The following is a 115343-nucleotide window of genomic DNA, read 5'->3' as shown; positions in this document are numbered from 1 at the left end:
AAGATTGGAAGGTGTTATGTGGTACAGAAGAAATTATCAGTAATCAAAAAGGCGATTTTATTGAGCATAACTTTAATGCTTCAGATAAAATGAGCACATATTTATTCTCGTTCGTAGCAGGTAAATTTAAATCGGCGAGTCAAAAACCGGGCAATATGGAAATGACCATGTTGTATAGAGAAACCGATACTACTAAAATTAATTACAGTCTGGACTCTATTTTTGACTTACATCAACAGTCATTATCATTTTTAGAAAAATACACCTCACACCCATTTCCTTTTCAAAAGATGGATTATGCCGCCATACCCGGATTTCAATATGGTGGAATGGAACATGTTGGTGCTATACAATACAGGGAAAGTTCGTTGTTTTTAGATGAAACTGCCACAGCCAATAAAAAACTTGGCCGAGCAAAGTTAATAGCCCATGAGACATCTCATATGTGGTTTGGAGATCTGGTTACCATGAACTGGTTTGATGATGTATGGATGAAAGAGGTATTTGCAAATTTTATGGCTGATAAAATTATGAATCCCGCTTTTCCGAATATAGACCATCAATTGGCTTTTATGATTACCCATTACCCAAATGCATATGGTGAAGACAGAACTTTAGGTACTAATCCTATTCGGCAAAAATTAGAAAACTTGAACAATGCTGGCTCTCTTTATGGAAGTATCATCTATAATAAAGCACCAATAATGATGCGCCAATTAGAAGCCGTTTTAGGCAAAAATGCTTTTAAAGAAGGTATACAGGAGTATATAGAAACCTTTGCTTTTAAAAATGCCGAGTGGGGCGACCTAATAGAAATTCTTGATAAAAAATCGTCAACAGATATGGTAGCCTGGAGTAATATTTGGGTGAATAATTCAAGTAGACCAATTTTCAAAGATGAGATTACTTACGATAACAACGAAAAGATAAATTCGTTCATACTCACTCAAACAGCAGAAGACAATTCTGAACATGTATGGTCACAAACTTTTGATGTATCCTTTATATATCCTGATAGCTCTAAAACATTTACCGTACAAATGACCGGTGCAACTTTTCATTTAAAGGAAGCTATAGGTTTGGCAAAGCCAATTTCGATTATCTACAACTCAAATGCCGAAGGTTATGGTGTTTTTCCGCTGAAAGAGAAAGACATTGAAATCATACCTAAATTAAATGACCAAGTTGCCCGTGGTTATGCATATATTAATGCTTACGAAAATATGCTCAATGGTACCATTACCCCTACCGCTGCAGCCAAATTATTTATTGAAGGATTGAACTCCGAAAAAAATGAGTTACTAATTAATCTTATTTCTAGATATACCACATCTGTATTCTGGAAATATCTTACAGAAGAACAACGCATTTTTTATCAAGAGAGAATTACGGGTCATATATGGACTAGAATACATAAAGAATTACCTACCAGCATTAAAAAAACCCTGTACTCAACCTATGTATCTCTAGGTTATACCGATGAGTCCCTAGAAAATTTATTTAAAATTTGGAACAAAGAATTAGCCATCAAAAATCTAAAGCTCAACGCTGATAATTATACAGAATTAGCAATGGATTTAGCGTTGTACAATCACTCAGAAAGTGAGCAAATTCTTAAAACAGCAGAACAGGCAATTACCAACAACGACAAACTTGATAGATTTAAGTTTTTACTCCCTTCTCTCTCAAATGATCCTGAAACCAAAAAGGAATTTTTTGAATCGCTTCAACAAGAAAAAAACAGAGCAAAAGAATCATGGGTTACAGCTGCCTTAAACAACTTAAACCACCCGTTACACCAAAATGAATCCATAGATTATTTAAGGTCCAGCCTTGACTTATTAGATGAAATTCAACAAACGGGAGATATTTTCTTCCCAAAACGATGGTTAAGCAGTACCGTTGGCAATTATACTTCATCAGAAGCAAATGAAATTTTACAGAATTTCTTAGATGAAAATCCTGATTTAAAACCTTCATTAAAATCTAAAGTACTACAAGCCTCAGATGATTTAAGAAGAGTTCAACTTCTGGAAAAGAATTAGACAACTCGCTATAGAAATATCTAAGCATAAAAAAGAGGTCTAAATGACCTCTTTTTATTCATATTTAAAAGAAATGACTATCTACTATAATTAGGACTCTCTTTTGTAATAGTAACATCATGAGGGTGGCTTTCATTGATTCCACTAGATGTTATCTTTACGAATCTACCATTTTCTTGTAGTGTTGCAATGTCTTTAGCACCACAATACCCCATACCTGCACGCAAACCACCTACAAACTGGTGAATGCTTTCGTATAATTCACCTTTATAAGGCACACGACCTACAATACCTTCAGGTACTAATTTCTTGATGTCATCTTCAACATCTTGAAAGTAACGATCCTTACTACCTTGCTTCATTGCCTCTACAGACCCCATACCTCGGTAAGATTTAAACTTTCTACCTTCATAGATAATCGTTTCTCCCGGAGATTCCTTGGTTCCTGCCAAAAGCGACCCCAACATCACCGTATCCGCTCCGGCTGCAATAGCTTTTGGAATATCACCTGTGTAACGAATACCACCATCTGCAATTACCGGAACACCCGAACCTTTTATAGCGGCAGAAACCTCTAGAACTGCAGAAAACTGAGGAAAACCAACACCTGCAACAACCCTTGTTGTACATATGGAACCCGGACCAATACCAACTTTAACTGCATCTGCACCAGCTTCAACCAAGTACTTGGCCGCCTCGCCAGTTGCAATGTTACCAACGATAACATCCAACTCTGGAAATTTTTGTTTTACCGCTTTTAAAACAGCAACCACTCCTTTGGTATGACCATGTGCCGTATCTATAATTACCGCATCTACACCTGCATTTACCAAAGCTTCTGCCCTATCAACTGCATCGCCTGTGACACCTAGTGCTGCAGCAACGCGCAAACGACCATATTGATCTTTATTCGCAATTGGCTTTTGAGTCAACTTTGTAATATCTCTAAATGTGATCAAGCCCAACAGGGTGTTGTCTTTAGATACCACTGGTAATTTCTCAATCTTATGCTGTTGTAAGATATCTTCTGCTTCAGATAGTGAAGTACCTTCATCTGCAGTGACCAAATTTTCAGAAGTCATCACCTCAGCAATTGGTCTTTCATTATTTTTTTCGAAACGTAAATCCCTATTGGTAACAATACCCAAAAGCTTTCCTTCAGCATCAACTATTGGTATACCACCAATGCTAAACTCCTTCATACTAGCCTTGGCATCTTTTACCTGAGAATTTAAAGGTAGCGTAACGGGATCTAAGATCATTCCGCTCTCAGCTCTCTTCACTTTTCTAACCTTCATTGCTTGCTGCTCAATGGTCATATTTTTGTGCAGAACACCAATACCACCTTCTTGAGCCATGGCAATTGCCATTCTAGACTCGGTAACCGTATCCATCGCAGCGGATATAATCGGCACATTTATCGTAATATTTTTTGTGAATTTTGTCTGAATACTTACTTCTCTTGGAAGCACTTCAGAATATGCAGGTACTAATAATACGTCATCGTAAGTTAGACCTTCTCCTAGAATTTTGTTTTGGTGGGCTTGCATAGCAATTAAGGATTTAATTGCGTGCAAATATAGTGAATAAAGTTGGTAAATCTATTTTACACGATACCTTAACGATCACTTCATATTTAAAGCGCTTTCATATTCTGAAACATTTTGACAAAAAACCATAATCGTTGGAATATGCTACAGCTTAAACTGTAGAGTAGCATAATAAGTTCTAGGTTCTGAAGGTATAATCCCTGGTCCTGGATATCCTGTTGCCCTTCTGGTAAAGTAGCTATTGTCCATGACATTATTGATACCGGTTTCCAACTTCCAATTTTTATAGGTGTAAGACAATGAGAAATCTAAAATATCATACGCAGGTATCTCACCCTCTATACCACGTTGATTATCATTAACATCTTGTGGTGCATTGGTAGCATCTGTAAATTGACTGGATAAATAGGTATACTGCAAACTGCCCAATACATTACCATAGCCAAAATTGAGTCCGGTTTTCAAATTTACATCTGGTATAAATTCCACCTTATTACCTTCTACATTGGTTTCTTCTGAAGATAAATATTCAGAATTGGTCACCGCCAAGTTCACAAAAAAATTCAGTTTCAGCTTATCACTACTTGAAAGAAAAGTTTCTTTGATACTCCAATTAGCAAAACTTTCAATACCGTACATAAAAGCAGTACCTATATTTCCCCTAAAACGCACTATACTTCCTGTTTCCACTTCTTCTCCTAAAGCATTGGTCTGTGTTTCACTTTTTAAAATTTCTCCTAATCTATTATCATACAACAAGCTAAAGGCACTAACATCGTAAGACAATACGTTGTTATATCTACCTCGAAATCCAATATCTGCCGTAAAACCATCTTCATCAGATATATTTTCATCCACTTGATAAGAAGGGTTCACCACTCGTATATCACTAAAAGTAACCGACCTATAATTCTGAGAAAAATTACCGTAAAACTCAATACTGGAATTTAACTTATATGTAGCTCCAACCCCTAATAACAAAAAAGTTCGATCAAACTCCCTATTATCTTCCACCTCTTCATTTAAAAGTGGATTACCTGCCAGATCAAGTACAATATTTTTATAACTTCCAATACTTTCTGTTTTAATATGCTCTAATCTAAAACCAGGTGTTAGGGTAAGTTTTGGACTTATGTTAAAGATATTCTCTCCAAAAAATGCCAAGTTAGAATTAGGAAAATTAAATTGAGATTGTCTCTCATAATTTGGAAATTCATTATCTGCAAAATTAAAGTCTGCATTAGAAGCCGTTGTACCAGGACCTTGTCTTTGATTATTATCGGTTCTATAAATTTTAGAACCTAATAAAAGAGCCGATTCTGTATTACCCAGTTTATACCTAGTAAGCAATCTAGCTTCTGCACCCCAGTTCTGAAAATTATCAATTAACAACTCTCGTGGTTCTTCAAGGTCATCTGGCTGCGATACCCTATTTGTACGAAAACCAAGTGCACTTCTAGAAGCATCTAATCCAAAAAGATTCAAACTAAAATCCATTTTTGAAGAGAATTTATGATCTAAACGAAAGGAGTACAATTTCCAATCAATATCAAACCAATTACGCTCCCTATTGCTAAAAGTAGGATCTTCAATAAATTGGGCATCTGTAAGACCCCCTGGCTGTTGCGCCAAATAATTAAGAAATGTAGTCTCTAACGTAAGTTTCGTTTTATCAGAAACTTGATACCCTATGTGCGCAAAATAATTTCTACTATTGTAATTAGAATTTGGTCTAAAACCACTACCCTCTTTATAATTAAAATATGTATAATAACTTATTTTACCTACCGTACCACTAAGGCTATTAAACGAGGTTTTTAAATCATAAGACCCCACTGTCTGCCTACTAACCCATTCAATCTTCTTGTTAGGGTTGGGCTGTTTGAATTTAAAATTCACCAATCCGCCAAATTGTGTTCCATATTGTAATGATGCCGCGCCCCTAACTACTTGAATTTCCTCTAAAGCTTCAGCTGGTGGAGTGTAATAACTTTCTGGATAACCCAAAACATCTGCGCTTATATCATACCCATTCTGTCTGGTGTTGAAATTTGCCGTTCTATTAGGGTCCAAACCTCTACCACCAATATTCAATTGTAAACCTGCGTCGCCGTTATCATAAATGTTGAGTCCTACTACTTGGCTATATATCTGTCTTGGGTTGTTAGCTGCCAAATTACCAGTAATACCTTCAAGTAATACAACCTCACTCTTTTTACCGGCATAGATTGCTGTACCTTCTACTTTCTTCAATTGCTTTAATGCAAAAACCTCTTCTCGTTTCTGAATTAAAACCACTTCTGACAAATTGTTGACTTTTAGACGCTGCAGTGTTATGTTAAAAGTAACGTTGTCATTTAGAACAACATCTTGTTCTTCAATTTCAAACTCATAAGCAAATACAACAATGGTATAAGTACCTGCCGCTAAACTTTCTACTGAATAATAACCTTCTGAATTTGTTGTTTCCAAACGCTCTAATTCTTTAATGTACAATTCTGCATCAGAAACGGGAACACCATCTTCATCGGTTACTTGACCAGAAATTTGAAGTTGTCCAAATAATGGAAATGATACTAATACTAAAAGTAAATAACTAAATTCCTTTAATTTCATCTTTAAATGGTGTTATCCAATTCTTATGTAAAAAAGACTCTCTTTGTTTTCCAAGATCAATAGTAGGGTCTATATATGTTGTACTTAACCTACCATTTAAACTAACTTGGCAATCTACGAATACCTGCACATTTTTATGACCATCTTTTTCAAAATGATTTTTTAAAAAATGAGCATATTCTAAAATAAAATCTGGCTGAAATGCCATTTGTTTTTCTTGAAACGGAGTGATAAAATCTGTATTATCCACATAAAACCATCTGCCAGATTCTCCATCTACTATTTTAAACTGTGCGTAACCAGATTTTTCTATGAGCATAACCCGCCAAGAAAATCGGTATCCTTCTTCCGTCCAGAATAATTCACCAGGATACAATAAGTACCTAAATGGTATGGTTAGTTGCAAGAAAAAAAATAGAGTAATGACAATATGTTTAAAACTAACCTTAAATGAAGGTCGTTCTTCGAAAACAGCTTGATTATAAAATCTAGAATTATCTATTTTAAATACTTTAGAAATGTATTTAAAGATTTTTTCGTGAAAGCTTGCGTCAAAAAATATGAGAGCAGAAACAATCATCACATACGGGAACATACCTATAGGAAAAAGAACCCTGGTCAATACATGAAAAACTACCACCATTACAAATGCATACGGTCTTGTTTTTCTGTATAGCAATAAAAAGGGAATGGTAAGATCATAAATTGCGCCAGACCAACTAAACAAATATTGCACCCATTCTTCGCCAAGTAAACCACCTATAAACGGAGTATCGAATTTTGAAGGCAACCAAATTTTCAAAGGCATGGCCTTTAGCAACCAATCTGAATTTAACTTCGCCAGTCCCGCATAAAAATATACGATACTTAAAAGTAGCTTAATGCTATTCACTGTCCAGCTTGGTACATATTCAAAACTTTTTTTGGGATTGAGATAGGCGTCTAAAGAATATGATGCATTTGCCGGCAAAAAGATCATTAAAAAACTAAGTAAGCTTATAAAGTAATAATGGTTTAAGTACGTAGTCTTATCCATTAATTCTATATACGTAAAACTCAAAAAGAATATAACAATACTTAATTTGTACCGATAGCCCAGAGCCACCAGTAGTGAAGCAAAACCACAAATTATAAAGATGAGATAAGTATATACTCCCAATGGCTTTACCCACTCGAACCCATAGTAAGAAAAAAAGAATTTTGGCTGTATATAAAGTTTATCGATCCAACCATAGCTCCAAAATCGAACAATGCTAAAAAACATCATTAGACCAAATAAAATACGAAAGACCGCCAAAGGGGCGGTCTCTGTTGGAGCTTTAAAATATTTATTTATTACCGATTCCATTAATCACCATCGGCATCAACAAAATCAATACTAATACTCATTGCCGAAACCATATCTACCTTTAGCATAGGCACTGCTTTTTGTACCTCATCATAAGCTAAAAGCATATTGGTAGGTGGGTTATTATCTTCAATCTCTGCTCTAAATGCAGAAAGATCAACCACCATACTTTTTGCCGTATTCATTTGATCGTTGATCAAGGTAGATAAATCTTCTTCGTTTTTAACTGTATTCAATGCATCTAAATAAGATGCCAAACTTTCTCCCTGCGTACTAGAATTAAAATGCTTGCCATTAAAAAAATCTTGAACAGCAGCTAAACCTTCTAGAAATAAATCATTGGAAATACTTCCGTCAAAATACGCTTCAACATTTCTTGGCAAAGTACTTCCGGAGAAAACGCCTAAAGGAATTCCCATTTTACCTGCTCGTAAATATTTCTCATAATAGAAAATATAATCGTTTACCATACGATCCACAGATGCCGTAGATGAGGATCCATCATTGGCTACAAAAGTATCTCTGTAACCATTTGTCCAATCAGACACTACAGTTTCCGTCAAAGCCTGCATGTCTAACAAAACATCTTCTGTATATTTTAGATAAGCTTCTTTGTTATCACCGTTGTAGAAGGCTAGAATTTCTGCATCGTTATCGCCCAAACCGTTTAACAGATAATCTAACGCAGGAAAACCTTTAGCGCTTCTGTTAGAGGATAAAGATAAGTCATAACTTCCATCCACAATAAACCCATCGATTTTCTCATTATCCGTTGGATATATATTCATGTTCAACTGAAAACCTACCGATTCCGCAGGACCAATTTCAAACATTTCAACGCGCTGCCAGGTTTTATAGGCGTTCAACCATGATGCCCGCAAGGCTATCAAATTACTCTCATTAACCTCTGCCTTAAACGTATCAAAAGAATTCAACAAAGTTTCTAAGTCACCTGTAAATGCTTCATATGAGGGAATAATAATATTATCTGCCCAGTTGATCAACATAGCGCTACGTTCAAAAGAAACCTCATCTACTGGGTCAACGATTACGCCATCATCAGTTTCACTATCATTGGAACAAGCCCAAACCAAGGCTAAAACACACAAAATCCCAATAATCTTTTTCATCTATTATTTTTATTTATTCTAATTAAATGCAAAAATAAAAAAAGCAAATCAATCTTATTCGATAGAATTGCTTTTTTCCTGACTTTCAGCCAATTTATTCGGCAGCTTGCTCTAAAGTAAAACTAAACCTAGCCGCGATGTCAGCAGAAATAGCATCTAATGTAGCCGCTTCAACATCCCAAAGTCCGTTTTCTCCGTCATCCATTAAATCTACCAAGAAAGCATCAACTTCTTCTTTGGTAAAGTAAGGTTCTGTGGAATTGGTTTTTCTTGTAAACTGTAAACTGTAAACAAAACCGTAACCTTCGGATAAATCGTGAAAAGCACCACCAAAATCTGGAGTTTCTTGATTCAAGCTATTTTTTCCTTGTTGCAAATAATATACCGCTCTAATGCCTATAACTTCAGATAGTTTCTCTCTAATAATTTCTGCCTGCGCATCTCTAACATCATATTGCTTCGCTACAATCGCAGCTCTCCCCAATTTAAAGGCTTGAAAAATTTCATCGGCAATACCGGCAAAATCGTCATCCCCTTCTACTCTACCAACATATTTATTTAAAAAGCTATCTGCACCTAAATCATCATTTGGGTTTGCAGCATCTGCATTTAAACCATAAACATATCCATAAGCTTCATCCCACTTATGCTCCATATTTGTGTAGATTTTACCTTCTGCTACAACATTAGCATCATTATCTGCCCTATTATCACCTTCATCTAAAACCGCAGTACTTAAATAATTGTTGACTATTTGATCAAGAGTAAGCGCCCCAATTAAACCTTTGTTAAAAGCTTGGTTGTACTCCAAACCTTGTGCATTTACATATCTCGTTGAACTACCATCGGCAATCTGACCCGCTACACCTGCAGATGCGGCAACTTCCCAATTTGGGAACACCTCATTTACTTGTGCCGTGATAAAACCATCAAAATCTGCTCTGATCAATGTTTGGTCGGTTGCATTGGTAGAAAAGAAATCTGCCGATGCAGCTGTTTTACTTTTTACACTTTTATCGGACGCATTTAACTCTGTTTCTTCAAAATCATTGGCTCCTTCTTCATGAGCATACATACTTAAAATTTGATCTGATGTTGATGTTACATCTGTGAATGCGCTTAAAATTTCGGCACCCATTTTTAATCTTGTAGTCTGGCCGTCAAAGCTAACGGTGCTTTCATTATCTCTAGTAAATACATATGAATCTGGATTATCAATTGTTGTTTCAACAGGATCACAATCACCATCTTCACATGTAGTCAGTTCTAAACTATCATCATCACTACATGAAATAAATAGTAAACTGGCAATAGAAGATAATACGAATAGGTTCTTTTTCATTTTCTTTTTTATTAAGACTTATTTTAAATAATGCTCAAAACTATAACATATTTTAACATTTCACAACGTTAAGTAGATTAAATCTAAATAAACTTAACAAAATAATAATATGATTAAGAGGAATACAACAGAGGATCAGTGATATTGGGTAAACAGCTCGGTAGCTTTATTATAAGCTGCTTCAAAAGTCATGGCATTTACGCCGGTAAAAACTTTTTGCGAAGTAAAATACGATAACATTTTCTCCGTAGGCATGTTACCGGTTAAATCATCTTTGGCCATAGGACAGCCACCAAAACCTTGGATAGCACCATCAAACCGTTTACAGCCAGATTCATATGCCGCGGCAACTTTTTCATGCCATTTTGTGGGTGTGGTATGCAAGTGCGCACCAAACTCAATATTTGGGTATTTTGGGATTAAGTTGGAAAACAAATAAGAAATAGTTTCTGGATCAGATGACCCCACGGTATCTGACAACGATAATATTTTGGCTCCCATTTTCGCCAGTCTTTCGGTCCATTCACCAACTATTTCAACATTCCAAGGATCACCATAAGGGTTACCAAAACCCATAGAAATATAGGTTACCACCTCTTTGTTCGACGCATCGGCAATATTGAAAATTTCTTGAAGGGTTTCAACCGATTGAGCAATGGTCTTATGGGTATTTCGCATTTGAAAATTCTCGGAAATGGAAAATGGAAACCCTAAATAATCGACTTCAGGGTGACTAGCTGCATCTTGTGCACCACGAACATTGGCAACAATAGATAGTAATTTAGAGCTGGTTTTTGACAGGTTTAATTTAGATAATACCTCAGCAGTATCTACCATTTGAGGTATTGCCTTTGGTGATACGAAGCTTCCAAAATCTAGGGTATCAAAACCACAGCCAAGCAAAGATTGTAGATACCTTACCTTTTCATTGGTAGGTATAAAATGCTTAATGCCTTGCATGGCATCTCTTGGACACTCAACTATTTTAACACCTGAATTAAACATTATGTAAAAATACGAACTCTAAACAAGTAAATGCTACTAATATTTTAATAAAACTAACCTAAAACTAAATAAATCGCAATACCTACAAACACTACTACCTGGATCCACTTTAATACAAAGCCAGTTCCTTTATTATTTGTCAAAAAACTGGTTATTTGCCCCGCCAATATTGCTATTGCGCCAAACACCATAGAGGAAACCAAAATAAAAAGAAAGCCTAGTATATAAAATTGTGCTACACTACTAAGACTTTCAGAAAAAAGAAATCCAGGAAAGAAAGCTAAAAAGAAAATCGTCACTTTCGGGTTTAGCACATTCATTATAAAACCTTGCCTATATAAAGAACCCATACTTTTTTTATATCCTTCTCCCTTAATAGAGATAGCATTTCCCCCTTTATAAACCATGACGGCCAAGTAAATTAAATAAGCGGCACCAAACACTTTAATAAGTGAAAAAATGGTGGGATTATTTTTGATCACTGCAGAAACCCCAAAAGCCAATAATGATGTATGCACCAAACAACCACTCATGAGTCCAGCAACTACGGCCAATCCTGATTTTTTACCGTTACTTATACTCTGTATAAGTACAAAAATATTATCTGGACCTGGAGAAAGAGCCAAAAGAAAGGTCGCCATTGTAAAGGCTATTAGAATTTCGTAGTTCACTTATATAAATCTTAGTTCAACACGAAAAATACGAAATAGCATGATTTACACCTATTTTTGATATCTTGTTTAAAATTAACAACCTTATGAAAATTAAAGTACTCTTATTTCTCCTTAGTATTGCGTTCACGTCAAATGCATTTGCTAGCACCAACGAACACTTAAACGCGACAAAAATGATTAAAACAGATAGTCTATTAAGGCATACCGTTTTTTTTAAATTTAAAGAGGGTACAACCCCAGAACAAATAAAAAAGGTAGAAGATGCCTTTAGCGCATTACCTTCAAAAATTGAGCAAATCAAAGGGTACGAATGGGGGTTGAACAATAGCCCAGAAGGATTGAATAAAGGATTCACACACGCTTTCTTTTTAACTTTTGAGAACGAAGAAGATCGTGCCATTTATTTACCGCACCCAGACCATAAAGCCTTTGGAGCAGTATTGACGCCGTATTTAGAAGATGTTTTTGTGGTAGATTATTGGACCCAAGAATAAAAATCGGATTCCCAAAACAAAAGCCCTTGTATCGAGATACAAGGGCTTTTGTTTTTTACAATTTATTTTAAGCTCTGATCGCTTTTTCTAAAAGGGCATTATTTATTTCTTTTACCAAGGCAGGGCCCTCATATACAAAACCTGTCCATAATTGAATTAAGTCTGCCCCAGCTTCTAATTTTTCCAATGCATCTTCCGCAGAATGTATACCACCAACACCTATAATAGGAAATGCCTTGTTACTTTTTTCCGCTAGAAAGCGAATAACTTCTGTACTTCTATCTTTTAAAGGAGCACCACTTAAACCTCCAGCTTCTTCGGTTATTAAGGCATGCGACTTTAAATTATCCCTAGATATAGTAGTGTTGGTTGCAATTACACCATCAATTGAAGTATCGCTAACAATATCAATGATATCTAGCAATTGACTATCAGTTAGGTCTGGTGCTATTTTTAATAAAATTGGCTTACGAACAGTATCTTTACGCTGGCTGTGTTTCGCATTTTCCAATTGTAGCTCATTTAGTAATGCCGTTAAAGGCTCTTTATCCTGTAATTCTCGCAAACCTGGTGTATTGGGCGAACTTACATTTACAACAAAATAATCAACATGATCAAACAAGGCATCAAAACAAATAAGATAGTCTTTAATAGCTTCATTATTCGGAGTTACTTTGTTCTTACCAATGTTGCCGCCGATCAAAACTTTATGGTTCTTTTTTAAATTTTCTACCGCCTCAAAAACTCCGTGATTATTGAAGCCCATTCGGTTAATGATTGCCTTATCTTCCTTTAAACGGAAAAGTCTTTTCTTTGGATTACCATCTTGGGGTTTAGGTGTAAGCGTTCCAATTTCTACAAAACCGAACCCGAAATCGGACAACTCATTATATAAAACGGCATTCTTATCAAAACCAGCAGCCAAACCAACCGGATTCTTAAATTTTAAACCAAAAAGTTCACGCTCCAATCGCTTATCTTCTACAGCAAACATTGATTTAATAAGACCTGAAAGTCCTATTTTAGAAAAAAACTTGATACTTGAAAAACTGAGGTAATGAACTTTTTCTGGGTCTAACAGAAACAAAATAGGTCTGATAATAAGCCTGTACATGTATATATTTTAGAAGCTGCAAAAATACAAACTGTAAATGAGAATGTTAAGCATAAGGTTATCAGTTTTTGTCAACAATACTATCTGTATATACAGTTGGCACAATAATATATGGAGACCTATAAGCTTCTTTGCATAAAGACTGATATAATTCATATTGCTTAGGGTTGAACAATGTGAGCATTCGTTTATCTATCATAGTCTGTACCTTGCCCATACTATCCATTACGTTTTTATATTTTTCCGCTAGCTGTCGTAGTTCTGTTTCATTACCCTGCGGATGTCTCTCTTTTACATTTCGCAGTTCATTATTCAAAACATCGTTTCTATATTTCAGCTCTGCACTAAAACTTGTTAGTTTCTCTTTTTGCATTTCATTTAACTGAAATATTTCAGAAATAATAGAATCGTTGGTTATACCTACCCCTAAAACACAATCTGCCTGCGAATTAACCCTAACACTCACCAAAATAAATGCCGACCAAATTAGAAATTTATATTTTTTCATGCTACACTAATAGATTCATACGTTTACCAATTTACAATTTATAAGCTTATTTTTGATAAAAGCCTAATACGATGCAGCATATTATTGACCGTTTTATCAGCTATGTTACGATAGACACGCAAAGCGATGCCTCTTCCGACACTTCACCCAGTACAGAAAAACAATGGAATTTAGCCAACAAATTAGTAGCTGAGTTAAAAGCTATTGGCATGACCGATGTTACCATCGATAACAATGCATACATTATGGCAACTTTGCCTTCAAATGTAACTCACGATGTACCTACCATTGGGTTTATTTCGCACTTTGATACATCACCAGATTTCTCAGGCACAAACGTAAAACCACAGATTATTGAAAATTATGATGGTAAGGATATAGTGCTTAATAAAGAAAAAGACATTATTCTTTCTTCATCGTATTTTGATGACCTTTTACAATACATTGGGCAGACCATTATTACTACCGATGGCACTACCCTTTTAGGTGCAGATGACAAGGCGGGAATTACAGAAATAGTAACTGCAATGGAGTATTTAATCAATAATCCGGAAATAAAACATGGTCCTATAAGAGTTGGATTTACGCCAGATGAGGAAATTGGCAGGGGTGCACATAAATTTGATGTCCAAAAATTTAATGCAGAATGGGCCTATACTATGGATGGTAGCCAAATCGGTGAATTGGAATATGAAAATTTCAATGCTGCAGGAGCCAAAATTACGGTTAAAGGTAGAAGTGTACACCCCGGGTATGCAAAAGGCAAAATGGTCAATGCCGTTTTAATTGCCAATAAGATCGTAAGTGAATTTCCAAAACATGAAATACCAGAAGAAACCGATGGTAGAGATGGTTTTTTTCATGTACACCATATCAATGGGGAAATTGAAAATGCCACAGTGGAGCTTATTATTAGAGATCATGATTTAAAGCGTTTTAACGAACGTAAAGAATTGTTACAGGACATTATTAAAAAATACAATAATGAATACGATAATTGCATTGAACTAGAATTAACCGATCAATATTTTAATATGAAGGAAAAGGTAGAACCTGTTTTTCATATTGTTGAAACGGCAAAAAAAGCTATGGAAGATATTGGCATTGAACCCATAATCAAACCCATTCGTGGTGGTACCGACGGTTCTCAGTTGAGCTATATGGGCTTGCCTTGCCCCAACATTTTTGCTGGCGGGCATAACTTTCATGGAAAATATGAGTACGTACCGGTAGAAAGTATGCAAAAAGCCGTAGAAGTAATTGTTCGAATTTGTGAGCTTACTGCAAACCAATAATACTATGGAAAAGCAAGTAAAATTAGATAATTTCTATAATGAAGATCATCAATTCAAAAGTGGTGTGGCAACTTTAAGAAAACTTGCTTTGGCTTGTGGAATGACAGAAACCTACAAATGGAGTTTCCCTACATATACAGTTGACAATAAAAATATTATTGCCATTTGTAAATTCAAGTCCCATTTTGGAATTTGGTTTTTCAACGGCGTATTTTTAAACGACCCTAAAAAAGTTTTAGAAAATGCACAAGAAGGTAAAACTAAAGCTATGCGACATTGGAAGTTTCACGAAACATCAGACATAGAAGAGCAAACTGTTACAGCCTACATTTTAGAAGCCATAGAAAACCAGAAAAAAGGCTTACAACTTAAAGTTTCAAAAAAGCCAAAAACCAAAATTGTTATGCCTGAGCATTTATCAATTGTCTTGGACAACAATGAAGACATAAAAGTAGCTTTCAATAAATTAACCTATTCCAAGCAAAAAGATTACGCCGACTATATTGCAACTGCCAAACAAGAAAAAACGAAACTATCTCGATTAGAAAAGATAGTTCCGTTAATATTGAAAGGTAAAGGTCTAAATGACATTTATCGTAAATAGTTATTTTATAATGAAGGTAGCTCCCAACCATTATGATAGGCAGCCTTTAAGAATTGATTTGCTTCTTCGTTTTTAAATTTACCCGAAGTTTCATCCCAATAAATTCTGTCACCAGTTTTAAAGGCAACATTACCCATGTGGGAAACCAATGCAGCGTCATATCCTACTTTTATAGGTGCATTCAACATAGAACCATCTCTGCTTTTAACCGCCTCAATAAAATTCTGGGTATGTAGGTCTAGCCCCCTAAAATCACCCTTGCCATGAGAAACCGCCTCTATTTTAGGAATTCCGTCTTTTCCCCAACCTTGAAATTCGGTTTCGGGTATAACTTCCCAACCATTACGATCTACAACCAAAGTTCCATTATTACCAATAAAAGCAATACCATGGTTTCTACCATAATTACCACCATCAATACCAGTAGCGTGCTCCCATAGAATTGAGAATCCGTCATACTCGTAAACAGTTTGTAAGGTATCCGGAGTTTCAGATGCATCATTTGGGTAAGCGAATTTTCCACCCAATGCCATAACCGACTTAGGTGTACCCGCTTTCATACCGTACAAAGCATAATCCATTAGGTGTACGCCCCAATCTGTCATTAATCCGCCTGCATAATCCCAAAACCATCTAAAATCGAAATGGAACCTGTTTTTATTGAAAGCCCTATCTGGAGCCGGACCAAGCCACATTTTATAATCAACCCCTTTAGGAACCGGAGAATCCGCAACTACCGGCACAGGTTTCATCCAACCTTGGTATGCCCAAGCTTTTGCTAAACGTATTTCGCCCAGAGCACCAGAATGTACATATTTAATAGCATCTACAAAGTGTGGCTGACTACGCTGCCATTGTCCAATTTGCACCATTCTATCTCTAGACTCCACAAAATCTAACATGATATTGGCCTCCTGTACAGAATTGGCAATAGGCTTTTCACAGTACACATCTTTACCTGCCTGCAAAGCGTCGGTTAATTGTAGACAATGCCAATGATCAGGTGTGCCTATAATAACTACATCGATATCTTTATTTTCTAACAGCTTTCTATAATCACCATACCATTTAGGCTTTTTTATTCCTGCTTTCTTTAAATCTTCTGTACGTTCACGAAGAACATTCTCATCAACGTCACATAAAGCTATTACGTTGATTTCGCTCATTTTCAAAAATGAACTTAGGTCAGAAAAACCCATTCCCTTACAGCCAATTAGCCCCACATTTATGGTGTCATTGGGACCTACCCTGTTTCGCATCATTGATAATAATTCCATGGGAAACATAAATGAAGCCCCCGTCATGACCAGACCGGCGGTTCCCTTTCTAATAAAATTTCTTCTGTTGTGTAACATGTTGTTGTTTTAAGTGTACTTAAATATACCAACATTTGAACAAAAAAAACACCGATGTTTCCATCGGTGTTTGTATATGAATTTAGAAAAAAATTACTTTTTTTCCGGAGCATTTAATTTGTTGCTCATTTCCATGGATATGGCAGATCTATCGAATTTTAATTTCCCGGCCATTGTTTCCAAAACACAAGAGAAATCTTTATCATTTAAATCTACTACTTTTCCGTGCAGCCCACTTTTGGTAATAACACGATCACCACGTTTTAATTCTGCCGAAAACTTCTTTTCATCCTTCTGTCTTTTCATTTGAGGTCTGATCATAAAAAAATATGCGACCACAAAAATTAAAATCATTGGAAGAAACTGCCCTATATCACCCATCTTTGGTATATCTGTAATTTATAATTATTTAACAGGTCCTAATGGAGCTGCACCTTTTGGGTTAACAAAAGCTTTAATTCTTAAAAGCTCAGAACCTTTTTCCGTATTTGCCGTTACCGTAATGGTCTTTGTTACCTGGTTTTGACCAGAACCGTTAAAGTTTACTTTTAACTCACCAGATTCACCTGGAGCAATAGGATCTTTTGGAGGGTTAGGAACCGTACATCCACAGCTACTTTTAGCATCGGTAATAATTAACGGTGCATTACCTGTATTAGTAAATTTAAAAACGGTTTCTTGTGGAGTACCTTGTTCAATTGTACCAAAATCATGCTCTGCTTTCTCAAAAGACATCACCGGTACTGCTTTAGCTGCCTCATCTCTTACCGCCGCTTCAGCTACATTATCAGATTTAATTTTACTTGAAGCATTGTCTTTGCAAGAAGTAAAAGCTACCATTGATACAAGACCAACAATTAGAACTATTTTTTTCATACTATATTAGATTTATCAATTAAATGTAAAATTATAAAATATTTTTATAATAGACCCCTACCCATTTTGTTAAGCTTTCCTTCAGATTTGTATTCTTTAGTAAGCTTATCAAGAATACCGTTTATAAAAATGCTACTTTTTGGTGTAGAATATTCTTTGGCAATTTCTAAATATTCATTTATGGTCACTCTCTCTGGTATTGAGGGGAAATGTAGCAACTCGCAAATAGCCATTTTTAAAAGTATACTATCTATACCTGCAATACGGTCTTTATCCCAATTTGGGGTTTTACCGTCTATCTCCTTTTCCAAGGCATCATTCTTTAATAATGTTCTGGACAACAACTGCATTGCATAGGTCATATCCTCATCATCTTTTAAAAGACTTGGCAAAAAGTATGATTCTGGATGTACTTGTTTTACCTTCTTTAAATGCTTTAAAATAAAGGTATTCACAATAGGAATATCATCTACCCAAGTTAATTTATCATCCTCGAAGTAATCGTAAATTTTCTCGTTAGGAGCAATGATGCTTTTAAACAAGGTCAATATCAACTCTTTGTCAGCAGCGTAATCACTTTCTGGGGTTGACATGTAGTTGTTGTACACATCACTTTCAATGATATCCTTGTAAATAAGTTTTACATACTCTTCATTTAGGTACCAATTGTCTAACTTTCTATGAGAAATCTCCTCCTCTAGCTTTTTGTTTTCGACAATTTGTAACAACAATCTGTTTTGAACAAATTTCTTCGGATTGGGAAACTCTTCTTTTTTGTCGCTAATGTATTTTTTAGCGGAAAGAGAGATTTGTTCTTCGGCTCTTTTTTGTATTTCTACAAAAAGGCTTAACCATAACAAGTAGAGCGTATAGGTATTCTCTATGCTTACTTTTAAAAACTTCTCTTGTTTTTGTAATGAATCATCTTTAGATTGTATGAGCGCGTAAATGCTCTGCATTACCTTAACTCTAATGTGCCTTCTTGTAAGCATTTTAAAGAACTTTTTTAATAAATTAATATTTAAAGCCGCAAAGGTAAGTATCTATTTAAAGGGTCACAATAGCAATCGTATTTATCTTAGCTTATTTATAACATATGGTTTTAGGGCAAAAAACTATCTTTGACCAAAGAAATCTATAATATTCTTTTTTTCCATTCTATGAAAGAACTTAAACACCTTAACAAATACTTTAAAAAATACTGGTTTAAGCTTTTTCTAGGAATTATCATTACCATTATAGCCAGGCTCTTTCAGCTGATCATGCCATCATATGTAAACAACTCTATTACCGTAGTTGAACAATACATACAAGCAGAAATAGAAAAATCTACCGCACAAGAACTGTTAATGGAGTATATACTCATTATTATAGGTGCTGCAATACTATCGGGCTTTTTCACTTTTTTGATGCGCCAATTGATCATTAATATTTCTAGATATATTGAGTATGACCTTAAAAATGAAATATTCGATCATTACCAAAAACTAAGTCTCAACTTTTATAAAAAGAATAGAACAGGAGATTTAATGAACAGAATTAGTGAAGATGTCAACGAAGTACGTATGTATGCAGGACCAGCAATTATGTACGGCATACAGACTTTAACCCTCTTCGCCTGTTTAATTCCGTTAATGTTTATTAAGGCACCCACTTTAGCGGCTTATACATTATTGCCACTACCATTTTTATCTGTATTAATTTATCAAATAAGTAAAGTAATACACAAGAGAAGTACTATTGTTCAACAATACCTTTCTACCTTATCTACATTTACACAAGAAATATTTTCTGGTGTTTCAGTAATAAAGGCCTATGCACTGGAGCCACAAACCAATAGCGACTTACAAAAGCTTGCCATTGAGGGCAAAGAAAAAAGTGTAAGTCTTGCCAAAGTAAACGCTTGGTTTTTTCCGTTAATGATTCTTTTAATAGGTATCAGTAATATTTTGGTCATATATATAGGTGGCAAGCAGTACTTGGCAGGAGAAATAGAAGTTGGACTTATTGCCGAATTTATTTTATATGTAAATATGCTAACCTGGCCAGTGGCCATAGTAGGTTGGTTAACTTCTATAGTACAAAGGGCAGCTGCAAGTCAAAAGAGAATAAATGAATTCTTGGATCAAGAGTCTGAAATAAAGAATACCGAATCGCACAAACTCAATGTGAAAGGTAAAATTGAATTTAAAAATGTTGATTTCACTTACCAAGACACCAACATCAATGCTATTAAAGACCTGTCCTTTACCATTAATGAAGGCGAAACAACCGCTATTATAGGCAAAACAGGATCAGGCAAATCTACTATACTAGATTTGGTAGCCCGTTTGTACGACACTTCATCGGGAGAAATTTTAATTGATGACGAACCTATTAAAAATGTTGACCTCACAAGCCTACGCGAATCTATAGGTGCCGTACCCCAAGATGCCTTTTTGTTTTCAGATAGTATAAAGAACAATATTAAATTCGGGAAGGAAGATGCTACAGACCAAGAAATTATAGACATTGCCAAAGATGCCGTGGTACATGAAAACATTATGGGTTTCTCTAAAAAATATGATACTATTTTAGGTGAAAGAGGAATCACTTTAAGTGGCGGACAGAAACAAAGAGTTTCTATTGCGAGGGCTTTGATCAAAAAACCACAGATCTATTTATTCGATGATTGCCTCTCTGCCGTTGATACCGAAACCGAAGAAGAAATATTGAACAACCTTAAAAAAGCTTCTCAGAATAGAACTACATTAATTGTAAGTCATAGAGTTTCTTCTGCCAAAAACGCGGATAAAATTCTAGTTTTAGATGACGGTAGACTTATTCAAGAGGGTACGCATGACGAATTAAATACTCAAGAAGGTTACTATAAAGACCTCTACCACAAACAGCTCTCAGAGAAAGAAAGTTAGAAAATTGTTGTCGGATAGCGTTTTTTTTTTCATTTTTGATAGTATAACGACACTAAACATTAGAAATGAGCGAAAGAGATTTATCAGATCAGGAAGAAATTCACTCCAAAGTTTTACGCGCAGGTAGAAGAACGTACTTTTTCGATGTAAGAAGTACAAAGGCTGGCGATTACTATTTGACTATTACAGAAAGTAAGAAATTTACGCATGACGATGGTTCGTTCCATTACAAGAAGCATAAGATTTATTTATACAAAGAAGACTTTGAAGCTTTCAAAGAAAACGTTGAAGAAATGATGGATTTCATCATCAACGAAAAAGGATCGGAAGTGATTTCAGAAAGACATCAAAAAGATTTCAAGAAAGAAGAAATTGTTGAATCAGTGGAAAAGACCACGAGCAGCACTTCTAGTTTTACAGATGTTAGCTTTGAAGATATCTAGCAAAGAACGACAATCAGATTAAAAGCGGCCCTTAGAACTAAGGGCCGCTTTTATTTTTGAATTATTTATAAAAATTATCGCAAACCCTTTTTTAAGAACCATACGTTCAATATTATTAAAATCACCGATACTAATAAAGCTACTTTTGATGAAAGAAAAATGAACAGCACAATAAAAAGTAACAATAGATAAACAGGATATATTAGTAAGGTATAGGCAAATCTAAATGTTCCCATAAACTCATTCTCTGGAACTTTTGGCTTCAAATATTTACGCCACACCATAATAAACGGAAAGTTCAATATTGTAAACATCCATCTTAACCCCTTACGATTATTTATCTCGGTAATTGATTTGAAATCATCAGCTACTTCATCAGCATAAAGTTCAACTTTTTTGTTTACCACTACAGGATTTAGAAAATCTACCTTATCGCTAGTAAGACGATTTATGATGTGTTCATAATTATCTACGGTTGGTATATGTGTCGTTAATTGTTTTAAACTTAAAGAAACCCTATTCTTAATGGTACGGCTGGTCATATTTAAATCACTCGCATTGTACATACTTTTAGCAGATATAGGCTTACCATAAATGATCGCTACTTCGTCTGGAAACTGATCGGCATGCTTATAATTTAAACCTACAGGGATCAACGTTACATCTAAATCTGGATAACGCTCAAAAGTTCTTATCAAAATTCTTGTAAAACCTTTGCTTAACGGTCTTACCCTACGTCTTAAATTATGATTTGCTTCTGGAAACAAGAGCAATGCTTCTCCTCTATTTAGAATATCTGCACACGAATTAAAAATAGCATCGTTGTTAGACAGGGTATCTCTACCATCGCGCATTCTATAAATAGGGAGCATTTGAAAATAGGAAAAAATACGCTTTAATAATTTACCTTTAAATACGTCTGACCGGGTTAAGAAAAATGGTTTTCTATTGCAGTCGGTGGCTATTAGCAACACATCGATCAACGCACTTTGATGATTAGGTAAAAACATTACGGGTTTATCTTTAGGAATATTCTCTAATCCGCTTACCATAATTTTTTTATGGTATCCGTAAAGTCCTGTTTTTATAATCGATTTTACCAATGAATATGTGAATCCGCTCAAGCTATAGTCTCTTTTACAACTGATTTTCTATTCCAAAAAGCAGCTAATATTAATCCAGAAATTATATGCCAAATTCCCCAAAACGCAGCAAGAAGCGCCATACCTCCCAATCCGTCAAAAAATGTGAATATCAATAAAAGTCCAAGACCAGAATTTTGAATACCCGTTTCTATGGTAATAGAGCGCACACTAGTTTCCGTCAATCCAAATAATCTTCCTATACTATATCCTGTAGAAAATGCTATAAGATTATGCACTAAAACAATCCAAAATACATATAAAATATAATCCATAAAAATAACCCTGTTGTTGTATAAGGCAATAAAAACCAAGCAAATAAAGAAAACCAAAGAAAGTATCTTGAGTTTTTTGGCAATTTTCAACGCCAACTCAGGTATTTTATAATTGATAAGCATACCAAGCAAAAGAGGTAATCCCAATAACAAAAAAACCAATTTGAACATTTCTATAGAAGAAATAGAAATTTCATTAATAAGGCTAGAACTTGGAGTGTACAACATAGACCAAAAGTGAAAATTTAGCGGAGTCATAACTATGGCCAGCATGGTTGCCATAGCCGTTAAACTAACAGATAAGGCAGTATTGGCATTAGAAAGATAAGATATGAAATTAGAAATATTACCACCGGGGCATGCCGCAACCATAAACATACCCAGTGCAATACTGGGCAAAGGGTCTATTGCATAAACCAACAAAAAAGTTATGGCAGGTAATGCAATAAATTGACTAACCAGCCCAACTATCAATGCTTTGGGTTTTAACCATAAAGGTTTAAAATCTGAAATGGATATTTCTAACGCCACACCGAACATAACCAAACCCAACACAAGGTTCATTACCCAAAGGGAGCCTGAATCAAAATTAATATGAACATTATCTAAAATACTTTCAGTCAAAAAATCAGGAAATTTTTAATCCGTTAGGTACTTCCATTTGTGGTTGAAGCAATACTACCGAACTATTTTCTACAGCTCCCAATATAAGACATTCGCTCATAAAATTGGCAATTTGCTTTTTTGGAAAGTTGACAACGGCAATTACCTGAAGACCAATTATCTCTTCTTTTTTATATTTCTCGGTGATTTGAGCAGAAGTTTTTTTGACACCAATTTCTGGTCCAAAATCAATATGTAGCTTGTACGAAGGGTTTCTCGCTTCCGTAAAGTCATATACAGCAATGACGGTTCCTGTTCGCATATCTATTTTACCAAAGTCGTCCCAAGAAATTGTGTTGTTCATTATGTTAATCTAAGTTTTTCTATTAAATCTTTGGGTACATTACCAGAATACATTCCATAAGCATCTACCAAAAGTCCTTTTTCACCAGTACTGGTTTCTATAACGTACAAGATAGTATTATCATCTGGGTTACTCATACCCTCAAAACGATAAAATTTCACCACTTCCAATTCTGTAGCTTTATGAATGTTTTTTTTACTCTTATTCTCTATTCCTGCATCGCAAAGATTAAAATCTTCGGTATAACCTTCGGCTTGTAAAGCTTTAATTGCAACGGATAATGATACGTATGACTTTTCCATGATATTTGATTTAAACAATTTATGAATACCGTAAAGTAAATGCAAGCACCATTAATTTGTTAACTTAGTACATTAAAATTTTAGTTGGTATGGCAAGAACAGAAAGTAAAATGTTGGCACTAGGTACGGTAGCGCCAGAATTTAGTTTATTGGATACGGTAAGTGAAAAAACCATGAACCTTCATAGCCTTAATGGCGAGAAAGGTACTGTAATCATGTTCATATGCAATCATTGCCCATTTGTTATTCATGTCAACCCCGAAATCACAAAAATGGCAATTGAATATCAAAAGAAAGGTATTCAGTTTATTGCAATATCAAGTAATGATGTTGAGAAATACCCTGAAGATGCTCCGCATTTTATGAGAATTAAAGCAAAGGCGGAGAATTATACGTTCCCATATTTATATGATGAAGATCAAACAGTTGCAAAAGCTTACAATGCCGCCTGTACACCAGATTTCTTCCTTTTTGACAAGGAATTAAAATTAGTTTACAGAGGTCAACTAGATGATTCAAGACCGGGCAATGGACTACCCTTAGACGGTAAAGATTTAAGAACCGCCATAGAAAATCTCATTGAAGGAAAACAAGTAAATCCTACCCAGAAGCCAAGCATAGGCTGTAACATAAAGTGGAAAACAAACCATTAAGTTTATACTCTTTTATAATCAATGCAGAAAAACATTCAATTTCAAGAACTTACATCCACGCTACATGATGTATACATTGAAATAGGTATAAAATCTTACAATCAGCATTATCGCCACTTATGGCCCAAGGGCAATACCATAACCTATATTCAACATAGTTTTACGAAGAAAATATTAGAAGAAGAGGAAAAAAATCAAAACACCGTTCTTTTCTTAATAAAATTAAATACTGAATATGTTGGTCTTTTAAAAGTCACTTTGCACAAAAGTCTAATGGACTATGATCAAAACGATGCGCTTTATTTAGATAAAATTTATATTCTAAAGGAATATGCGGGCAACGGCATTGGTGGCGCAAGTTTGAAGTTTGTGGAAAGTATAGCCCAAAACCTTTCTAAAAAAGCAATTTTTTTAGAATCTATGCAAAAAGGACCGGCATTGCCGTTTTACCTAGCCAATAATTTTAAAATTGTTGATGAAAGCACAGTACCGTTTAGCAATGTCATTGAAGAAGAAAAGCCGATGTATCTTTTGAAAAGAACTCTATAAAGACCTACCAACCTTCCCTATCCGCTAAGGTTTTAATGTGCGCAAAATGGTGGTTACTATGCCACGCGTATTTTCCTATATTTTCTGCTACAGAAACATTTACATTACCATCTGGATGAATGTAGCTATTTTCTAAATCTTCTGGAGTTAGTCTTTTTAAAAGGTACACCAATTTAGCGTGTAAGGCGGTTAAGTAAGAAAGTGATAAATCAATAGGCGCTGATTTTGCATCGATCAAATTACTCCATTCTTTTTCTTGGTACACTTTGATCAAAGGTCTATTTTCGGTAAGAGCCCATTTAAAGCGTGTGTAGCTATGATGATGACTATCTGCCATATGATGCACTACTTGACGAACCGTCCAGCCACCTTCACGATAAGGAGTGTTCAATTGAGAATCAGAAAAATTTTCCACAAGATCCGATAGGCGCTTTGGTAAGGTTTCCAAAACCTCTATCCAATTAAGTACATTATCGTTGGTAATATTCTCCGGACACTTAAAGTGACCAATTGGGTATTTCAATTTTTCCAGTTCTTCCATTGAATAAAAGTAAAAAAATTTAATAGACTTTTAACCCTAAAACTTTAGCCATAGCCTTTTAATCTACTAATTTTATAGGATAAAATTAAAACATCTAAATATATAGCATTATGGCAACAATACGCTTAGGAGACAAAGCTCCTGATTTTACTGCAGATAGTTCAATGGGAACAATTAATTTATATGATTATCTTGGGGATAGCTGGGGAATATTATTTTCTCACCCAGCAGATTTCACCCCTGTTTGTACCACAGAACTTGGAACTGCTGCCAATTTTAAGGATGAATTTGACAAAAGAAACGTAAAAATGATCGCGCTTAGCGTTGATGGTGCCGCATCTCACGCAGAATGGATTAAAGACATCAATGAAGTACAGAATACTGTGGTCAATTTTCCGATAATTGCCGATGAAGACAAAAAAGTTTCCGATTTGTATGATATGATTCATCCAAATGCAGATAACAACCTAACTGTTCGCTCTGTATTTATCATAGCACCTGATAAAACGGTTAAGTTAACTTTGACTTACCCTGCATCAACGGGAAGAAATTTTTACGAACTGTTGAGAGTAATAGATTCCTTACAACTTACGGCATATCATAAAGTTGCAACACCTGCAAATTGGGAACAAGGCAAGGAAGTAGTCGTTAGTCCGGCTATATCAACTGCAGATGCAAAAGACATGTTTTCTAAGGGGGTAACAGAGGTAAAACCTTATTTAAGAATGACTCCAGACCCTACTGCATAGTCATAAAAAACAGTTCATTCTCAATACATTAGACGTTGATTATTAACCTTAAGATAACCTATAAGAATTTAAGTAGTTAAACAAAAAAAAACTATCTTCGCACTTTAATTAATATTTAATTTTTCTATTATGAGTAAAGGAACAGTAAAATTCTTCAATGATTCCAAAGGTTACGGATTTATCACTGAAGATGGTTCAAACGAAGATCATTTTGTACACATTTCTGGCTTAATCGATGAAGTTCGAGAAGGTGATGTTGTGGAATTTGAACTACAACAAGGTAAAAAAGGATTAAACGCCGTTAATGTGAAAGTAATTGACTAGGTAAAGATTTAACTTTTTTATAGTATGAAACCCGAACTAATTAGTTCGGGTTTTTTTATGCCTTATTTTTTTTTAAATTTTGTTCAACTTTTACGCAACCTTTTACATAAATACATATCTATTGAATAAACAAAATAGGTTCCCCAACCTAATACCTGTATTTATGACCACATTTTTGACCGTATTTTTAGTGTTAATGCTAATCAACATCATTTTACTTTTAGGTAGTTTCGTTACTCGAAAAAAGTAAAATCTATTACACAAAAAAACACCCATAATATAAAATTATAGGTGTTGGATTATTTTATATGAACGTAAGGTTCTTACCCTACTTTCATTAGCTCTACATCAAATATCAATGTAGCATTTGGTGGTATAACACCGCCAGCACCAGCAGAACCATATGCAAGGTCTGATGGGATAACAAAGCGTGCCTTATCACCTACTTGCAATAAAGAGATACCTTCGTCCCACCCGGGTATTACTTGACCAATTCCTAATTGAAAATCAATTGGAGAATTACGCTTGTATGAAGAATCAAAAACTTGGCCGTTTAGAAGGGAACCTTCATAATGAACAGAAACTTTTTGTCCTTTTTCTGCCTTGGCACCATCTCCTTTTTGAATCATTTTATAACGAAGTCCAGATGCGGTAGATTCAAAACCAGCGGCAACCTTTTCCAATTCAGCTTCTTGTTTAGCTTTTTCTTCTGCTAATCTAGCTTCACCAGACGCATTGAAATCTTCAAATGCCTTTAAAGCATCCCATTTTTCTGCAGCTTCACCAACTCTAACAATTTCTAAAGACTCAATAACATCGTTTTGAGCTATTGCATCCACTACTTCTTGACCAGCCTCTACATGACCAAAAACAGTATGCTTGTTATCTAACCAAGGTGTTGGTACATGAGTAATAAAAAATTGACTTCCGTTAGTACCAGGACCCGCATTTGCCATAGAAAGAACACCTGGAGTATCATGCTTTAACTCTGGATGAAATTCATCGTCAAACTTATAGCCTGCATCACCAGTACCGGTACCTTGAGGACAACCTCCTTGAACCATAAAATCTGGAATAACCCTATGAAATTTTAAACCGTTATAATACGGCTCACCTTTAGCTTTGGCACTATTTTCTTTATCACCTTCTGCCAAAGCAACAAAATTACCTACTGTACCAGGTGTTTTATCATGAGTTAATTTAACTAGTATTTCGCCTTTACTTGTATTGAACTTGGCGTAAATTCCTTCTTCCATTATTGTATTTTTTAGTAAGCCGCAAAGGTAAAGAAATTTAACGGTTTGTACATTTCACAAACCTTATTGAAATCAATTCATTAACCGACGAACACCTTCTGTAACCAGATACTAAAATCCGTTAGAATCTACCAAATAAACTAAACTTGCCATAGTAGCGGCACCTAATTGCAGTTCTCTTCTGTTCACATGTTCAAACGTGTCATTTTCTGCATGGTGATGGTCAAAATAACGCTGAGAATCTGGTCTTAAGCCCGCCATTACCATTCCATCTTTTTTCAGCGGACCAATGTCTGCACCTGCAAAGCCTTTTTCAAAATAGTGAACCAAATATGGTTTGAACAAATTTTTCCAAGCCAATACTTTTTCAAAATCCTCTTGCGAACTATCAAAAGTAAAGCCTCTAGGAGTAAAACCGCCCGAATCACTTTCTAATGCAAATATGTGCCTCTCATTTTTTGAGATAGCAACCTCTGCATATTTATTGCCACCTCGCAGTCCGTTTTCTTCATTCATAAAAAGTACAACCCTAACAGTACGTTTAGGCTTGTACCCCGTTTTTTTGAAAAGATTGAGCACCTCCATACTTTGAACACAGCCCGCACCATCATCGTGAGAGCCATCACCAAGATCCCATGAATCTAGGTGTCCGCCAACAACTATAATTTCATCGGGTTTTTCAGAACCTTTAATTTCAGCAATAACATTATAAGATTCCACGTCTTTAAAAAGTTTACAATTCTGCTTAAAGTAGAAATTTATATCAGGATTCAATTTTAAGGAAGTACTCAACAGTTCGGCTCCATTTGTACTTATCGCAGCTGCGGGAATTCTTTCAGATTCTGGTTGATCACCATAACTCATAGATCCCGTATGCGGATAATTATCCAATCTTAGATTCATTGAACGCACGATTACACCTAAAGCACCATATTTAGAAGCTTCCAATGCCCCGGCATATCGTTGATCTACACAGCCAGAATATGCGGTAAATGTATTAATTTGAGTAGCATCCATCGGTCTATTGAAGAAAACAATTTTTCCTTCTATTTGATCTTTGCCCAATGTAGACAACTGTTCAATTCCATCAACTTCAATAATTTTTGCTTTTACTCCAGTTGAAGGTGTTGCAACAGATCCACCCAATGCACATATTGCTACATTAGTGGTACTACCAGGTGTAGTCTCAAAATAAGCAAACTCAGGAGTTCCCCTAACCCACTTAGGTACCATTACCGGTTGTAACCATACTTTGTCCACACCTAAAGAATCTAACTGGGCTTTTGTATAATCAACAGCTTGTTGCGCTTGTACCGAACCAGATAATCTACCGCCAATTTGATTGGATAAATAATTTAACCAATCATAGCCTTTTCCTTCGGTTAGCGCCAAATCGTACATCTTTTTGATTTGAACCTCATCTTTACTCTGTGACCTGCCCACAGACAAACAAGCGATTATAAATAATACCGCTAGTTTATTGCTCACTTTGTAGTTGTTCTTCATAGCTGTCTAAATTAGCCATTATTTTTTCGCTTAACATTGGCTCCCTAATATCTTTGTATTTTTTTAACGATTGTAATAAAATAGATGCAACGATTACACGTGTTGCCTTTTTATTATCCGCAGGTATCGCAAACCAAGGTGCATGATCATGAGTAGTTTTACTGATCGCCTCTTCATAACAATCTTGATACACCGACCATAATTTTCGTTCTTTTAAATCCCCAGGAGAAAATTTCCAGTGTTTTTCTTTTATAGCTAGTCTTCTTAATAGTCGTTGTCTCTGTTCTTCTTTTGATAAGTTTAAAAAAAACTTAAAAATCAGTGTTCCGTTTTCGGCTAAATGCCTTTCAAAATCATTGATCTGCTCAAACCTTTTGTCCCAAAATTTTTGATCAATATCATCTACCGAATGTATACCCGGAATATGTTCATTTAAAATGTACTCTGGATGCACCCGAGTTACAAGAACATTTTCATAATGTGTTCTATTAAAAACTCCAAATTTACCTTTAGCGGGCAAGACCAAATAATGACGCCAAAGATAGTTGTGACTCAATTCCAATTCTGTCGGTACTTTAAAACTATGCACTTCTACCCCACTAACATTAAAATCTTTGAATACTTCACGAATAAGACTATCCTTTCCAGCGGTATCCATACCCTGTAAACAAACCAAAATACTATATTTACCGTGGGCATAAATAGTATCTTGAAACTCACCAAGCTCTCTCCTAATTTTTGATAAATCTTTTTTCAGTTCTTTATCCGATCTATTAAAATCTCCAAATGTCTCATTTTCAGATATTTTAAAATCTTTAGTAGCTCTATATTTTTCTATGTTTATATTATTCATACTGAAATATAAAATATTATAGCAACGAATACTAATAATTAAGAAAACTGATAAAATCTAATTTTAGGACATTCCGTTTAACCTGATTGAATGGTATTGTATCGAAAATAATATTTTCAACAGGGTAAAGCGTTTAAATTTAACCTTGTAAGGTCCCAAACCTTATACCTAAAAAACCTACTTATGAAGAAAAATATCTATTTTTTCTGCACTGTTGTGCTATTTTCTTTATCCTCGTTTGCTACAAATGTGGAATGCGAATATGCCAACTCTAATATGGGTTATGCAAAATCTCAGCTTACCGCAGCATTACAAACACAAGATATCAACCAAGCAAGGTTTTATGCTTACAAGGCTTTGAATGCCTTAGAAAAGTCTAAAGCGCAGTTAAATAATTGTGGTTGTAAGTCTGCAAAAACAACTTTATACGAGAATATTGAGGTTTTAACGCTTGCCACAAGGTCAACAACATTAGAAGGTACCATTAGTTACTTAAACGAATCTATAGCACTTACCAAAAATACAATTATGGTATTGGAGTCTCATGATACTCACCATAGTGCTTATTCAGATTATGCCCTATCTATTAATACAACTACATCATCTACAAGTACCCATACAGATAAGATGGCGAAAAAAGGAAAAAGCCTTTTTGAAACCATAGACAGCTCACTTGAGAAATATAGAATTTCACTTGATAGGGTTGTTGAAAGTGTAGACTGTAAAGAGGCCACTGCCTTTGCAACTAAAATTTATGAAGAATGCGAAGCACAATTATTAAACCCTAATATTACCGAAGGAAGCAAATATTACAATTTACGCACCAAGGAAATTACCCAAGAAGCTTTAAACAAAATTGGAAACTGTTCTGCCACTAAATAGAACCCTATTTACTAGCAAACAATTTTACATCATCTTCTGAAACCTCTTGACCCCCTAAAATTATAAGACGTTCAACTACGTTTCTAAGTTCACGTATATTTCCTGTCCAATCATAAGCTTTTAGTAGATCAATCGCTTTGCTTGAAAAGCTCTTGCCCGCCATGCCTTGCTCTTCCGCTATTTTCTTGGTGAAGTGCTCAATTAATAAAGGTATATCGTCTCTTCTATCATTTAAACTTGGCACTTGTATAAGAATAACCGCTAGTCTATGATATAAATCTTCCCTGAAATTACCTTCTTCTATCTCCTTTTTTAAGTCTTTATTGGTTGCCGCAACTACACGCACATCTACTTTAATGTCCTTATCTGTTCCTACGCGAGAGATTTTACTTTCTTGTAACGCCCTCAATACTTTTGCTTGTGCAGACAGACTCATATCGCCTATCTCATCTAAGAAGATGGTACCTTTATTTGCAGCTTCAAACTTACCTGCCCTATCTTTCACGGCAGATGTAAAAGCCCCTTTTACATGTCCAAAAAGCTCACTTTCTATTAGCTCAGAAGGTATAGCCGCACAATTCACTTCAATAAAAGGTGCCGAACTTCTAGCGCTTTTTTCATGTAACCAATGCGCTACTAATTCTTTACCCGTACCATTTGAACCAGTAATTAAAACACGTGCATCTGTTGGTGCAACTTTTTCGATCATTTCTTTTATGGTGTTTATTTCACCACTTTCACCGATCATCTCATAATTCTTACTCACCTTTTTCTTCAGTTTTTTGTTCTCGACTACCAAGACTTTTCGGTCTAAGGCATTTCTAACGGTGGTAAGTAACCTATTTAAATCTGGTGGTTTTGATATATAATCGAAAGCACCTAAGCGCATTGTATTTACAGCAGTGTCTAAATCTCCATGACCAGATATCATGATGAACGGAATTTCTGGCTTTATTTTTCTAGCGGCCTCCAATACTTCCACACCATCCATTTTTGGCATTTTAATATCACAAAGCACTAAATCATAGTCATTTTTCTTTATGGTTTCTATACCCTTTAATCCGTCTTCTGCTTCCTCTACTGAATAGGACTCGCTTTCTTCAGACAAAATTTTGACCAATACCCTTCTAATTGCCGCTTCATCTTCTATTACTAATATTTTTGACATAACTGCTTTTTAAATTCCTATTCTAATTCCTGTTCTAAAATAAAGTCCCGCTGCATCGTTCAACGTAAAAATGTCTTCTCTTTCTATGTTTCTTAATGCGCTATTCTGATAAATAGATCTACCACCTATAAAGTAAACAGACATATCCTTAGTTATTTTATACTGATAACCTAATGTCAATAATAATGCCGTAGACGATACATCTGTAGACAAATTATTACCAGGTAACAATATATCATTTTGAATATTGACATAATATCCATCTAAAAAAATCTCCGTTTGAAAAAAGTGTCCCTTTTTGGTAAAAAACTTCATACCAGATTTTGGAGCACCCAATACGTAAGACCACTTGGGGTGAAATCGTTTTTCAAAGTAAACAAATGGCAATGGAACATCTATAGGAGATGTGCCATTATATGATATACCCATTACAAGCATATAAGGTTTTTCTATATCTTTTACATTTTTATACGCACCAACCGTGTAGTTCATGTTAAAATCATCTTCTTGTAATTCCTCAACAAAATTTGAAGACCAACGTGGCGTTACAACTCCTATAAGATTCCATTTTTTACTTAACTTATATAAATAAGCGAAGTTGACATCTAAAACATGAAATTTACTCAAATCCCCGGAATCTGGAAACAAATCATCGGGCACCTCAAAATTGTACCTATTATACTCTGCCCCCACAACAACGTAATCCTTTTTATCACGGACTGCTATTGGAACATTGAGAACTAACTTTATACGAGAAGTTTCAACCTCGCCACTATTCTCTGGCATTAGCATGTACTCCATTCTAAAGACATCTGGTGTTTGAGAAAAAATTGAATCTACAATCAACATCATTACACACAGAAACGGAAGGAAAGCATTCTTATGCTTTTTCATTACTGTCCGTATTTAATACATTGCTATGTTGAAAAGGTGCCTGTTGGTACAAATGAACATCTCTTTGTGGAAAAGGAATAGAAATGTTATGCTTTCTAAACTCAGCATCTATCTTATACCTTATTTCACTTTTTATTTTAGGGTCGGTAAAACTATCTGATATGTAAAAGTTGACGGCAAAAACAAGTGCAGAATCCCCAAAGTCCTCAAAAATAACAAAGGGCTTAGGGCTTTTTAATATACTTCTTTGTGACTTTACCACATCAAATAATATTTTAGTCACCAGGTCAACGTCACTACCGTAAGCTACACCAATACGAACCAATTCTCTGGTGGTTTTATGGTTTTGAGTATAATTATAAACTATATCGCTAATAAATTTATGATTAGGTATAATTATCACTTTATCATCTCTAGTGATTGCTCTTGTAGTTCGTAATTTAATTTCAAAAACTTTACCTACTTTATCATCAATTTCAATGATATCGCCAACCCTTAAAGACTTGTCAACAATGATAAAAATACCTCCTATAATGTCTTGAAAAATTTCTTGTAAAGCCAGCCCCAGACCTACAAACAATGCAGCCGATGCCGTTATAAGAATAGTAATATCTATACCGGCGGCACTCATGGTAAAAAGAATAACCACTACATAGACCAAATACTTAATAAATTTGAAAATACTGATAAACTTAAGCTTATCATCTACTTCCATTTTTCTGGTAAAAAATCTACGTATTGCTTGTAATATGGTACTGGTAAGCAAGAAGGCTACAGTAAGCAATAGCAATAAACCTACGGTGATATGAATTGATTTTTCTCCTTCACCAAAATGATAACCCAGGTCTAAAAATTTCTTTATTGTACCCCAGACATCATCTTCAATTATCTCCTTAATTTTTTCTGTACCTTCCTGCATTATGACGAATATTTAAGCCACTTATACAATTCTTTATAGCTAGGTTTTTTACCGTACATTAATATTCCCACTCGGTAGATTTTTGCCGCTACCCATACTATACCTATAAAAGTACCTATTAAAATTAAAATAGATGTAATCAATTGCCATAATGGTACGCCACCTTCACCAATACCCCAAGGCAAACGCATTAACATAACTATTGGTGAGGTTAGTGGAAATAGTGAAAAAGCCACTGCAATTGGTCCGTTAGGATTACTAAATACAGAAAAGAATCCCACATAAATAGCCAACATCAACGGAAGTATTACCGGAAAGATAAATTGCTGGGTATCTGTCTCATTATCTACGGCAGCTCCAATAGCCGCGTAAATAGAGCTATAAATTAAATACCCCAGAACGAAATAAATAATAAAAAATACCAACATAGCTATAATGGGAATCTCAAATATTTCTTGTGCATATAACTGCACATTTTGAGTTAGCGAATCAACATTTACATTTGTACCACCTACCATACCCGGCGCTACTGCTCCGCCTTTGGTTAAACTAGCCGGATCAATATCAAAAATTGCCAAACCAACTACCAGTAAAATCCCACCAGAAATAATCCATATTCCAAATTGAGTTATACCTGCCAATGAGGTACCAATAATTTTACCCATCATTAAATGGAAAGGCTTAACCGATGAAATAATGACTTCAATTATTCTACTGGTTTTTTCTTCAATAACACTCCTCATGACAAATCCGCCATAAATAATAATGAACATCATTATAAGGTAGCCAAATGCCCCGCCTATGATAGCTTTTATTTCATTGATGCCCTTTACATTCTGTGTACCATCGAAGGTTTCTATATTAATGGCGTAATCACGATCCATTTCTGCATATTCCTTTGGAGACACACCCAACTCACGTAATCTTTCTTGCCGTAGCCTACTATTAATAGAAGACTCCAATTTATCAAGTACTGTAGAGCTAGGAGCATCTTGGCTATAGAAAAAAGCTCTTTTCGCTACCTTCTCTAGGTTCGATTCTTTAGGCAAATAAATAAGTCCGTAAAAACCCAAACTCAAGGTAGAATCCTTTGCCTCTTCTAATGAAATATCAGAGAAATTTATGTAAGAAGTAGCTTCAGATGTTACAAATTCGTTGGCAAAGTATCCACTCTCATTTAATACCCCAATTACCTTTTTGTCATTGTCGTTCAATTGGGTTAGATATGCAATCAACAATATCATACCCACCATTAAAAAGGGACTCAAATAGGTCATAACCACAAAAGACTTATTACGTACTTTGGCTATGTATTCTCTTTTAATAATTAGTGGCAATTTATTCATGATCGATATTTTTGTTCTGAATAGTTTTTATAAAAATATCGTTTGCAGAAGGTATAGTTTCCTTAAACTCATTAACATTTGCCCTTGTACCTAGAAATGATAAAATTTCCCTTGACTCATTGGAAGGCAATTGCACCTCTAAATTCAATTGATTTTCCAAATCATCATAATGTTGGGTAAGAATCTGAAATTTATCTTTCATTTCATTGATCAATAGTTCTTGATTATCGGTTTCTAAACCAATTTTAAAAATATTGTTTTTATAGGCTTTTTTAATATCGGACAGTTTACCGTCCAATATTTTTTCCGATTTATGAATTAACGCAATATGCTCGCACAATTCTTCTACCGATTCCATTCTGTGTGTTGAAAATATGATCGAAGTTCCCTTATCTTTTAAGCTTAAGATCTGCTCTTTGATAATGTTGGCATTTATAGGATCAAAACCACTAAACGGTTCATCAAAAATCAACAATTTAGGTTCGTGAAGTACCGTTACCACAAACTGTATTTTTTGAGCCATGCCCTTAGAAAGTTCCTGTATTTTTTTGTTCCACCAGTCGCCGATCTCCAACCTTTCAAACCAATACTTTAAACGCTTTTTCGCTTCTGCTTTAGAAAGACCTTTTAGTTGCGCAAGATACAGTGCTTGCTCACCAACCTTCATACTTTTATAAAGACCGCGTTCTTCTGGTAAATACCCAATTTGGGCAATATGTTCGGTCTTTAAGAGTTCACCATCAAAATACACAGAACCTTGATCAGGAAAAGTTATTTGATTAATGATACGGATCAATGTAGTTTTACCTGCACCGTTCGGTCCCAATAAACCGTATATACTATTTTTAGGAATTTCTAGGGAAACGTTCTTTAATGCCGTATGGCTCCCAAACTGTTTGGTGACATCATTAGCGACCAAAATGTGACTCATGTACTCAATTTCTACAAAGATATTGAAATGTTTTGACCTGCTGTACTCTTTATGATTATACCAAAAACAAATCTATGGTAAATAGAGAAAAAACTAGGTGCCTAAAAAAGCAAAACCCACCCTCGATAAATCAAGGATGGGAAAAAAATTGCTATGAAAAAGAAAATTAATATTGGTTGCCCAATATTATCTCAAATATACGTTTTTTATTTAATAACCAAATAATTCGCAATTAAGAGAACATATCTTTAACTTTTTCAAAAAAGGACTTATCCGATTTCTCTGGTCTAGGCTCAAAATTATCGTTGCCCTGCATTTTCTCAAAGAATTCTTTTTGCTCTTTATTCAATTCTTTAGGTGTCCAAACATTTACATGTACCAAAATATCACCGGCACCGTAACCGTTTAAGCTGGTAATACCTTTACCTCTTAATCTTAATATCTTACCAGATTGTATACCAGGTTCTAACTTAATGCGCACCTTGCCACCCACAACATCTATTTCTTTGGATGTACCCAGTACGGCATCTGAAATACTTATATAAAGATCATAGTGTAAATTGTCACCTTCTCTTTTTAAGGTACTATGCTCTTGTGTTTCAATGGCTACCAACAAATCGCCCGGTACTCCGTTACCAGGAGCATCGTTACCTTTATTCGGCACTTTTAACTGCATACCTTCCTCTACACCGGCAGGTATATTAATAGAAACAGTCTCTTCTGCAACCTTTAACCCCTGTGCATCTGCATCACCAGGTTTACCATCTAAAATTTGACCACTACCTCCACAAGTACTACAAACCGCTGCGGTTTGCATTCTACCTAAAATAGTATTCTGAATTTTGGTAACCTGTCCTCTTCCGTTACACGTAGTACACGTTTTATAGGTAACGCCCTCTGCCTGTACTTTTCTTTTTACTTTGACTTTTTTCTCAACACCGTTGGCAACTTCTTCCAAGGTCAAGGAAACCCTAATGCGCAGGTTACTTCCTTTCACCCTTCTTTGACCGCCACCGCCGCCAAAACCACCAAAGCCGCCGCCGCCGAAAGCACCGCCAAAAATATCACCAAATTGGCTGAAGATATCATCCATATTCATACCGCCGCCACCGAAACCACCGGCACCGCCTTCAAAAGCAGCATGACCAAATTGATCATAACGAGCTTTCTTGTCTGGATCGCTAAGCACCTCATATGCTTCGGCAGATTTTTTAAACTTCTCTTCAGCAGTACTGTCACCAGGGTTTTTATCTGGGTGAAATTGTAATGCTTTCTTACGGTAAGCCTTCTTTATCTCTGCAGCAGTAGCGTTTTTACTAATGCCCAATACTTCATAATAATCTTCCTTCATTCCAATTATTTAATTTCCTACTACTACTTTTGGATGCCTAATGATACGGTCTCCCAACTTAAATCCTTTTTCGATAACATCTATGACCTTACCTTTCATTTTTTTATCGGGTGCAGGTATTTGAGTAATGGCCTCATGTATTTCCGCATCAAAAACATCACCTGCATTAACCTCTACCATCTCTAAGCCTTTAGCCTTCAAAGTCTCTCTAAACTTAACGTTGATCAACTCAACTCCTTTAAAAACCTCCTTATCATCAGATTTAGCCAATTCTTTCATTGCTCTGTCAAAATCATCCAAAACGGGCAATAATGAAACTATAACCTCTTGACCTGCCGTTTTAAAAAGCTCCATACGTTCTTTAGAAGTACGCTTTTTATAGTTTTCAAATTCGGCAAATAATCTTAAAAATTTATCTTTCTCTTTTGCAAGCTCTTCACTTAGCCTCTCTTCTACAGATTTTTCTTCCTCCACATCTTCCTTTTCAGCCTCTATATTCTGATCTTGTGCATCGCCGTCCAAAAGCTCGTCTTCCAAGAATTCTTCGTCTAAAGTGTTTTCTTTATCACTCATAATTAATTGTAATTTAAATCGCTGTTTAAAAGCAGGCAAAAGTACTGCCAATTCTTTAAAAATGTCAAAATGTCACAAAAGAATAAAAAAAAATCCGCCAAAAGCGGATAATTTATCTAGGTAAGAATCTATTTTATTTATGAAACAAATTGTTTTGTCACATTACTTTTGTCATCAACGCATTTTGTACTCGTATCATATATATTACCAAGAGCCTGGCAAATATTTACATATTTAAATACAAAGCCTTCTTCTTCTATTTTCTTACTACTAACCCGCTGGCTGGCAAATAAAATATAAGCCATTTTACCCAACACGGTATACATTACAAATTTTGGAACATTTGGCATAAACAAAGGCTGCTCTAATGCCTTTGCTATCTCTTTGACCATTTTGGCATTGGTAACCGGGTTTGGAGCCACGCCATTATACACTCCTTTTAATTTATACTGGGCGATATGAACAAATATTCTTGCCAAATCTACTACGTGAATCCAAGATTGCCATTGTTCTCCAGTACCAAACGGAGAACCAACATAATATTTAATCGGTTTTGCCATTTCTGGCAACGCACCACCTTCTTTAGACATTACCAAACCTATTCTAACTTTGGCAACGGTTAACCCTAAAGATTTAAATTCATTGGCTTTTTTCTCCCAAAGGTTTACAACTTCGCCTAAAAAACTATCATCGACCTTGGTTTCTTCCTCCGTATAATAATTACTTAAAGAATCTGGATAAACACCAATAGCTGAGGCAGACACCAAAGATTTAACGGTATGCCCCTCAATCTTTAGAAGTGTCTTTTTAAGTAGATCAAGGGTATTGACCCTACTATCAATAATTTCTTTTTTATAACTACTCGTCCATCTTTTAGAAATACTAGAACCAGCTAAATTTATTATGACAGAAACACCATCTAAACACTTAGGATCTATTTCTCCTTTTGATGGATTCCAATAGTAACCTTTATGGTTTACTTCTGAAACAATTTTATTTTTTCGTGTAGTAAGGTAATTAACAGCATAACCCTTTTCATGGCATTGAGATACCAACTCGCTACCTACTAAACCCGTTGCACCTGTTATCAATACTTTCATGGAATAAAGATATTGCTTTTGATGCTCGTAGATATGCAATTTAATTTCGATTTAACATTGTCGCCAATCTTATTGACCTGCAAGGCGTTAAAGTTATATTAATGCTTAAATAGCTACGGTTTTTTTGCTCGAAGCATTTCTCTTTTTCCTGGGGGACCCGGTAATCGTTCTACCAAAAAACCAACCTCAAGCATTGCTCTTCTAACACTGCCTTTTGCTGCATAAGTAACTAAATAGCCACCACTTTTTACAGCGTTGAACATAATTTGAAAAATTTCAACCGTCCATAGTTCGGGTTGCACCCGTGCACCAAATGCATCAAAATAGACCAAATCAAAAGCATTTATCACATCGATATCCTTAAATAACTTTTGCTCTTTAGTAAGATTAAAATCTGGAGTTAGAGCAACAACTTCTTCCCATGGCGATGCATGCATAACCTTAAAATGATTTTCTAGCGCTTGTGCATTGAGTTGTTCCAAATAGTTTAATTGAGCTAGCTCTTCGTTAGAAACCGGATAAGCCTCTACCCCAGTATAATTGACCTTTAAGTTTCTTTTCTGGAACTCGATTAAAGTAATCAACGCATTTAAGCCGGTACCAAAACCAATTTCAAGAATATCTATAGTTTGATTTTTGTACAAATCTAAACCTGAGTGAATAAAGACATGATAAGCCTCTTGAATAGCACCATGTTTTGAATGGTACTGCTCTTGCCAATCTTTAATCTGGATGGTTGTAGAACCATCGGCCGTTGTAATAATTTCCCTTTCCAATTAATTGGGTACTAAAACTCCAGAAGCCTCAAAACTATAAGTTCTTTTTGGAGTTATTATCTGTGCTATCTCTTGGGCCGTTTTACCACCATCTTTAGCATAATGTCTTTGATCATCTACACTCATTTCTTCAACAAAGGCCAATCCGTTCAAAACAACTTCTTTCTCCAGAATATCGGCAGGCATAAAAAAACCGTAATCCTTAAAACGTACCATCGCTTGATTACCTTCTGGCAATTCAACAATCATCCAACAGCCCTTTACCTTACAAACTTCTTTCACTTTAGTTTTAAACTGAAGGTTCAAAGAATCTGAAACCGGCATGCCCGCAAATTGTTTCATTACCTCTTTCTTATCACTTAAAGAAGTGATTTCGAACTCATCACCATAGAATTGTGACGAATTAACATTAGTATTTTGCTGTGCAAAGCATGAAAAAAAGCCAAACAAAAAGACAAGTAATATGTTAAATCCTTTCATAAATCTCAAAAATGTTGATATACCTGCAAAACTGATCATTTTTCAACTAAAAAAGAAGGCCTAGTAGGGATATTTGTTTAATTTTATTCAACTAAAGTTACGTATTTCATGAGTATTGCAACGAAAGATATTATAATAGAAAAGGTTAAAAATTCAAAAATTGACCAAGTAGATTTTGACAATTTAGCCTTTGGGTCTGTATTTACCGATCATATGTTGGTCTGTACATATAAAAATGGAGCATGGGAAACTCCAACAATTACACCATACCAACCCATTACACTAGATCCTTCAGCTAAGATTTTCCATTACGGACAATCAATTTTTGAAGGAATGAAAGCTTATAAAGACAAGAACAATGACGTCTTTTTATTTAGACCGTTAGACAACCATAAGCGTTTAAACATCTCTGCAGCAAGAATGTGCATACCACAAATTCCAGAAGATTACTTTATGGAAGGTTTAACAACACTACTAAATTTAGACAAGGATTTTATACCTACCAAAGATGGGGGATCACTTTATATTAGACCGTTTATGTTCGCTTCAGGGAATGGATTTCATGCCTCGCCTGCCAATGAATATAAATTCATCATTGCTTGTGCGCCCTCTGGTGCTTACTTCTCTGGCAAGGTAAAGGTTCTTATCGAAGAAAAATATTCTAGATCTGCCAATGGCGGTGTGGGTTATGCTAAGGCAGGTGGTAATTATGCAGGTCAGTTTTACCCTACCCAATTAGCGATTGAAAAAGGATACAATCAAGTAATATGGACAGATGACACCAGCCATGAGTATATAGAAGAAGCTGGTGCAATGAACATTTTCATAAGAATTAATGACACACTATTAACTGGCCCAACCAGTGACCGTATATTAGACGGTATCACCAGAAAGAGTATTTTGGAAATTGCCAAAGACCAAGGCATTAAGACCGAGGTTAGAAAAATTACGGTAAAAGAAGTTGTTGCCGCTGCAAAAGACGGTTCTCTAAAAGAAATGTTCGGCGCAGGTACCGCTGCCGTTATTTCACCTATTGCCGGCTTTGGCTATAGAGACACTGATTATGACTTACCAGAACTTGAAAACAGTTTTGGTGAACGCCTAAAGAAAATCATTACAGATATTCAGTACAATAAATCTGAAGATAAATTTGGATGGCGCTACCAAGTAAAATCTTAACAAAAACAATTAAGGGGGCAAATTGCCCCCTTTTTATTTACTTAAAATCTCATCTATATTAGGTTTAAAGTAATTAGGACCTTTTAAAACCTTACCGTCTTCACGATAAATAGGCTTACCATCTTCGCCTAGCTTACTCATATTACTACGCTGTATTTCATTGAACACCTCTTCAATCTTATGTTGCATACCATGTTCTAATATAGTACCACACAATATATATAACATATCGCCAAGGGCATCTGCCACTTCAACCAAATCATTATTTTGGGCAGCCTCTAAATATTCCTTGTTTTCTTCATCCATTAGATTAAAACGCAACATATTTTTTGCTGCACCCAAATCTGCAATCATTTTCTCAGAAACACCTAGACCAAAAGAATTATGAAATTCCTTAACCGCATTGATTTTGTTTTTCATCTTTATTTTATCGTTTTAGGTTAGCTTTGCGTAAAAATATTAAAATATGTTTAGCACCGGACAAATCATTTTTGCAATCCTATTTGCAGTGGTTTTTGCCATCATAATCATCATTTCTTACAGAAAAGATCTAGAATTTCATCGCAAAAACTTTAAGGGTGTTAAATGGATTGGTATTTCCTTTGCACTTTTCTTGATTTTGTTGCTCTTTATAAAGTTTTTCCTAAAAGAATAGTTAATTTTTTTCTTACACCACAAAAATTAACGTTTTCACAACAAAACGGCCAATATCCTCGTTTAATATACCAAATACCGTAATTTTGCGTTATTCATCTATAAAGGTGCAATAAATTATGATGACATTTCTTACAATTTTTTTAGTACTAGTAGGTATCAACGTTGCATTGGTCGCAGTTAGCTTAATAAGTGTTTCTCAAAAATCGAAAACATCTGCTCAAAAGCTATCTAAAAAACCAACTTCTGTTATCTATCCATTAGATTTACTTACCACCAGCTACAAGAAAGCAGTTTAGTTTTTACCTTTATAAGGTATGAAACAAATTTTACTGGTTTTCTTAGGAGGAGGTTTAGGTAGCATATTAAGATATTTAATATCAAAAAACCTTAACGCCTACTATTCAAATTTCTACTTAGGTACATTTCTCGTTAATATTATCGGTTGTTTAATTATTGGTATCCTTATAGGTCTCTCTTTAAAGAACAATTACATTTCAGAAAATCAAACATTATTATTGGCCACCGGATTTTGCGGAGGCTTTACTACTTTCTCCACTTTTGCTTTGGAAAGCAATATACTTTTTAAAGAATCTTCTCTTCTACAAATGTCACTATACATGGGTATGAGTGTGGCAATTGGAATTTTAGCAATCTCTTTAGGTCTTTGGATCTGCAGAATGTTATAGAACTAACATTCAACATACACTATTTTATTTTTATACATTTTTTCAGGTATTTACCGATTTATTAAACAATCGTTAGATAATTATGCATTTTCCTGCCGATTATTCGACGATAAACCTAAAATCGTCTTTTCCAATTCTCGATATCATCAAAATATTCATTCATAAATAACATAACCCTAAAAATTAGGGGGTATAATTTAAGATACTGATAAAAATTAGCGATGATCCCCTAATATTTTTAGGGTGTGAATGTTTTTAACATATATTTGGCAATATCAAAAAACTTATTCAAATGAAAAAAATCGAGGCAATTATTAGAAAATCAAAATTTGACGAAGTCAAAGAAGCGTTGCACAGTATTGAAGTTAATTTCTTCAGTTACTGGGATGTAACAGGTGTTGGTAACGAAAAAGAAGGTCACGTATACCGTGGTATATCTTATAGTACTACTGATATTCAGCGTAGATACTTAACAATAGTAGTATCTGATGACTTTCTTGAAAAAACAGTGAGCAAAATTCTTGAAGCCGCATACTCTGGAAATGTTGGAGATGGTAAAATATTTGTTTCTGAAGTCCTTCAAGCATACAGAATTAGAACTAAGGAAGACGGTTTAGCCGGTATTAACTAAATAAAAAATAACTAACTAAAAACTAAACGAAATGGACGCAGGATTATTTACAGCAAATAACGTATGGATGATGTTGGCTACCGCATTGGTATTCTTCATGCATACAGGTTTTGCCTTTTTAGAAATTGGCTTAACAAGACAAAAAAATACAATAAACATATTATTTAAAAACATATTCATTATTACCGGAGGTCTACTTCTTTATTATGCATGGGGTTTCAATTTAATGTACCCAGGTTTTGAAGATGGAGATATGGGCTTATTAAAATTTGCAGGTTTTGGTATTGGTGCTCCTGAAGGCGGTATGACACCTGATTATGCAGATGGTGGTTATACATGGTGGACAGATTTCCTTTTTCAAGGAATGTTTGCGGCAACGGCAGCTACAATTGTATCTGGTGCAGTAGCAGAACGTATGAAAATTGGAGCTTTCATGATATTTACAGTAATCTATGTTGGTTTGGTATACCCTATAGTAGGTGCTTGGAAATGGGGCGGCGGATTCTTGGATTCTTGGGGATTCTATGATTTTGCAGGTTCTACATTAGTACACTCAGTTGGTGGATGGGCTGCTTTGGTAGCAATATACCTTTTAGGTTCAAGAATTGGAAAATTCGGTAAAGACGGTAAGCCAAACGCAATACCAGGTCATAGTATACCAATGGCAACTGCCGGTGTATTAATACTATGGTTAGGCTGGTTCGGTTTTAACGGTGGTTCAGTATTATCTGCCGATCCAGAATTAACATCTTTAGTATTGGTTACAACTAGTTTAGCTGCCGCAGCAGGTGGTTTTGGAGCAATGATCACCTCTACTATTCTTTATAAGAACTTAGATTTGACAATGTTCTTAAACGGTATTCTTGGTGGCTTAGTAGGTATTACTGCAGGAGCTGATTTAATGTCTCCTAACGAAGCTGTTATCATTGGTTTCATAGCAGGTATCATTATAGTAGGTGGTGTTGCTTTGGTTGATAAATTAAAATTAGATGACCCTGTTGGTGCAGTAGCGGTTCACTTGATCTGTGGTATCTGGGGAACATTGGTTGTAGGTATCTTCGGTAGCATGGCTAGTGGAGCTCAGTTCATGACGCAATTATACGGTGTATTGATCGTAGGTGGGTTCTGTATTGTTACTTCTGGTATCATCTTAGGTGTACTTAAAGCTACTATAGGTCTTAGAGTTTCTAAAGAAGAAGAAGTTGAAGGTTTAGATCTTCATGAGCACGGAATGGATGCTTATGCCGATTTCAGAATGAACCAACACTAAAAAAAATACGGAGCGTTTTGCAGAACGCTCCGTTACATAACCTTTTCAATAAATAAATTTCTCAAAATTAATTCATCCCAATGGGGATTAAATCAAAACTTATGAAAACGATTATAAATACAAAATACGTAAAAAATATTTTTGCAACAGGTCTTATGCTTTTTGCAGCTGCCGGTGTGGTAGCTCAAGAAGATGAAGAAGAGAAAAAAGTAAGCATTAGCGGATCTGTAGATGCATACTACCAAACAAATTTAAGCGCTTCAGATGCTACACCTCAATCATTTGGTAGTTCATTTGCAAATGAACTAGGTTTCGCACTAGGTATGGCAAATATTATTGCCGCTTACGAAGGAGAATCAACAGGTGTAGTTGCAGATGTTGTTTTTGGACCTAGAGGCGATGATGCAGTTGGTGGTTACAACCTTAATCAATTATATGCTTACTGGAACGTATCTGATGCTACTACTTTAACAATGGGTAGATTCAATACATACTTAGGGTACGAAGTAATTTCTCCTGTAGGTAACTTTAACTACAGCACATCTTACTTGTTCTCTAGTGGACCTTTTTCTCATGTTGGTTTAAAAGCAGATTTCGCACTTTCTGATGATTTCAGCTTAATGTTGGCTATTATGAATGTAACTGACACGAACAACAACTTAACCGGTGCTTACTCTGCAGGAGCTCAATTAGGTTATGCAGGTCAGTACTTAAACCTTTACTATGATGGTGGAGAGGCATTAGGATTCGAAATTGACTATACAGGTGGTTTTGATCTTTCTGATGAGTTCTTCTTAGGAATAAATGCTGCTTATGCAGACAATGATGGCGAAGGCTTTTCTGGTGTAGCTCTATACCCACAATACGCAACATCAGATGACTTTTCTATTGGTTTAAGAGGTGAGTATTTCACAGTAATGTCTGATTTAGTAGATGACGACCCAAGTGTACTTGCATTAACATTAACAGGTAGCTACTCAGTAGACAACTTGATTATTAAGCCAGAAATTAGATTAGATTCTTGGGGTAGCGATGTAGAGCCTTACTTTGATGCAGATGGTGCAGATTCTAAAAGCTTATCTTCTTTCTTAGTAGCAGCCATCTACTCTTTCTAATTGTTGATATAATTAATGGTTGATTTTATAGTTTAAGTTTTAAAACCTCGGCAATACCTGCCGAGGTTTTTTATTTTCATCGATTAATGTTCAAAAGCTTTTACCCCTACCCTAATTTCAGTATCTAAATGATTCACCTTGGGTACAATTGGGCAACTAAACTTTTTGTTGTAGGCACAATACGGATTATAGGCTTTATTAAAATCTAAAACAATTGTACTGCCATTCGGTATCCTTAAATCTAAATACCTTCCACCACCATAAGTTTCTTCCCCATTGGTATTATCGGTAAAAGGTAAAAACAAATAATCTTCGTATTTATCTTGGGTAATTAACTCTGGAGATTGATAAATTTCCAATTCATGTTCTTTACCATTTAAAGTAAACTTGGCAATACCATATACAACTTCTGTTGACTCTCGCCCTGTGGTAGTTGGCATAGAAAAAGGCAGTGCATCCGGAGTTCTTATCAACTTTGCCTCAACAATATAATTAGTATCAGGGGCAAAGAAATTCAATGTTTCAAAATCAATTCTAAACCTATCTGCTAAAGGAGAAGTCTCAGGGTTTTTAAATTCAGCGTTCAGCTCTTCCTGAAAAAGTAAAATATCCGCTAATTTATCTGACTTAGTTATTGATTTTATATCAGGTTTTGCATCATGATATTTTTTCTCTTGTCCGCATGAAACAACTATACACAACAATAATCCTATTATACTTATTCTCATTTCTCTACTTTTACACATCAAAAATACAATATAATCATTGTAAGTTTTTCACTTATCATTGTACTTTAGAAGTCGAAATATATCCATATGAAATCTATATACCTCTTATTTCTATTACCGATTATACTAATTAGTTGTAATCAACAAAAAATCGAAAACGAAAAAGCTACTACCAATGAAGTAGTTAGAACACTGCCCGAACTAAACCCCGAAAATTACAACGTTGCATTTCTTATAATGAACGGCACTTTCAACACAGAATTTACTGCACCGTTCGATATATTTCAACATACTAAATTTAGAGACGGCATAAAGGCGATGAATACCTTTACCGTAGCAAATACGTTAGAACCCATTACCACTTTTGAGGGCGTGCGCATTTTACCAGACTATGATTATACAAAAGATGACCTGCCCACAATTGACATTTTGGTTGTACCAAGTGCAGAACATAGCATGGATAACGATTTAAAAGATGAAGCAATGATCAACTTTATTAAACAGGTTGACAAAAATGCATTGTACGTTACCAGTCATTGCGATGGCGCTTTTCCTTTAGCTAAAGCAGGAATTTTAGACACTGTTGCATCCACTACTTTTCCAAGTGATGTTAAAAATTACAGAGCTATGTTTCCTCATCTTAACATAAAGGACAATGTTCTTTTTGTACATGATGGAAAATATATCACTTCAGCCGGTGGGGCAAAAAGTTTTGAAGCAGCCTTATATTTATGTGAAGTTCTTTACGGAAAAGAAATTGCAAAGTCGTTAGCTAAAGGTTTGGTGATAGACTGGAATCTTGAAAATGTACCACACCTTACCGTTCAATAACATCATACCTGGCACTTTTTAGATATTTTTCAACCATTTCGTTGAACTCCGGCATAATTCTAAATAGAGCTGTGTGCTCTAGCGAATACAGCGAATTTTTATCTGTATAGCCATTTTTAAGCAACTCTTCTAAATAAAAAAGAGCAGTACCATAATCTTCCATTTTAGAACTAATGGAAATTACCTTCAAATATGCATCAAATTCTTTTGGCGAAGTAATAGTCTTCATCATATACAGCAAATTAAGGGCTTCAAAATCTACATTTTCCTGAGCGGAAACAAAATCAATATTATCTGACACCAATGCATTGATATAACCTCGTAACCTACTAGACATTTGTCGCTCATAAAGGTTGGCGCTCTTATCTAATTTATCTAACTCTTGCATTTGAAAATTCCACCAACCTAAATTTGCGTAATTATAAGAGATAACATCTTCTTCTAAATAATAGCTATAATCTTCTTTAGTAAAAGATTCCTTTAAAAAGTAACTGTTCTGACTTCTATTGGCCTGTCTATAAACAGTACTTCTTTTCAATGTTTTTTGCGTGGCTTTCAAAGAATCTAATTCCATAAAAGGATTGAAGATTTTTTCCATATCCAATAGCTGATACCTTGCCAAAAGTGGTTTTTGGTCATTTAGATGATTATTGGCCAAGGTTAAAAACCGATTATATGACGAAGTCACCAAACTATCATTTTTTACTATATGACCTTTAGCCATACTTGTTAAAGTCAACATTCTAAATGCATTTACGATTAAGTCACTTTCCGGTAACAAACGTTCACCATCAAAAACAATAAGTTCATTGGGGAATTTTAATTTATTCAGCAGATCCTTACTATTATTCATCTCGGTAAAATTATAATCGGACCTATTTACCAGCCCAACAAATTGAAAAGGCTTCTTTGGGTTCAAAATTTCCACATGCCCAATAGCTGCTCCAATAGAAATTACACCATCTAGTTTACCTATAAAAGTCGGCAGAATGGAAGCGAACATTGCACCGCTACCAAAACCTACCGTATAAGCACGGTTTTTTTCAGTTGGTATAGTACTAAAAACGGAGTTGAACATTCTGTTGGCTATTAGAACATTTTCTGAGATAGATAGTGAATCGCTCATATTATCTGAACTAGCCAAAACATAGCCCTCTTGCTCAGCGGCATTGACCAACATTGACATTGCAGCCTTACCCTTACCCTTAAGGTCCATTACAAAAGCAACAGGCCAAACCTTATTGACCTCAAATTTAGTAGGTAAATAAAGAGAGTAGGTTTCGTTTACCGTATCGTTAACAATAATATTTTCTGAAATAGCACCTCTTAAAAGCCTCAATTCTTGAGAAAATATTGCCGTAGAGGTTAAAACGAAAGTGAGAAGTAGTATTTTTTTCATTATTTAATTTCTATCAAAAATCTAGCCAAAATTATCTAGAAGCATTTACCAAGGTCTAATTATTAGCTAACTTTCATTTTCCATTCATGATTTTATTCCCAAGCTTCAATAAGCGTTTAAGATTAAAATCATTTAATTTTATGCATTGGAGCATTGGAAATCACCTGAGAAAGAACAATATGGGTTCTAGTTTCACCATATTGAATAAGCTGATCAATAAATTTTTCTAGATGAAATTGATCTTTAAGTACCACCTCCATTACAATATTCTCATTACCAGTAATTCTATAACAGTTTATGACTTCTTGCAAGCTGGGCACTACAGCTAAAAAGGGTTTTAATTTTCCCATAAACGCCCTTAACGTAATAATCGCTTTCAACTGATGACCTGTTAATGCATGAGACACTTCTGCCTTGTAACCATGTATAATACCCAGGTCTTCCATTTTCTTTACACGCTCGGCTACAGCAGGTGCCGTAAGCCCTACAGAACGACCAATATTAGCAAAAGATTCCCTTGCATTATCCTGCAATTGTTTCAGTATTTTCCAATTAAGCTCATCTATCTTTGGATTCAAAAGTATATTTGTTTAATTATTTATTATCAAAGGTAAAAATACAAATTACGTTTACATTCAATAGAAAATTATCAAATATCTAACGTAATTTTATATGACACTAACAATACCCCACACAATGGCATATAGAAGTTTAAAACATCTGCCTATTTACAGAAAAGCACTGGAACTCTGCACAATGAGCAGAGAGATTGCCTCGTACGTTACATTCAATAAAGATTTAATGCGCCTATGCGAATCAAAAAGTCTTAGGGATATAATGGCCAATTCCATTTTGACGGATTCTATTCTTATACCTCAAAAAATCGCTCAAGTAGAATACTCCAGCTGTACTAATGAGCGCAAAGAAACCATTTCGTACATCAATATTATTATAAGAAACATTAACTCTTACTGTATGGGTCTTGAAAAACATGGAGTAAAGGAAACCGAATACATCAACCTGTTAAGAAAAGAGATCAAAAGCTTTAGAAAATCTTACAAGGCTTGGAAAGCTGAACATTCATAATTATCCAAAAAATATTACATAACAACGTTTTATAACAAGTATTTAAAGGATTATGGGCTATTTTTGACTTCAAAAATACCTTACAATTGAAAACAACTATACTAGTTCATTGTCCGGACCAAGCGGGTATTATAAGCACCGTAACCGGATTTATTCATAGAAACCAGGGTAACATTGTATATCTTGATCAGCATGTAGACAAACCTGCCAACGTATTCTTTATGCGTACCGTTGTTGAATTTGAAGATGACCTATCCGATCTAGAACATTTTAAAACTTTGTTTCAAAAGGAGTTGGCTACACCATATAATATGGAATGGAGCTTGCACACCGATGACAAATTACCTAAAATGGCAATATTTGTCTCGAAATATAATCATTGCCTTTATGATTTATTAAGTAGATACCAATCTGGCGAACTGGCTGTAGAAATTCCGTTTATTCTTAGCAACCATAATGACTTAAAGTACATAGCCGATCAGTTTGACATTCCGTTTTTTCATGTTCCCTTTACCAAAGCAAATAAGGTAGCTGCCGAACAAGAACAAATTGCGATACTTGAAAAGTATAATGTAGATTTTATTGTTTTAGCAAGATATATGCAAATTGTGAGCGGTACACTTATCGACAAATACCCTAACAAAATAATAAATATCCACCATTCTTTTTTACCAGCATTTGCAGGAGCAAAACCGTATCATGCGGCTTTTAAAAGAGGTGTGAAAATCATTGGTGCAACTAGCCATTATGTAACTGAAGAACTAGATGCCGGTCCAATAATTGAACAAGATGTTACCACTGTAACCCATTCTCACTCTATTGAAGATTTTATTACCAAGGGTAGAGACTTAGAAAAAATTGTACTGTCTAGAGGAGTAAAACTCCATATTGCACGCAAAACAATGGTGTACAACAATAAAACAGTGATATTCTCGTAAATACTAAAGTAAACCCTATTTAAATAATACAATAATGATTAAAAAAATCAGTTTGGCACTTTGCATGCTATTAGCAGTATCGTGTAATGAATTACAGCAAGTTGTAAATCAACTACCAACATCTACAGATACCGTACTTAGCAACGAAACCATTGCCAATGGCTTAAAAGAAGCTTTAGACCAAGGGATAGAAAAGCAAGTAAGCAAATTAACCGCAACTGACGGATTCTATAAAAACGAATTGGTTAAAATTTTACTGCCCGAAGATTTACAAAAGGTAGATAAAACCTTACGAGATATTGGTTTAGGCAGTTTAGCAGATGAAGGCTTAAAGGTGTTAAATCGTGCCGCTGAAGATGCAGTGTCCGAAGCTACCCCTATTTTCGTAAATGCCGTAAAGGATATGTCTTTTGCAGACGCTAAAAATATTCTTCTAGGAGATAATGATGCTGCAACAACCTATTTAGAAACCAAAACGAATACTGAATTATATGCCAAATTCAACCCTGTAATTAGTGATTCTTTCAAAAAAGTAGGAGCCGATAAAATTTGGAGTTCCATAATCACCAAATACAACGCTATACCATTGACCAACAATATTAATCCTGATTTAACGGATTATGTTACGCAAGAAGCATTATCTGGTGTATATAAAATGATCGCTGTAGAAGAGGAACAAATTAGAACACAATTTTCTTCAAGAACTACAGATGTACTTAAAAAAGTATTCGCTCTTCAAGATAAAAAGTAGTTTTTTATACTGAGCTACAATAACTTAAAAAGTTATGCGTTAAAACTTAACAGAACAGTATTAAAGCATTCATTTTCAATTTTTTGAGTTAGTTATTTTTTGAGTTAGTTAGTTAGTAAAAACCGGTGGGAGCATCGGTTTTTTTTATTTTATACTCTTGTAAGCACAGCAATGACGAGTACACTAGTTAAAAAACTAAATTGAGCGTTGCCCGCATAAATAATCTATTACTTTTTCGTTGAAATATCTGGGCTGTTCAACATTTACCACATGACCACAATTTTCAACCACTACCAATTGTGAACTTTTATGTAAGTCTACTATTTTGCGAATACTTGGCAAAAACAAATAATCTTCTTCTCCCATTACGTATAATGTGGGGATATTGATGTCTGCCGACCGAAAAAATCGCAACAACGGATTTATCTCCGACGTCAGCTTAAACCATCTAATAAATTCTTTTTGATATAACTTTTTTGCTTCACGAACAAAAAGCAATCTAGATTCCCTATGATTCTTATTGGGCATAATGATAATTGCAAAGAACTTATACAGCCATAAGTAAGGTATAATCGTTTTAAAAATGATACCTAGTTTCATTAAAATCTGAGACCTTAAGTTCAATTTCATTATAGCACCGCCCATCACCATACTTTTTACGCGTTCAGGGTGATTCTCCGCTAAATTTCTTATCAAAATAGTACCCAATGAAATTCCTATAAAATGAGATTTCTGAATATTCTCAAAATCAATTACCTCAACAATATCATTGGTTATAACATTAAACGTATACTTTTCATCGAATACATTCTTTAAACTAGGTTTAGAATTACCATGCCCTCTTAAATCTAACAGTAAAACATTAAAATGCTTTTTAAATTCTCGTATCTGCTTATACCATATAGATGAACTACCACCTGCACCGTGTACAAATGTAACCCACTCAGTAGCGGTTTTATGATGGTAAGTTATGTAGTGGAGCACAGGTTATCATTTAAAATAAGTTGTAATGTACAATGTATATATTCTTATTCACAATCTGTTCAAGAATATAAAAATTCAGCAAGTATGCCCATTCAATTAAATTATTCTAGCGGTATTTGTTAAAAAAAAGACATATTACCTATAAATTAGGTGTACCGCTGCACATACACACATCCAAAACCTGAATCTGAACGTATATTTGTAAGAAACTAAAACCAGGATTATGGAAAAGCAATATTGTAAAGTAGGAACAGTAACACCTTTAGAAGCAAATACAGACATGATAAGCCTGTTGGAGTATCAATATCAAATGTTTTTAGAGAAAGCATCCACCATTCAATCAAATACGCAATTGGGCGAATTTTTTGAATCGAAAGCACAGAAAATCAAAAAAACTTTAGAAGACTTAGTTTAGTTTATCTAATTCTTTTTTCATCGCTTCTTGTAATTCTTTTGCCTTTTCTCTAGCGGTATCTGCAAAATCCTCCTGGTCAGACGCATAGATAATTCCGCGCGAGGAATTTATAAGTAGTCCGATATCTTTTGTCATACCATATTCGCAAACATCTACCAAGCTACCACCTTGTGCGCCTACACCAGGCACCAACAAAAAGCTGTTTGGTACTATTTCTCGAATTTCTTTAAGATACTCTGCTTTAGTGGCACCAACCACGTACATTAAATTTTCAGAGCCTTTGTAGGTCGTAGAGACAGACAATACTTCTTTATACAACTCTTTATTATCGATTTTTTTGGTTTGAAAATCAAAAGCTCCTTCATTAGAAGTTAAGGCAAGTAAAATAGTATGTTTATCCTTGAACTGCAAAAATGGTTCAACGGAATCTTTTCCCATATACGGGGCAATTGTGATGGAATCAAAATTTAAATCCTCAAAAAATGCCTTGGCATATCTGGTTGAAGTATTCCCAATATCACCACGTTTGGCATCAGCAATGGTGAAAATTTCAGGATAGTTCTTATTTAAGTATTTAATTGTTTTGCGCAATGCAGACCACCCTTGTACGCCATATGCTTCATAAAAGGCTATATTGGGTTTATATGCCACACATAAATCGTGTGTGGCATCTATAATTGCTTTATTAAACTCAAAAATGGAATCTTCTTCCTCCAATAAAAAAGCAGGAATTTTTTCTAAGTCCGTATCCAAGCCTATACATAAAAACGATTGTTTTTTATGTATTTGGGCAACCAATTCTTGGGTAGTCATATATTAAAATATCTCGGAGGCTTCCCTCAATTTTTCGGTATTTTCAACAAAACTCAACTCATCGATTATCTTCTGGATATCCCCATCAATTATATTAGATAAGTCATATAAAGTAAGACCTATACGATGATCGGTTACCCTACCTTGTGGATAGTTATACGTTCTAATTTTTGCAGAACGGTCACCACTGCTCACTTGAGAGTTTCGTTTGGCAGCATCTTCTTCTTGTTTCTTCGCCAATTCCAGATCATACAATCTAGAACGAAGTACTCTAAATGCTTTGTCCTTATTTTTATGTTGAGACTTCTGATCTTGGCACTGCGCAACCAAGCCTGTTGGAATATGCGTTAAACGTACTGCAGAATATGTAGTGTTTACAGATTGCCCACCAGGACCAGACGAACAGAAAAAATCTATACGAACATCTTTAGGGTCTATTTGTACATCAAAATCTTCAGCTTCCGGTAAAACCATAACCGTTGCGGCACTTGTATGTACCCTACCTTGGGTTTCGGTCTGTGGTACTCTTTGCACACGATGAACACCAGCTTCGAACTTTAAGGTTCCATATACATCGGTACCCGATACTTCAAATTGTATTTCTTTATATCCGCCACTAGTACCTTCACTAAGATCGATCACATTGGTTTTCCATCCTCTGCCTTCGCAATATTTGGTATACATTCTAAAAAGGTCACCTGCAAAAATACTGGCTTCATCACCACCCGTTCCAGCTCTGATCTCAACTACCACATCCTTTGCATCTTCAGGATCTTTTGGAATCAACATCAATTTGATTTCCTCTTCTAGCTTTGGAAGCGAACCCTTAGCCTCTTCCATCTGCATCTTCGCCATTTCCAGCATTTCTTCATCACTGCCATCGGCAATAATTTCCTCAGCTTCGGCAATATTATTGGTAAGCTCTAGATATTCATCTCGCTTATCCATTAAATCTTTAAGGTCTTTATATTCTTTAGTAAGCTTTACATATTTATCTTGGTCAGATATTATGTTAGGTTGGATAATAAGGTCTGAAACCTCATCAAACCGTTGTTTTACTATGTTTAATTTATCTATCATATGCTTACTTCACTTGTACGGCAAATTTACAATAAAATTACGGACACGCTAAAGTGATTATCGACCTTAGAAATAAAATAAAGAATGTAGTTCTTTGAATGTATTTTACTCAGTTGAGCAGAATGCCATTGCTCTTATACATTTTATTGGCACTATCAACTATAATTACCTCTGTATCCCCAAGTTGATTAATAAGCGCCAGACCAGCATCTAGCCCCATTACAAAAATAGAAGTTGCTAAAGCATCTGATAATTCAGCACTTTTTGCAAATACCGAAACACTATTGATACCAGTAGCAGGAAATCCTGTTTTCGGATTAAGAATATGGGTATATTTCTTATTACCTGACATAATAAAGTTTCCATCACTAGATGTAGTTGCAACAGAAGACTCAAGAATAGGAATCCATGAGGCAATACCTCCTTTTAAATCGGGATTTACCACCCCTATCAACCATTTATCACCGGTTACTTTTGTACCCCAGCTAGTAATATCGCCATCTAAATTGATAATACCGGCTTTAACGTCTTTTGACACCAATAAGGCCTTTGCCTTATCTGCAGCAAAACCTTTGCCTATACCTCCAAAGGAGATTCGCATTCCCTTCTTACGTAGAAATACGGTTTGGTCTTTACCATTTAAAACAATATTCCTGTATCCTATTCTAGCCTGTCTAGCCTTTACGTTTGCAGTTGTTGGCATGGACTCCATAGAACCATCTAACTTCCATAAATCATTTAAGGGCGTAAAAGTGATATCAAAAGCCCCATTTGTAATCTCAGAGATTTGTATGGATCTCTCTATTAATTTAAAAAGTTCCCAACTTACCGGAACAGGTTTGATACCTGCATTTTTATTAATCAAACTAGTTTCAGATTCCGCATCCCAAGATGAAATAAGTTTTTCTATTCTTTGAACTTCTGCCAAAGCCTCTTGTATGTAAATATACCCCAGCTCCTCATCAACGGAAATTACAGTAATATCGAAATCGCCGCCCATAACTTCGTACGACTTTTTTACCGTAACGTACTTTTTATCTTGACCGTACGTAAAGCAGGTCATCAAAACTATTAATAAAGCACAAATATGTTTCACTTACTTTCTCTACTTGGGGGTCATGTTAATCATTAAAGAATAATAAGTTAGGTTGGAGATATTGGTTTAAATAGGGTAGTTTAATAGATTATTCAAAGACACGTAGAATATCACCTTCAAGTGAGGTATTATATATTTTTAATGCTTTTGATGTGCTATTAGGAATTTCATTTAATGGCGAGCCCGTTTGTGAAAACTTAGAACCATGCACATCGCAATAAAAAATACCACCTTCTTGATCTATAAACCTTACTTGGTCGTACTGCTCGTGGCTACATATTTGAGTAGCGGCAACAAATTCACCTTCTAAATTTCTAACAACGACTACCAGGTTCTTTAAAATAAATCCGCCATTTTCAGCTAGATTGGAAGCTTCATCAGAAGTAAGATCAATAGTAAAATCTACATCTGTAGGTTGCGCAACAATATCTCCCTCAACTTCATTGTCTTTAGAACAACTGCCCAAACAAGGAAACGTTATAGCAAATGCAGCACCCGCGCCCAGGGTTCTTAAAAATTCTTTTCTTTCCATAGCAAGATAGGTTTATACAAAAAGAACGATTTATTTGCGCTAATCGTATGTGCTAATACACAAAGGTGCCGTACTTGCTTGAAATTGTCAGTTTTTTTGAATCTGATGCCTCTACCCTACCAACAATCTGTGCATTTACCCCAAAACTTTTAGAAACCTCAATGATATCGTTTGCAATCTCTTCCGGAAGGTATAATTCTAATCTATGCCCACAATTGAACACCTTGTACATCTCTTTCCAGTCTGTACCAGACTGTTCTTGAATTAATTGAAAGAGCGGTGGCACATCAAATAAATTATCCTTAATTACATGAAGATCATCTACAAAATGAAGAATCTTGGTCTGCGCCCCACCACTACAGTGAATCATTCCGTGTATTTGATCCGCACTATATTTTGAAAGTATCTTTTTGACAATTGGTGCGTATGTTCGCGTAGGTGATAAAACTAATTTACCGGCATCGATGGGAGAGTTCTCAACAGCATCTGTCAATTTAACATCACCGGAATACACCAAATCTTCAGGTACTTCGGCATCAAAACTCTCAGGAAATTTTTCAGCTAAGTAATTTGAAAAAACATCATGTCTAGCAGAAGTAAGTCCGTTACTCCCCATACCGCCATTATATTCTATTTCATAATTTGCCTGACCGAAAGATTCTAGCCCAACAATTACATCGCCTGCCTTAATATTGGCATTATCAACAACATCACTTCTTTTAAGTCTAGCAGTAACCGTTGAATCAACAATAATGGTTCTAACCAAATCGCCCACATCGGCAGTTTCGCCTCCTGTAGAATGTATGGTAATACCAAATTCAGCTAAATCACCGATTAACTCCTCCGTTCCGTTAATAATTGCAGAAAGAACTTCACCCGGAATTTTATTTTTATTTCTACCTATAGTTGATGAAAGCATAATATTATCTGTAGCACCAACACATATCAAATCATCTATATTCATAATCAACGCATCTTGAGCTATACCTTTCCAGACAGAAATATCTCCTGTTTCTTTCCAATACATATATGCCAAAGAAGACTTGGTACCGGCACCATCTGCATGCATGATCAAGCAATAGTCTTCATCTCCCGTTAAATGATCAGGTACTATTTTACAAAAAGCCTTAGGAAAAAGACCTTTGTCAATATTTTTAATCGCGTTGTGTACGTCCTCTTTAGAGGCAGAGACCCCACGTTGCTGATATCTTTCGCTGCTTGATGTAGACATAATATAAATTTGTGGCAAAAATAAGGGAATCATTAAAACTGTAACCTCTGTTCAGCTTAATATTCCCTCATTTTTAAAAATTATGAATAAGACTTACTCTATAAATAGCAATTCTCTATACTTGGTTAACGGCCATATGTTATTATCCATCAATTTTTCCAATTTATCACTATGGGTTCTAATGTCTGAAAAATAGGGTTTTACATTATAGCAATATGCCTGAGCCTTCTTTTTGGTATCTTTTAATGCGTTAGCCTTTCTTCTAGCATCTGCCATAGCGTCCACCATTTTCTTGATGCTTACTACATGCTCTGCAATTTCTTCTATCATGGTCAATTGCCCTTCGGAGAATTTTTTATGGGCAGCTCCATAAATTTCTTTTAATCCCGATACATTTTTTATCAGCTTATTTTGATATTCCAATGCGGCCGGCACAATAAAACCGTAGACCAACTCATTATACACCCTACCTTCTATTTGTACGTGCATAATGTAATTTTCAAGATCCACTTCATGGCGGGCGTTAACCTCTACCTCGCTCATTACGTTCATAGAGCCAAAAAGGGCAAGACTATCTTTTGAGGTCAACACCTCAAGAGCTTCGGGAGTATTTTTATTATTGCTTAATTTTCTTCTTTTAGCCTCATTTTCCCAATCAATACTATAGCCATCACCATCAAAACGAATTCGTTTAGATGTTTTTATATATTCACGAAGCACATTAAAAACAGCTTCATCTTTTTTAAGGTTTTTCTTGTCGACAAGCGCATCTACTTCCTTTTTAAAATCCCTTAATTGCTTTGCAACTATTGTATTTAAAATGGTCATGGGTTTGGCACAATTTGTTTTAGACCCAACGCCACGCATTTCAAACTTATTTCCGGTGAATGCAAAAGGAGAAGTTCTGTTACGATCGGTATTATCCATTAAAATTTCTGGAATTTTACCTACTACATTCAACTTAAGTTCCGTTTTTTCCTCGGGAGATAATTTACCTTTAGATACCCCTTCTAACTCATCTAAGACATTACTAAGCTGTGAACCTACAAATATTGAAAAAATAGCAGGTGGCGCTTCATTGGCACCCAGCCTATGATCATTGCTGGCAGATGCAATAGACGACCTTAAAAGTTCCTCATAAGTATCAACGGCTTTAATCGTATTGATAAAGAAGGTTAAAAATTGCAGGTTCTTCATTGGTGTAGAACCAGGACTCAGCAGATTAACACCAGTATTGGTCTGCAATGACCAATTATTATGCTTACCAGACCCATTGATCCCAGCAAACGGCTTTTCATGGAACAGCACTTTAAAATGGTGCTTATCGGCTATTTTATCCATCACATCCATAAGAAGAAGGTTGTGGTCAATTGCTAAGTTCGCTTCTTCAAATACCGGTGCCAATTCAAACTGATTTGGCGCAACTTCATTATGCCTAGTCTTTACCGGTATACCCAATTTTGTACATTCCTGTTCCAAATCGCTCATAAAACTCAATACACGACTAGGTATAACACCAAAATAATGATCATCTAATTGCTGGCCTTTTGCAGGAGTTTCCCCTACCAAAGTGCGACCGGTCATCATAATATCGGGTCTAGAATGTGCAAGAGCTTTATCTATTAAAAAGTACTCCTGTTCCCAACCCAATGTTGCATTGACCTTTGTAACGGTTTTATCAAAATACTTAGCAACTGCGGTTGCCGCTTCGTCTACCGCCCCCAAAGCTCTTAATAATGGCGCTTTATTATCTAAAGCTTCACCAGTATAAGAAACAAAAATAGTAGGTATACACAATGTAGTACCATAAATAAAGGCAGGAGAAGATGGATCCCAAGCGGTATAGCCCCTTGCTTCAAATGTATTTCTAATTCCACCACTTGGAAAGCTAGAAGCATCTGGTTCCTGTTGAACCAATTGGCCGCCTCCAAATTTCTCTAAGGCCGTACCATCTGGCATAAGGTCAAAAAAAGCATCATGTTTCTCGGCCGTAGAACCCGTTAAAGGTTGAAACCAGTGTGTATAATGAGTAGCCCCCATTGTAATGGCCCAACCCTTAATTGCCTCCGCTACTTGATCGGCTATTTTTCTATCTATTTTGGAACCGGAATCCATAGCCCCTTTTAATCCTTCAAAGGCATCTTTGGTAAGGTATTGCAGCATCTTTTTTTCGTTGAACACATTGATACCGAACAAGTCTGACCTTCTACCCTTCTCTTCTATAGCAATAGTATTTCTATTTTGACTTTCTGCAATTGCCTTAAATCTCGATGTCATCATATCTAAATTCATTATTAATTTGACAAAATTACACTCTATAAATATAAATATGATAAAATACCCGACAAAAATTAGGGGTGTATAGAAATAAATTTAATTTTTACAGATTTACCCCCTTAAAAATTCATACAGATTGATAAAAAACATATTTTTGTTGGTAACTTATTTTAAATTATAACGAGCACATTATGAGCAAAACAAAATTAGAATACATCTGGTTAGATGGATATTTTCCAACCCAAAACATGAGAAGCAAGACCAAAGTGGTTAATGACTTTGGTGGTAAATTAGAAGATTGCCCAATGTGGTCTTTTGATGGAAGTTCAACACGCCAGGCCGAAGGTGGTTCTTCTGACTGTTTGCTTAAACCAGTTGCTATTTTTCCGGATCCTGCAAGAAAGGATGGATATTTAGTAATGACTGAAGTACTTAATGCAGACGGTACTCCGCACGAATCTAATGGTAGAGCTTCTATTGATGATGATGATAATGATTTCTGGTTCGGTTTCGAGCAAGAGTATTTCATTATGGATACGGCTACTGAATTACCTTTAGGTTTCCCAAGAGGTGGTTACCCAGCACCACAAGGTATGTACTACTGTTCTGTTGGTGGTAAAAACACTCACGGTAGACACATTGTAGAAGAGCATGCTGATTTATGTATTGCTGCAGGTCTTAACTTTGAAGGTATTAACCAAGAAGTTGCTTGTGGACAATGGGAGTTTCAATTATTCGCTAAAGGCGCAAAATTAGCTGGTGACGAATTATGGGTAGCTCGTTACTTATTGGACAGACTTACTGAATCTTACGGATACTATATTGAATACCACCCAAAACCATTAGGAAAAGACATGGATTGGAACGGTTCTGGTATGCACGCAAACTTCTCTAACACTACGTTAAGAACTTGTGGAGACCAAGCAACTTATGAAAAAATATGTGAGGCATTTAGACCGGTGGTCAAAGAACATATTGCTGTTTACGGAGAGTTTAACGACCAGCGATTAACAGGTGATCACGAAACTGCTGCTATTACAGATTTCAGCTTCGGTATTTCTGATAGAGGTGCATCTATACGTATTCCTATCGCAACTGTTGAAAGCGGTTGGAAAGGATGGTTGGAAGATAGAAGACCAGCTTCTAACGGTGATCCTTACAAGATCGCAGGTGTTATCGTTAAAACGGTTAAATCTGCTAAAGTATAATACCAAATTAATTGTAGATTATATTAAAAACGCCTTGGATTTTTTCCAGGGCGTTTTTATATTTATTCAATATTTAACGCTGTTTTGGAAAGGTGTATTCATCCAGTAATCCTTACCATCGTACGGTCTACTCATAGATTGATTTTCAAAAATGGGTTTCTTTTTATCCATTAATAATTTTGAATCAATGAAACGAGGATTTAAATTATGTTCTTGAATAAAATATTCCCTGAATTGATTATAATATTTGGTAGACCACATACCAACCTTATTATCATCAATATCTCTTAATTCAGGTAAATTAAACTCCACCAGATTACGCATAAAATTTTCTTTCTCGGCATTAAACTCTTCAAAGAATTTTTTGAATTTTACTTTGTTCAAAGCAGGATATAGAACCATTTGATTACCGATAATAACAGCACGATTTATTTTTATAGACTGACCTTTGAACAGAATATCCTTTTTCCATAAATTATTGGTTTTAATTCCATTAAGATCTCTATTAAATGTCAAAACAAAACTATCACCATTATACTCAACCTTTTCCTTTTCTAATCTTTCTGCATTGAAGTTAAAATCTACAAATTCTACATTAAATTTTGGCGGCACCATCACCCTAAATTGATTATTTAAGGATATAAAACTCAAATACATTTTATTTCCCTTCATGCGATACTCCGTAATAACTTCAAAAATTATTTGTTTTATTGAGCCATTTTTATCAGGAATATTTAAGTTATTTTTACTGTTATTATCGTATACGACATACTCTAGTTTATAAATTGAAAAATTATTTTTATCAATATACAATTTACCAATAGCAGTATAATTAGATATTTTTTTAGTGAATTCAATGGTGTATAAATAAACACCATCTAGAAAAGTATCTTCTATTTTTTTAAAAGAATGTTCACTCAATAAATCAGTCTCTAATATGTAAATAAATGAGTAGCTGCTAATTTTATAATTTCTAATAGCATTATGTACGTTTAGAATAACAAATTCATTGCCTCCATAACTGTCCAAATAAGCATTATCAATTACCTTACCACCTTCCCTTAAATTATAATCATATGGTTTTAAAGCAAAAGTATCTCTTCTAAAATCTTCATTTTTTAAATAGTCATAAATAATAACCTTCGAGGTAGTTGAATCTATAGCTTTAAAACCTTGGTCAACTACTTCTATTATTGCCTCATTTAGATTTATATATTCATTCTTATCTTTTTGATAATCTCGATAATAGCCAATTTGAGAATAAGGTTTAATAGGATAATTAGAGGTAATTAATGATATGGATTTCGAAACTATTTCCTCTGGAGACAACTCAGCCTTCGAGACTTTAGATGCAGAAACATCGACCTCTGATAATTGAAAAGTTGCTGGATGTAATTTAACGATAACAATACTATCCTTTAAAAATTCGTCGATAATGCGTTCTTCACTTTCATAACCCATCGAAGAAAAAACCAAAATATCACCCAATAGCCTATAGCTCAATGGAATTCTAAAACCTCCATCAAAATTAGAAATCACACCCATATTCCTATTTTTTAAATGAATGTTTGCAAAGATAACCGGCTCACCAGTTTCAACATCAACCACTTTACCATATAAATATTCCAGGTCTTGAGAACTAATACCTTGAATGCTTACAAATAGTAATATTATTATCGTAGTGACCTTTTTTTTTATTTGGCTAACATTCATTTAGGAGATAGTTGCATAGACAAAAGTTAAGTAAACTCCTACAAGAATTGTACCATCTCTCCAACCTAATCGTAATCCTTTAGGTATAAAAACCAAGGGGAGAATAAGAAAGGAAATACCTAACATCCAAAAGATATCATTTGTTAAAAGCCCTTCATCCATCACAGAAATAGGAGTAATTATAGAAGTAATACCTAATACCGCTAAAAGATTAAAAATATTGGAACCAATTAAATTTCCTAAAGAGATTGCTTTTTCTTTCTTTAATATAGCAATAATCGATGCCGCTAACTCGGGTATACTAGTACCTACCGAAACAATGGTTATTGCAATTACACGCTCACTTACTCCAAATAAAGTAGCAAGACCAACCGCTCCGTTTATTAACAGCTCAGAACCTCCCCATAGCGCCGTACCACCTAGGCCTAAATATAGGGCTGTCTTATACGTTGGCATCATAACATCTGGCTCGTCTTCAGGATCCACCACCGCTGGCTTTTGAAAACGCAGCAAATACACCAAGAAAAGAAATAAAAATACCACCATTACAATACCTTCATATTGCTGAAGCACTCCATCAAAATATATAAAGAAGAAAAAAAGTAATGAAGCAAGCATCATTACCGGCCAATCCGTAGTATAAAAACTCTTACTCACTTCTATAGGACTCAATAATATAGTAACAGCAAGTACCAAACCTAAATTTGCAATATTAGAACCCACCACATTACCTAAGGCCAAATCTGGAAAACCATCTAATGCAGCATTTACACTAACAATTAGTTCTGGTGCCGATGTTGCAAAAGATACAACGGTCATACCTATTACTATTTTTGGAATCTTAAGTTTCAATGATAAATCGACCGCAGCTTTCAATAACCAGTTTCCACCTGCTATCAATAAAGCTAGTCCGCCAACAATGAATAAAAAATCTTGCATGTAAAAAATTTTAACAAATATAGATAGAACATTTTTGCGGACATATGATATTTGACATCTAATGAAAACTAAAAATTTCGTTAAATAACTATTTTTATAGTTTTATAACTACAAAAATAGTTTATATTAGATGTGTCAACATTTTGAATATGGAAAAACTTACGAACAAAGAGGAAGAAATCATGAAAATTCTCTGGCGCTTAAAAAAAGCGTTTGTCAAAGACATTATGGAAGAAATAACGGAAAACAAACCGCACTACAATACACTTTCTACCATAGTAAGAAATTTAGAAGACAAGAAATTTGTAGGCTTTACAGCTTATGGAAAAACACATCAATACTTTCCACTTATAAAAAAAGAGGATTATTATAAAGCCTACGTAAATAAGGAAATGGTGGGGTACTTTGACAATTCTTATAAAAATATAGTTTCTTTTTTTGCCAAAGAAGAAAAAATATCTGTGGATGAATTGAAGGAAATAATCAACCTCATTGAAAACGGAAAATAAATGGAAGATTTTTGCTATTACCTACTAAAGTCCAGCTTTGTTTTAAGTCTTTTTTACATTATTTACTACCTACTATTAAGAAAGGAAACATTTTTTAAATTCAATAGGTTCTTTCTACTGTTAGGTTTATTAAGCGCTGTGTTCTTGCCCTTAATTTATATTACAAACACTGTAGAGCTTCCTACTCAAGATATTTCTGGTAACGCAAATAGTATTGATTTACTAAATGAACAGGACGGTTTTGATACTATATCTCCATTTACCATTATACTAGCTTTCTATGTTTTGGGAGCAAGTTTTTTTCTGACCAGATTTCTATTCCAACTAATTACATTAAAAAGAATCATTAAATCCGCAATCCGTAAAGATGATGCAGGTTTTAAATATGTTATCACCACAGACAAAGTAACTCCATTTTCATTCTTTTCAACAATCATATATAACCCTAAATTACATAGTCAAAAAGAGTTAGATACCATTATTTCACATGAAGAAGTACACGTACTACAAAAACATTCATACGATGTACTTTTAATGGAGATTTTTACAGCACTACAATGGTTTAATCCCGCAGCATGGCGCTATAGAACGGCTATAAAACAAAATCTTGAATTTCTAGCAGATACAGACAATAAAGAGATTAAACAAAATAAAAAAGAATACCAATATGTATTACTAAAACAGGCAACTGGCCAACAAAATTTATCAATCATTAATCCATTTTTTAATTCATTAATCAAAAAACGAATAGTTATGATCAATCAACAAAAGTCAAAAAAAGTAAATCTGTTTAAAAGCTTATTAATAGTTCCATTATTAGCATTGTTTCTTATTAGCTTCAATACCAACAAAACTTATGTAGCGAAGGGTACTACCCTATCAAAAAATACTATTGAAATTCTAATAGATAAAAACACCACAGATGCCGAACTAATAAAAATTAAAAAAGATTTAGCCAAAGAAAATTTTGATTTTTCATATACCACTGTTAGAAATAAAAAGATGGAAATACAGAATATTTCATTGGAAATAACTGGAGGAAGTAAAAGTAAAGGCGAAGTAAGTAGCCGTTTTAATTCAGCTTCGGATAACGATACCATTGATAACATCTATATATTTTTAGATACTAAACAAAATAGTATTTCCATAAACAATGCAGATGTAAAACATAAAGTCTCCTCTTCTAAAACCGGTCTCAAAAACAACAAAGAACAGATATCGATAGCAACCTCATCATCTGGAGATTACGATTTCAAAATTTCTAAAGAGACGGAAAAAGACTTTAAGTTTACAACAAATGACGAGGACAAAGAGCCGTTATTTTATGTAGACGGTAAAAAATGGGATTCAAAAGCAGTTTCTAATTTAGATTCAAGTACAATTGAATCCATGAATGTATTAAAAGGTGAAAGCGCTAAAGCTAAATATGGCGACGAAGGTAAAAACGGAGTTATTGAAATTACTTTGAAAAAATAATATCCAAAATAGTTCCTGTTTACGAATGAAATCCGAAGTAATATCTACTTCGGATTTTGCTTTAAATGACGAAAATGAACAAAACTTACGATATTAGACCATTTGTCTTCTACAAAATTGTATTTTCAATTAAAATACCCCTTGAATTCCTTCACTTAAGAATCGAATACACATTTTTAACTACAAATTAAAACAACTTTATAGAGTACAAATTTCTTATTTAAATTGAATTCATCATTTTACTTATAAATTCATAGTCAATTACAATAAAATAACACAAATTTCTTGCCTGAACATGTAGACTATAATACCTTGTGTGAACAATCAATAACAACAACTAAAACCACATTTATGATAGCCTTAATTAAACTTATAATTGTTTTCATTTTCAGTTTAATAACAACCTTGGTTCTTTAATTGGGTAAGATTTAATTCTTTTTCCATTACCATAGGGCGACATGAACAATACCTTTGATAATTATGTATTTTTGTAAAAATCAATACATTGAAAAAGAAGTTCTACAAATTTATCGCCAAGCTTAACAAAGCACTATTACCTTCATACAGTAAAAAACAATTAGACCTTTCTAAAGCAAGTAAGCTACAAATGGCTATAATAGGATGGCGCTATTTTATAACCACTAAAGCACTCGATTAATAGGTCAATAAAGATTTCACCTGATAATCTGCTATTTTAGAAACGCCTTCAAGAAAAGATAATTCTATTAAAAAGTTACACTGTACAATAGTACCACCTAGTTTTTCTACCAATTTGCAAGCTGCACTTGCCGTACCACCTGTTGCCAGCACATCATCATGAATTAATACTCGGTCTCCTTTAGTAATACTATCTATATGAATTTCTAAAGTATCGGTACCGTATTCCAAATCATAAGTTTCACTTAAGGTTGTATATGGTAATTTACCGGGCTTACGAATAGGCACAAAACCTGCATTTAACTTGCTTGCCAATATAGGACCAAAAATAAAACCCCTACTCTCCATACCGACCACTTTATCAATCTTTTGATCGTTCAGTAATTGCGCTAATGCCTCGGCAGTTTGTTTCAGCATTTCTGGGTTTTGCAACAAGAGGGTTATATCCTTAAAAATGACTCCTTCCTTTGGAAAATTAGGCACATCTCTAATAAAGCTTTTAAAATCCATTTAATATTGTGTTCTTAATTTTGTGGTAAAAGTAAAAAGAAATATATTTGCACCCCGCTAAGGAAAAATTAAAAATGGCCTCGTGGCGCAACTGAATAGCGCATCTGATTACGGCTCAGAAGGTTACAGGTTTGAATCCTGTCGAGGTCACAACAAAAACCCCATATAATTATGGGGTTTTTTTATGCGTGCTATTTTCTAACCTTAGCATCAATTCTAAAAAATAGAAGTCTGCATAGTTAATTGACACATCCATCTCATCCTTTTTAGGCCAATTGCCAGTACTATGTTTTAAAATAAAAGGAGCTTCTATTCCAGGCGATAAAATATATTCATTGCTCTTTAACGTTCTCAATACAAGCTTTGAATAATCAGAATACAAACTCTTGTTCGTAAAAGATGCTAATTCAACCAATGCTGAAGCTACGACAGTAGCAGCAGAAACATCTTTTAGCGCATTGGGTAAGCTTGGATCATCAAAATCCCAAAAAGGAATTCCATCATTTGGCAAGTTTTTGTGTTTCAAATAAAATTCAGCAGATTTTTCCGCTTGTTCCAAATAAACGGGGTTGTTAGTATATCTATAACACATAGTAAACCCGTAAATACCCCAAGCCTGTCCTCTAGCCCATGAAGAACTATCATTATAGCCTTGGTGCGTAACTTTATCAATTACATTACCAGAGACAGTATCATACACTATTACATGAAAACTACTGTTATCATCCCTAAAATGATTTATTAGGGTTGTATTGGCATGTTGTACAGCAATTTTATGAAAAGCACTATCTCCCGATATTTTAGTAGCCTCAAATAAAAGCTCTAGGTTCATCATGTTATCTATAATGACCGGATACTCCCAAATATCTTTATTAAAGTCCCATGAACGTATACTGCCTACCGTTTCGTTAAATCTGGTTGCCAACGTACCTGCACTCTCGATAATCACATTTTCATAATGTTCACTTTTGGTAACTTCAAACCCCTCACCAAAACTGCTATATATTTTAAAGCCCATATCATGGGTACCATCATTGAACTTTTCTTTTTCAATATAAGCTGTTACATCTCTTGCTTTTGACTTAAAAGCTTCATTTTCTGTTAACTTGTATAACTGCCAAAGGTTACCTGGGTAAAATCCGCTCGTCCAATCTTTAGGTGCTACTTTAAATATCTTATTTATCTTGGGGTCAAAACTTCTTGGTATAGTCACAGAATCTACAGGGTAATCTAAAATCTTCTGATACCGAATTTGCAATAACGAATCTACCGGAAGAATTTTTGCAATTTCTTTTTTGTTGGTATTCTCTTTACAAGAAAGCAGGGCTAAAATAAAGAATACACCAAAGCCTTTTACCCATAATTTACCCATAGCAAAGTCTTAATTTGTGCCCAATAGCACATAAATTACAATTGTAATAATACACAAAATTATTGCCATCGGTTTTGTGTACTTCCATTCTTTCATCTCTACAAAATCATGTGCTTCTTCTTTAATAGCTTTCTTGTTCGGGTAGAAATAAGAAACTGCAAACATTACCAACATGTTCAATACAAATTCTATTCCCCATATATGCACAAAGTGAATGTCTACTTTAAATATAAAGGTTGTCAAAATATAGAATAACAAACCTATGAGCAAGGCTACTTTAGCTGCCATGGCCGATATCTTTTTTAAAAAGAACCCTGCCAACATTATTGATGCTATGGGTATAAAGAAAATACCATTGAGCTGCTGTAACAACTGATAAAGACCGTCTGGAGCATTGGCTACCATTGGCGCTACCAAAATGGCAAATACCGCAAGTATTGTTGATGTCAATTTGCCTATTCTCACCAACTTTTTATCGCTTGCATTTTTACCAAAATGTCTTTTAAAAACATCTATACTAAATATGGTGGCAGCACTATTTAAAACACTATTAAAAGTACTTAGTACAGCACCCATAATTATGGCTGCAAATACCCCGACAAAACCAATGGGCAATACTTTTTTTACTAATTCGGGATAAATCATATCTTGATTATCATACATGGAATCTCCAAAATAATAGAAGGCAATTACCCCTGGCAAAATTATTATTATCGGTACCAGAATTTTTAAGACTCCTGTATATAGCAGTCCTTTTTGCGCTTCAACCAAATTCTTCGCACCTAATGCACGTTGAATAATTGTTTGATTCATACTCCAGAAATATAATTGATTAATGATCAAACCCGTAAAAAGTACTTCAAATGGCAAAACGGAATCCTTAGCCCCAATGACATTAAATTTTTCTGGACTGTGGTTAAACACTTTAGACAAACCTTCAAAAGGATTGCCATCACCAATACCTACCAGTGCAATTATAGGTATTGCCAAACCACCGATCAATAATCCATACCCGTTAATCGTATCTGAAATAGCTACAGCTTTTAAACCTCCAAATATGGCATAAACAGATCCTAAAACCCCAATACAAACTACTGTCACCCAAAGACCTTCTTCTTTGGTAACATCTAGAACTTCAGAAATATTAAATATACTCTCAATATTTATGGCTCCGGTATAAAGTACAATTGGTAATAACGTTACTACAAATGATACCATTAAAAATAATGCTACCAACGTTCTGGTAGTACTGTCAAACCTAGTTTCTAGATACTCAGGTATTGTGGTAAGCCCCATTTTTAAATACTTTGGCACAAAATAGATTGCGGCAACTACCAATGCCAAAGCCGAAGTAACTTCCCAGGCAATAATTATAAATCCGTTTTTGTAAGACGAGCCGTTCATACCTATTAAATGTTCGGTTGAAATGTTCGTCAACAACATTGACCCGGCAATAACAACGCCCGTTAAACTTCTTCCACCAAGAAAATAACCGTCTTTTGAATCCAGTTCTTCTTTTCTCAGTTTATACCATGAGTAAAGTGCCACAAAAGCGGTAAAAGCAATAAATGTAATAGCTGTATACATATCGTTAGTTGGTTTAATAAATAGATGAAGGCAAAAAAAATGCCCTAGTAAAAATGCTAGAGCATTGCCAAACTCAAATAAAAATTAAAAACTCAACTTTTCAGGTAAGTATTTCGCTACCAGTTTTTTATAATATGGAAGTAATTTTTTCGCATCTGGCGGTACTGGAGCTTTAGAGTATAGATCATAAGGGTTGAATTTCTTGACCCACTCGAACATTTCAATGTCTTTTGCCGTCATTAAATGTGTATAATCATTTTCTCTATGTTGCGAATAAAAAGAATGATATCTAATCATATATAGCGCAGGTTCGGGCAAATAATCTTTCATTATTTGGTATAGATATTCATCATGTCCCCAGCTCATTTTCACGTTGTCCAATCCGCAATTTGGCTCGTAGATACCATATTTGGTATTATATCTACTGTCTGTGGCATCAGGATTTGCGCTAAAAAATTCCGGATATACGATTTTATCGGAAAAGGCACAGCCAACAGGGAAGGTATCGCCTACAACAGCCCATTGAGGCTCACCGAATAGGCAGAGAATTTTTCCTAGATCATGAATAAAACCTGTAAGCACAAACCAATCTGGATGACCGTCGGCCCTTATAGCCTCAGAAGTCTGCAATAAATGTTGTAATTGATCTAAATCAATATCCGGGTCACTATCGTCTACCAATGTATTTAGAAAATCAACGGCTTCCCAAATAGACATTTCTCTCTTATCGAATTGTAGAAATTCCTTTTCCTTTTCAACTACAAAGTCATACGTTTGAAATTCGTGATTTATTTTATAAAATTCTTTGACCGTATCTAACCTTTCTGAGTCCACATAATTTCTAAACTCTTCTTTTTCTTTTGTTGGCTCTTCTGGATCAGGGTATCTCTCCAATAAATTATCTTCCCAATCATCAATGTTATCCATAGGATGATTTTGATTGTTGTTCAACGCTTTTTTCATAAAAGTCGATATTAAAGTTTTGAATAAGTTGATTTGTTGTTGTTTTGACAGTTGAACTATCTACATGCAATTTATAGTATATATATTATAATTTGATGGATAAAACAACCATAAATATGGATTTAACAGCTAACTACAACAACATAAACTATTCTATTTCAATAATTTACTAGGAGGAAAACCAAATTGCTTCTTAAAACACCTACTAAAATATAGTGGATCATTAAACCCAACTAAATCGGTAACTTCAGACACGTTATATTTTTTTGTTTTAAGTAATTTGGCAGATTTCTTAAGTCTAATTGTGCGTATAAATTCATTAGGTGCCAGATCGGTAAGTTCCTTTATTTTTCGGTATAACTTTGAAGAGCTCATACCTAATTCTTGACATAAATAATTAGTGGACAAATCAACATCATCAATATGCTCTTCTATGATATTGGTGACTTGATCCATAAGTTCTCTGTCTATTGGTGAATGCGTAAGTAAACCCACTTCACTTTCTACCTCATCTGAAAATTTTGCCTTAAGTTCTAAACGGGTTTTAATGGTATTTACAATAACCGATTTTAATAACGAAGGATCAAAAGGCTTAACTAGATATGAATCTGCACCAACATCATAACCTTTGACTTTATCTTCATTTTCAGATAAAGCTGTTAGAAGAATAACCGGTATATGGCTTATAAATTCATCGTTCTTTAGTTCGTTGCAAAATTCGAGTCCGTCCATTACTGGCATCATTACATCTGCAACACATAACATGGGTTTAATTTTTCTACAAAGCTGTAAACCTTCTTTTCCATTTTCTGCCTCATAAACCTTATAGTAGGCAGACAAGTAGTCAATAAGATATTTTCTTAGTTCAATATTATCTTCAATGACCAAAACTTTATCCTTGATCTCTGTATTTGTAGTCTTTCTTTTTGCAGGAACAAATATTTCTGGCTCATTTACCTCTTTATTTGAAATAAATTCAAATACTTCTTTCTTGGTATAGCTTTCTCGGTCTATAGGAATTTCAACTGTAAACGTACTTCCCTCATTAGGTTTACTTTTAACGACTATAGTACCTTTATGTAATTCAACCAAAGATTTTACAAGTGATAGACCAATACCCGAACCTGTATTGTTTTCTTTACTATTTGTAGCCTGATAAAACCTGGTAAAAATCTTTTCTTGACTTTTAAGGGGTATACCTATACCATCATCACTTACTTCAATAACCAACGTATTTTTATCGTTTTCCTTAAGCTTAACAAAAAGATCTACATGACCATATTTGTTGGTAAACTTAATGGCATTAGACAATAAATTATATAAAATCTTATCGAACTTGTCTCGGTCTATCCAGCCAAATAAATTTTCCACTTCACTGATAATATTTAAATCAATTTGCTTGTTAAAGGCAAACTCCTTGAAGGAATCGAATGTATTGGTGGTGAACAATAATATATCTGTTTTGGACACCTTTAGCTTAAGCTCCCCAGTTTGTGCCTTTCTAAAATCTAAAACTTGATTTACCAAGTTTAAAAGTCTACTGGCATTTTGATGAATTAAATTGAACCTGCTTTTCTGATATTCGCTACTATTATCATTACTTTCTTCCAAAAGCTGTTTTGCTGGTCCCAAGATCAATGTCAAAGGCGTTCTTAACTCATGTGATATATTGGTAAAAAAGCGAAGTTTTTCGTTATTTAGTTTAATATCGCGCTCTCTATTTACTTTTTCAGTAACCAATTCTTGCTTCAACCGAAGTCTATTCTTCATTTCTTTTCTAATGAAGTATATAATCAAAATTAAAAGGGCAAGAAATAAGAATAATGCTTGATAGGTTAACCAAAAAGGAGGTTTTATGGTGATATAATAAGCATTTACATCGCTCCAAAAACCGTCGCTATTACTTGATTTTATTTTAAAGGTATAATCACCAGGAAATAAATTTGTGTACTGTACCGTTCGTGAATTACTGGTTGTTGAAATCCAATCTTCATCAAAACCCTCTAACATATACTCAAACCTATTCAGCTTTTCCTTTACATAAGAAGGAGCCGAGAACTGAAGCGAAAAATTTCTGTTTTTATATTCTAAAGTGATATTCTTAGTATCATTTATATCTTTTATCAATGGAACTTGACCGTTAATCTCAACCCCTGGTTCAATTTCCTCATTCTGAATTTTAAACTCAGTAATCATAGGGGTTTTAGCAATTTTATTTTCGCTAATGGCGTGAGGCGAAAAATATATGATACCGTTTTTACCCCCTAAAAATATATTTGAATCATTGAAATTGTAAAAACCACTGGAACTGAAAACATCTAATCTATTGCCACTTTCAACGTCGTAAACGTTATGACTTTTTAAATCGGATTTTAATCTGGCAACATTGTTACTGTTCATATTAAACCAGATATCACCATTAGCGTAGGTAAGCATATCTGTTATCCACTTATCACTAAGTTCTGCTGGTTCCTGCAGAGGCTTAAACCTTTTAATATCAAAATCAAATAGACTAAGACCTTTTCTTGTTGCAGCCCATAAACGCCCTTCATTATCGAACATGATATCGCTTACATTATCATGAGGCAGTCCAATATCTGGTGTTGAAGTTGATGAATAGTATTCAAAAACATTTTTATCCTTAAGATAATTCACCACACCTGTCTCCGTAGCAAACCAAATACTAGAATCATTTTGCTTTACAATTTCATTTATTTGATATCCTTTTAAAAACTGGTCTGTTTCAGTTTCATTCTTAAGGCTTGTTGTATTTAAAATCATTACCCCTTCACCAAAAGATCCTATTAAAAGTTGATTTTCAGAAAAGGTTTCAAAAGCAAAAATTGGTGACTGTTCAAATCCCACCGAAATTACTTTAGAGGAATTTTCCCTATAATTATATACCAGTAGTTTACCATTCCATAGACCACAATAAAATGTAACGCCATCTATAGAATAAATACTGGCGATATCTTTTTGGTTGTTATAAAGAGGTGAAAAAGCATCTTCATTTGATATAAAAAGTCCGTTGTGTCTAGTAGCCACAATAACTTTATCATCATAAGTTTTACTAAAACCTCTAATTCTAGGAACTTGATTATCTATATGTAAAGAGATATCCTTATTACTATTAAATTGATTCTCAAACGGATCGTACTTATCCAAACCATCTTCAGTACCGATCCACAACACACCAGACGAATCAAAGAACAACGCCGACACCTGGTTATCTACCAAAGAGGTATCATCTGTAAGTACTGAATAATACCACTTATAATCACCTTTTTGAATATCTTCTAATTGATTGCAAACTAAAAGTCCGCCTAAAGTACCTACCCAATACTTGCCATCATCTGCTTGGGTAACCGAAAGAAAATAAGGCCCCAGACCATCCTTAATTTCTGTATCCTCAATTTCTAGATTTAAAAATTCATTAGAAGTTTTGTTCAACTTATAAAGGCCCTCTCTAGTACCTATAAAAATATCTGATTTTGCATCTTCGTAGATGAAATTTAAATACGGATTCTTTTCAGTTGAATTTGGAATTGAAAGCGTATAAATTAGTTTTTGGGAGATTTCACCTTCAGCATCAAGAATTAATTTGGCAACACCGCCAGATTCATAACTACCGATCCATATATCACCATTTTTATCTTCAACAATAGCTTTTATATAGTTAAAATTTGCAATTTCAACCTTTTTAAAGTTGCCGCTTTCTACGTTTAATATATAGAGCCCACTATTCTTTGTACCTACCCAAACTCTCTTAAACTTATCTACAAAAACAGACCTTATTTCCCCTTCGGGAAGACTTTGTTTATTATTCTCATCTGGCAAATAGGTGTTGAAAGTGTGCGTATCTGTATTGTATAATGAAAGTCCGTCTCTTGTACCGATCCATAAATTATTTAATTCTTCATCTAGAACTAACGCTGTAATATCATCATTATGCAGATTAGTTGTATCGCTAGAACTTAAGTAAGATTTAAATTCATAGCCATCAAACCTGTTTAAACCGGCGAAGGTGCCTAGCCATAAAAACCCATGTTTATCTTGTACAATGTGCCTAACGGCATTATGAGACAAGCCACTATCATCATTATAATGCTCAAATTTTATGTCTTGTGCAGTTACACTTGCAACTAGCAAAATAACACTTATAATTATGCATAAAAATTGTCGCATGTAAGCTATTTAATGATTCAGTTAATTAGTTTGATTGTTTAAGTTCAAAGGTCTTGAAAATACAATTTTTCAATTCTCAAGGTAACACTCTTTCTATCGACCCTTCAATTAAATCAATTTTAAAATGATCAGCGGGTTTGCCATTTAAGCTTTTATCTAATATTATTGCCCAATTACGATAAGCCTCTTTTTTAGATGTAAGCATTTGGTTACATAGCACTTTATATTGTTGTAAGCGAGCATCACCAATATCTGTAAAAGCCAATTCATCTGCACTTCTTAATCTATAAAAATCATAAACCATATCAAAACCTGTCCAAGTTTTAAAATCTGCTTTCATTAGATTAACACTATCCAATACAGCACTGTTTATTTCTTGTTGCTCTAACTGTTCTAATAAAAGCTCTTCTCCTGTTTTTTGTATAAAGTCGTCCACAAATTCTTGCGACCAATCATCTGGCAAAAATCTCAACCTGACCAATTCTTTTAAATGCCACTTTGTAAACTTTCTATAATTTTCAGAAGATAGTATGTCTTTGTTCCAAATATGAGTTGCAGTAATACTTTTTAAATAATCATGTTCTTGCTCATATAATGAAAACAAGGTTTTAAAATTTTTAGCTTTCTCAATAACTACTGTTTCAATATCAAAGTTAGTTTTAGTTTGTATGGTCAACACTTTATATGCCGGTGCGTATGCAGCAAGCGAAGGTGTTTGTATATTAAATAATGAATTTCCCTTTGCACTTTTGTACACACCAGTATCATTGATATGCATATGACCCCCAAAATGAACTTGAATACCGGCATCAGAAAAAACTTCGGCCACTTCTTCTTTTGGCACCCGATGTAGCTGCATTTTGTTACTTCCAAAAAACTGCATCATTTCATTAGATGCACCATCATTGAAATCTACCAGAGGGTAATGGCTAAAGGCGATTAAAACCTTATTCAAATTTTTGGCTTTATCCGACACCCTTTTCACCCAATCAATTAAATGCCGTTTTTGTAAAAGCACATTATTATAGCCAACACTTGCCCCTTCAAAATTATTGGCGTTTTCAGTTATATTCGTCAACTCTTTTTTAGGCAAATAAACATTGGCATCAATTGCCATAAGCCAAACACCGTCAATAGGTTCCACTAAATAACTAGCGTCTGGGTGTTGGTTATACTTATCAATAAAATAGGTTCTATTTTCTAAAACGGAAGCCTTTTTCGCTTCATCTAAAGTATAATCAGCATAAGAATAAGTAGAAAAAGGAGTTTCCCAATACACATATTCCTTCTGCGGATAAAATCCAAATGCAGACATTTCATTTAGAATATCTTTGTATCCCCACTTCTTTATTCCATTGGTAATTATTGGCATAAGTTGCCCTGCAACTGAATCATTACTATTATTAGTTACACTGGTTATCATCTGTTCTTTACCACCAACACCCAAAAAATCGGTCTTACCTGCATCATGTGCAAATGGCTTCACCGGATCATGATTACCTGTGGTAGCAAAAAATAAAATTCCGTAATCGTCGGCATATTGTTTCAGAATCTTACGCAATCCCCTTACATGAATAGGTTGACCATCATCACTAAAATCACCGGGCAAGGCTACAAATTTTATACCCTTGGCTACAATATCATCTAAAGCTTCAATAAAGGCAAAATAGTTTTCATTGAATATTCTGGTAGACTGCAATTGTGCACTCATGGTTCTTATATTTACAAAGTCGCCCGTTTCGGGGTTTTCAATGCCTTTGTAATTTGCATCTTCAAAATGCGCGTAAATGTCTTGAAAGTGTGCATCTGCAATGAAAGCAATTTTCACCTCCAAAGATTGCTTTTCCTTTTTAACATCACAAGAAAGTATCATAAACAGAAGCACAACAAATAGAAATCTAGAAGGAAGCTTCATACCTAACACCTTATTTTTTCACTGTTTCCTTTGGAAAAGCATAGCTTTTTTTCCATCCTCCCAAATCTATTAAAACCTGATCTATCATTACCCCTGGGTCTACCATCCATATTTTTAAAGTGTGCTTTCCGGCTTTATCAACAATTTGTTTCACCGACTGTACCGATGCATTTTTTAGCACGTTCCGCTTCCATTCATCACTGCGTCCTTTGGTTTCAAAATCTACCAAAACTGGTAGCGCATCATCAATGGATACTGCGCATCTAACACCAATACCGGCATAGGGAGCGTGGGTAGGTACTGCCTGTAAATTTACGCTTGCCTCACCAAAATTAAAAGTATGAAAATCATATTCTAAAACCGGACTATTCATTTTAATTTCTTCCAAATCAACCAAAGGTTTGGCTGTTCTAGGTAAAGCGGTAATTACCTTGTTAGTATATCCCATACCTTCAATGAGCTCCCAGTTAGCTTCTTTACCATCTTTTTTACGGGTATAGTTCTCAGCATAAATAGAAACATATCCTTTGTCCTCTACAAAACCTTTGTAATGTTCCAAGTCGTCAAATTTAGGATTATAAGCAGATACACCTATTGTAATCGTTTCATCATCAGCCTTAAAATCTATAGCACTGTTCACCTTATAACTTGGTGGAATCAATTGAAAATCATGTCCTAAAGGGGCTTCTTTTTTATTTTCTCCCTTTGGTACTTTACTCCAATCGATACTGACCCATATTCGCTTTTCTAAATGTTCATCATCTAAGGTTCCGTTACTTTCTGATAGTCTTATATAATCTGCCTTTGGTTTTGCTTCCCAATTAATAGCTCCTTTACCCTTTTTAAAAACATCTATAAAATAAGTGCTATTGGTATAGTTATTAAACACTGGTAGAACATCTGCATAGCTATTAATAATTTCATAGTTAACTTCCATTTGGTAGCCTTCTAATGCTAAACCAATACTGGCTTTTCGCTCATTAACAATAGTGGACATGGCTGGCTTTGCAAAAACCGGAAGAAAACGTGGAGCCATGGTCATGATATGATTCCACTTGCCATTTCGTAGCGTTTTGTTATAATAATCTGTCTCTTTTACAATCCGATCAAAGGCTTCATTAGATAACTCTCCGTATCTATTAGCACTTTGCCTTCCTTGTTTCGCCGTAAATTTATTCTTATAATTATAAAGCCATTTTTGATTCAATTTAGATGCGCCGATGACCGGATAATACACCAATTGATAAAAAGCATCTTTTCTATGTGCCGGTATTTCTTTGTACACTTCTTCGGTAGTATCTATCAATTTTTGATAGCTTTCTATGCGGTTTGTAACCTCATCGCCATAATGATATTGTGTTAATTCTGTTTCTCCTTCTTTGGTTACCGGTTCCACCTGACTCCATGCCATAAACTCTGGTCTTCTTATATATGCCAAGCGATTATTTTCAAATAACAAATTGGTAATTGTAGATGCCGTAATATCTGTAAACTCTCTTGAAACCCATTTCTGGGTATGTTTTTTTACAGATGAACTTTCTTTAAAATCATCTATATTCCATGCCATATCTAAAAAGAGTTCTATGTTATACTCATGAGGTTTAATATCACCACAGTTCAAGATCCATATATCACGAGATTGAAACTCGTATGCTTTTGACATTTCTTCCCACATTAAAACCGGGTTGGTAGAATTTAACCAGAGATAATCATGTGGCCTGCCCCAATACGAAGTATGATAATATACCCCTGCACCACCTTCTCTAAGTTGCTCTTTTGGGTTACTGAGCTGTCGTATATAACCATAATTATCATCGGTCCAAACCAGGGTAATATCTTCGGGTAATTTTAATCCGCTTTGATAATAGTTCAACACTTCTTTATAGGGTACAAAAGCTTGCGGAATAGTTTTAGGGTCTTTTTTAATTTCTTTTTCTAAAATAGCTCGCTGATCTGTAATTACACGCTCCAATAAGCTTACCTGTGCATCTGTATCGTCTTCTCCAACAATCATGGGCGAATCGTGTTCTCCACGCATACCCGTAGTGTAAATACTCTCGAATTTTGCAGTTTCCTTTGCTCTTTTTGTAAAGAGGTTTTTAATGACCGTAGCATTAGTGTCGTACCGATACTCACCCATTACATCATGCTTCCATTCAGTATTGATATTGCTTAGCATTGGCTCTGCATGCGATGTACCTATTACAATGGCATAATCATCTGCAACGAATTTATTCTCTGGATAAGAATAAAACGGTTTCGTGCTTGAGTGCATTGCCGGCCAAATGGTATTTGCCCTTAAACGCAATAAGAGTTCGAAAACCTTCGCATAGGTCTTAGGACCAATATCACCCGTTTCAGGTTCATAATTTAATGCGGCCCAACGTTGTAACCCCCAATCTTCATCATTCAAGAAAACCCCTCGATATTTTACGGAAGGAGATTTTGATACTTCTTTTGCGATAGAAATTGAGAGTGACTCTTTTTTTGTAGGTGTAACATCTGCCCACCATTCCCATGGAGATACACCAATTTTTTTGGATATTTCTAAAATACCGTACGCCGTTCCCCTGCGATCACTACCCACTATGATCAAAGCTTTCTCAACTCCTGGAACGGGATCTTCAACTATCTGAAGTTGATACCGTTCCCATCCCTGTTCTATTTCCGAAACATTGATTTTACCATTGGTTATCATTTTGTCGATCCATTTGTTACTACCAATAGTACCCGCGATAATGGTATTACCTGAAACTTTATTCGAGTTTAACACCACAGGAATTTTACCGGTAATTTTCTCAATATCAGTCGCTAATATGTTAGATGCTATACTAACTACTGTAGCATCTTTTTTATCGATTAATATGGATACTTTACTATTCTTACTAACAATTGTAAAATCTGATTTTGACTGCTCTTGTGCATTTATTAAAAACACTTGAAAGCCAACAAATAATAGCGTTACTATTTTACAAAAGTTATTTTTTCTTAATTCTCTCATATGTTCCATCTTCAAAAATCACTTTATAATCAGAATCAAATAATGTAGAAGGTTTATAATAATCGGTAGAAATTACTTGTGCTCCAGAAGCTTTTGCCTTTTCAAACTTTTCATAATCATTAGTTCTAGCTTCTTTAGTACCGGCATCTGCTCTAGTACGTACCATATACCCTTTGGATACCAATTCTTTTATATATTCAAAATCACTGATAGGATTATTAACTATTCTAAAACCAGCTTCAGGGTTACCTTCTTTACTATTCACAAATAGAACTCTTCCATTTAAAGATTCGTGACCTACCAAATAGTCTTGTATTCGATTTTCTTTTTCGTCCAACACAAATAAAAACTTTCCTTTTGTGCTATTGATGTTAGGCCATCCTTCCGTTAGTATAGCCTGCTCTAGAGTTTCAAAATCACCTCTAACATTGTCAGGTACAATTAGCTTACTTGCAGGTAGCACACTTTTTATTTCATCATCTAGTGTGTTTAAAGCATTTTTATCAAATGACAAAGGTTCTCTTGTTTGGGCTACCTTTTGGTCTTTGGTATTTATTAGTATAATTATAGTCGTATGACCTGCATTATTATCCGACCAATTTTTTAAAGCGGTCAATGCATCTTTGAACAAAAGGTAATGACTTCTAAAGTCAATATCTTGTATATGAAACAATTTAAGACCCGGTTCATTTAGTTTCCTCTCCACATCAAAAGCCAAAGGTTCTTGACCTAGAGATTTTACTATTTCCAACCCTTTTGGGTTAGAAAAATGACCACCCTCTGGATCATAGAACACATCTAATTCTAAATTGCGCAATCCTAATTCCAACTGCTCTTCCAAAGGAATGTGAGTATATTGCAATCCTTCCATTTTATTAGGTTGCACGGTATGCAAATAATCGAATAGAGAGGATTCTATTGCCAATTTATATGAGTTATGACTACCTATTACTTGAATATCGTTTAAGGTAGTTTGCTGGCTTTTACAGCTAGCTATGCAAAAGAAAATACATATAGCCAACCAGTTTTTTTGATAGATCATACTTCTGATAGCTCTCAGTTATTTATAAATTCTACATTCGTTATTTTAACCACTATAGGGTTTGGCCAAACTTTATCGTTATAGAGACGTTGCGCTCTACTTATTGAAATTTCCAATAAGTCTTTATGTTGAATATACCTTGATGTAGGTGTGTTTTCTGGCCAGTATTCTACTACTAAATCATTCTGCCCCAGAACCGAAACATTCGTGTTTTTAGTGGCTTTCATGTTCTTGAGCAAAAAACTCCTCCTAAAACCTTTAAACCAATCTTTTTGACCTGATATTAAAACATATGCTGTATTATCATCTTTATCTTTGGTAAACCACATATCGCCATCTTTTATACTAGTTGGCACTGTTCTAACGTTCTTTATACTTTCATTGTTAACAAACATCCACAAGCCTATTTCTCTTAATCGTTCTTCTTGCTCTATGGGTATTTCGCCATTTGGCTTAGGACCAATATTCATTAAAAAATTTCCGCCCTTAGCCCTAATTTCCACCAACTTTTCAATAAGCTCTGTTCCGCTTTTATATGTCTCATTTGTAGGTTTATATTGCCACTGCGTACCCATAGTCATACAAGTTTCCCATGGACCTGGTAAGGCGGCATTAGGAATGTTTTGCTCTGGAGTTTCCATTTCCCCTCTAGTAACAACAATATTGGGATCCAATGCATGTACATATTGAACAATTGGTTCTGTTTCAAAAGCATCAAAAAAGATAACATCTATGGGACTAAACTTCTCCACAAGCTCCTTAACCTGTTTTTTATCGTAGTCCAGTAATTCTGAGTTTTCTGTAATCTGGCTCATTTCTCTTTTACGAGATATAAGATTGCCTTGTTTATTAAGAAAATTAAAGTCCTCTGGAGAAAAATAGACACCTACTTTGAGACCGTGTTTACGTAAAGCATCAAAAAGTTCTTTGGTAATATCCTTACCATATGGGGTATTCATGATATTAAAATCTGTCGTATCTGTATCCCACATACAAAAACCATTATGATGTTTAGTAGTGAAAACAACATATTCGGCACCAGAAATCTTAAACAATCTTGCCCATTCATCAGCATCAAATTTATCTGGATAAAAAGTTTTTGGCAATTCATTAAAATACCTATTAACATATTCATCCGAAGCCCCAACCAAGGAATGACTTATAACACTACCCAATTGAGAATCAATGCTCCAATGCACAAAGATTCCGAATCCCATATCCATGAAATCCTCTTCAAGTTGATTATTGTTCTTTAATTGCGAAAAGACAGATGACGCTGTAAATACTAGAATAAATATGAACCTAAATTTTACCATCCCCTATTTTTTATTAGTCATTTTTAAAACTAATTCTCCACCTTTAACAACATCATCATGTTTAATACTACTGCCTTTTAATAGGTTTCCATTAAATTCACCTTTAGATACAAATACATTTTCATCATTGTTGTTATCGGCTTTTATGATAAAGGTTCCCCCTGGGTAATATTCAGGATTTAACTGTATATTGATTTCGTTAAAAATAGGACTCCCTATTTGATATTCTGGATTAGCTTCTGTACCACCGTTCATTTGAAAAAGACCGATTTTCATAAGTACTGCCAAGCTGCCCATTAAACCTTGATCTTCATCGCCGTTATACCCAGTTGAAGGTGATAAGCCGCCAAACACTTTTTTTACAACTTTTCGCGACCAATATTGCGTTAAATCCGGTCTTCCTAATTGATGAAAAACAAAAGCTGTTTGAATTGAAGGTTGGTTACCAAAATTGATAGGAATTCTACTATACTCCGGATGTAGTTCTAACGCATGAGAAGTACCTGCCGTATAACCTAAATCTTCAGCAGTTTTAAATTGTTCGTTCAATTTTTGAACAGCAATATCTTTACCACCCATTAATTTTGCCAGACCGTTTAAATCATGCGGTACAAACCAAGTTGACTGCGCTCCATTAGATTCTATGAAACCATCTTCTAAATGATATGGGTCATAGTCGGCTTTCCAAACTCCATCTACATTTTTGGGTCTCATCCAACCAATCTCTGTATCAAATACATTTTTATAATTGGCAGATCTTTTCAAGAAATAATTGTAGTCATCTTCATGCCCTATTTTTTTGGCTAATTGCGCCAAAGTCCAGTCTTGGTAGGCATATTCCATTGTTAAACTTGCCCCATCTTGATGACCTCCAAACTTACCTTCTGGAATCGGATAAGGAACATAACCTTGTCTCATGTAGTATTTAAAACCACCTCCAAAATTTGTAGTATGCTCATACCCAGCTTTTTCCATTATACCACCAGCTAAGTGATTTTTCTTTAAAGCTTGATATATACTTTCCAATTCATCTACTATTACGCCTTTTTGTATAGCCGTTACCAAAAAAGGCGTTGCACTTGCACCGGTCATCACATAAGTATAATTACCACCTGATGGTCCACGAGGTATGAGTCCGCCATCTTTATAATACTGCATTAATGAATTTGAAAAATCATGCATTATTTCAGGATACACTAATCCCCAAAGGGTGTTTAATGTCCATTGTGCTCCCCAAAAAGAATCTGAATTAAAATGATTGAACATAGGCTTTCCGTCAGTATTTAAAGGTAATTGCCCTACCCTAAAAGAATCGCCCGTATTATCTGGATAAGCCCCGTTGACATCATTGATAATTCTTCTACCTTGTAATGCGTGCCACAAATCTGTATAAAACCTTCTTTGATCGTTTTCAGACCCGCCTTTAACGTCAATTCTACCAAGCAAACCGTTCCATTGCTCTTTAGCCTCGCCCTTAACATTATCAAACTGCCAATGTGGTAATTCTTTAGTTATATTAAGTTCTGCGTTGGCAACAGAGGTGTAAGAGATACCTACCTTCATTAAGACATCCTTCTGTTTATCATCTAGTATTATGAGAAAATTACCTGTTTCATCATCCTTTTCAAGGGAAGATATTTTAGTGTCTAATTTTACTTTAAAGTAAACCGTTATTGGTTTTGGACGTCTATGCGTAGGCGCCATAATAACACTGCCGGAAAGTTCATTTTCTGAGTTTTGCTCTAAAACCCCATCGGTATTGCTACTAGGCCCCAACAAAGTATTTAAATTAAAAAGGATCGCTTTTTCCTCCGAATTATTAGGGTATTTATAATGATGCAAGCCAACTCGTGTTGTACTTGTCAACTGAGCGTCAATTTCATACCTATCTAACCGGACTTGATGGTAACCCGGTGCAACAATTTCATTATCATGATTAAATTTTGAGTAGAAATTTTTAAAAATGGCACTTTTACTATCCTTATTGGTGGTAACGGGCATTACCGAAATACCGGACATTTGCCATGCGTGAATATGGCTAAATCCTTTTATAGTATCTGTTTTATATCTATAACCACTGCCCCAAGCGCCACCAATTTGTGTATCTGGACTTAGGTTGACCATACCAAAAGGTCTACTGGCCGAAGAAAAATAAAACCATCTAGAATTTTCTGAATCTAAAAGCGGATACACCTTTTTGGTATAATCAATTTTTTGCGCACTGACCTTTGTAGATTCTTTACGCTGTTCTTTACATGCACCTATAAGTAATATTGAAATGCTTAGTAAAACAACATTGTTTTTTAATATGTTAGCAAATGTCATTCGTTTCAATTTTAAAGTGTCATTTTATTAAGATTAGCTTCAATTGCACTAAGCATTTCATAGGTAGGAAAACCATTATTTTGCCTTCTATTCGCAATAGCATACCAATTTTTCCATTTATCATCAATATCACCAGAACTTCTGCGGTCTAAGATGATATCTAGTTTCTTTTTTGCTGTTGGCAATAATGAAATAGCCTCATTTAGGTATCGAATATCTTTGGTTGTTTCAAATTCCTTTTTAAGCATCGCCATTTTATGCAGCTCTATTTCAAAACCTATTAAATCTGAATACAGCTGCGCAGGAAGTAGAATATATGAGTGATAAAAATTGTCGTTCCTATCTAAAATTTCATACCCCAACTCCGCTTCTGAAAGCGATTTTTGCAATACTGCATTTACCCTTTTCACATTCTCCACATCACTGATGACGCGATCATAGTCGTAAGGAACGGGAGTTTTTCCTGGTCTTTTAATTGGAGCGTTAGATAGGTAGGATACCGCTTCCCTTATTTCCCATAAATGTTCTACATATCCTTTTCTTCCTTCTTGTGCTTCATTTAGGAGTTTCATAGACTTAACAGCATGTAATGCTGCTTTCGGTGTAAAATATTGTTCTGTCCAATCTTTATAAAAGGTATCGGCATGAAAAGCATCTGGATCATAACAAATTTCACTATACGCAACTAGGTTCAACAGAAACGGTCTAAAGTTTTGCCCATTGACCAAGCAATAATTATCCGCATCATAATTCTGAAACATTTCTTTCATCACAGATTCAACCTTCTCGGGATATGGATTGTGCACGGTATGGTTCAGCCAATAACCAGCATGCATGTACGTACCAAAATCATACCCATCAGTGGTATTTGGCAAATGTTCAAATTCACCAAAGCCATGATCAGACCAAAGAACTGTCCAATCTTTAGGAGGTCTAAAGCCGTTGTTCCACATTTCCATTCCATCAGAATAGCACACTAAAACCTTGTTAGAATTGGGTTTATACTCATCTACCAATGCTCCAAAAGCTTCGTAAACTTCATTGAACACTTCAATTTTGCTTTCACCACAGGTACTCTCGTATTCCCAGTCCCATACTTGGTGGCGTGGCCTTAGAATAAAAATGTCGGTTTTCGCTAATGGAGTATGTTCAAAATAGTAGCGCCAAGCTTTTAGCCAATCTGCTTTATATTCTTTCCAGCAATCTGCCTTATCAGCATCCATAGGATGAATTTGATATCCTAGGGCAAAATCTACCGCTACTTTCATACCCTTTTCATGTGCATAGTCAATCATTTTATCCACATAGTCGATGTCTATTTGATAATCTGGTTTTAGAGTCTTGTATTCTGGTCTTATAAAAAACTCTGGTCTGCCCAACATATCGAACAATTGAATAGAATTGTAACGAAGGCGTACCAATGAGTTGATCATTTCTGTATAACTTTCCCAGTCATATTTTAATAGTTCGCCTCTAAAATTGGCAAGCTCATCTACATCATTCTCAAAATATGTAAGAATAGGTACTTTTGGTGCCGCTATGGTTTTCGGTAAAAAATTCAATAAATCTTCAACACTTTTATTCTCAGGTAATTTTCCGGTCCAATATTCTAAAGGGTCTACGCCCAATATATCCTTAGAGAAGTCATAAATCGCGTATTGAAAACCTTGTACATCAGATCCAATAATAGCAATGGCATCATTTTCACCATAAATATTTTTAGCCCAAATACCAGCACCTGGTTTTAATCTTGATATTTCTATTTTACCTTCAGAAACCATGTTTTCCACAACGGTATTATTATCGGGAGTTCCCAAAATAAATACCAGCGTATTTTTTGGTATCTTAGAATTCTCTTTAACAACGACCACTTCTTCATCTAAAACTTTCTCCAAATCTTTTTTTAAATCTTGAATCGTTGACGTTTCTATTTTATTGGCATTATCACCCTCAATTAAGTATACCACCGAAACATTTTCAGCTTTACCATTACACCCCATGCATAATGCAATACTGACAAACAGTAATAAGAAGTATTGTATTTTACTATATTTTTTAATCATTCGTTTAGGTCTTTCTATTAAATAGAAGTTTTGGGTATTTTAATCACGTTCATTTAAGATTAAGTATCTTAAAAAGGCATTTTCAACTATTATTTGATTAAGAATTTAGGAACTGGAAAAGGAAGGCTAATCTCTGTAATAAGTTCAACTGTAGTATTAAATCATGAATACTATATAGTTAAGAATGAAATACCTTACTACTAAATTCATCTATTTTCGTGCTATTGTAAAATACAGGCAGGTGCAAAACCTGCCTATATCAACACAAAGAAATAAAACTAACTTCTTATCTATTATTGTAGTTCTTCAATTCTTAATAACCAGGGTTTTGTTCTAAAGAACCATCTGACAATTGAAGTTCATTAGCTGGTATAGGTCTTAATAAATGCACACCGGCATCAAAAGAACCATGATCAATAACATGCGGGTTATAGAGATCTATACGTTCTTCTAACTTACCTGTACGCTTTAATACCGCCCATCTATTCTCTTCGCCTGCAAGCTCTACTGCCCTTTCGTTTAAAATATCATCAATAGTTATAGAGGTATATTCATTTGCTACACCAGTTGCTCTTTCACGAACAATATTTAAATGATTTAGTGCAGATGCAGTATTACCGGCACCCAAATAAGCTTCAGCGGCTATTAAATGCGTTGCCGCAACCCTAAATACAAATGTATCTCTTGCACCATCAGTATCTTCGTTAAAATCTTGATCGTCAAACTTTTTAAATATTGGGAAATTGGTTCTTTCAATATTCAATGAGTATAGGTAATTCACGCCCGGCACATCTTCAGGTAACCCAAAAAGATACTGGTCTGGCTGATATACCCAATAACGATCTAAACGCTCTGCAAGCTCATCTGCATCTAATGCATTTTTAGGATAGTACACAATGGTATCACCTGCAACAATATTATCTGGACCATCTGGCTCATCACTATCGGCAATAATGGCACGGTGAATCGTAGCATCTTCTCTTGTATCGTTATCGGCGAACAAAGAATAAAAGAAAGGCGTAGGCATTGCGCCAAATCCGCTTACCCCGTATGGAGTGGTAGTTCTATTTACGCCAGGATAATTAAATACCTGATTCATAAATAAAGAGTGCTTATTATTGCTTTTATCGTCGGCCAAACCACTGTTACCATATTGAATTGCAAACAATATTTCATCATTTTCTTGATTACTATAATCAAAAACTTCAGCAAAAGATTGGCTGCGAATATCATAATCGCCTATAGCCTGCTCAGCTAAAGCTGCAGCAGTGTCAAAATCAGCAGAACTACCTTCAGCGGTATACGCTCTGGTCAAATATACTTCTGCCAACAAATGTTGTGCAGCACGTTTAGATATTCTTCCTGTACTAGGGTCATCTAATAATAATGGAATAGCCTCTTCTAAATCTGAAATTATTTGTGAGTAGGTTTCTGCTTCGGTGGATCTAGCATAATCTGTACGAATAGTCTGTGCTTCTTCAAGCTCAATAACTACCCCACCGTACTGTTGTACCAAATTGAAATAAGCCAAACCTCTAAGTGCTTTTGCCTGTGCAATACCATAATCCCTAGCTCCTAAATTAGCATCGCTCCAATTTATCTGATTTTCAAATCTGCTAATTACACTATTAGCCTTACCGATAACACTATAGTTATTGGACCACACTGCCAAACCTTCACCAGAATTTAAATTAAAATAATCATTGGTAGGTGAAAAAGAGAAAATTTCGCTTTTACTGGTAAAGATATCCGTACCTAAATATTGAAAAGTATATTCTTTGTAAACTTCTCTTAAACTGCTATATACCCCAATGACCAACTGATCTGCATTGTCTTGTGTAATAAAATTTTCAGATGTGATATCTGAATATATTTCTTCTTCTAAATAATCATCGCAAGCATAGCTCAGCGAAAGCATAACCAAGAAGACCGTTATAATCTTTATATATTTTAATAGTTTCATCTTTTTATAGTTTAAAAATTAGTACGATAATTTTAATCCGAATAAAACTGTTTTAACCGAATACCCCATGTTATAGGAATTCTGTAAACCTGTTTCTGGATCCGGACCAGCAAAATCGGTAAAAGTGAATGGATTTTGAACATCAAGTGACAAACGTAGCGTAGACATTTTCCACTTGTCTAAAAGGTCTTGAGGAAAAGAATATGCAAGACCAATATTACCTATTCTCACAAAAGACATATCTTCATAGAACCATGGATAAGAAGATTCTCCATATTCTGGCGAAGGATATCTAGCATCGGGATTATTAGGAGTCCAATAATCTTGTTTCAAACTATTAAAGACCGCTGCATCACCATTGAACGATGCAAAATTCTGATGAAATTCTGAATGTCCGAATACACCTTGTCTTGTATTCACCTGAACGTTCATTTCAAGATTTTTATAATTAAAGGTATTTGTCATACCTGCGATCCAATCTGGAGATTGAGAACCAATAACCCTTTTATCTTCTTGATTAATAACTCCATCACCATTTTGATCAACATACTTATACTGGCCAGGTAAAAGCCCAAAAGACTCCGCTTCAGCGGCCTCATCTATTTGCCAAATACCATCTACCTCATAATCAAATGTTGCATCAATGGGCGCACCCACTTGTAACACTCCGTTCAACCTTGAATCTGAGCCAACTAATATTTGTTCTATACCATCGTAAAGCTCAAGTATTTCGTTGTCATTGTTGGTGTAGTTGATGTTGGTTCGCCATGTAAAATTGTCTGTGCGTACATTTACGGTATTTAAGGTAAGTTCAACACCTCTATTTCTTACGGAACCAAAATTACCTATGGTACCAGAATCTCCAAAGCCTGTTACAAACGATAATTGACGGGCAAGAATACTACCCTCTGTTTCTTTGTTATAATATTCAAAACCAAAATTTACTCTACTATTCAGTATACCAAAGTCTAAACCAAGGTTATATTCTTTAGAAATCTCCCAAGTTAAATCGGCATTTGAAAGCCCCTCAACAGATTTACCCACATTAAAATCATCTCCGAACAAATAACTGTCCTGTGCTAAAAATGCTAAAGAGCTGTATGGATTTACTGTTTTATCATTACCAGACTCACCGTAACTTAAACGTAGTTTTAAATTACTTAACCAATCAACATTCTGTAAAAAAGGTTCTTCACTAGCTCTCCAAGCAAAGGCTGCTGACGGAAAGAACGCCCATTTATTACCTACCGCTAGTTTTGAAGAACCGTCATATCTACCAGTGAATGTGAAAAGGTATTTATCTTTAATACTATAATTTATACGACCTGCAAAAGAAGCTAAAGTCTCCTTTTCATAAAAACTACCGTAATCTCTCGGTACTTCCGCTCCACCTTCAGTATTAAAGAATAAGTAAGCATCGGTATCAAAATCACGTACTTGTATATCGCTTCCTTCAGGGTTAGAATAGTATAGTGAATTGATCAAAGTCGTTTTAAGATTGTGCCCATCGGCAATATCGAAGTTAAAATCAAGAATATTATCCCAAGTATAAGAGGTTTTAAAGTCAGATTGATAATGAGACTGAATTCTAGTTGGGTCATTTCTAGATGATTTCGTTAATAAACCTCTATATTCCCCAAAACGTTGTGTACTAATATTAGGTGAAAACTGTGTTTTAAAGTTAATCCAATCGTTTGGTTTATAATTGAAAAACACATTGGCGATAACATCAAGGGTTTTGGTATTTATTCTCCAAGCACCCTCTGCATCATAAATAGGATTTACAAATCTTAAATCTTGATCATCTGGAAATAAAATTGGTTCTCCATTTTCATCAAACGGATTCACCGTAGGGGCTAAACGTAGCGTACTTCTAAACAACTCTCTACTACCTTGCTCCCTTTCTGATAAGGCTAAGTATGATTTGATACCAACAGTTACCTTATCTGACACTTTTTTAGATAATGAAGCACTTAGGTTATATCTTTCAAACTCTTCTATACCCATAACACCTTCATCATGTAGATAACCAATTGATCCATTATATACCAAACCATTATTACCACCAGACATGCCAACGGTATGGCTCGTTTGCAAACCAGTTTTTCTAAATAGATCCATCCAATCAGTATATCTACCATTAGCCACATTTGATGCTTCTTCGTTAGATGATTGAATTTCGGTAGAACGGTCAACTACTATATTATTATAAGACGCAACGGTCCTGTCCGTACCCTGCCAAGCTCTTGCCCTTAGTACGTCATCAACAAATTCTACATATTCAGGACCTGAGTAGAGTTCTGGTATATTAGTTGCCGATCGTAAACCAAAAGAAGAATCATAAGTAAAAACAGTTTTACCTTCAATACCGCTTTTAGTAGTAATGATTACTACACCGTTCGCACCTCTAGATCCGTAAATAGCAGTTGCCGATGCGTCTTTTAAAATATCCATCTGCTCTATATCGGAAGGGTTTAAAACACTGATGTCATCGAAGAATATGCCATCTACCACAAAAAGAGGCTTAGAAGGATCATCTTCGAGATTATCACTAACACCATCTCTTTCATTACCTTGGTTAGCGGTAATTACAGTATTACCACGAATCTTAATTGATAAGGGTGCACCTGGTTTTGAATTGAGGGTTCTTACATCTACCCCGGCGATACGACCTTGTATTGCCTGACCTACATCTGTCTTTCTCTGCTCTGTAAGTGTTTCGCTATCTACCGAAGCCACAGCACCGGTTAGGTCACTTTTCTTTACAGATCCATAACCAATTACCACAACTTCATCAAGTTGAGCAGTATCCTCTGTCATGGTAACAGATAGATTAGCTTGACCAGAATAGGTTACTTCTATAGGTTTATAACCCAAGTAAGATACACTTAACACATTTCCGTCTTCTACGGCAATACTAAAATTTCCATCAAAATCAGATACCGTTCCGTTTGATGTTCCTTTTACTACAATAGATGCTCCCGGAATAGGCATACCCTGATCATCTGTCACCGTACCACTAACGCTGTTCTGCGCCAATAGTACCGATGACATGCCCAATAAAAGGAATACCATTAAAAGTTTTAGTTTTTTCATTTTTGTTATCATTAAGTTAATTGACTACTAATGTATTGTTAAGAACAAGTTAATGGATGGACATATTCATCGAAAATATGGACAGCGGCAAAAAAATCATTTATTTTCACGGTACTAATTTCATAAAATACAGCTTAAATAATTACGAAATTCACATAGTTAGTAGATTCGAAATTTCATATTTTCATTTTTCAAAGAAATGACCAAATTTTTGATTAGAACGCAAAATCCATGCTTTGTACTAAAATGTCCATCTCAAAAAATTATAAAACTTTTACTTTGTAAAGCCTTATTTAATCAATATAACAACAATGAAAAATTACCCATTAAAAAGTAAACTATTACTTGTAGCAACTACCGTCTTACTATTTAGTTGCGCCGAAACACCTAAAGACGATGCCCCTTGGGTGGATCTTTTTGACGGAGAAACTTTAAACGGATGGCATAAATTGGGCGGTGATGCCAGCTATGCTGTAAAAGACGGTGCTATAGTGGGCACCACTACACACAATACGCCCAATACATTTTTAACTACTGATGAAATGTATACCGACTTTATTTTAGAATTAGATTATAAGGTAGATTCTACCATGAATTCCGGTATACAAATAAGAAGTAACAGCCTACCTACATATAGAGATGGTAGGGTACATGGCTACCAAGTTGAAATAGACCCCTCTGAAAGAGCATGGAGTGGTGGAATATATGACGAATCTAGACGTGGTTGGCTTAACCCAATGACCGATAATCCAGCAGCTCAAAAAGCTTTTAAGCAAAACGAATGGAACCACTATCGCATTGAAGCCATTGGAGACACTATCAAAACATGGGTAAATGATGTACCTGCCGCCTATTTAATAGATGACAAAACATCAAAAGGATTTATCTGCTTACAGGTTCACAGCATTCATGAAGACCAAAAAGCAGGCACCGATATCATTTGGAAGAACGTAAAAATCATTACTGATAGCGTTTCTAAATATTCAAGAACTTCTCCATTAAAACCTATTATCACTAAAAATCAATTGACCATTGATGAAAAGAAAAATGGATGGAAATTACTATGGGACGGTAAGACAACGAATGGTTGGCGAGGTGCCAAAATAGAAGAATTCCCAGAGAAAGGATGGAAAATTGAAGATGGTGTTTTAAGTGTACTTTCTTCTGGAGGAGCTGAATCTGCTGCCGGTGGAGATATAGTAACCACAGATTTATATGAAGATTTTGAACTGAAGGTCGATTTTAAATTAACACCAGGAGCCAACAGCGGTATTAAATATTATGTAGATACCGAAATCAATAAGGGAGAAGGATCTTCGATAGGTTTGGAATACCAAATACTGGATGACAATTTACACCCTGATGCCAAAAAAGGAAACCATGAAGGTAGCAGAACAGTTAGTTCTTTGTATGATTTGATCAAAGCTGATGTTAACAAACCTATTAAACCAATTGGAGAGTGGAATACAGCCTATATTATTTCTAAAGACAATCATGTTGAGCATTGGTTAAACGGTACTAAAGTTCTTGAATATGAAAGAAAGAGCGATGCCTACAGAAAATTAGTATCTGAAAGTAAATATGCCAAGTGGCCCAATTTCGGAGAATTGGACAAGGGTCAAATTCTACTTCAAGATCATGGAGACCTAGTATCCTTCAAAAATGTAAAAATTCGTGAAATCAGTAATACAAAAGAATAAATACAATGAGTTCAAACAGAAGAAATTTTATTAAGAAAACAGCCCTTGGAGCAGTAGGCGCTACAATAGCAAGTACTACCGCTAACGCTATGTCTGCAAAGAGCTATTCTAAAATAATAGGTGCAAACGATAGAATTCATGTTGCTATTCAAGGTTTAGGAAGAAGATATGGCGCCTACATACCTGCCATAGCACACAAGAAAAACAATGTTGAGCTATCTTACCTATGTGATGTCATGAAAAGTCAGCGCGATAAAGCCGCCTCTGAAGTAGCGTCTAAAATTAGCAACAAACCAACTTTGGAAAATGACATTCGTAAAGTATTGGATGATAAAAATGTTGATGCCGTATTTATGTCAACTCCCGATCATTGGCATGCACCAGGTGCTTGTATGGCAATGCAAGCCGGCAAACAGGTGTATTTAGAAAAGCCATGTAGCCATAACCCTCGTGAAGGGGAATTAGTGGTAGCTTATCAGAAAAAATTCGATAAAGTAGTTCAAATGGGTAATCAACAAAGGTCTGCCCTTGAATCTCAAGAAATAATAAGGGACATACATAACGGTGTAATAGGCGATGTTTACAAGGCAACCGCTTTCTACATTAGCGGTAGAGGTCGCGTGCCTCACCAAACCAAAGCAAACCCACCTGAAGGTTTAGATTGGGACCTATTTCAAGGTCCTGCTCCTAGAAGAGCGTATACAGATAATACGTGGGACTACAACTGGCATTGGTACGGTTGGGATTATGGTACTGCAGAAATGGGGAATAATGCTACCCATGAACTCGATATAGCCCGTTGGGCATTGGGAGTTACCTACCCTGAATATGTTTCTGTTGATGCCGGTAAATTTCATTACAAAGATGACGGCTGGGAAATGTACGATACCATGGAGGCAACTTTTAAATTTGCAGGAAATAAAACGATAAAGTGGGATGGCAATAGTAGAACGGGCTATCATAAGTATGGTAATAAATATGGTAGAGGAACTATAGTTGCCGGTTCTAAAGGTACTGCCTACATTGATCGTGGAGGATATAAGTTATTTGATCAAAAAGGTAACTTCATAAAAGAAAACCTATCCTCTGGTAAAGAAGCAGGTACGGCACTTGGTGGCGGTGGCGATATGTCTACATTACACACTGTCAATTTCTTTGATGCCATTAGAGGAAAAGCGGAGTTAACCTCACCAATAGATGAGGGTGCTATTAGCCAAATGTTAACACATTATGCAAATATTGCATCAAGAATTGATGATTCATTTGAAGTTGATGAGACTACAGGCCGCATTTTTAATAGAGAAGCCATGAAATTATGGTCTAGGGAATATGAGCCAGGTTGGGAAATTAAAGATGTATAATTCGCCCTTCTAAACATAAATATGCTGGTACATAATTTTTCTTTTTATCTGGAAAAATTATGTGCTAGTAATTCTACTTATTAGTTATTAGACTAGGTACTATGTTGAACTAGCATAGTATCTGGTTCTAATTATCATTACCAACTTACCGAAAACACTATGAAAAAGCATATTTACATATGTCTTGCATTACTGTCTATATCAATATCTCAAGCTCAAAATAGCCTTAAGAATATTGACTTGAGAACAACTGATGTTAAACCTACCAAGGTCGATAAATTAGATACTGAAAGTTACTTAATAGATTTCGGAAAAGCATTCTTTGGCACAGTCCAATTAAGTAGTACTAGAGGGCAAGTAGATTCACTGGTTATACATTTGGGCGAAAAACTAAATGATGAAAATAGAATAGACAGAGATCCGGGAGGCACAATTAGATATCAAAAAGTGGTCTTAAAAAATTTACCCGCTAACCAAAAAATTAAGGTAAAGCTCACGCCTGACAAACGAAATTCAACCGGAGCTGCAATTTTATTGCCTGATAGTATAGGTGTGGTAATGCCATTTAGATATTGTGAGATAGAAAATTTAAAAATTCCGTTTAAAGAATTATCAATACATCAAAGAGCATTGCACAATAAGTTTAATGACAATGCCAGTTCATTTTCATCATCGAACAAAATATTAGACTCCATTTGGCAGCTTTGCAAACACACGATTAAGGCTACAAGTTTTACAGGTTTATATGTTGATGGTGATCGTGAAAGAATTCCATATGAAGCAGATGCCTACATAAATCAATTAAGCCATTACAGTGTAGATAGTCTATACAATATGGCTAGAAGAACCAATGCATACTTTATTGAAAATCCTACTTGGCCAACGGAGTGGTTACTACATACCGTACCCATGTTTTACACGGATTATATGTATACGGGCGATTTGAAAACCTTACAAGATCATTATGAAAATCTGAAATTAAAAACATTGATGGATTTAGAACGTGAAGACGGACTCATTAGTTCTTCTTCACCCCACCTGAACAAAGAGTTAATTGAAAAACTAGGGTTTAAAAAACCTGACACTAAAATAAAAGATATTATTGACTGGCCACCTGCACAAAAGGATACAGGTTGGAAATTGGCAACGGCAGAAGGTGAAAGAGATGGATACGAAATTGTTCCGGTAAATACAGTCGTAAATTCATTCTACTATTACAATCTAAAACTTATGGCAGAAATTGCCGGTTTTCTTGATAAAAATGAGGATGCAATTCTATTTAAAAAGAAAGCCAATACCGTAAAAGAAACCATAAATACAAAACTCTTTAATAAAGAAAAAGGATATTATATTGACGGCGAGGGTTCCGCTCATTCTTCTCTCCATGCCAATATGATGCCCTTGGCTTTTGGTCTTGTACCAAAAGAACATATTACATCGGTTACTGATTTTATAAAAACCAGAGGGATGGCATGTAGTGTGTACGGGGCCCAATATTTGTTAGAAGGATTATATAAAAGTGGCGAGGCACAGTACGCATTAGACCTCATTACAGAAACCAAAGGCGATAGAACCTGGTGGAATATGATACAAGTTGGCGCCACCATGACTATGGAAGCGTGGGATGTAAAATACAAACCAAATGCTGACTGGAACCATGCTTGGGGTACGCCACCCTTAAACATTACTACACGTCACATGTGGGGCATAAAACCCAAAGCACCAGGGTTTAAAGTAGCAGAAATACAACCTCAACTAGCCAACTTAACGTATTCCAATATTAAAGTACCTACTAAACACGGTGCTATTATCGCAAATTTTAAAAAAGACAAAAATAACCGTCATTATAACATAGAAATACCTGATAATATGTCCGCTGAATTTACAGTTCCCCCTAATAATCTAAAAGGCAGGCACAATGGAAAAAAAATAAAACCAAGTCAAAAAATAATAATCCTTAAAAGTGGGGTTCATTCAATTGACTTAAAACAATAACCAGCAACAAAATGAACTTATTCAGTATAGAAGACAAAGTAATTCTTATCACCGGTGGTGGTGGAATACTTGGTGGAGAAATGGCAAATTACTTACTTGCCAACGGTGCTAACGTAGTTATTTTAGACTACAAAGAAGATATTGTAAATACAGCCATAGCACAATTAAAAAAAATTGGCGACAAGGTAACAGGCTTTGTGTGCAATGCATTAGATAAAGAAAGCTTGGTTGAGATTTCAAACAAAATTATAGCAGAGCACGGTAAAATTGACATCTTAATTAATGCAGCCGGCGGTAACATGCCCGGGGCTACTATTGGTGAAGACCAAACCATTTTTGATGTCAACCTTGATCATTTTAAAAAAGTGGTAGACTTAAACCTTTTTGGCAGTATTCTACCAGCTTTGGTATTTGGCAAGGAAATGGTCAAAAACAACAAAGGTGTCATTATCAATATCTCTTCTATGACGGCACAAAGCGCAATTACCAGAGTTGTAGGATACTCGGCATCTAAAGCTGCAATAGATAATTTTACAAAGTGGCTTTCCGTAGAATTAGCTACCAAATTTGGTGACGGTATTCGTGTAAACGCTATAGCCCCTGGTTTTTTTATAGGCAACCAAAATAGAAATTTATTAGTTGATCAAGAAACCGGTAAATTTACCGAACGTGGAGATACCATTATTAGAAACACACCAATGAAACGATTTGGAGAAACCAATGAGTTAAACGGTACCATTCACTATTTATGTGCCGATGCATCTAAATTTGTAACAGGAGTGGTAGTACCGATTGATGGAGGATTTAGTGCTTTTAGCGGAGTATAATAAAAAATTAGAAAGAATAAAATGGAACAAACATGGCGTTGGTACGGACCAAATGATCCGGTATCATTATCAGATATAAAACAAGCAGGTGCAACAGGTATTGTAAGCGCACTACACCATATTCCCAATGGCGTTGTATGGTCTGTAGAAGAAATAATGGAGCGTAAAAATATAATTGAAGCAGCGGGCTTAGTATGGTCTGTTGTAGAGAGTGTTCCTATCCACGAGCAGATCAAGACCCAAAATGGTGATTATAAGACTTACTATGAAAATTACAAACAAACACTATACAATTTAGGCGAATGTGGTATTGATACTGTATGCTATAACTTTATGCCGGTACTGGATTGGACCAGAACGAATTTAGATTTTGAAATAGAAGATGGTTCTACAGCACTTAGATTTGAAGCCGATGCATTTGCAGCCTTTGAATTGTATTTACTAAAAAGACCAGGTGCAGAAAACACTTATACAGACGCTCAGAAATCTGCCGCTAAAATATATTTTAATCAACTTACCGAAGAAGGAAAAAAGAAATTAATAAGCAATATCATTGCAGGGTTACCTGGGGCTGAAGAAGGATATACATTAGAAGAATTCAATACCATTTTAGCTACCTATGATAAAATCGGACCGAATGAATTGAAGCATAATTTATTCGAGTTTTTATCGGAAATTATTCCGGTTGCAGAAAATTCAGGTATACGTATGTGTATTCATCCAGATGATCCACCTTTCCCTATTTTAGGCTTACCACGCGTTGTAAGTACGGAGCAAGACATTGTTGACCTTTATAAAGCAGTGGATAGCCCAAACAACGGATTAACTTTCTGTACAGGTTCATTTGGTGTTCGACCAGATAATGATTTACCTGGAATGGTAGAACGTCTGGGAAATCGAATTCATTTTATCCATTTACGTAGCACACAACGTGATGCTGATGGAAATTTTCATGAGGCCAACCATTTAGAGGGAGATGTTGACATGTATGCTGTTATGAAAGCTTTGATCAAAGAGCAGGATAAAAGAAAAGCCTCTGGCCGTAAAGATACCAGAATGCCTTTACGCCCTGATCACGGACACAAAATGTTAGATGACCTTAGAAAAAAAACCAACCCAGGGTATTCCGGTATTGGTAGACTAAGAGGTTTAGCCGAATTAAGGGGCTTGGAAATGGGGATCAGAAAAAGTTTGAAATAGCGCTATCTTTATTTCTCATCTAACGCTTGTAATTCAGGTTCGGTGAATTCCATTCCCGTTCCTGACTTCACATTCCTTAATTCACCAATTCGTACTTCGCTTAATCTTTTGGATCGATCAGAAAAAGCATTGGTAACGTATGATATAATATTGGCAATATCTTGATCACTAATTGTTTCATTTCTAATAAGTCCGGGCATTGCCAAATTTATATCATAGCGTTTTCCGTTTACATGAACAGGACCTTCTAAGCCGTGTAAAATAATTAACGCCAAACGCTCTGTATTTTTTACGTGTTCCGACCCCATAAGTGGTGGTGCCAGCCCATCTATACCCTTTCCATCTGCTCCATGGCACGATGCGCAGATCTGAAAGAACATTTTAGACCCGCTAGTACGTGTATCTTCAAGAATTACTTCGCGCGTATAGATAGCGTTCATTCTGTCTTCTTTTTTATTGGCCAGTGTTTTTTCCAGCTTTTCAATAAAAGGGGTGTTTTCAAAATTTTGCCTAATGTTACCATCATTCAACAAAATGGAATCAGTTTTGGCTATACTACTTAAAACGGCATCGGTAACCGTAGTATTTTGCTCCCTTCGTTTTAGAACTTTAATAAGCAATGGCTTAAATTTTTCTTTGTTGAGTGCAATCCAGTGACCAAGAGCATTTGCCAAATACACATCTAAACCTACATCATTTCTGTTTAAAACTTCAGTAAAGAAGTTGTTTGCCTGGTCAATAGAATTCACACTTATAAAATCTTTTGACAATACTAGGGCATGTGAAGCAACCTGAGGTTCACTTTTATTACCAACATCGGCAAGAAAATCGAAGGACAATGCATTCCAACCTTCAAGCACATACAATGCATGAATTTGACTTAATGGCTTTTTTGTATTCAATGCAAGCTCTTTTACTTCATCAATTACAGCATTAAATTTTTTAAAGATTAAATAATGCTGGGCACGGTCGCGAACCCAACCATTATCGTTCAATAACAACTTTACCAATTCACTACCGTTCAAACTATTAAAGTCTGGTGTAACATTCTCTTCAATATTTTCACGGGATACTTTTAAGATTCTTCCAAAATTCACAATAGTATCCAATTCTTTTGCTTTCGCATTATCCCTTAAATACGGACTCATATAAGCATGATGACCTATCATACCTCTATGCATATCAACAACATACATATTTCCATCAGGTCCATTTTTTAAGCTTACCGGTCTAAAGCCTTCATCTGTAGACGTAATAAATTCTTTCTTTTGCCAAGCTTGTTGAGCAATGGTAGAGTCTCCAGTAAAATTTAAAAGAACTCGTTTAATTAAATTCCCTTCAGGAATACAGACAAAAACATTTTCCTCATATGACTCGGTAAACTTGCCACCTCTATAAACCAACGGACTACAAGCAGCAGTAGCATTAACTAAAATACTATCTGCATTTAACACTCCCTTTGCGTACCCCCTATTTACAGATCCTGCAAAAGCAGGATACACTCTTTGATCATTGGTAAGAAGTTTATCAACACTTTCGTTAGGGGTAAAATACTTATTTTCTATTACGCTATTGGGCAACACATAATCTCCCAACAAAATTCTGGAATTGTCATTGTAATATAGTCTTCCAAAATTATCATGGGTAATACCCCATTGCCCTCTAAAGGTCGTAGGCTCTTTTTTCCATTCCCCGTCAATTCTTCTATACCTAAAATTGGACTTAGCATTGTAAATCCAGTTATCAATATTCAATTCCAATCCGTTAGGTTGATGCTCTGGGTTTCCTTCAACCGCGTAAATAGAATCGACCATAACTTTGTTTACCGGTTTATCGTCTTCTATATCAACAAACCATAAATACGGAGGCTCCGCATATAGCAAACCACCATAAACGTGCGCTAAGGCACGAGGCATCACCAAGCTATCCATAAAAATTTTTGAATGATCCGCAATTCCGTCTTCATCCAAATCTTCAAGAATTACAATACTACCGTTTGGATCTTCTTCACCAGAACCTTGTAAATCGTTCATATAACCAGGCATTTGAGCAACCCAAATTCTACCCTTTGCATCAAAATCTATAGCAACGGGAGCTTTTAATAATGGTTCTGCCGCCAATACTTTTAAATTAAAACCTTCCTCTATAGTATAGGGTTCTAAAGAAACTTGAGTTTCTTTAAAGCTGGTTTGACAAGAAATTAAAAGACAGAAAGTGATTAGAAAACCAATATGAATAGTACGCATGAAAACTAATTATGTAAATAGGGAACTCTGATTTAGATAGAAAAAGTTTACACAAAAAAACAGGTGAAATTCAACCACTAAAATCAGTTTTAAAGTTAGGTAATCGATTACAAAAAACAGTTAAAACAAGATGAAAATAACTGTTTTTTGCAATAAAAATAAATTCTATTATACACCGGAAAAAGATGTGAAACCACCATCAACATCAAAGATACTACCCGTAACAAAACTAGATGCATCACTAAGAAGATAGTGAACCATACCGTTCAATTCTGACGCATCTCCAAAACGACCCATAGGTGTATTTTTAATGATACTGTTTCCTCTTTCAGTAAAAGAACCATCTTCGTTGGTAAGCAAACGTCTATTCTGATTTCCTATAAAAAAACCAGGTGCCACTGCATTAACCCTAATTTTATCACCATGTTTAGAAGCTAACTCATTAGCCATCCATTTTGTGAAAATATCAACAGCACTTTTTGCCATTGAATATCCAAGAACTCTAGATATGGTTTGTTTTGCAGCCATTGAAGAAATATTTACAATAGACCCATAACCTTGTTCTACCATTAATTCACTTAAAATAACCGTTGGGATAACAGTGCCGAATAAATTAATATCCACTACTTTTCTAGTATCGCTCATAGCAATGTCTCTAACAGTCTGGTCTGGTTTTACGGTTGCCCCAGGTATATTGCCACCTGCAAGATTTACTAGTCCGTCAAGATGATTGAAGTCTTCTTTGATTTTATTCTTTAAATCAATAAGCTCATTTTCGTCCATGACATCGACTTTGAAAATGAACGTACTGTTTTCCACAAGTGCATTCAATTCATTCTGTTTATCCTTTAACTTATCTTCCGACCTACCTAGCAATAAAACTTTAGCACCATTCTCTACCAAATATTTGGCAATTGAACCACCTAAGGTTCCTGTTCCGCCAGAAAGGGCATAATTTTTATCTTTCAAGGATAATAATTCGTTCATTTATTATGTATTTATTTAGTTGTAATTATAATTTAAAAAATAATAACTCGCTATTTGGTTAGACGATTTATATTGTGATGCCAAGTTAAGAGAATTATGAAAAACTATCTCTAACCTTACCTCTATTATAACTTTTAACTTCGGTATTATTAACCATAAATATAATTGACACACTATTTTGGAGGTTCAATTAGAATTTGAGTCTCATAAATGTCAAAAAATGTCTCTCTTTATTTTTAGTATGATGAAGAAACTTCAATTACACCGTTGAAAAACAACCTTTTATTAGCTAATATTATCAGAATGATAAAACTTAAGAATAACCCACAATTATCACAAATTTACTCGGGGATTTCTATAGCGCCCCTTTAACTTTGCAAGGACAATTTTGGACTGTGAAGAAGGCAATTTTATTTATGATCATTAGTACGTTTTCGTTTAGTCTAATGAACTCGTTCGTTAAATATTTAAGCCACTTTCCTACATTCGAAATTGTATTCTTCAGAACTATTGGATCATTAGTTTTAGGTACATCCTATATTTTGATCAATAAAATTCCTATACTGGGTAATAATAGAAGGTTCATGATATTTAGAGCCCTTGCGGGATTAACGGCAATGAGCTTATTTTTTATGTCATTACAATACCTGCCAGTAGGCACAGCGGTTTCCTTACGATATTTAGCTCCTATCTACGCTGCAATTTTTGCTGTCTTGTTGTTGAAAGAAAAACTAAAACCCATACAGTGGCTGTTATTTTTATTTGCTTTTGCCGGTGTTTTGGTTCTTAAAGGATTTGACGATAATATCAATACTACAGGTTTACTATTGGTTTTAGCGGCATCTGTATTTAGTGGTTTGGTATATGTTCTAATTAGAAAAATTGGAAATAACGACCACCCCATGGTCATTGTTAATTATTTCATGTTTACGGGTACGGTAATAGGTGGTATTTTAAGCATAGGTAACTGGATAACCCCGGTAGGAATTGATTGGCTTTTACTTTTAAGTCTTGGTATTTTTGGTTTCTTTGGTCAAGTGTTTATGACTAAAGCCTTTCAAATTGCACAGACCAATTTAGTGGCTCCATTAAAATATATTGAAGTGATATTCACAATAATGGTGGGCATATTTTGGTTTGGTGATATATATTCCCTTTGGAGCCTTATCGGAATACTAATGATAGTCGCGGCTTTAATTACCAATGTAATCGTTGGAAAAAAATAATTACAAAAAAAAGCCGCAGATTATTCACCTGCAGCCGTGGTAATGGTCAGAAATTGTAGTTATTTATTTGTTTGTAGTCTCTTCTGCTAAGCTATTACTCACATCCTGTAAGGAAGATACGAGTACACTATTTACTTCATCTTCTATTTCATTGGAATTCTTTATATAATAGACCGCCGATAAAAGTAACGCTAGCGCAATTAAAAGGTTTGCTATCATTTTAGAATCAAAAAAATTTTCTTGCTTATCCATAAACCCTACCTTATAATTATGATATGAATATAATACGAAAACAATTAATTAACAAATTTTTAAGAAATCAAATAATAACTTAAAATGCTTGGAATAAAGCATTTAGCATCTTCACTGATTTTGAATATTATATTTTAACTTACAATTAACTGATTCACAAATATTTAACATGTTTTTGAATCAAAATTATATGTTATAACAACAACGAATATTTCTACTTAATTCTACATTTGAAATAGAGAAATTATTACTAATACATAAAAATTTAGAACACATGAAAATTTTAAAATCAATAACATTCGCTGCCTTATTATTTTTAGCCGTTGGTGTAAATGCCCAAAGTGATAAAGATAAAAAGGTGATGAAGGATGCCGATAAAGCAAAAGAAAAATTAATGACAATGGAAGTTGGATTGGACCAATTTTTCCAAAACTCTGCAGGATACGTGGTATTTCCAAATGTAGGTAAAGGAGGATTTATCATAGGTGGTGCATCGGGTAACGGTGTAGTTTATGAAGATGGCACCAAGGTGGGTATGGCTGATCTTAAAAAGTTAAGTGTAGGTCTACAAGCAGGTGGACAAGCTATTACAGAAATAATCTTTTTTGAAACTAACGAAGATTTAGAAGAGTTTAAAGAAGGAGATTTTGAATTTTCTGCTGAAGCCTCTGCAGTAGCTATTAAATCTGGAGTTGCAGTTAATGCAAAATATAGAGATGGTGTTGCCGTATTTGCTTTACCAAAAGCAGGATTGATGGCAGATGCATCTGTTGGTGGTCAAAAATTTGATTACACTCCTTTGATGCAGTAATTAATTCACATTAAAATAACTAATAGCCACCCAATTGGGTGGCTATTTTTTTGTTTCCAATTACCCATTGGCGGTAAACCCTGGGTAGCACGTCATTCCTCCATCTACAAAAATTGTAGTTCCGTTAATGTATTCAGATTCATCTGACGCTAACCAACTTGCCACACTACCTATATCATCTGGCACGCCTATTTGGTTGTAGGGTATTAATTTCAACATTCCGTCCCTACCCTCTTGCGTACTCCAAACATCTTTATTGATGTCTGTTTTAATAGCACCAGGAGCTATGGAATTACAACGTACTTTATCGGGACCGTACTCTTGGCAAATGGTTTGCATCAACATTACCAAGCCACCTTTAGATGCAGCATAATTGGCGTGACCAGCCCAAGGTATAACTTCGTGCACCGAACTCATATGAATTAATTTCCCTAGTGACTTGGAAATCTCTGGACGCATTCCCCTTCTCTTAAATTCTATAATGGCCTCTTTAGCACATAGAAATTGACCGGTAAGATTGACATCAATAACCCGTTGCCAATCTGATAAAGGCATTTCGTGTAACGAATGATCCAATTGCAGACCTGCATTTGCTACGCAAACGTCTACCGTTCCAAATTCCGAAACTGTTTTCTTGAACATATCTTTCACATCATTTTCTTTACTAACATCGCATTTTATGACAATTGCATCTCCACAACTTGAGTTTTTGTTAATCCAATGCGCAACTTCTTCCGCTTCCTCCTTACTGCTATGATAATTCACGACAATATTGGCACCTTCCATTGCCATTGCCTTGGCCACTGCTTCACCGATACCATCACTAGAACCGGTTATAATACACGTTTGCCCTTCTAATCTTTTATTTGGTTTTTGCATGTCTAGTATTTTTTAGTTGTTTAAAAGTAACTTTCTAATCATGTATTACTTGCCTCAAAAACAAATATTTATAATGCATGAATAATATTACCGTGTTGGTATAAAAAAAGTGCCACCTTAAGTTAGATGGCACTTTTTTAAATTTAATCTAGTTCTTTATTTTCCATTAAAAAAAACCATAATACCTATTACGATTAGTACAATACCTATAGATACACTAACATCTACCCAATTATAACTACTCTTATTTTTAATCTTTTCTTCTTCGGATATGGTACCGAAAGTAAGGTTGGCTATTTGATTTTTATCCGGAACCTCTGTCAATAAACTTACTACAACCATAAATATTAAACAGAATAAAAAGAACCAGGCGCCAAATGTCAAGAAATTCATATCTCCTAAATAATACAATACACCATCTGAATCAAAATTCTCTTTTAGCAACTCTAACGCAATTCTAAAAAAGGCAACTATTATGCCCATTATCAACGTGGCAAAAGCACCCGTAGCATTTATTCGTTTGTAGAAGATGCCCAATAAAAAAACTGCAGTAATTGGTGGTGCGATATAAGATTGAACACTCTGTAAATACTCATATAATACGCCCGAAATGTTTGCCATAATCGGAATCCAGATAATTCCGATGACCACAACAAAAACAGTTGCAACCTGACCTGTTTTCACCAATTTTTTCTCAGGGGTATTAGGGCGTAGTTTTTTATATACGTCGACCGTAAACAAAGTGGAACAAGAATTAAATACCGAAGCTAATGAACTCATTAAAGCAGCCAATAATCCTGCAGCCACAAGACCCCTAAGTCCGGATGGCAATAAATTACTCATTAAGACGGGAAATGCTTCATCTGCACTATCCCAATGTAATTCTCCCCTCATTTTTAATGTCAATGCAATAACACCCGGTATTAAAAACAAGAAAACCGGTAATAACTTTAGCAAAGCACCAAATATGGTACCTCGTCTGCCTTCTTTAATATTTTTAGCCGTTAATGTACGCTGAACAATATATTGGTCTGTACACCAATACCAAATACCCACTATAGTACTTGTTATGAACAACGATGGCCATGGAAAATCTGGATCTGTTGCCGGCCTCCACATATTAAAATATTCAGGCCCTAGGGTATCTACCATACTTCCCCATCCACCAACTTTATCCAGTCCTATAAATGTTAAAACCGCTGCTCCCACTACTAATAAAATAGCCTGTAAGGTTTCTGTATACACCACAGCTCGCATTCCTCCCAAAACCGTATATAGTCCCGTCAATACCACCGTAGCAATTGCACCCGTCCAAAAATCGATCCCCAATAATGCAGATACCACTACACCACCAGCGTAAATGGTTACCGAGATTTTGGTTAGCACATAGGCCACAATCGAAAAAACGGACAATACCCATCTTGACCTAGCATCAAAACGTTTTTCTAAAAATTCGGGCATTGTAAATACTCCGCTTCGGGCATAAAACGGAAGAAATACCCAACCTAGCATTAAAACTACCCATGCATGTATTTCATAGATAAGCAAGGGCAACTTATTACTGGCACCGGTACCGGCTAAACCAACTACGTGTTCAGAACCTATATTAGAGGCAAATATTGAGGCGCCTACTACAAACCAACCGACATTTCTACCGGCTAAAAAGTAATCTTCGGTATTGTCTTCTTTTTTTCGAATTACCCATATGGCTACCCCTACCAGAAGTAAAAAATAAAATGAGATACTGATCCAGTCGAGACTGTCTAATTGTTGCATGAGGTTGGTTGAGTTGGTTGATTTTAATTAATTAACAGAGAACTTAAAGGTTGTTTTAGTTTCATATTTTTCACCTGGATCTAATACTGTACTAGGAAATTGAGGTTGATTTGGCGAATCAGGATAATGTTGTGTTTCGAAACAAAATCCGCTTCTTTTGCCAAAAACCCCACCATTAGGTGTAGGTAAGGTACCATCTAAAAAATTACCGGTATAGAACTGCATACCCGGTTGATCAGTAAGCACTTCCATAGTTCTACCAGAATCCGGATGGTATGCTTTTGCGACCGAACGGTAGCCTTTGCCCTGATTGTTTAAAACCCAGCAATGATCATAACCACCACCTAAGGTAACTTGCTCATTCTTCGAATTTATATGTTTACCCACTAAGGTTGGTGCTCTAAAATCAAACGGAGTATCGTCAACCGAAGCTAAATTGCCGGTGGGTATCAAAGTGTTATCTACAGGTACAAATTTATCCGCATTAATTTCCACAACATGATCTAGAATTGTATGCGAGAAATCGCCCGAAAGATTAAAGTATGAATGTTGTGTAAGGTTTAGAATGGTAGTTTTATCTGTAGTTGCTTCGTATAAAACATCTAGACTATTGTCATAATTCAAAGTATAGGTTACCGTTGTCTTCAAATTTCCAGGAAAACCTTCTTCCATATCTTTACTAAGGTAGCTAAGTTTTAAAACTACCGAAGTTTCATTCTCCTCAATTTTTTCCACCTTCCAAACAACTTTATCAAAACCCACCAAACCACCATGTAGGCTGTTTTCTCCATTATTTTTTGCTAGTTGATACTCGATATTGTTTAAAGTGAATTTCCCTTTAGCAATACGATTTCCATATCGACCAACAAGAGCTCCAAAATATGGGTTTGGTTTTTCATACTGTTCCAAGTTTTTGAAACCTAAAACAACATTCTCTTTATTTCCATTTTTATCAGGAGTTTCAACAGCTGTTATTCTACCGCCATAGGTTATGATAGAAACTTGAATACCTTTCAAGTTATATAGTTTAAATACATCTATTTTTTCGTCATTTTCCGTAACTCCATAACTACTTCTTTCAATTCCCATTACACTTTTTTCATTTTGCACCTTATAGTTTACCGTATTCTCTTTACTTCCTAAATATATTATCAAAAAAGCAAAAATCACCCCTGAAAACAAAGATATATTCATCAATTTCATAACAATTTGTGATTAATAGAAATTAATACTTCATTTTAAAATTTATCTGAAATTTTAAAATGAGCACTCAATTTTCCGTAATAAAAAAATTTTTTTTTGCTATCTACAATTGTACAATTTTAAAAAATAGATTAGCACTTTTAAAGTTATGCAAAAAAAATGACCGCCCTGCGTTTTTCACTTGCTGCGGGAATTTTATTAAAATAAAAACGAATCTTTTTAGTCTAAAAATAAACCCCTTTTTAACCACTAACACGTTTAATAATAGACTACTAAACAAAAAAATTATGTGCCATTTCTACTCTAAAAATGGTGCTGTTAAAATGAAACTCACTAATTTAGGTCCGCAAAAAATTAGTAATGGTTTTGAATAATTATCGCAAAGAGGACAAAGTTCTTCTTGCTATAGATTGTATTATTTTCGGATTTTATCAAGAAGAATTGAAAATTTTACTCGTTGAAAGAGACTTCGAACCTGCAAAAGGGGAATGGTCACTTATTGGTGGATTTCTTAAAAATAAAGAAAACCTCGATGAAGCTGCCGCCCGGGTATTAAAAAATTTAACGGGTCTGAGCAATGTTTATATGGAACAGGTTCATTGCTATTCTAAGTTAGACCGAGATCCTGCTGAAAGAACCATTTCTGTAGCATACTTTGCACTGATTAACATTGCTCATCATTGTAAAGAAATTTTAAGGGAAAATCCGATTAAATGGTTCGATATAAAAGATGTTCCCGAACTTATTTTTGATCATAATGCTATGGTAAAAGATGCTCTTCTACTATTGCGCAATAGAGCAAGTAATAAACCGGTAGGGTTTGAACTTTTACCCGAAAAATTCACCATGCGACAGCTCCAAAAGTTATATGAAGCTATTTTGGATACCGAACTTGACAAAAGAAACTTCATCAATAAATTCAACTCTTTTGACCTTTTGAACAAATTGAAAGAAAAAGACATGAGTTCTTCGAAAAAAGGTGCTTTTCTATTTGAATTCGACGAAGAGAAATATCATAAAAAAGTGGAGAAAGGATTTAGCTTTAAAATTTGAGTCAAACGTAGTTTCGATCAATCTTATATAACACAATATTCGTAAATTTGCCATACACTATTCTATGAGCAAGAAAGCTACCATTTACGATATTGCAAAAGAATTGAACATTACTGCTGCAACGGTATCGAGGGCTTTAAACAATAATCCTAAAATAAGCGAAAAAACACGCGAACTCGTTTTAGCTACCGCCACTAAATTAAACTACAAACAAAACCGACTTGCCTTAGCTTTAAAAAGTGGTAAAAGTAAAAATGTGGGTGTCGTTGTACCTTTTATCAACAAAAATTTCTTTGCATCGGTTATACGTGGTATTGAAGACGAGCTGTACCCAAAAGGGTTTCATGTAATTATTTCTCAAACTTATGAGGATACTACACGCGAAAAGAAAATAATTCAGAATCTGCTTAATGCCCAAGTAGACGGTATTCTTTTATCAACCGCATTTACAGAACAAAACAAGGAGGAATTTAGAGAGTCTTTGAAAAAGAACACCCCTTTTATTCTTTTTGACAGAGTATTGAGATTTAAGGAAATTAGCACCGTAACCATAGACGATTACCAAGGCGGATTTAAAGCTACCGAACATTTAATTTTACAAGGTTGTAAAAGAATTGCCCATTTTGATGTTGACCAAAGCATTGAACTTTATAAACATCGTTTTAAGGGATACAAAGATGCTTTGGCAAAATACAATTTACCGTACAGGCATGAATATGTAATCTCGTTAAAAAGTAATATGGAAGCGGGTAAGGATGCCGCCGAAAAACTAATGAACTTACCGATACCACCAGATGCCATATTTTCTTCTACCGATAATGGTTTATTGGGCGCTGTAAAGTATCTGCAGAGCCAATCTGTTCGTATTCCCGAAGATTTAAGAGTGGTTGGGTTTAGTAATGAGCCTTTTACCCAATTTATGGAACCCTCTATTAGTTCCGTAGATCAATCTCCATTAGAAATGGGCAAAATGGCAGCACAAGTTTTTTTAGAGCAAATTGAAAACGATTCTATGGATAAAGTACAGAGCAATGTGGTCTTGCCAGCAAAATTGATTGTTAGAAAATCGTCAAGCAAATAGCAGAATTTTTAACTACTACAAATCAAACAAACTAGGCAACCATAAGCTTAACTGCGGAATATATGTCACCAAGAACAATGCAATAATCATTGCTATGAACAAGGGCAACAAGGGTTTAAACACCTTTTCTATTGTCGTTTTAGCCACACCTACCCCAACAAATAAGACGGAACCAACGGGAGGAGTACATAAACCTATACAAAGGTTCAATACCATGATAATACCGAAGTGAACGGGATCAAGACCCAATTTGGTTACAACGGGTAAAAATATCGGTGTAAAAATCAGGACAGCGGGAGTCATATCCATAAAAATCCCTACAAACAGTAACAACAAATTAATAATTAATAGAATCACAATTTTGTTCTCACTTAGACTTAATAGCCCAGAACTAATGTCTTGCGGTATGTTCTCATACGACAAGGCCCACGACATACACATAGATGACCCGATAAGTAACATTACAATTGCAGTAGTTGCAGAAGAATCTAACAAGATCTGTGGTAATTTAGGCAAGGTTATCTCCTTATATATAAAACCTAAAACCAAACTATATAGAACCGCTATAGCAGAAGCTTCGGTAGCTGTAAAAACACCAGATACTATACCTCCAATAACCACTACAAGCATAAAAAGACTTGGCAAAGCGTCTATAAAAGTTTTACCGACCTGTTTTAAACTACTTCGCTTTCCAACTTTGTATTTTTTCTTTTTAGCCCAAAAAGCCGCAACGATCATCAAGAACAATCCTGTCATGATACCAGGAATATATCCTGCCAAGAACAAGGCCGCAATAGATGCACCTCCACTGGCCAATGAGTAAACAATCAATACGTTACTAGGTGGTATTATTAAACCCGTAGTTGCTGACGTGATATTTACGGCAGCCCCAAACTCTTTGGAGTATCCTTCTTTTTCCATTTCAGGACCTAGTATACTACCCATTGCCGATGCAGATGCCATTGCCGATCCAGCTATAGCTCCCATTAACATGGCCGCTATCACATTGATCAATGCCAAACCGCCAGGAAAAGATCCCACCAAGGTTTTAGCGAATGCAATAAGCCGGTGTGCGATACCTCCCTTGTTCATGAGTTCGCCAGATAGTACAAAGAAAGGAATGGCCAAGAGGGCAAAACTGTCCAGACCGGTCGCCATTCGCTGAGATACCGTTGTAAACGCAGGCATTGCAGGTATACTGACCAACATGGTCAACAAAGATGAAATTGCTATACTCCATGCCACCGGCGTACCAATGGACAATAAACATATGAAGCTTATTACTAAAACTAGAATTGGTAAATACTCCATCATGAGTTCATATTTTTTAGGTCAGAAATTTTATAATACATAATCAGCAAACCGCTAATAGGTATAATAACGTATACGAATGCCAAGGGAAGCTGTAATGACGGTGAATGCTGCCCCAGCACATAAGAAATATACACCAAACGCGTACCACCGATTACAAAGGCGAATAAAACGAAAAGAATGATTAATACGGTAACAATAATCTTCAGTTTTTTCTGTGTCTTTAAATTCTGCCTAAGCGGTAAAATATCAATGGCCACATGAAGATTGCGACCAGAAACGTAAGCCGCACCTAGTACTCCGATCCATATCATTAAATAACGTGCCAACTCATCGGTAAAGGAACTTGGGTTTCCGGTTACATATCTGGTAAAAACTTGCCATAGTACGTTAATAACCATAACGGACATAATAAGCACCAATGTCTTGCCTAAAACGGCGTCTATTTTGTTTCGCATAGTATATTATTTAGTTTCTTGAATTTGTTTGATAAGCGGATATATTTCTGTATCATCTTTATATCCTTCGTATATACCTTTCACCTTTTCTGCAAATAGTGATTTATCTGGTCGAATGACTTCAACGCCCGCTTTTTGAACTTCGCGTAGCGCTTCCTCCTCTGCCTCTGCCCATAAGACACGCTGGTACTTTACAGATTCTTTTACCGAAGCATGCAACCATTCTTGCTCTTGCGCATTTAACTTATTCCAAACATACGTACCAATTAATAATACATCTGGTAGAACGGTATGCTCATCTAAAGAATAATACTTACATACTTCATAATGTCTTGACAAATAAAAACTAGGTGGGTTGTTCTCTGCACCGTCCACTACACCTTGTTGTAAAGATGTATATAGTTCACCCCATGAAATAGGAGTTGGTGAACCCCCTAATGCTTTTACCATATTAACGGCAGTTGCACTTTCCATAACCCGTATTTTTTCTCCCACAAGATCCTCTGGTTTTTCAATAGGTTTGTTCATCGTGTAAAAACTACGGCTACCTGCATCATAATATCCTAAACCTTTTAACCAATACTGCTCGCCTTCGTTCAGTAATTGTTCACCAATAGGTCCGTCTAAAACATTGAAAGAATGTTGACGATCTCTAAAAAGAAAAGGAAGACCGAGTACTTTCATTTTCGGTGCAAAATTTTCCAATACTCCCACAGATACTTTCGTCATGTCTAAGCTACCGATCTGCAAAAGCTCTAAACACTCCCGCTCCGTTCCCAATTGTTGGCTAGGGTATATTTCAAGTTTGAGCTTACCACCCGAACGCTCTAACAAATCTTCACCCATTTTTACCATGGCCTTGTGTACCGAATGACTGACATCTAAACCATGCCCTAATCGAATAGTCTTTACTTCATTTTGTATTTCACAACCTAAACAGGTAATGATCAAAACAAGAAACGATAGTATTTTTGCACTTTTCATAGTATTGGTTTATACGATTTTACGAACCGAAACATTAGTAATTAAAATTTGAAATACTCTTTGGCATTATTATAACTGATATCTTGTATAATTTTGCCTACCAACTCAAAATCTTGTGGTAGTTCTCCCCTTTGCATTTCTTGCCCAAATAAATTACAAACTATTCTTCTAAAATACTCGTGTCTGGGATAGGAAAGAAAACTTCTAGAATCTGTCAACATACCAATAAAACAACTAATTAGTCCCATATTGGATAGTGCATTGAGCTGCTTGGTCATTCCGTCTTTTTGATCTAAGAACCACCAACCAGAACCAAATTGCATTTTACCTTTTACCTTACCGTCATTATAATTACCGATCATGGTAGCAAGCACTTCATTATCAGCAGGGTTTAGGTTGTATAAAATAGTTTTTGTCAACTTATCCTTAGCGTCTAGCCTATTCAAAAATTTAGATAGTGTCTCAGCTTGCGAGTAATCACCAATAGAATCCCAACCTGTATCAGGACCTAAAAGCCTTGTCATTCTTGCATTGTTATTACGCAATGCGCCAAGGTGAAATTGTTGGATCCACCCACGAGAATGATATTGTTCACATAAAAACAACAAAATGGAAGTCTGAAACTTTTCATCTTCCTCTAAGGTCAATTGCTTTTTAGCTCTTCTCTTCTGAAAAATACCTTCTATTTCCGCATCTGTAAAATTTCTAAAAGGAACATAGCTTAGACCATGATCGGACAGCGTACAACCATTTGCTTCAAAATAATCTAAACGTACACTCAACGCATCGCATAAGGATTTATATGAATCAATGGTCACATTACTTACCTCAGTTAGTTTATCTAAATATTCTAAATAGGTTTCGTTTGATATAACAATCGCTTTATCCGGTCTAAAAGCAGTGGACACTTTTACGTTGAAACCACTATTCTTTATTTTGACATGATGATCTAGACTATCAATCGGATCTTCAGTAGTGCAAATAACCTCTACATTCATTTTGGTTATTAGATTATGACAATTATAATCTGGCGTTTGCAACTTAGCAGTAGCCTCATCATAAATATCATTAGCGGTTTCAGCATTCAATAAGGTATCAATATCAAAATAGCGCAACAGCTCCAAATGTGTCCAATGATATAACGGATTTCTTAAAGTATAAGGAACGGTTTTACCCCATTGTTGAAATTTTTCTTTACCGGTGGCGTCACCTGTGATATATTTTTCTTCTATGCCAAAAGTTCTCATAGCACGCCACTTATAATGATCACCGTCTAACCAAATTTTGGTCAAGTTCTCAAACTGACGATTATTGGCGATATCATTTGGAGGTAAATGACAGTGATAATCTATAATCGGCATATGCGATGCAAAATCATAAAAAAGTCTTTGAGAAAATTTATTTTCCAATAAAAAATCTTCTCGTATAAAGGTCTTATTAGCTACCACTGACATACTTATTTCTGTAATTATTTTTATTCGATTTCCTTTCCTAAAAAGAAAAATAATCCCTAGTTAACTATTTAATTAGATGCTATTTTTTTTAGAAAACATTGCATTATAAACCTTTAAAATTGATGAATAACGATTTTAATGCAATCGATTAC

The 115343-nt window shown here is 35.1% G+C and carries 102 protein-coding genes and 1 tRNA gene (1 of these 103 cut by a window edge); 36 read left to right on the top strand and 67 right to left on the bottom strand.

Annotation, left to right across the window (positions count from 1 at the left end):
• Nucleotides 1–2045: the 3' portion of a M1 family metallopeptidase gene (locus EXIGUO8A_RS12430; RefSeq protein ID WP_159303371.1), read on the top strand. It extends 520 nt beyond the left edge of the window; only the last 2045 of its 2565 coding nucleotides appear in the window; its start codon lies beyond the left edge, outside the window; the stop codon is at nt 2043–2045.
• Nucleotides 2046–2122: 77 nt separating this feature from the next.
• On the opposite strand, the gene guaB is transcribed toward EXIGUO8A_RS12430, so the two are convergent.
• The 7 genes from guaB to EXIGUO8A_RS12395 all read right to left on the bottom strand — a co-directional run bounded on the left by guaB (nt 2123) and on the right by EXIGUO8A_RS12395 (nt 11677).
• The gene (gene guaB / locus EXIGUO8A_RS12425; RefSeq protein WP_116770752.1) at nt 2123–3595 is read right to left on the bottom strand and encodes an IMP dehydrogenase; all 1473 of its coding nucleotides are present in this window, start codon (nt 3593–3595) and stop codon (nt 2123–2125) included.
• A gap of 144 nt (nt 3596–3739) precedes the next feature.
• Complete coding sequence (locus EXIGUO8A_RS12420; RefSeq protein ID WP_159303370.1) at nt 3740–6211, bottom strand: TonB-dependent receptor domain-containing protein; 2472 nt, start codon at nt 6209–6211, stop codon at nt 3740–3742.
• Nucleotides 6192–7559, bottom strand: coding sequence for an HTTM domain-containing protein (locus EXIGUO8A_RS12415; RefSeq protein WP_159303369.1), 1368 nt, complete (start codon nt 7557–7559; stop codon nt 6192–6194). The genes EXIGUO8A_RS12420 and EXIGUO8A_RS12415 overlap by 20 nt, the downstream gene beginning before the upstream one ends.
• Nucleotides 7559–8689, bottom strand: coding sequence for an imelysin family protein (locus EXIGUO8A_RS12410; protein ID WP_159303368.1), 1131 nt, complete (start codon nt 8687–8689; stop codon nt 7559–7561). The genes EXIGUO8A_RS12415 and EXIGUO8A_RS12410 overlap by 1 nt, the downstream gene beginning before the upstream one ends.
• A gap of 94 nt (nt 8690–8783) precedes the next feature.
• The gene (locus EXIGUO8A_RS12405) at nt 8784–10031 is read right to left on the bottom strand and encodes a DUF4856 domain-containing protein (protein WP_159303367.1); all 1248 of its coding nucleotides are present in this window, start codon (nt 10029–10031) and stop codon (nt 8784–8786) included.
• 135 nt (nt 10032–10166) lie between these two features.
• On the bottom strand, nt 10167–11036 hold the full coding sequence (locus EXIGUO8A_RS12400) for a hydroxymethylglutaryl-CoA lyase (RefSeq protein ID WP_159303366.1): 870 nt from the start codon (nt 11034–11036) through the stop codon (nt 10167–10169).
• 53 nt (nt 11037–11089) lie between these two features.
• Nucleotides 11090–11677, bottom strand: a complete 588-nt coding sequence (locus tag EXIGUO8A_RS12395) for a LysE family translocator (RefSeq protein WP_236564481.1) — start codon at nt 11675–11677, stop codon at nt 11090–11092.
• Between the two features lie 206 nt (nt 11678–11883).
• Between EXIGUO8A_RS12395 and EXIGUO8A_RS12390 the strand changes: the two genes are divergently transcribed.
• Entirely contained in the window at nt 11884–12204 is a 321-nt protein-coding gene (locus EXIGUO8A_RS12390; protein ID WP_236564480.1) for a Dabb family protein, read from the top strand.
• A gap of 67 nt (nt 12205–12271) precedes the next feature.
• On the opposite strand, the gene EXIGUO8A_RS12385 is transcribed toward EXIGUO8A_RS12390, so the two are convergent.
• Nucleotides 12272–13318, bottom strand: coding sequence for a quinone-dependent dihydroorotate dehydrogenase (locus EXIGUO8A_RS12385; RefSeq protein ID WP_159303363.1), 1047 nt, complete (start codon nt 13316–13318; stop codon nt 12272–12274).
• 61 nt (nt 13319–13379) lie between these two features.
• Nucleotides 13380–13826 carry a hypothetical protein gene (locus EXIGUO8A_RS12380; RefSeq protein WP_159303362.1) on the bottom strand — a complete coding sequence of 149 codons (447 nt, stop codon included), beginning with the start codon at nt 13824–13826 and terminating at the stop codon, nt 13380–13382.
• Between the two features lie 71 nt (nt 13827–13897).
• On the opposite strand from EXIGUO8A_RS12380, the gene pepT reads away from it, so the two are divergent.
• Both pepT and EXIGUO8A_RS12370 read left to right on the top strand, forming a co-directional pair.
• Nucleotides 13898–15121, top strand: coding sequence for a peptidase T (pepT, locus tag EXIGUO8A_RS12375; RefSeq protein WP_159303361.1), 1224 nt, complete (start codon nt 13898–13900; stop codon nt 15119–15121).
• Between the two features lie 4 nt (nt 15122–15125).
• The gene (locus EXIGUO8A_RS12370) at nt 15126–15725 is read left to right on the top strand and encodes a YdeI/OmpD-associated family protein (protein WP_159303360.1); all 600 of its coding nucleotides are present in this window, start codon (nt 15126–15128) and stop codon (nt 15723–15725) included.
• Between the two features lie 5 nt (nt 15726–15730).
• Here the strand turns inward: EXIGUO8A_RS12370 and EXIGUO8A_RS12365 are convergent, their stop codons facing one another.
• From EXIGUO8A_RS12365 to nusB, 4 genes are all read right to left on the bottom strand, one after another.
• Nucleotides 15731–17080 carry a Gfo/Idh/MocA family protein gene (locus EXIGUO8A_RS12365; RefSeq protein ID WP_159303359.1) on the bottom strand — a complete coding sequence of 450 codons (1350 nt, stop codon included), beginning with the start codon at nt 17078–17080 and terminating at the stop codon, nt 15731–15733.
• A 93-nt stretch (nt 17081–17173) separates the two neighbouring features.
• Complete coding sequence (gene yajC, locus EXIGUO8A_RS12360; RefSeq protein ID WP_058103555.1) at nt 17174–17461, bottom strand: preprotein translocase subunit YajC; 288 nt, start codon at nt 17459–17461, stop codon at nt 17174–17176.
• 24 nt (nt 17462–17485) lie between these two features.
• Nucleotides 17486–17956, bottom strand: coding sequence for a DUF1573 domain-containing protein (locus tag EXIGUO8A_RS12355; protein ID WP_116770739.1), 471 nt, complete (start codon nt 17954–17956; stop codon nt 17486–17488).
• A gap of 44 nt (nt 17957–18000) precedes the next feature.
• Nucleotides 18001–18915: a transcription antitermination factor NusB gene (gene nusB, locus EXIGUO8A_RS12350; protein WP_236564479.1), complete on the bottom strand. Its 915-nt coding sequence runs from the start codon at nt 18913–18915 to the stop codon at nt 18001–18003.
• A 201-nt stretch (nt 18916–19116) separates the two neighbouring features.
• Here nusB and EXIGUO8A_RS12345 point away from each other — a divergent pair, with 201 nt between their 5' ends.
• Both EXIGUO8A_RS12345 and EXIGUO8A_RS12340 read left to right on the top strand, forming a co-directional pair.
• The gene (locus tag EXIGUO8A_RS12345) at nt 19117–20868 is read left to right on the top strand and encodes an ABC transporter ATP-binding protein (protein ID WP_116770737.1); all 1752 of its coding nucleotides are present in this window, start codon (nt 19117–19119) and stop codon (nt 20866–20868) included.
• Between the two features lie 65 nt (nt 20869–20933).
• Nucleotides 20934–21311, top strand: a complete 378-nt coding sequence (locus EXIGUO8A_RS12340; RefSeq protein ID WP_116770736.1) for a PUR family DNA/RNA-binding protein — start codon at nt 20934–20936, stop codon at nt 21309–21311.
• A 74-nt stretch (nt 21312–21385) separates the two neighbouring features.
• Here the strand turns inward: EXIGUO8A_RS12340 and EXIGUO8A_RS12335 are convergent, their stop codons facing one another.
• Genes EXIGUO8A_RS12335 through EXIGUO8A_RS12320 form a run of 4 tightly spaced genes read right to left on the bottom strand, consistent with a single transcriptional unit; the run spans nt 21386 to nt 23997 of the window.
• Nucleotides 21386–22435 carry a lysophospholipid acyltransferase family protein gene (locus EXIGUO8A_RS12335; RefSeq protein WP_159303357.1) on the bottom strand — a complete coding sequence of 350 codons (1050 nt, stop codon included), beginning with the start codon at nt 22433–22435 and terminating at the stop codon, nt 21386–21388.
• Nucleotides 22432–23352, bottom strand: coding sequence for a bile acid:sodium symporter family protein (locus tag EXIGUO8A_RS12330; RefSeq protein WP_159303356.1), 921 nt, complete (start codon nt 23350–23352; stop codon nt 22432–22434). Before EXIGUO8A_RS12330 ends, EXIGUO8A_RS12335 begins: the two co-directional genes overlap by 4 nt.
• Nucleotides 23353–23356: 4 nt before the next feature.
• Complete coding sequence (locus tag EXIGUO8A_RS12325) at nt 23357–23695, bottom strand: tRNA-binding protein (protein WP_159303355.1); 339 nt, start codon at nt 23693–23695, stop codon at nt 23357–23359.
• Nucleotides 23695–23997 (bottom strand): phosphoribosylpyrophosphate synthetase, encoded by a 303-nt coding sequence (locus EXIGUO8A_RS12320; RefSeq protein ID WP_116770732.1) that lies wholly within the window; start codon nt 23995–23997, stop codon nt 23695–23697. The genes EXIGUO8A_RS12325 and EXIGUO8A_RS12320 overlap by 1 nt, the downstream gene beginning before the upstream one ends.
• 89 nt (nt 23998–24086) lie before the next feature.
• Between EXIGUO8A_RS12320 and EXIGUO8A_RS12315 the strand changes: the two genes are divergently transcribed.
• Together EXIGUO8A_RS12315 and EXIGUO8A_RS12310 are read left to right on the top strand one after the other, a co-directional pair.
• Nucleotides 24087–24650 carry a thioredoxin family protein gene (locus EXIGUO8A_RS12315; RefSeq protein ID WP_159303354.1) on the top strand — a complete coding sequence of 188 codons (564 nt, stop codon included), beginning with the start codon at nt 24087–24089 and terminating at the stop codon, nt 24648–24650.
• Between the two features lie 21 nt (nt 24651–24671).
• Nucleotides 24672–25199, top strand: a complete 528-nt coding sequence (locus tag EXIGUO8A_RS12310) for a GNAT family N-acetyltransferase (protein WP_159303353.1) — start codon at nt 24672–24674, stop codon at nt 25197–25199.
• A 4-nt stretch (nt 25200–25203) separates the two neighbouring features.
• Here the strand turns inward: EXIGUO8A_RS12310 and EXIGUO8A_RS12305 are convergent, their stop codons facing one another.
• Complete coding sequence (locus tag EXIGUO8A_RS12305) at nt 25204–25740, bottom strand: YfiT family bacillithiol transferase (protein ID WP_116770729.1); 537 nt, start codon at nt 25738–25740, stop codon at nt 25204–25206.
• A gap of 110 nt (nt 25741–25850) precedes the next feature.
• On the opposite strand from EXIGUO8A_RS12305, the gene EXIGUO8A_RS12300 reads away from it, so the two are divergent.
• On the top strand, nt 25851–26489 hold the full coding sequence (locus EXIGUO8A_RS12300; RefSeq protein WP_159303352.1) for a peroxiredoxin: 639 nt from the start codon (nt 25851–25853) through the stop codon (nt 26487–26489).
• Between the two features lie 129 nt (nt 26490–26618).
• Nucleotides 26619–26813 carry a cold-shock protein gene (locus EXIGUO8A_RS12295; protein ID WP_027064347.1) on the top strand — a complete coding sequence of 65 codons (195 nt, stop codon included), beginning with the start codon at nt 26619–26621 and terminating at the stop codon, nt 26811–26813.
• A gap of 323 nt (nt 26814–27136) precedes the next feature.
• Here the strand turns inward: EXIGUO8A_RS12295 and EXIGUO8A_RS12290 are convergent, their stop codons facing one another.
• The 3 genes from EXIGUO8A_RS12290 to EXIGUO8A_RS12280 form a co-directional block, all read right to left on the bottom strand.
• Nucleotides 27137–28069, bottom strand: a complete 933-nt coding sequence (locus tag EXIGUO8A_RS12290; RefSeq protein WP_116770727.1) for a peptidylprolyl isomerase — start codon at nt 28067–28069, stop codon at nt 27137–27139.
• Between the two features lie 111 nt (nt 28070–28180).
• A complete protein-coding gene (locus EXIGUO8A_RS12285) occupies nt 28181–29575 on the bottom strand; it encodes a M28 family peptidase (protein ID WP_159303351.1) in 1395 nt (464 codons plus the stop codon).
• The gene (locus EXIGUO8A_RS12280; RefSeq protein ID WP_159303350.1) at nt 29547–30428 is read right to left on the bottom strand and encodes a PPK2 family polyphosphate kinase; all 882 of its coding nucleotides are present in this window, start codon (nt 30426–30428) and stop codon (nt 29547–29549) included. Before EXIGUO8A_RS12280 ends, EXIGUO8A_RS12285 begins: the two co-directional genes overlap by 29 nt.
• A gap of 183 nt (nt 30429–30611) precedes the next feature.
• Here EXIGUO8A_RS12280 and EXIGUO8A_RS12275 point away from each other — a divergent pair, with 183 nt between their 5' ends.
• A complete protein-coding gene (locus EXIGUO8A_RS12275) occupies nt 30612–31310 on the top strand; it encodes a hypothetical protein (protein ID WP_159303349.1) in 699 nt (232 codons plus the stop codon).
• A gap of 4 nt (nt 31311–31314) precedes the next feature.
• On the opposite strand, the gene EXIGUO8A_RS12270 is transcribed toward EXIGUO8A_RS12275, so the two are convergent.
• The 10 genes from EXIGUO8A_RS12270 to EXIGUO8A_RS12225 form a co-directional block, all read right to left on the bottom strand.
• Nucleotides 31315–32478 carry a sigma-54-dependent transcriptional regulator gene (locus EXIGUO8A_RS12270; protein WP_159303348.1) on the bottom strand — a complete coding sequence of 388 codons (1164 nt, stop codon included), beginning with the start codon at nt 32476–32478 and terminating at the stop codon, nt 31315–31317.
• A 9-nt stretch (nt 32479–32487) separates the two neighbouring features.
• Nucleotides 32488–33372 carry a DUF6268 family outer membrane beta-barrel protein gene (locus EXIGUO8A_RS12265; protein WP_159303347.1) on the bottom strand — a complete coding sequence of 295 codons (885 nt, stop codon included), beginning with the start codon at nt 33370–33372 and terminating at the stop codon, nt 32488–32490.
• Entirely contained in the window at nt 33359–34291 is a 933-nt protein-coding gene (locus EXIGUO8A_RS12260) for a mechanosensitive ion channel family protein (protein WP_159303346.1), read from the bottom strand. The genes EXIGUO8A_RS12265 and EXIGUO8A_RS12260 overlap by 14 nt, the downstream gene beginning before the upstream one ends.
• The gene (locus EXIGUO8A_RS12255; protein WP_159303345.1) at nt 34291–35637 is read right to left on the bottom strand and encodes an ABC transporter permease; all 1347 of its coding nucleotides are present in this window, start codon (nt 35635–35637) and stop codon (nt 34291–34293) included. The genes EXIGUO8A_RS12260 and EXIGUO8A_RS12255 overlap by 1 nt, the downstream gene beginning before the upstream one ends.
• Nucleotides 35630–36568, bottom strand: a complete 939-nt coding sequence (locus tag EXIGUO8A_RS12250; protein WP_116770719.1) for an ABC transporter ATP-binding protein — start codon at nt 36566–36568, stop codon at nt 35630–35632. The genes EXIGUO8A_RS12255 and EXIGUO8A_RS12250 overlap by 8 nt, the downstream gene beginning before the upstream one ends.
• A gap of 232 nt (nt 36569–36800) precedes the next feature.
• Nucleotides 36801–37919, bottom strand: coding sequence for a molecular chaperone DnaJ (dnaJ, locus tag EXIGUO8A_RS12245; RefSeq protein ID WP_159303344.1), 1119 nt, complete (start codon nt 37917–37919; stop codon nt 36801–36803).
• 9 nt (nt 37920–37928) lie between these two features.
• Complete coding sequence (locus EXIGUO8A_RS12240) at nt 37929–38492, bottom strand: nucleotide exchange factor GrpE (protein ID WP_159303343.1); 564 nt, start codon at nt 38490–38492, stop codon at nt 37929–37931.
• A gap of 137 nt (nt 38493–38629) precedes the next feature.
• A complete protein-coding gene (locus tag EXIGUO8A_RS12235; RefSeq protein WP_159303342.1) occupies nt 38630–39592 on the bottom strand; it encodes a TIGR01777 family oxidoreductase in 963 nt (320 codons plus the stop codon).
• 113 nt (nt 39593–39705) lie between these two features.
• Nucleotides 39706–40368: a tRNA (5-methylaminomethyl-2-thiouridine)(34)-methyltransferase MnmD gene (gene mnmD, locus EXIGUO8A_RS12230; RefSeq protein WP_159303341.1), complete on the bottom strand. Its 663-nt coding sequence runs from the start codon at nt 40366–40368 to the stop codon at nt 39706–39708.
• Nucleotides 40369–40848 (bottom strand): DUF4920 domain-containing protein, encoded by a 480-nt coding sequence (locus tag EXIGUO8A_RS12225; protein ID WP_159303340.1) that lies wholly within the window; start codon nt 40846–40848, stop codon nt 40369–40371.
• Nucleotides 40849–40956: 108 nt separating this feature from the next.
• On the opposite strand from EXIGUO8A_RS12225, the gene EXIGUO8A_RS12220 reads away from it, so the two are divergent.
• Nucleotides 40957–42027: a branched-chain amino acid aminotransferase gene (locus EXIGUO8A_RS12220; RefSeq protein WP_116770713.1), complete on the top strand. Its 1071-nt coding sequence runs from the start codon at nt 40957–40959 to the stop codon at nt 42025–42027.
• Between the two features lie 33 nt (nt 42028–42060).
• Here EXIGUO8A_RS12220 and EXIGUO8A_RS12215 read toward each other — a convergent pair whose 3' ends face one another.
• Nucleotides 42061–42447 (bottom strand): pyrophosphohydrolase domain-containing protein, encoded by a 387-nt coding sequence (locus tag EXIGUO8A_RS12215; protein WP_159303339.1) that lies wholly within the window; start codon nt 42445–42447, stop codon nt 42061–42063.
• A gap of 353 nt (nt 42448–42800) precedes the next feature.
• Between EXIGUO8A_RS12215 and EXIGUO8A_RS12210 the strand changes: the two genes are divergently transcribed.
• The 5 genes from EXIGUO8A_RS12210 to EXIGUO8A_RS12190 all read left to right on the top strand — a co-directional run bounded on the left by EXIGUO8A_RS12210 (nt 42801) and on the right by EXIGUO8A_RS12190 (nt 46386).
• Entirely contained in the window at nt 42801–42980 is a 180-nt protein-coding gene (locus EXIGUO8A_RS12210; protein WP_159303338.1) for a hypothetical protein, read from the top strand.
• Between the two features lie 18 nt (nt 42981–42998).
• Entirely contained in the window at nt 42999–43370 is a 372-nt protein-coding gene (crcB, locus tag EXIGUO8A_RS12205) for a fluoride efflux transporter CrcB (protein WP_159303337.1), read from the top strand.
• 292 nt (nt 43371–43662) lie between these two features.
• Nucleotides 43663–44001, top strand: coding sequence for a P-II family nitrogen regulator (locus EXIGUO8A_RS12200; protein WP_116770943.1), 339 nt, complete (start codon nt 43663–43665; stop codon nt 43999–44001).
• 31 nt (nt 44002–44032) lie between these two features.
• Nucleotides 44033–45271 (top strand): ammonium transporter, encoded by a 1239-nt coding sequence (locus EXIGUO8A_RS12195; protein ID WP_074672620.1) that lies wholly within the window; start codon nt 44033–44035, stop codon nt 45269–45271.
• A 101-nt stretch (nt 45272–45372) separates the two neighbouring features.
• Complete coding sequence (locus EXIGUO8A_RS12190; RefSeq protein ID WP_159303336.1) at nt 45373–46386, top strand: outer membrane beta-barrel protein; 1014 nt, start codon at nt 45373–45375, stop codon at nt 46384–46386.
• An 83-nt stretch (nt 46387–46469) separates the two neighbouring features.
• Here EXIGUO8A_RS12190 and EXIGUO8A_RS12185 read toward each other — a convergent pair whose 3' ends face one another.
• On the bottom strand, nt 46470–47114 hold the full coding sequence (locus EXIGUO8A_RS12185) for a DUF1684 domain-containing protein (protein WP_159303335.1): 645 nt from the start codon (nt 47112–47114) through the stop codon (nt 46470–46472).
• Between the two features lie 87 nt (nt 47115–47201).
• On the opposite strand from EXIGUO8A_RS12185, the gene EXIGUO8A_RS12180 reads away from it, so the two are divergent.
• The gene (locus EXIGUO8A_RS12180) at nt 47202–47945 is read left to right on the top strand and encodes a DJ-1/PfpI family protein (RefSeq protein ID WP_159303334.1); all 744 of its coding nucleotides are present in this window, start codon (nt 47202–47204) and stop codon (nt 47943–47945) included.
• Here the strand turns inward: EXIGUO8A_RS12180 and EXIGUO8A_RS12175 are convergent.
• Together EXIGUO8A_RS12175 and EXIGUO8A_RS12170 are read right to left on the bottom strand one after the other, a co-directional pair.
• Complete coding sequence (locus EXIGUO8A_RS12175) at nt 47932–49344, bottom strand: alpha/beta hydrolase (protein WP_159303333.1); 1413 nt, start codon at nt 49342–49344, stop codon at nt 47932–47934. The two genes, EXIGUO8A_RS12180 and EXIGUO8A_RS12175, sit on opposite strands and share 14 nt — an antisense overlap.
• Before the next feature lie 128 nt (nt 49345–49472).
• Nucleotides 49473–49922, bottom strand: coding sequence for an Lrp/AsnC family transcriptional regulator (locus EXIGUO8A_RS12170; RefSeq protein WP_116770705.1), 450 nt, complete (start codon nt 49920–49922; stop codon nt 49473–49475).
• Between the two features lie 118 nt (nt 49923–50040).
• Between EXIGUO8A_RS12170 and EXIGUO8A_RS12165 the strand changes: the two genes are divergently transcribed.
• From EXIGUO8A_RS12165 to EXIGUO8A_RS12155, 3 genes are all read left to right on the top strand, one after another.
• On the top strand, nt 50041–50430 hold the full coding sequence (locus tag EXIGUO8A_RS12165) for a hypothetical protein (protein WP_159303332.1): 390 nt from the start codon (nt 50041–50043) through the stop codon (nt 50428–50430).
• Nucleotides 50431–50516: 86 nt separating this feature from the next.
• Nucleotides 50517–51368, top strand: a complete 852-nt coding sequence (gene purU / locus EXIGUO8A_RS12160) for a formyltetrahydrofolate deformylase (RefSeq protein ID WP_159303331.1) — start codon at nt 50517–50519, stop codon at nt 51366–51368.
• A 34-nt stretch (nt 51369–51402) separates the two neighbouring features.
• Nucleotides 51403–52119, top strand: coding sequence for a DUF4197 domain-containing protein (locus tag EXIGUO8A_RS12155; protein WP_159303330.1), 717 nt, complete (start codon nt 51403–51405; stop codon nt 52117–52119).
• A 195-nt stretch (nt 52120–52314) separates the two neighbouring features.
• On the opposite strand, the gene EXIGUO8A_RS12150 is transcribed toward EXIGUO8A_RS12155, so the two are convergent.
• The gene (locus EXIGUO8A_RS12150) at nt 52315–53103 is read right to left on the bottom strand and encodes an alpha/beta fold hydrolase (RefSeq protein ID WP_159303329.1); all 789 of its coding nucleotides are present in this window, start codon (nt 53101–53103) and stop codon (nt 52315–52317) included.
• Between the two features lie 223 nt (nt 53104–53326).
• On the opposite strand from EXIGUO8A_RS12150, the gene EXIGUO8A_RS12145 reads away from it, so the two are divergent.
• On the top strand, nt 53327–53518 hold the full coding sequence (locus EXIGUO8A_RS12145; RefSeq protein ID WP_116770700.1) for a hypothetical protein: 192 nt from the start codon (nt 53327–53329) through the stop codon (nt 53516–53518).
• On the opposite strand, the gene pyrF is transcribed toward EXIGUO8A_RS12145, so the two are convergent.
• The 6 genes from pyrF to EXIGUO8A_RS12115 all read right to left on the bottom strand — a co-directional run bounded on the left by pyrF (nt 53510) and on the right by EXIGUO8A_RS12115 (nt 60550).
• Nucleotides 53510–54331 carry an orotidine-5'-phosphate decarboxylase gene (pyrF, locus tag EXIGUO8A_RS12140; protein ID WP_159303328.1) on the bottom strand — a complete coding sequence of 274 codons (822 nt, stop codon included), beginning with the start codon at nt 54329–54331 and terminating at the stop codon, nt 53510–53512. The genes EXIGUO8A_RS12145 and pyrF overlap by 9 nt on opposite strands.
• A gap of 3 nt (nt 54332–54334) precedes the next feature.
• The gene (gene prfA, locus EXIGUO8A_RS12135; RefSeq protein ID WP_116770698.1) at nt 54335–55411 is read right to left on the bottom strand and encodes a peptide chain release factor 1; all 1077 of its coding nucleotides are present in this window, start codon (nt 55409–55411) and stop codon (nt 54335–54337) included.
• A 109-nt stretch (nt 55412–55520) separates the two neighbouring features.
• On the bottom strand, nt 55521–56474 hold the full coding sequence (locus EXIGUO8A_RS12130; RefSeq protein ID WP_159303327.1) for an FAD:protein FMN transferase: 954 nt from the start codon (nt 56472–56474) through the stop codon (nt 55521–55523).
• Nucleotides 56475–56595: 121 nt separating this feature from the next.
• A complete protein-coding gene (locus tag EXIGUO8A_RS12125; RefSeq protein ID WP_116770696.1) occupies nt 56596–57039 on the bottom strand; it encodes a QcrA and Rieske domain-containing protein in 444 nt (147 codons plus the stop codon).
• Between the two features lie 52 nt (nt 57040–57091).
• Entirely contained in the window at nt 57092–58270 is a 1179-nt protein-coding gene (locus EXIGUO8A_RS12120; protein ID WP_159303326.1) for an AIR synthase related protein, read from the bottom strand.
• Nucleotides 58271–58363: 93 nt separating this feature from the next.
• The gene (locus tag EXIGUO8A_RS12115) at nt 58364–60550 is read right to left on the bottom strand and encodes a glutamine synthetase III family protein (RefSeq protein ID WP_159303325.1); all 2187 of its coding nucleotides are present in this window, start codon (nt 60548–60550) and stop codon (nt 58364–58366) included.
• 188 nt (nt 60551–60738) lie between these two features.
• Between EXIGUO8A_RS12115 and EXIGUO8A_RS12110 the strand changes: the two genes are divergently transcribed.
• A complete protein-coding gene (locus EXIGUO8A_RS12110; RefSeq protein WP_116770694.1) occupies nt 60739–61755 on the top strand; it encodes a glutamine synthetase beta-grasp domain-containing protein in 1017 nt (338 codons plus the stop codon).
• Nucleotides 61756–61821: 66 nt separating this feature from the next.
• On the opposite strand, the gene EXIGUO8A_RS12105 is transcribed toward EXIGUO8A_RS12110, so the two are convergent.
• Both EXIGUO8A_RS12105 and EXIGUO8A_RS12100 read right to left on the bottom strand, forming a co-directional pair.
• The gene (locus tag EXIGUO8A_RS12105; protein ID WP_159303324.1) at nt 61822–63468 is read right to left on the bottom strand and encodes a carboxypeptidase-like regulatory domain-containing protein; all 1647 of its coding nucleotides are present in this window, start codon (nt 63466–63468) and stop codon (nt 61822–61824) included.
• On the bottom strand, nt 63469–64407 hold the full coding sequence (locus EXIGUO8A_RS12100; RefSeq protein WP_159303323.1) for a calcium/sodium antiporter: 939 nt from the start codon (nt 64405–64407) through the stop codon (nt 63469–63471).
• Nucleotides 64408–64556: 149 nt separating this feature from the next.
• Between EXIGUO8A_RS12100 and EXIGUO8A_RS12095 the strand changes: the two genes are divergently transcribed.
• From EXIGUO8A_RS12095 to EXIGUO8A_RS18805, 3 genes are all read left to right on the top strand, one after another.
• Nucleotides 64557–64916 carry a BlaI/MecI/CopY family transcriptional regulator gene (locus EXIGUO8A_RS12095; RefSeq protein WP_159303322.1) on the top strand — a complete coding sequence of 120 codons (360 nt, stop codon included), beginning with the start codon at nt 64557–64559 and terminating at the stop codon, nt 64914–64916.
• 144 nt (nt 64917–65060) lie between these two features.
• Complete coding sequence (locus tag EXIGUO8A_RS12090) at nt 65061–66392, top strand: M56 family metallopeptidase (protein WP_159303321.1); 1332 nt, start codon at nt 65061–65063, stop codon at nt 66390–66392.
• A gap of 505 nt (nt 66393–66897) precedes the next feature.
• Nucleotides 66898–67050: an SsrA-binding protein gene (locus EXIGUO8A_RS18805; protein WP_116770691.1), complete on the top strand. Its 153-nt coding sequence runs from the start codon at nt 66898–66900 to the stop codon at nt 67048–67050.
• Here EXIGUO8A_RS18805 and EXIGUO8A_RS12085 read toward each other — a convergent pair.
• Nucleotides 67047–67559: an adenine phosphoribosyltransferase gene (locus tag EXIGUO8A_RS12085; RefSeq protein ID WP_159303320.1), complete on the bottom strand. Its 513-nt coding sequence runs from the start codon at nt 67557–67559 to the stop codon at nt 67047–67049. The two genes, EXIGUO8A_RS18805 and EXIGUO8A_RS12085, sit on opposite strands and share 4 nt — an antisense overlap.
• 76 nt (nt 67560–67635) lie before the next feature.
• Here EXIGUO8A_RS12085 and EXIGUO8A_RS12080 point away from each other — a divergent pair.
• Nucleotides 67636–67709: transfer RNA gene (locus tag EXIGUO8A_RS12080), tRNA-Arg, on the top strand.
• Between the two features lie 19 nt (nt 67710–67728).
• On the opposite strand, the gene EXIGUO8A_RS12075 is transcribed toward EXIGUO8A_RS12080, so the two are convergent.
• From EXIGUO8A_RS12075 to EXIGUO8A_RS12020, 12 genes are all read right to left on the bottom strand, one after another.
• Complete coding sequence (locus tag EXIGUO8A_RS12075) at nt 67729–68931, bottom strand: glycoside hydrolase family 88 protein (RefSeq protein ID WP_159303319.1); 1203 nt, start codon at nt 68929–68931, stop codon at nt 67729–67731.
• Between the two features lie 9 nt (nt 68932–68940).
• A complete protein-coding gene (locus EXIGUO8A_RS12070) occupies nt 68941–70518 on the bottom strand; it encodes a solute:sodium symporter family transporter (protein ID WP_159303318.1) in 1578 nt (525 codons plus the stop codon).
• Between the two features lie 84 nt (nt 70519–70602).
• Nucleotides 70603–71481 (bottom strand): inositol oxygenase family protein, encoded by an 879-nt coding sequence (locus tag EXIGUO8A_RS12065; RefSeq protein WP_159303317.1) that lies wholly within the window; start codon nt 71479–71481, stop codon nt 70603–70605.
• Nucleotides 71482–71634: 153 nt separating this feature from the next.
• Nucleotides 71635–75666 carry a hybrid sensor histidine kinase/response regulator transcription factor gene (locus EXIGUO8A_RS12060; RefSeq protein WP_159303316.1) on the bottom strand — a complete coding sequence of 1344 codons (4032 nt, stop codon included), beginning with the start codon at nt 75664–75666 and terminating at the stop codon, nt 71635–71637.
• A gap of 76 nt (nt 75667–75742) precedes the next feature.
• Complete coding sequence (locus EXIGUO8A_RS12055; RefSeq protein ID WP_159303315.1) at nt 75743–77581, bottom strand: metallophosphoesterase; 1839 nt, start codon at nt 77579–77581, stop codon at nt 75743–75745.
• Between the two features lie 10 nt (nt 77582–77591).
• The gene (locus tag EXIGUO8A_RS12050; RefSeq protein ID WP_159303314.1) at nt 77592–80582 is read right to left on the bottom strand and encodes a glycosyl hydrolase 115 family protein; all 2991 of its coding nucleotides are present in this window, start codon (nt 80580–80582) and stop codon (nt 77592–77594) included.
• On the bottom strand, nt 80560–81624 hold the full coding sequence (locus tag EXIGUO8A_RS12045; RefSeq protein ID WP_159303313.1) for a phosphatidylinositol-specific phospholipase C1-like protein: 1065 nt from the start codon (nt 81622–81624) through the stop codon (nt 80560–80562). Before EXIGUO8A_RS12045 ends, EXIGUO8A_RS12050 begins: the two co-directional genes overlap by 23 nt.
• Before the next feature lie 14 nt (nt 81625–81638).
• Entirely contained in the window at nt 81639–82940 is a 1302-nt protein-coding gene (locus tag EXIGUO8A_RS12040) for an alpha-L-fucosidase (protein WP_159303312.1), read from the bottom strand.
• Between the two features lie 3 nt (nt 82941–82943).
• On the bottom strand, nt 82944–85265 hold the full coding sequence (locus EXIGUO8A_RS12035) for a GH92 family glycosyl hydrolase (RefSeq protein ID WP_159303311.1): 2322 nt from the start codon (nt 85263–85265) through the stop codon (nt 82944–82946).
• 11 nt (nt 85266–85276) lie between these two features.
• Entirely contained in the window at nt 85277–87328 is a 2052-nt protein-coding gene (locus EXIGUO8A_RS12030) for a glycosyl hydrolase 115 family protein (protein ID WP_159303310.1), read from the bottom strand.
• Nucleotides 87329–87641: 313 nt separating this feature from the next.
• Complete coding sequence (locus tag EXIGUO8A_RS12025; RefSeq protein ID WP_159303309.1) at nt 87642–89291, bottom strand: RagB/SusD family nutrient uptake outer membrane protein; 1650 nt, start codon at nt 89289–89291, stop codon at nt 87642–87644.
• A gap of 18 nt (nt 89292–89309) precedes the next feature.
• Nucleotides 89310–92387 (bottom strand): SusC/RagA family TonB-linked outer membrane protein, encoded by a 3078-nt coding sequence (locus tag EXIGUO8A_RS12020; RefSeq protein ID WP_159303308.1) that lies wholly within the window; start codon nt 92385–92387, stop codon nt 89310–89312.
• Between the two features lie 311 nt (nt 92388–92698).
• Between EXIGUO8A_RS12020 and EXIGUO8A_RS12015 the strand changes: the two genes are divergently transcribed.
• From EXIGUO8A_RS12015 to uxuA, 5 genes are all read left to right on the top strand, one after another.
• Nucleotides 92699–94087, top strand: a complete 1389-nt coding sequence (locus EXIGUO8A_RS12015) for a 3-keto-disaccharide hydrolase (protein WP_159303307.1) — start codon at nt 92699–92701, stop codon at nt 94085–94087.
• A gap of 5 nt (nt 94088–94092) precedes the next feature.
• On the top strand, nt 94093–95448 hold the full coding sequence (locus EXIGUO8A_RS12010; protein ID WP_159303306.1) for a Gfo/Idh/MocA family protein: 1356 nt from the start codon (nt 94093–94095) through the stop codon (nt 95446–95448).
• A gap of 159 nt (nt 95449–95607) precedes the next feature.
• Nucleotides 95608–97443, top strand: a complete 1836-nt coding sequence (locus tag EXIGUO8A_RS12005; RefSeq protein ID WP_159303305.1) for an alpha-L-rhamnosidase-related protein — start codon at nt 95608–95610, stop codon at nt 97441–97443.
• 11 nt (nt 97444–97454) lie between these two features.
• Nucleotides 97455–98270, top strand: coding sequence for an SDR family NAD(P)-dependent oxidoreductase (locus tag EXIGUO8A_RS12000; protein ID WP_159303304.1), 816 nt, complete (start codon nt 97455–97457; stop codon nt 98268–98270).
• A gap of 21 nt (nt 98271–98291) precedes the next feature.
• Nucleotides 98292–99470: a mannonate dehydratase gene (gene uxuA, locus EXIGUO8A_RS11995; RefSeq protein ID WP_159303303.1), complete on the top strand. Its 1179-nt coding sequence runs from the start codon at nt 98292–98294 to the stop codon at nt 99468–99470.
• Nucleotides 99471–99478: 8 nt separating this feature from the next.
• On the opposite strand, the gene EXIGUO8A_RS11990 is transcribed toward uxuA, so the two are convergent.
• Nucleotides 99479–101716 (bottom strand): DUF7133 domain-containing protein, encoded by a 2238-nt coding sequence (locus tag EXIGUO8A_RS11990; RefSeq protein ID WP_236564478.1) that lies wholly within the window; start codon nt 101714–101716, stop codon nt 99479–99481.
• 168 nt (nt 101717–101884) lie between these two features.
• Nucleotides 101885–102703 carry an SDR family oxidoreductase gene (locus EXIGUO8A_RS11985; protein WP_116770673.1) on the bottom strand — a complete coding sequence of 273 codons (819 nt, stop codon included), beginning with the start codon at nt 102701–102703 and terminating at the stop codon, nt 101885–101887.
• A gap of 395 nt (nt 102704–103098) precedes the next feature.
• On the opposite strand from EXIGUO8A_RS11985, the gene EXIGUO8A_RS11980 reads away from it, so the two are divergent.
• Complete coding sequence (locus EXIGUO8A_RS11980) at nt 103099–103929, top strand: DMT family transporter (protein ID WP_262885564.1); 831 nt, start codon at nt 103099–103101, stop codon at nt 103927–103929.
• 63 nt (nt 103930–103992) lie between these two features.
• On the opposite strand, the gene EXIGUO8A_RS11975 is transcribed toward EXIGUO8A_RS11980, so the two are convergent.
• Nucleotides 103993–104181, bottom strand: a complete 189-nt coding sequence (locus tag EXIGUO8A_RS11975) for a hypothetical protein (protein WP_116770671.1) — start codon at nt 104179–104181, stop codon at nt 103993–103995.
• 274 nt (nt 104182–104455) lie between these two features.
• Between EXIGUO8A_RS11975 and EXIGUO8A_RS11970 the strand changes: the two genes are divergently transcribed.
• The gene (locus tag EXIGUO8A_RS11970; protein WP_159303302.1) at nt 104456–104992 is read left to right on the top strand and encodes a lipid-binding SYLF domain-containing protein; all 537 of its coding nucleotides are present in this window, start codon (nt 104456–104458) and stop codon (nt 104990–104992) included.
• A gap of 60 nt (nt 104993–105052) precedes the next feature.
• Here EXIGUO8A_RS11970 and EXIGUO8A_RS11965 read toward each other — a convergent pair whose 3' ends face one another.
• The 3 genes from EXIGUO8A_RS11965 to EXIGUO8A_RS11955 all read right to left on the bottom strand — a co-directional run bounded on the left by EXIGUO8A_RS11965 (nt 105053) and on the right by EXIGUO8A_RS11955 (nt 108850).
• Nucleotides 105053–105871, bottom strand: coding sequence for a glucose 1-dehydrogenase (locus EXIGUO8A_RS11965; RefSeq protein WP_159303301.1), 819 nt, complete (start codon nt 105869–105871; stop codon nt 105053–105055).
• Nucleotides 105872–106027: 156 nt separating this feature from the next.
• Nucleotides 106028–107647: a sodium:solute symporter gene (locus EXIGUO8A_RS11960; protein ID WP_159303300.1), complete on the bottom strand. Its 1620-nt coding sequence runs from the start codon at nt 107645–107647 to the stop codon at nt 106028–106030.
• Nucleotides 107648–107674: 27 nt separating this feature from the next.
• Nucleotides 107675–108850, bottom strand: coding sequence for an aldose epimerase family protein (locus EXIGUO8A_RS11955; RefSeq protein ID WP_159303299.1), 1176 nt, complete (start codon nt 108848–108850; stop codon nt 107675–107677).
• A 360-nt stretch (nt 108851–109210) separates the two neighbouring features.
• On the opposite strand from EXIGUO8A_RS11955, the gene EXIGUO8A_RS11950 reads away from it, so the two are divergent.
• Nucleotides 109211–109903 carry an NUDIX hydrolase gene (locus tag EXIGUO8A_RS11950; protein ID WP_159303298.1) on the top strand — a complete coding sequence of 231 codons (693 nt, stop codon included), beginning with the start codon at nt 109211–109213 and terminating at the stop codon, nt 109901–109903.
• Nucleotides 109904–109967: 64 nt separating this feature from the next.
• On the top strand, nt 109968–110984 hold the full coding sequence (locus tag EXIGUO8A_RS11945; RefSeq protein ID WP_159303297.1) for a LacI family DNA-binding transcriptional regulator: 1017 nt from the start codon (nt 109968–109970) through the stop codon (nt 110982–110984).
• A gap of 15 nt (nt 110985–110999) precedes the next feature.
• Here the strand turns inward: EXIGUO8A_RS11945 and EXIGUO8A_RS11940 are convergent, their stop codons facing one another.
• The 4 genes from EXIGUO8A_RS11940 to uxaC are packed head-to-tail and all read right to left on the bottom strand — an operon-like array spanning nt 111000 to nt 115191.
• Nucleotides 111000–112295 (bottom strand): TRAP transporter large permease, encoded by a 1296-nt coding sequence (locus tag EXIGUO8A_RS11940; RefSeq protein ID WP_116770937.1) that lies wholly within the window; start codon nt 112293–112295, stop codon nt 111000–111002.
• Complete coding sequence (locus EXIGUO8A_RS11935) at nt 112295–112753, bottom strand: TRAP transporter small permease (RefSeq protein WP_236564477.1); 459 nt, start codon at nt 112751–112753, stop codon at nt 112295–112297. Before EXIGUO8A_RS11935 ends, EXIGUO8A_RS11940 begins: the two co-directional genes overlap by 1 nt.
• Nucleotides 112754–112759: 6 nt before the next feature.
• Nucleotides 112760–113737 carry a TRAP transporter substrate-binding protein gene (locus EXIGUO8A_RS11930; RefSeq protein ID WP_116770656.1) on the bottom strand — a complete coding sequence of 326 codons (978 nt, stop codon included), beginning with the start codon at nt 113735–113737 and terminating at the stop codon, nt 112760–112762.
• 41 nt (nt 113738–113778) lie between these two features.
• Complete coding sequence (gene uxaC / locus EXIGUO8A_RS11925) at nt 113779–115191, bottom strand: glucuronate isomerase (protein WP_159303296.1); 1413 nt, start codon at nt 115189–115191, stop codon at nt 113779–113781.
• Between the last annotated feature and the right edge of the window lie 152 nt (nt 115192–115343).

Origin of the sequence: Maribacter litoralis (assembly GCF_902506355.1) — a bacterium.
Taxonomy (GTDB): Bacteria; Bacteroidota; Bacteroidia; order Flavobacteriales; family Flavobacteriaceae; genus Maribacter; species Maribacter litoralis.
This window is presented reverse-complemented; position numbering and strand designations above follow the sequence as displayed.

Excerpts from the sequence above, each read along its gene's own strand:
- EXIGUO8A_RS12185 (WP_159303335.1), bottom strand. The coding sequence starts at position 47,114 with ATGAGAATAAGTATAATAGGATTATTGTTGTGTATAGTTGTTTCATGC.
- EXIGUO8A_RS12155 (WP_159303330.1), top strand. The coding sequence starts at position 51,403 with ATGATTAAAAAAATCAGTTTGGCACTTTGCATGCTATTAGCAGTATCG.
- EXIGUO8A_RS12240 (WP_159303343.1), bottom strand. The coding sequence starts at position 38,492 with ATGAGTGATAAAGAAAACACTTTAGACGAAGAATTCTTGGAAGACGAG.
- EXIGUO8A_RS11935 (WP_236564477.1), bottom strand. The coding sequence starts at position 112,753 with ATGCGAAACAAAATAGACGCCGTTTTAGGCAAGACATTGGTGCTTATT.
- EXIGUO8A_RS12105 (WP_159303324.1), bottom strand. The coding sequence starts at position 63,468 with ATGAATGTTAGCCAAATAAAAAAAAAGGTCACTACGATAATAATATTA.
- EXIGUO8A_RS11960 (WP_159303300.1), bottom strand. The coding sequence starts at position 107,647 with ATGCAACAATTAGACAGTCTCGACTGGATCAGTATCTCATTTTATTTT.
- EXIGUO8A_RS12385 (WP_159303363.1), bottom strand. The coding sequence starts at position 13,318 with ATGTACAGGCTTATTATCAGACCTATTTTGTTTCTGTTAGACCCAGAA.
- EXIGUO8A_RS12415 (WP_159303369.1), bottom strand. The coding sequence starts at position 7,559 with ATGGAATCGGTAATAAATAAATATTTTAAAGCTCCAACAGAGACCGCC.
- EXIGUO8A_RS12255 (WP_159303345.1), bottom strand. The coding sequence starts at position 35,637 with ATGAATAAATTGCCACTAATTATTAAAAGAGAATACATAGCCAAAGTA.
- EXIGUO8A_RS12315 (WP_159303354.1), top strand. The coding sequence starts at position 24,087 with ATGGCAAGAACAGAAAGTAAAATGTTGGCACTAGGTACGGTAGCGCCA.
- EXIGUO8A_RS12300 (WP_159303352.1), top strand. The coding sequence starts at position 25,851 with ATGGCAACAATACGCTTAGGAGACAAAGCTCCTGATTTTACTGCAGAT.
- EXIGUO8A_RS12355 (WP_116770739.1), bottom strand. The coding sequence starts at position 17,956 with ATGAAAAAAATAGTTCTAATTGTTGGTCTTGTATCAATGGTAGCTTTT.
- EXIGUO8A_RS12320 (WP_116770732.1), bottom strand. The coding sequence starts at position 23,997 with ATGGAAAAGTCATACGTATCATTATCCGTTGCAATTAAAGCTTTACAA.
- EXIGUO8A_RS11975 (WP_116770671.1), bottom strand. The coding sequence starts at position 104,181 with ATGGATAAGCAAGAAAATTTTTTTGATTCTAAAATGATAGCAAACCTT.
- EXIGUO8A_RS11990 (WP_236564478.1), bottom strand. The coding sequence starts at position 101,716 with ATGCGTACTATTCATATTGGTTTTCTAATCACTTTCTGTCTTTTAATT.
- uxaC (WP_159303296.1), bottom strand. The coding sequence starts at position 115,191 with ATGTCAGTGGTAGCTAATAAGACCTTTATACGAGAAGATTTTTTATTG.
- EXIGUO8A_RS12055 (WP_159303315.1), bottom strand. The coding sequence starts at position 77,581 with ATGAAGCTTCCTTCTAGATTTCTATTTGTTGTGCTTCTGTTTATGATA.
- EXIGUO8A_RS12095 (WP_159303322.1), top strand. The coding sequence starts at position 64,557 with ATGGAAAAACTTACGAACAAAGAGGAAGAAATCATGAAAATTCTCTGG.
- EXIGUO8A_RS12225 (WP_159303340.1), bottom strand. The coding sequence starts at position 40,848 with ATGAAAGGATTTAACATATTACTTGTCTTTTTGTTTGGCTTTTTTTCA.
- EXIGUO8A_RS12070 (WP_159303318.1), bottom strand. The coding sequence starts at position 70,518 with ATGTATACAGCTATTACATTTATTGCTTTTACCGCTTTTGTGGCACTT.
- EXIGUO8A_RS12310 (WP_159303353.1), top strand. The coding sequence starts at position 24,672 with ATGCAGAAAAACATTCAATTTCAAGAACTTACATCCACGCTACATGAT.
- EXIGUO8A_RS12195 (WP_074672620.1), top strand. The coding sequence starts at position 44,033 with ATGGACGCAGGATTATTTACAGCAAATAACGTATGGATGATGTTGGCT.
- guaB (WP_116770752.1), bottom strand. The coding sequence starts at position 3,595 with ATGCAAGCCCACCAAAACAAAATTCTAGGAGAAGGTCTAACTTACGAT.
- EXIGUO8A_RS12120 (WP_159303326.1), bottom strand. The coding sequence starts at position 58,270 with ATGTCTACATCAAGCAGCGAAAGATATCAGCAACGTGGGGTCTCTGCC.
- EXIGUO8A_RS12295 (WP_027064347.1), top strand. The coding sequence starts at position 26,619 with ATGAGTAAAGGAACAGTAAAATTCTTCAATGATTCCAAAGGTTACGGA.
- dnaJ (WP_159303344.1), bottom strand. The coding sequence starts at position 37,919 with ATGAAGGAAGATTATTATGAAGTATTGGGCATTAGTAAAAACGCTACT.
- EXIGUO8A_RS12025 (WP_159303309.1), bottom strand. The coding sequence starts at position 89,291 with ATGAAACTATTAAAATATATAAAGATTATAACGGTCTTCTTGGTTATG.
- EXIGUO8A_RS12260 (WP_159303346.1), bottom strand. The coding sequence starts at position 34,291 with ATGCAGGAAGGTACAGAAAAAATTAAGGAGATAATTGAAGATGATGTC.
- EXIGUO8A_RS12110 (WP_116770694.1), top strand. The coding sequence starts at position 60,739 with ATGAGCAAAACAAAATTAGAATACATCTGGTTAGATGGATATTTTCCA.
- EXIGUO8A_RS12125 (WP_116770696.1), bottom strand. The coding sequence starts at position 57,039 with ATGGAAAGAAAAGAATTTTTAAGAACCCTGGGCGCGGGTGCTGCATTT.
- EXIGUO8A_RS12000 (WP_159303304.1), top strand. The coding sequence starts at position 97,455 with ATGAACTTATTCAGTATAGAAGACAAAGTAATTCTTATCACCGGTGGT.
- EXIGUO8A_RS11940 (WP_116770937.1), bottom strand. The coding sequence starts at position 112,295 with ATGGAGTATTTACCAATTCTAGTTTTAGTAATAAGCTTCATATGTTTA.
- EXIGUO8A_RS12405 (WP_159303367.1), bottom strand. The coding sequence starts at position 10,031 with ATGAAAAAGAACCTATTCGTATTATCTTCTATTGCCAGTTTACTATTT.
- EXIGUO8A_RS11950 (WP_159303298.1), top strand. The coding sequence starts at position 109,211 with ATGGTTTTGAATAATTATCGCAAAGAGGACAAAGTTCTTCTTGCTATA.
- EXIGUO8A_RS12290 (WP_116770727.1), bottom strand. The coding sequence starts at position 28,069 with ATGGAAGAAGGAATTTACGCCAAGTTCAATACAAGTAAAGGCGAAATA.
- EXIGUO8A_RS12275 (WP_159303349.1), top strand. The coding sequence starts at position 30,612 with ATGAAGAAAAATATCTATTTTTTCTGCACTGTTGTGCTATTTTCTTTA.
- yajC (WP_058103555.1), bottom strand. The coding sequence starts at position 17,461 with ATGGGTGATATAGGGCAGTTTCTTCCAATGATTTTAATTTTTGTGGTC.
- EXIGUO8A_RS12210 (WP_159303338.1), top strand. The coding sequence starts at position 42,801 with ATGATGACATTTCTTACAATTTTTTTAGTACTAGTAGGTATCAACGTT.
- EXIGUO8A_RS12305 (WP_116770729.1), bottom strand. The coding sequence starts at position 25,740 with ATGGAAGAACTGGAAAAATTGAAATACCCAATTGGTCACTTTAAGTGT.
- prfA (WP_116770698.1), bottom strand. The coding sequence starts at position 55,411 with ATGATAGATAAATTAAACATAGTAAAACAACGGTTTGATGAGGTTTCA.
- EXIGUO8A_RS12085 (WP_159303320.1), bottom strand. The coding sequence starts at position 67,559 with ATGGATTTTAAAAGCTTTATTAGAGATGTGCCTAATTTTCCAAAGGAA.
- EXIGUO8A_RS12130 (WP_159303327.1), bottom strand. The coding sequence starts at position 56,474 with ATGACCTGCTTTACGTACGGTCAAGATAAAAAGTACGTTACGGTAAAA.
- EXIGUO8A_RS12165 (WP_159303332.1), top strand. The coding sequence starts at position 50,041 with ATGGCATATAGAAGTTTAAAACATCTGCCTATTTACAGAAAAGCACTG.
- EXIGUO8A_RS12365 (WP_159303359.1), bottom strand. The coding sequence starts at position 17,080 with ATGTTACACAACAGAAGAAATTTTATTAGAAAGGGAACCGCCGGTCTG.
- pyrF (WP_159303328.1), bottom strand. The coding sequence starts at position 54,331 with ATGACTACCCAAGAATTGGTTGCCCAAATACATAAAAAACAATCGTTT.
- EXIGUO8A_RS12285 (WP_159303351.1), bottom strand. The coding sequence starts at position 29,575 with ATGAAGAACAACTACAAAGTGAGCAATAAACTAGCGGTATTATTTATA.
- EXIGUO8A_RS12325 (WP_159303355.1), bottom strand. The coding sequence starts at position 23,695 with ATGAACAACACAATTTCTTGGGACGACTTTGGTAAAATAGATATGCGA.
- EXIGUO8A_RS11970 (WP_159303302.1), top strand. The coding sequence starts at position 104,456 with ATGAAAATTTTAAAATCAATAACATTCGCTGCCTTATTATTTTTAGCC.
- EXIGUO8A_RS12190 (WP_159303336.1), top strand. The coding sequence starts at position 45,373 with ATGAAAACGATTATAAATACAAAATACGTAAAAAATATTTTTGCAACA.
- EXIGUO8A_RS12035 (WP_159303311.1), bottom strand. The coding sequence starts at position 85,265 with ATGACATTTGCTAACATATTAAAAAACAATGTTGTTTTACTAAGCATT.
- EXIGUO8A_RS12075 (WP_159303319.1), bottom strand. The coding sequence starts at position 68,931 with ATGGGTAAATTATGGGTAAAAGGCTTTGGTGTATTCTTTATTTTAGCC.
- crcB (WP_159303337.1), top strand. The coding sequence starts at position 42,999 with ATGAAACAAATTTTACTGGTTTTCTTAGGAGGAGGTTTAGGTAGCATA.
- EXIGUO8A_RS12420 (WP_159303370.1), bottom strand. The coding sequence starts at position 6,211 with ATGAAATTAAAGGAATTTAGTTATTTACTTTTAGTATTAGTATCATTT.
- EXIGUO8A_RS12015 (WP_159303307.1), top strand. The coding sequence starts at position 92,699 with ATGAAAAATTACCCATTAAAAAGTAAACTATTACTTGTAGCAACTACC.
- nusB (WP_236564479.1), bottom strand. The coding sequence starts at position 18,915 with ATGCAGAGCATTTACGCGCTCATACAATCTAAAGATGATTCATTACAA.
- EXIGUO8A_RS12005 (WP_159303305.1), top strand. The coding sequence starts at position 95,608 with ATGAAAAAGCATATTTACATATGTCTTGCATTACTGTCTATATCAATA.
- EXIGUO8A_RS12235 (WP_159303342.1), bottom strand. The coding sequence starts at position 39,592 with ATGAAAGTATTGATAACAGGTGCAACGGGTTTAGTAGGTAGCGAGTTG.
- EXIGUO8A_RS12050 (WP_159303314.1), bottom strand. The coding sequence starts at position 80,582 with ATGAGAGAATTAAGAAAAAATAACTTTTGTAAAATAGTAACGCTATTA.
- EXIGUO8A_RS12265 (WP_159303347.1), bottom strand. The coding sequence starts at position 33,372 with ATGAAAAAGCATAAGAATGCTTTCCTTCCGTTTCTGTGTGTAATGATG.
- EXIGUO8A_RS11930 (WP_116770656.1), bottom strand. The coding sequence starts at position 113,737 with ATGAAAAGTGCAAAAATACTATCGTTTCTTGTTTTGATCATTACCTGT.
- EXIGUO8A_RS12280 (WP_159303350.1), bottom strand. The coding sequence starts at position 30,428 with ATGAATAATATAAACATAGAAAAATATAGAGCTACTAAAGATTTTAAA.
- EXIGUO8A_RS12100 (WP_159303323.1), bottom strand. The coding sequence starts at position 64,407 with ATGCAAGATTTTTTATTCATTGTTGGCGGACTAGCTTTATTGATAGCA.
- EXIGUO8A_RS12200 (WP_116770943.1), top strand. The coding sequence starts at position 43,663 with ATGAAAAAAATCGAGGCAATTATTAGAAAATCAAAATTTGACGAAGTC.
- EXIGUO8A_RS12370 (WP_159303360.1), top strand. The coding sequence starts at position 15,126 with ATGGAAAAGCAAGTAAAATTAGATAATTTCTATAATGAAGATCATCAA.
- EXIGUO8A_RS12065 (WP_159303317.1), bottom strand. The coding sequence starts at position 71,481 with ATGAAAAAAGCGTTGAACAACAATCAAAATCATCCTATGGATAACATT.
- EXIGUO8A_RS12340 (WP_116770736.1), top strand. The coding sequence starts at position 20,934 with ATGAGCGAAAGAGATTTATCAGATCAGGAAGAAATTCACTCCAAAGTT.
- pepT (WP_159303361.1), top strand. The coding sequence starts at position 13,898 with ATGCAGCATATTATTGACCGTTTTATCAGCTATGTTACGATAGACACG.
- EXIGUO8A_RS12380 (WP_159303362.1), bottom strand. The coding sequence starts at position 13,826 with ATGAAAAAATATAAATTTCTAATTTGGTCGGCATTTATTTTGGTGAGT.
- EXIGUO8A_RS12060 (WP_159303316.1), bottom strand. The coding sequence starts at position 75,666 with ATGCGACAATTTTTATGCATAATTATAAGTGTTATTTTGCTAGTTGCA.
- EXIGUO8A_RS12020 (WP_159303308.1), bottom strand. The coding sequence starts at position 92,387 with ATGAAAAAACTAAAACTTTTAATGGTATTCCTTTTATTGGGCATGTCA.
- EXIGUO8A_RS11985 (WP_116770673.1), bottom strand. The coding sequence starts at position 102,703 with ATGAACGAATTATTATCCTTGAAAGATAAAAATTATGCCCTTTCTGGC.
- uxuA (WP_159303303.1), top strand. The coding sequence starts at position 98,292 with ATGGAACAAACATGGCGTTGGTACGGACCAAATGATCCGGTATCATTA.
- EXIGUO8A_RS12400 (WP_159303366.1), bottom strand. The coding sequence starts at position 11,036 with ATGTTTAATTCAGGTGTTAAAATAGTTGAGTGTCCAAGAGATGCCATG.
- EXIGUO8A_RS12040 (WP_159303312.1), bottom strand. The coding sequence starts at position 82,940 with ATGGTAAAATTTAGGTTCATATTTATTCTAGTATTTACAGCGTCATCT.
- EXIGUO8A_RS12010 (WP_159303306.1), top strand. The coding sequence starts at position 94,093 with ATGAGTTCAAACAGAAGAAATTTTATTAAGAAAACAGCCCTTGGAGCA.
- EXIGUO8A_RS12220 (WP_116770713.1), top strand. The coding sequence starts at position 40,957 with ATGAGTATTGCAACGAAAGATATTATAATAGAAAAGGTTAAAAATTCA.
- EXIGUO8A_RS12180 (WP_159303334.1), top strand. The coding sequence starts at position 47,202 with ATGAAATCTATATACCTCTTATTTCTATTACCGATTATACTAATTAGT.
- EXIGUO8A_RS11945 (WP_159303297.1), top strand. The coding sequence starts at position 109,968 with ATGAGCAAGAAAGCTACCATTTACGATATTGCAAAAGAATTGAACATT.
- EXIGUO8A_RS11955 (WP_159303299.1), bottom strand. The coding sequence starts at position 108,850 with ATGAAATTGATGAATATATCTTTGTTTTCAGGGGTGATTTTTGCTTTT.
- EXIGUO8A_RS12175 (WP_159303333.1), bottom strand. The coding sequence starts at position 49,344 with ATGAAAAAAATACTACTTCTCACTTTCGTTTTAACCTCTACGGCAATA.
- EXIGUO8A_RS12250 (WP_116770719.1), bottom strand. The coding sequence starts at position 36,568 with ATGAGTCACATTTTGGTCGCTAATGATGTCACCAAACAGTTTGGGAGC.
- EXIGUO8A_RS12115 (WP_159303325.1), bottom strand. The coding sequence starts at position 60,550 with ATGATGACATCGAGATTTAAGGCAATTGCAGAAAGTCAAAATAGAAAT.
- EXIGUO8A_RS12270 (WP_159303348.1), bottom strand. The coding sequence starts at position 32,478 with ATGTCAAAAATATTAGTAATAGAAGATGAAGCGGCAATTAGAAGGGTA.
- EXIGUO8A_RS12390 (WP_236564480.1), top strand. The coding sequence starts at position 11,884 with ATGATTAAAACAGATAGTCTATTAAGGCATACCGTTTTTTTTAAATTT.
- EXIGUO8A_RS12410 (WP_159303368.1), bottom strand. The coding sequence starts at position 8,689 with ATGAAAAAGATTATTGGGATTTTGTGTGTTTTAGCCTTGGTTTGGGCT.
- EXIGUO8A_RS12395 (WP_236564481.1), bottom strand. The coding sequence starts at position 11,677 with ATGGCGACCTTTCTTTTGGCTCTTTCTCCAGGTCCAGATAATATTTTT.
- EXIGUO8A_RS12145 (WP_116770700.1), top strand. The coding sequence starts at position 53,327 with ATGGAAAAGCAATATTGTAAAGTAGGAACAGTAACACCTTTAGAAGCA.
- EXIGUO8A_RS12215 (WP_159303339.1), bottom strand. The coding sequence starts at position 42,447 with ATGAAAAACAAAATCAATGCGGTTAAGGAATTTCATAATTCTTTTGGT.
- EXIGUO8A_RS11965 (WP_159303301.1), bottom strand. The coding sequence starts at position 105,871 with ATGCAAAAACCAAATAAAAGATTAGAAGGGCAAACGTGTATTATAACC.
- EXIGUO8A_RS12030 (WP_159303310.1), bottom strand. The coding sequence starts at position 87,328 with ATGATTAAAAAATATAGTAAAATACAATACTTCTTATTACTGTTTGTC.
- EXIGUO8A_RS12045 (WP_159303313.1), bottom strand. The coding sequence starts at position 81,624 with ATGATCTATCAAAAAAACTGGTTGGCTATATGTATTTTCTTTTGCATA.
- EXIGUO8A_RS12345 (WP_116770737.1), top strand. The coding sequence starts at position 19,117 with ATGAAAGAACTTAAACACCTTAACAAATACTTTAAAAAATACTGGTTT.